Here is a 115,343-nt window from a genome sequence, read left to right on the forward strand (position 1 = left end):
AAAGGAAGCGGACGCTTTCAACGATCTAACCAATATCACCTGTAAGCCCTGGCCTAACCGGCGCATAGTCGAAGTCATTGACAGTCTGCTGGGGCGCGACGGACGAATGCTCAGCCCTCTGGATGCATACCGGAGTCAGCACCCCTTCAGGTTGCAGAGCTACCGGCGTCTCAATAAAAAACGCGGGATTGTTTCCCGCGTAGAACGTTGATGTCTGCGAGATATCGATAATCAAATGAGCCGAAAACGACAGGGCCGGGCGTATGTCAGGTCCTGTCTTCCGCTGCTTATTTCCCCTGGTTGCTCCAAGTGCTGTCGCGTTATTCCAGGGGCCAGCCCAGGCCTTGGTGGAAACACACTGAATTTTTATCGCCCAACGGTGGCATGGTGATTGGAACGCTGCATTCTAATGCTGGTGGAAGTGGTCAGTTTGACGCCACAACGGCGATGTCTCTGATTAACAGTATTGGCGAAAATACTTTTATTGTCGGAGGCGACTTCAACTGTCAGCCATCTGAACTACCCAGTGGTATGACCAGAACCGTCCAGATAGGAACAGCGTCGAGAGGCTTTAAAGTCTACCCGTCCAGCTGCGGTAAGGTTACGCACCCTGGCTCTGGCAAAGAACTTGATTTTTTTCTGCGCAGCGAGAGTGTTTCCACCAAGAATACAGAACGACACCATGAGCAAGGCGGAGATCATTATCCAGTTGTCACTGAAGTCAGTTAGCTGATTTGATACTCAGAAATGGAGTTTTCGGCTGGGGCGTCAATCCCGGCCACATTCCAGTCTTAAAAATCCAGACTCCTGAAATAGCTGACAAGCTGCTCCACAACGATTCGTATGCGTTCGGTCTTTTTTAAATCCGGATGGCTCAAGACCCACATGTCGCTGGTTTTTCCGGGCGCAAATTCCGCTAACTCGACCAGTCCGCTGCGGCGTTGATCCACTGGCAGAAATGCAATGCCGTGTCCGCTTTCTGCGCAATAGGACATGGCGGTCAGTTCGTTGCATCTTGCCACGATGGAGGTCGCATGATTCTTCTCAAGCCAAGTGAACGCCGGCAGGCTGAGCATGCTCCCCGAGGCGCCAATAAGAGGATAGTTCGCCAGGGTTTCTAATGTTGGCGACTGTTTAAAGCGCTCCATAAATGACTCAGCGACAAACATCGCCCAGGGAATCGACGCGACTTTACGGCCAATCAAATGATCCGGCGGCGAGCTGGTCGCTCTAACGGCAATATCGGCGACGCGTGAATTCAAATTGAACTCATCGTTACTGGAGAGTATCTCGAAAGTGATGTCGGGATAGTCTCGCGCAAGCGGTCGCAATGCCTCCGGCAGGTAACGGTTTGCAATGTTGAAGGGCGCGGTAATCTTCACAACGCCGCTAGGTTGAAATTCCCTGCCGACAATTTGGCGTTCGATCTGCTCCGCGCCATCGCGCATGCGGTTGGCGAACACGAGCATCTTCTCCGCCAACGGTGTTGCGACATAGCCTTTTGAGCCGCGTTCGAACAACTTCCCGCCGACCTCGTTTTCCAGAGACTCCATGCGTCTAAACACAGTTGTGTAGTTGACGCCCAGTTCTTTCGCCGCCCCGGACATAGACCCTTTATGGGCCACAAGGGCGAGTATTTTCAGAGAATTCCAGTCCATGACTAATGCATATATGCAATTGAGAATTTCAAAAATTACAACTACGAACGCATTGATGCAATCAATAAAATGAAAACATCACTATTCACTTGGAGACTCCCATGACTATTTCCCGAAACTATGAACTGGCGGCGTTGATACTGCGCGTGACGCTCGGCGTGGTGTTGATCGCTCATAGCCTGTATTTAAAACTGGTCGTCTTTACACTGCCGGGCACGGCTGAATTCTTCAGCTCAATCGGCCTGCCTGCATTTCTCGCCTACCTCGTTTTCTTCGTGGAGGCGGTGTCCGGGATTGCGCTCATTATTGGTTTTCATAGCCAGATCGCCGCCGTCATGGTTGCGCCAGTATTGCTAGGCGCGACCTGGGCGCACTGGGACGCGGGATGGTTGTTTGCAAATGAGGGCGGCGGCTGGGAATACCCACTGGTTTTGGTCTTGATGGCGGTTACCCAGGTTTTCTTAGGCAATGGGCGTTACGCCATCACCAAGGAGGCCTGAAATGAGTATCGGAGCTATTGAACTGGTCAGTTTTAAGTTATGTCCTTACGTGCAGCGCTCTGTGATTACGCTGCTGGAAAAAGGCGTTGCGTTTAAACGTACGGCTATCGATCTGGCGAACAAACCAGGCTGGTTTCTGGCGCTTTCTCCCACAGGGAAAGTCCCCTTACTTGTGATTGATAACAAGGACGTTATTTTCGAATCGGCGGTGATTTGCGAATACCTCGATGAAGTCACGGAAGGAAGTCTGCTCCCGGCGGACCCGAAATTACGGGCATTTCATCGGTCATGGATCGAGTTTGGCTCGCAAACCTTGGATGCGATCGGCAGGTATTATTCCGCCCAAGACAAGGAAAGTTTCCGCAGTGCGGAAGAACTGCTTCGGCGTCGGTTTGAACGGCTGGAAGAAGTGGGTGTCGGTCCTTACTTTTCGGGCGCCGATTTCATGATTGCGGACGCTGTTTATGCGCCGGTCTTTCGCTATTTCGATGTGTTTAACTCTTTAATCAAAATCGATCTGTTTAAGGGACTGGCGAAAGTCGAAGCCTGGCGCCGGCAGATGGCGGCCAGACAGTCTGTCATCGACGCGGTGGATGCGGACTTCGCGCAGGCGTTGATAGCCTTTGTCATTCGCAAACAGAGTTATCTCTCGCATCTGCTGCAAGCTGGGGCGAAGGGATAGCTTTTTTCAGAGGTTCCCTAATTGTCTGCAATCGACAAGGCTTGCGCTTGTCCTTTGCCTCTGGGTATCACCAGTGGCGTATGGCTCACGGGGTCTTCTATGATCAGGCTGGATAAGCCGAAGACCTCCTCCACCAAGGCTTCAGAAATGATGCTGGCGGGCGGACCCTCCGCGATGATGGCCCCGTCGCGCATGGCGATGAGGTGAGTGGCGTAGCGGCAGGCGTGGTTGAGGTCGTGCAGCACCGCGATGAGGGTGCGGTTATCTCTGCGGTTCAGGGTGCGAAACAGCTCCAGCAATTCGATTTGATGGGTGATATCCAGATAAGTGGTGGGTTCGTCCAGCAGCAGGAGTGACGTCTGCTGAGCCAGGGCCATGGCGACCCAGACGCGCTGTCGCTGGCCGCCGGAAAGTTCGTCCACCATGCGGTCGGCCAAGCCTTCGACGCTGGTGCTTATCATGGCTGCGTTTACGGCGCTTTCATCCTCCCGGCTCCAGCGGCGAAAGGCGCTTTGATGAGGATAGCGGCCGCGCGCCACCAGATCCCGCACACGGATGCCCTCCGGCGTGTTGGCGCTTTGCGGCAGAAGCCCCACCTGACGCGCAACCAGTTTGGCGGGATAGCGATGGATGTCCTGACCGTTCAGCAATACCTCGCCCGAGACGGGCTTCAGCAGGCGGCACAGACTGCGCAGCAACGTAGACTTGCCGCATCCATTGGGGCCCACGATCACAGTAAAAGATCTATCTGGAATCGCTACATTGAGATTTTCACTGATTATGCGCTGCTCATATCCCACCGTCAGCCCTTGCGTTCGCAAGCGCGGCGGCTGGCGTTGCGGCGGTTCGATATACAGAGGGGTAGGCTGTTGCGTCATGAGGTTTTCCGCTGTGAGTCGTTGATAAGCAGCCAGGCCAGATAGACGCCGCCGATGCAGATGGTGACGACGCCGACCGGCAACTGACTGGGGGCGAACAGGTGGTGTGCGATCTGGTCCGCGGCAAGGAGCAACAAGGCGCCCATCCAGGCGGAGTTCAGCAGACTGACGCCATCGGCGGCCAGCAAGCGGCGGGTGATCTGCGGCGCCGCCAACGCAATAAAACTGATAGGGCCAGTGGCGGCGGTGGCGGCGGCGGTCAGTGACACCGCCAGAATCATGAGCGTCAGGCGTGAGCGGTTAACTGCAACGCCCAGCGCCTGAGCGGCGTCGTCCCCCATGGCCAGCAGGCGCAGGCGTCTTTGCAGAGGGACCGCGGCGGCGATGGCCAGCAGACAAAAAATCAGCGATGGCGACGCTTTGCTCCAGGTGAGGCCATTCAACGAACCCGCTCCCCACAGGGCGGCGGACATCGCAGCTTCCAGACTGGCGCTGATCATCATCCAGGTGTTAAACGCATTGAGCAGGGCGCTGACTGCAATGCCGACAATGATCAATCTGAATCCCTGGGCGCGCCCTTTCCGCCAGGCGAGCGCATACACCAGCAGCGCCGTCGTCAACCCGCCCAATAACGCCCCGGCGGCAGTCGCATAATAACCACCGTGGAAGACGGCGATCACCAGCAGTGCGCCGCTGTAGGCGCCAGTATTGAAGCCGACCACGTCAGGACTGCCCAAAGGGTTACGGAGTAACGATTGAAATATCGCCCCACTGACCCCCAGCGCAGCGCCGAGAATCAACGCCGCCGTGATGCGGGGCAGTCGCCATTGGGTCACGACAATTTGCGCCTGTTCCGGGCCTGCGCCGAACAGTGCGTTCACGACGTCGCTGAAAGGCAGCGTCAGCGTTCCCCAACCCAAAGCGGTTAAACCCAGTCCCAAACAGATAATGCAAAGCATGCATCCCAAACCCAGCGCCCATTTATGGATGGGGAGGCTGAAGGGGGCGTCCATTCCGCCAACGAGAAAATAGTCGGCGCGATTCACTACGCGCCTCCCTGATGGCGTCGCGCCAGCCAGATCAGTATTGGCGCGCCGAGAAAGGCGGTGACAATAGAGACGCGCAGTTCGCCTGGGGCGAGGAAGCGTCCCAGGATATCCGCTGACAGCAGTAAACAGGGGGAGAGGGTCAGGGTCAGCAGGATGATCCAGCGCTGATCGGCGCCCATCAACCAGCGCGCGATATGGGGAATCATCAGGCCCACGAAAGCAATAGGGCCCGTCGCCGCGGTGGCGCCTCCGCACAGCAAGGTGATCGCCAGGATGGACAGGCCCTGCACCCATTGTGGCTTCGCGCCCAGCGCTACCGCCAGATCTTCACCCATGGCGATGGCGTTAAGCGGCGTCGCCAGGAACAGCGCCAGGAGAATCCCGGCAACGATGACCGGAGCGACCCACAATACTGGCTCCAGACTGCGCACGTTCAATGAGCCCGCGCTCCAATAACGCATGGTGTCGAAGACGGAGGGATGTAGCAGGGTGACCGCGGATGCGGCGCCAGCCATGACTGCGCCAATGGCGACCCCCGCCAGCACGAAACGCAATGGGTCCATGCGCGTCGCTCCGTAATAACCGGCGAAGAACACCAACACCGTGGTGAGCAAGGCCCCTAGCGACGCCAGTCCGAGATATCCCACTTGTGAATGAACGCCGAAAAACGCCACCCCGAGAACCATCGCCAGGCCAGCGCCGGCGTTGACGCCAAGTATGCCAGGTTCCGCCAGAGGGTTGCGGGTTAATGCCTGGATCAACGCCCCGGAAGCCCCCAAGGCGGCTCCGGCCAACAAACCCAATAGCGTACGAGGTAAGCGGCTTTCCAGAATGATGGTGGCGTCAGGACCGCTGGCGTCGCCAGACAGGCTGTCCACCACGGTGGCGAAGGGAATCGCCTTCGCTCCCAGAATCAGACTGAGTGCGGCGATCAGACTCAACAGCGCCAGACTGACCAGAAAAATAGCCCAACCTGTCCTTCCTGAGTCACGTCGACGAACAGGCAGGGAGGAATTGGAGGAGGGGGAGAGAGTAGCGCCGCTCAAAATATCACTTAATGCAAATGAGAATGATTTGTATTAACGATTGGTATACTATCATGCTGCGCCACCGGGTAAAACCATTCCTGCGCAATCCTGCGAATAGAGGCAGGGAACTCACTTCTATTCATCAATTCATTGGCTGGTGTAATGAGCAAATCATCTATTTTTGTGGACTTCAGTCTGCTCAAAAACAACGCGCACTTTCGCGCCGTTTTCGTGGCGCGAATGATGTCGGTATTCGCCCTTGGCATTCTCACGGTCGCCGTTCCGGTGCAGATACACGAGCTTACCGGCTCAACGCTGCAAGTCGGCTTAGCTATGGCGCTAGACAGCGTCGGCATGTTTGTCGGTCTAATGTGCGGTGGTGTATTGGCGGATCGCTTCGACCGCCGCAAGTTGATTCTGACGGCGCGCTTTCTGTGTGGCGTCGGGTTTCTCGCCCTGGCGTTAAACAGTTTCGTAGCGGAGCCGTCGCTGCTGGCGTTATATATCGTTTCCGCCTGGGACGGCTTTTTCGGCGCCATGGGCGTCACGGCGCTGATGGCTTCGATTCCAACCCTGGTGGGCCGTGAAAACCTGGCCGCCGCCGGGGCTTTGAGCATGCTTACCGTGCGCTTTGGCGCGGTGATGTCTCCAGCGGTGGGCGGTCTGATTATCGTCTCCGCCGACGTGAGCTGGAACTACCTGCTGGCGGGCGTCGGCACTGTGGCGACCTTGCTGCCTCTGGTGCGACTGCCTTCCTTGAAACCCGGGGATCATCCGCCAGGGCATCCTCTGCAAGCGTTACTGGAAGGCTTTCAATTTCTCTGTCGCCACAAAATAGTCGGCGCGGTGATAGTCGTGGGCGCGGCGCAAACAATGCTGAGCGCCATTCGCGTGCTGTTTCCCGCGCTGGCTGAAGAAGGCTATGGCGGCGGCGCCTTTGAAGTCGGGCTGATGTTCTCCGCTGTGCCTCTGGGCGCGATGCTCGGCGCCTTCACCAGTGGCTGGGTCGGCGGCTGGCGGCGCCCTGGCGCGTTGATGTTGGGCGCGATGAGCGCCTCGGCGTTGGCGGTGGCGTCGCTTGGCGTAGTGAGCCATATCTGGCTGGCTCTAGTGGCGTTGGCGCTGGTCGGCTATCTCGGGTCCATCACGTCTCTATTGCAGTTCATGCTGGTGCAAAGCCATACGCCAGATCACCTGCTGGGGCGGGTGAACAGCCTGTGGAGCGCTCAGGATGTGGTTGGCGACGGCGTTGGCGCGGTTGGACTGGGCGCGTTAGCGCGGGCGGTGACGCCGGTGCTGGGCGTCTTTTCCTTCGGCGTTGCGGTGGCGATGGCGGGGGCGGCGCTGACCTTGGGATTCAGCTCCTTGCGGACACTGCAATCCGGCGCGCCACCGGAAGAAACCAATCCTATGTCTGGCTTTGCCGCAGAAAGCGAAGAACCGGCTTAATGCCGGGACAACCCGCTGCGCTCAGTGATGATCTGGGTGCAGTGGGTGCAGTGGGTATAGAAGCCAAATCCAGTTGGCTCTCAAGGATGCGTGATAAACGACGCATTGGCGTCGGCGACTGCCGCAGGCGTCTCAGGAAACAGGTCGGTCAGTCGCTGCAATAAATTGCTGGCGCTGTAGTAGTCCAGACGAAAGGTATCCAGCCCCACAGCGTACACCCGGTTGCTCTGGATAGCGGGCGTATGGGCGAGAAATTTATCCTGGCTGATTTGCCGCACTCGATCTTCATTGGCGGAGAACAGCAGCATGGTGCGACCCTGTAAGCCGTCGGACAGATTTTCTCCGGCGAGCTGAACGATGTCCTTACGGACGCCTTGACGAGTCCCACCTTGAATATGGGAGGGCGGCGTGGCGACGTCAAAGCCTAGCGCCTGCAACAGCCGCCCTTGCGCAGAGTCCGGCGTCCACAGGTTAGCGCCGGAGCCGTCTTCGTAATACACCAGTGCGGAGACCGGTTGCGGGGGCAGCTGTATGCGCGCTTTCACATCGGCGACCCTGGCGTTGAATTCATCGATGACCGACTGCGCCTGCTGCTCGCGGCCTGTCGCGGCGCCCAGCAGGGAGGTCAGCTGCTGCCAGCTCTTATCGTCGTAGTTGAGCACTAAAACAGGAGCGAACAAGCTGAGTTGCTCGTAAAGAGCGAGAGCGGAATCGCCGCCGGTTCCCGCCATGACAATCAAATCCGGCTGCGCCGCGATGATGGCCTCGGCGTCCGGCGCGCCCTGATAGATCGGACGCACGCCGCGTCGACGGGCGATGTCGCCCCATTGGCGGAAAAAGCCCTGTGCATCGGCGACCTCGGTATTGGGCGAGGAGGCGCCGCTGGCCACCACGGGGGCGTCAATGGCCAACAGGACGCCTGTCAGGGTCACGCTGGTGGAAACAATACGCTGCGGCGCGTGCGTTATGGTGAGGTCGCCCTGCGGTGTGGACAGCGTTCTCGGCCAGGTCGACGCGTTTTGCACGGTGAGGGCGGGTGCGGCCTGTGCCGACGCGTTGGGAGCAGCGTCTCCGTCTGCGCCGCAGGCGGTTAGCAGGCTGGCGCATAGCGTCAGGAAAAGAAACAAAAAGCGATTGTGCGGCATCGTGATATCTCTACCCCATTTGGTGATTGATTTGGCCCTGAGTCGCCGCTGGCGCTGGCTTTATGTGGATCGTTGACGAAAAGCGGCGCTAACGCGTTGACAGGATGGCGGTCAGAACTCATATAATGTTAACGCAAATGATAACTATTATCATTAAGTGTTTGTTGACCACCATCAACCCTTTGGAAGCGCGTCGTCGTGGGCGTCTTTCCCGATTCAGGAAGTGTCGAACGCAGTCATCATGGAAAAAATTCGCTATTTGCTATTCCCCCTGTTATTGACCGGATGTAGTGAGCAGGAAGCCCCTGCGCCCGCTCCGCCGCCACCGCCGGAAGTGGGCGTAGTGACGCTGACGCCTCGGGACGCGCCGATACGGACGGAGCTATCTGGGCGGACGGTCGCTTATCGCTCCGCGGAAGTTCGTCCTCAGGTCAATGGCGTTATCGAGCGCCGTCTGTTTACCGAAGGCGCGAGGGTGGAGTCGGGGCAGGCGCTGTTTCGCATTGAGTCTGATCGCTATCAGGCGTTGTTCGATCAGGCGCAGGCTAATCTGGCGACGGCCCAGGCGCGGCTGGACAGCCTGAGCGCAAAGAGTCGGCGTTATACTGAGCTGGCCGCTAGTAAAAGCGTCAGTCGACAGAATCATGAAGATATCCAGGGCGAGTATCGGCAGGCGCAAGCCTCGGTGCAGGCGGCGCAGGCGGCGCTGCAACTGGCGAAAGTGGATTTACAACGCACGGAGATCGCCGCTCCCATCGCGGGCCGCATCGGTCGCTCCGCGGTCAGCGAGGGCGCTTTAGTGACCGAGGGGCAGAGCGCGCCGCTGGCATTGGTGCAGCAACTGGACCCGATTTATGTGGACATGACGCAATCCAGTCGCGAGTTGCTCTCCTTGCGCTGGGCTCTGTCTGAACAGTCTGATTCGGAAGCTGGCGAAGAAGTCAGGCTGAAACTGGAAGATGGCGCCGATTATCCTCACCCAGGCGTTCTGCGTTTGACGGAAGTCAGTGTGAACGAGCAGACTGGTTCGGTGACCTTGCGCGCGGAGTTTCCCAATCCCGATGGGCTGCTGTTGCCCGGGATGTTTGTGCGGGCGGAACTGACGCGGGGCGTGCATTCGGATGTCTATCTCACGCCGCAACAAGCCGTGACGCATAACGCCCGCGGCGAAGCTATGGCGATGGTGGTGACGGCGGAAGAGGTCGTGGAGGAGCGTCTCCTGCATATCCTTGGCGCGCAGGAACGTCACTGGATTGTCGGCGCAGGCTTGAACCCGGGCGACAGGGTGATCGTGGAAGGTCTGTTGAACGCCTTCCCCGGCGAGTCGGTGAGAGCCACTGAGCTCACCGTTGATCTCGCAGCGGCGACCCTTCAGTAATAGGCGGCGACAATGAGAGACCCTGTGCAGGCTGATGACCTGAGCCGCCGGCGATTGGCTGAATTTTTTGTTAACCGCCCGGTGTTTTCCTGGGTGGTGGCGATTGTAGTGATGCTGGCTGGCGCGCTCGGGCTGATGTCCATGCCGGTGTCGCAATATCCGGATATCGCGCCGCCGACGATTATGATCTCGGCCAACTATCCGGGCGCGTCCGCTGAAGTGGTGGAAAACAGCGTCACCCAGATCCTTGAACAGGAACTGAAAGGGTTGGATAACCTGATGTATTTCAGTTCCCGCAGCAGTTCCTCCGGCGCGTCGGAAGTCATGCTCACTTTTCGGCATGGGACCGATGCGGATATCGCTCAGGTGCAAGTGCAGAATAAAGCGGCGCAGGCGTCGGGACGTTTGCCGGCGCCGGTGCAGCAACAGGGGCTGACTGTTAATAAGTCCCAGAACAACTTTCTTATGATTCTGGCGTTTTATGACGTCAGTGACCGCCTCAGCGACACGGATATTTCCGATTGGCTCGCGGGCAGTCTGCAGGACCCCCTCAGCCGGGTGGACGGCGTGGGATCAGTGCAGAATTTTGGTTCTTCCTACGCCATGCGAATCTGGCTGGACCCGCACAAACTCAACAGTTATCGCTTGATGCCCCAGGACGTGATCGACGCCATCGCGGCGCAGAATACAGAAGTCTCCGTGGGCGAACTCGGCGCGCTTCCCGCCAGACCGGGACAGCAGTTGAACGTGAGTGTCACCGCCCTGTCGCGGCTGACGTCGCCGCAGCAATTTCGCGATATTCTCATCAAAACCGACGGGGACGGCGCGGCGGTGCGATTGGGGGATGTGGCGAGGGTTGAGTTAGGCGCCGAGGATTACGGCGGAACCACCAAGCTGAACGGACACCCGGCTTCCGGGTTGGCGATTATGCTGGCGCCCGGCGCTAACGCCTTGCAGGTCGCAGAGGCGGTAAAGCGAAGAGTGGCGCAATTACGCCTTAGTTTTCCGCCGGGAGTGGAAGTCGCCTTCCCGGAAGACACCACGCGTTTCGTGAAGCTTTCCATCGAATCGGTATTATTGACTCTGGTGGAAGCGGTGGCGCTGGTGGTGCTGGTCATGTTCGTGTTCCTGCAGAACTGGCGCGCCACCTTGATCCCCGCGATTACGGTGCCTGTAGTGCTGCTGGGAACATTCGGCGTGCTCGCGATCGCCGGCTATTCCGTCAATACGCTCAGTCTGTTCGCCATGGTGCTGGCGATAGGCCTGTTAGTGGACGACGCCATTGTCGTAGTGGAAAACGTTGAACGCATCATGCGTGAAGAAGGACAGGGTGCGCGCGAAGCGACGCTGAAATCCATGGGCCAGATCACCGGCGTGTTGATCGGCGTGGCGGCGGCGCTGGCCGCGGTCTTTCTGCCCATGGCGTTTTTTTCAGGATCGGTGGGGGTGATCTATCGGCAGTTCTCCGTCACGCTGGTGGCGGCGATGGCGTTGTCGGCATTGGCGGCGATTTGTTTGACGCCGGCGCTCTGCGTCAGGTTCCTGCGCCATGGTCAGGCGTCCGTCGGCGTGTTCAGCGCCTTGAATCGCGGCTTCAGCAGGATTCAGCGTCGTTATGTCGGCGGCCTGGGTTTCATGCTGTCGCGGCCGTTCCGATTCAGCGCCGCCTACCTGTTAGCGGTGGGCGTGATGGCGTTGGTGTACTGGCGCTTGCCCACGGCGTTTATTCCCGATGAAGATCAGGGAACCGTTCTGGTCCAGTTCAACCTGCCTGCGGGCGCCACCTATGATCGTACCGCCAAGGTGGCGCAAGAAATCGAACGCTATTTCCTGGAGCAGGAAAAGGCGAATGTGGAGTCCGTGTATATCCTGTCCGGCTTCAGTTTTGACGGCGCGGGACAAAACGCGGGCATGGGGTTTGTGGCGCTGAAAGACTGGTCGCAACGGGAAGGCGCGGCAAACAGCGCGCAGGTGATCGCCGATCGCGCAACGGAAGCTTTTGGTCGTTTGCGCGACGCTCAGGCTTACAGCATGGTATTGCCGCCGATTGAAGGTCTGGGACGCAGTAACGGTTTTGAACTCTGGTTACAGGACTTGGGGGGATTGGGCGCAGAGGGGCTGGCTGAGGCGGCGGCGGGGCTGGAGCGAAGCCTTCAAGAGGGTGAGCGTTTTTCCTATGTGCGCGCCGGCGCTGACCGCCATGTCCAGCAACTGCGTGTGGAGATTGACCGCGAAAAGGCGTCCGCGCTGGGACTGGCGCTGGAGGATGTCAATCAGACCCTGAGCGCCGCCTGGGGCGGCTATTACGTGAATGATTTCGTGCATCAGGGAAGAGTGAAGAAAGTGCTGGTGCAGGCGGACGCACCCTTTCGTGCGGCGCCGGACGACCTGCGTCACTGGTATGTGCGCGGCGCCAGCGGCGCCATGACGCCTTTCACCGCCTTCAGTGGTACGGAATGGCGCAACGGACCCACGGAAATAAGCCGCTATAACGGACTACACGCCATTCCCATCTTCGGCGCGGCGGCGCAAGGCGTCAGCTCCGGCGATGCGATGGCGCAGGTTGAAGCGCAGGCGGCGCGCTTACCGGGAACCAACTTTGAATGGAGCGGCCTGTCCTATCAGGACAAGCTGGCCAGCGGACAAGCCCCGCTGCTGTACTTGGCGTCGATCCTGTTTGTGTTCCTGTGTCTGGCGGCGTTGTACGAAAGCTGGAGCATACCCTGCGCCGTGGCTCCGGTGATCCCTCTCGGCGTGTTGGGTGCGCTGTTGGCGGTATACTGGCGCGGTTTGCCCAATGATATCTACTTCCAGGTTGGACTGCTGACGACTATTGGATTGTCCGCCAAGAATGCGATTCTGATCGTGGAGTTCGCCGAAGCAGCGGTGCGCCAGGGTATGGCGCCAATGACCGCAGTGGTGGAGGGCGCGCGTTTACGACTGCGTCCCATCCTGATGACCTCACTGGCGTTCGGCGCCGGCGTAACGCCGCTAGCCCTGTCCACCGGCCCCGGCTCAGCAAGTCAAAACGCAATTGGAACCAGCGTACTGGGCGGCGTTCTGACGGCGACAACACTGGCGATATTCTTTGTGCCGTTGTTTTACTTGTGGGTGAAGGGCTCTATTCTGAAGAAGCGGCGCAAGGCCGTTCTGATAGAAGGTTCCATAGAAGAAAAGGCGGAAGCGCCGGCATAATTTCAGGTGGGCGAATCGGCTGATTCGTTAGAATCATATAACGCTGCTTCGCCATCGTGACGATGCAGCGTGGAGCTATTCCCTTTATCCCGATTCTGTCGGATCCTTGCCTATTTCTGTTTAACTTTCCCTTGCCGAGGGCTGGACGCTTTGCTTCCTGATGGGATAAGAGTATGTTCCTGTCCCATATTCGACGCGGATGTTTTTATCTTTCTCATAGTGAAAGGCCCTCTGTGAGTATGCGCAATTAATCCGGCGCCGCTCCGTGTCGACGCGCCTGTAAAGTTATCGCGACTAAAGGAAGTGAGTATGAATTTTTCTTTTTCCAACAGCACTCGCATTGAGTTTGGCCAAGGCCGCATCGCCAAGCTGGCGTCTTTGATCGACGCGGAGCAAAAGGTGCTGGTTGTATACGGTGGCGGCTCCATCAAAAAGAACGGCGTCTACGATCAGATCAAAGACGCTCTGAAAGATCATTCCTGGCTGGAGTTTTCCGGCGTAGAAGCCAACCCTACGGTGGAGACGTTGGACAAAGCCGTTGAGCTGGCGCGTCGCGAGAAAGTGGATTACATCCTGGCGGTAGGCGGCGGATCGGTGATCGACGGCTGTAAATATATCGCCGCGGCTACGCTGTATGACGGCGATGGCTGGGATATTCTCACCCGCAAATACACCATTGCGCGCGCGCTGCCTCTGGGCGTGGTGCTGACCTTGCCTGCCACGGGTTCTGAGTCCAATGGCGGCTCTGTGGTGACCAAAGCCGCCACCAAGGAAAAGCTGTCCTTCGGATCTCCTTTAGTGCTGCCTCGCGTCGCCGTGCTGGACCCGGATGTGATCAAATCTTTGCCCGAACGTCAGGTCGCCAACGGCGTCGTCGATGCATTCGTGCATATTTGTGAGCAGTACCTGTCCCATAACAGCGACGCCTGGGTGCAGGATGGCTACGCGGAAGCGCTGTTGCGTAATTTGGTGCGCCTGGCGGAGGAATTCCCTCAGCGCGACAACGATGTTTGGCGCAGCAACCTGATGTGGACCGCCAATCAGGCGTTGAATGGTTTGATCGGCGCCGGCGTGGCGCAGGATTGGGCGACTCATATGATCGGTCATGAAATCACTGCGCTTTACGGCGTCGATCACGCCCGCACTCTGGCTATCGTGCAGCCCTCGCTGCTGCGCGTGCAAATGGCGGACAAGCGCGCCAAACTGGAGCAAATGGGGCGTAATGTGTTCAATCTGCCTCAGGACGACAAGCTGGCGGAAACCACGATCGAAGCCATTGAACGGCTTTACAGCAGTTTGGACATCCCTACCAGACTCTCCCATGCAGGTATCGAAGGCGACACAGCCGTACCCGCGCTGGTTGATGCATTGGAAAAGCACGGTATGACCGCATTGGGTGAAAACCGCGCAATCACTTTAGATGTCAGTCGGGAAATCCTGCAACGCGCAGCTTGAAAAAAATGCGCTAAGCAGGATTAAGATAAGGGAAATGCACCTGGGGCAAGGACGCCCGATTTGCTTTAAGCCTCAGATTTAAAAGGCTTATGACGGCTGTTGCAGGTATAATCATCACCCGTTGAAACGTTCCATTCAGACAGGTGATCGTTAACAATGCAACTCGTCTACGCGTTATTTTTCCTCCCCTCCCATGACTCGAACCCTTCCGGTTTTATCGGCGTATTCACCTCCCGAGCCAAGGCCGATCAAGCCATTGCAGACTTATCCCAACAAGCGCCATTTCAAGGCCTGACAGAGCATTTCGTCATTAGAGAATGTCCTTTGGATCAAACGGCCTTCGAACCGGCAGACCTTGCTGAAACCGCAACGCCAAACTGGTCAGTCTGGCGTCAGGACGATAACAACAATACCTTCTTCATCCAGGGCGGCATGACTCAATCCGAAGCGTTGAATCTGGTGAAAGATTACGAAGATAGGGGCCATAAGCAGATGTACTGGGCGAAGAGGGATGGGGCATGATTGGCGCACCTTTCGGGTGAGCGGCCATCAAATCAGTAACCGTAGTTCTCATGCTCTGTAATTCGACGAATAGTTGAAGTAGGGCGGGAGTAGCTGTCAGGCTAGTTGAGACTTTCATCACAGAAACGTTGTTGATGTTATAGAATAACCATCTGAATAATGAAGGAAAACTCCAAAAATTAACGCTTAACTGGCTACGTATGCGCGTAAATCAAACTCATGGAGATTGGCGCGACGTGTCGTAAGGCAAGTGGGCGGTATGTGTCGTTGTTAGTTTTAAGGTATTCGCTGATCGCCCCCAGTTACCAGTAACCGTTTTCATGACGCTATGGCCCGTTTGGCTTGCTGTGTCGCTTTACAAAGGACGTACTTCGAATGTATTCCACTCGCAGTTATGTATTTAAGCATTGGTCTGACATCACTGTTGCGGACCTGCCGTTTGTTGAATCACCTTTCTTCGCCTCCAGCTATGCCGAGCGTTGTCTGAACATAGACGCCAAAGTCGGCGATGTCGTTAACCACCTAAAGGGGAGTCACTTTCGCTCATCGTTTGGCGCGTTTCCCGGCCGAGGCTCACGACATCTGCGTAAGTGGAAAGAAGACTTTGTTAAAGGGCTCGAACGGGGCGAAATCCTGTTGGTGTTTACCGACAAAAGAAAGCCATTTTGCTCCGTTGTCAGTGAGAGCGAAGACGGCCTCAAACCCAATGTGTCTGAACTGACTTTGGCCGTACGCCTGATCAACCGCGCTAACCCCGCGCCGCCGCCCCCGCCGGCGATCACTGGTGAAGTGATGGATGTCACCGCTCTCAACGGCAATCCTGGTTGGGAAAGCAAACCCAGAGAGTCCACCAGTCATCAGGCTCCGCCCAAGACCTATTCTGCGCCTCCCGCCCAGGCGGCTCCTGCAGCCTCGGAAAGCGCCGTGGACGAGCAGGCGCAAGCACAGGCTCTCAAGAACACCGCCAAAGATGAACTGCCTTTCTGCGAGGAGTGCGAAAAGTCCGGCGGAGCTGGCTCCGCGTCACCATCGAGCGACAGCAGCGTTAGCGAAAAATCCGGCAGTAACGATAATGGCGCGACCACGCCGGATAACAAAAAGGTCTGCACCAGCGGGGAACCCATCAGCATGGTCACCGGCGAGGAATTGCTGGATCTGACCGACTTTACCGTCGCGGGTCCTCTGCCAATCATCTGGAAACGCACCTACAAGTCCTCCAATCCCCATCAGCGCGGTTTGGGCGTGGGCTGGACCCACCTGCTGTGTCAGCAGCTGGAGGAGCAGGAAGGGCGTTTGGTCTTCACCACGGACGAAGGCCGCTACATTGATTTTCCTTTGGCGGAGCCGGGCCAGACCGTCCGCAACGCTGCGGAGCACCTGGAGCTGCGCCGAATCGACGAGACCCATTACGTACTGAAGCAGCGCGGCGAGCCCGCCCGTTTGTTCGTGGGCGCTGGCGGCGTCTACCGTCTGGAAGGACTGCTGGATGGCGTCGGCAATGGCGTGCGCATTCAATACTGGCAGGACCTGGACGGCCACGAGCGGCCGGTCACCCTTATTCAGACCAGCTGGGGCAAACGCCTGTACGTGCTGCATAACGCCCAGGGACTGATCTGCGAGATCCAGTCGCTGCGCGCGGACGGCGACGTGGACACCCTGGCCAAATACGAATACGACGACGCCCAGGATCTGGTGCAGGTGCGGGACCCCGCCGGCGCCGGCGAATCCTACGCCTATCGTAATCATGTCATCACCCGCCGCACCCTGAAGACCGGCTTCAGCTTCTATTTCGAATGGAGCCGCTACGACAAAGCCGCCCGCTGTGTGCGTCAGTGGGGCGACCAGGGCGTCTATGACTACCGCTTCGAATGGGACCCGGCCAACAAGACTTCCCACGCCATCGACAGCAACGGCGGCAGAACCACCTTCCACTATGACGATCGCGGTCAGATCGTTAAGGAAATCGATCCAGAAGGCGGGATCACCCGACGCGCGTACGACAACGCCGGCAATCTGGTGGAGCAGACCGATCCCAACGGCCACAGCACCCACTACGCCTACAATGACAACGGGCAGTTAACCGCCCTGATCGACGCCAACGGCGGCCATTACAAGATCGACTACAACGACGACGGCATGCCGGTGGCGATCACCAATGCACTGGGCCATGTCTGGCGTCGCGAGTACAACGAACAGGGCCTGCTGGCCCGCATCACTGACCCGGAAGGCGCGCAGACTCAGTACGAATACAACGCCCAGGGCCTGCCGCAAAAAATTATCGACGCCCTGGGACAGGCCCGGGAACTGCAGTGGAACCGGGAAGCTCAGCTGGTCAGCGAAACGGAAAACCAGCACACCACCCGTTACGCCTACAACGCGCAGGGACAGGTCCGCGCCGCTACTGATCATCAGGGGCAAACGACGGCGTATCAGTACGACCGCAACGGCAACGTCACCGAAGTCAAACGCCCGGACGGCTCCGTCCTCAAAATGCGTTACAACGCCAACGACCAGCTGACGCACTTTATCGACGCCGCCGGCCGTTGCACCGAATACGTATATGACGGTTTGGCCCAGGTGCGCAAACGCATCGACCCGGCCGGTCAGACCTTTGAGTACCTGTACGATAAAGAACGCAACCTGATCGGCCTGATCAACGAAAAGGGCGAGCGCTATGAACTGGCCTATGACCGCAACGAACGTCTGATTCAGGAAATCGGCTTCGACGGTCGGGTGCAGCAATATCAGTATGACCCGGCGGGCTATCTGAAGGCGCATATTGAAGGCGTGCACGAAGACGAACGCATCCGCGCACAGCACACCACGCTGTTCAAACGCGATCCCATGGGCCGCCTGCGCGAAAAGCACAGCCCGGACGGCGACATCAGTCGCTTCGCGTATAACGCCAACGGTCAATTGACGCAGGCTAGCAACCCTTATCGCACCCTTGAGTTCGCCTATACGCCGACAGGACGTTTGGCGGAGGAAATTCAGGACGGGCAGCGTCTGCGCCACGAATACAACCCGCTCGGCGCCCGCATCAAGTCATTGCTGCCGGACGGCGGCGTCCTTGGCTTCGGCTATGACCGCCACGGCCTGTTCACCCAGGCCAGTTTCAATGGCGACGTCCTGGCCAGCATTGAACGGGACGAGGACGGACGCGAACTGCGCCGCCGTCAGGGCGCGGCGGAATCCCGCTACGAATACGACGTCATGGGACGCCTGATCCGTCACCGGGTCAGTCACCGTCAGAGCAAAGCGCGCATTATCGAACGCAGCTATGGCTATGACGCCAGCGGCAATCTGGAGCTGATCGATGACCTGAGAAAGGGGACCACCCATTACCGTTACGACGCCCTTGATCGCCTGAAAACAGTCGAAGGCTATTGCAATGAAGAATTCGCCTTCGACCCGGCGGGCAACATTCTGGACGGCCAGAATCAGGCCAAGGGCAACCGCCTGAACTTCCACGGCGACCGCCACTTCGAATACGACGCCGCCGGCAACCTGATCCGCGAGAAACGCGGCAAAGGCGGCAAGCTGGAGACCCGTTACCAGTACAACAAGCAGAACCAGCTGATCGCCATCGAAAAAGACGGGCAAAAGACGGAGTACCAATACGACGCCCTCGGACGCCGCATCGCCAAACAGGACGCCTTCGGCAAGACCGAGTTCCTGTGGAACGGCGACGTGCTGCTCTCGGAACAGCGCAACCACCTGCACAAAGTCTACGTCTACGAACCCAACAGCTTCCGTCCGCTGGCGTTCATCCAGGACAAGCAGGTCTATCACTACCATCTGGACCACCTGGGCACGCCACAGGAAATGACCAATGCGGAAGGCGAAGTCGTCTGGTCCGCCCGCTACAAAGCCTACGGCAACCTGGCGCTGCAAGACGTCGAAGAAGTGCAGAACCCACTACGCTTCCAGGGCCAATACTACGACGAAGAAACCGGCCTGCACTACAACCGGCACCGCTACTACGACCCCAGCGCCGCACGGTTCATCAATCAGGACCCTGTTGGACTGTTGGGGGGAGACAACAACTATCAATATGCGCCGAATCCCACGGGCTGGGTGGACCCGTTTGGGTTAACTTGTAAGGAAAACAGCTGGAACACTTTCCAAAGCCGAACAAAAGGACACTTTTCAAGCAGCTCGGCAGCCTCAGAAAGCTATCAGCAAATGAAGAAAGTCAAGGCTATGCCAAAAGGCGAGCGCCCTGACCCTTCAACTTATCTCCCTCAATCATATATAAATGCACATCTTCAAAAATTTGCTGGTGGCGCTTCATACATTGTCCCTACAGAAATACTTGATAAATATGGCAGAGACAGTTTGGGTTGGCCTGATAACTCTCAATTCGTAATGTCAAAAGAAGAAATGGATAATTTAATTAAAAATGCAGATGGAGACATCGCCTTTATAGAAAAAGAACTAGGTATTCCTGAGGGCGCTTGGCAAGGGAGAGCGTTAACGCAAATAGTTGTTGATGATCCTGCTTCACTTAATCTGAGGATGCCAAAAGGTACAGAGATGGGAGCAAATGATGAATGGCTGCCAGGAGGTTACCTGCCGACTGGTAAGTCAGAGGCCGTCATGGATAATATTCCTGCGTCGAAGTTTACAGAGAAAAAAATAACATGAAAGAAATAGTATCCCAAAAAAAGTGGGTATATACCTTATATAGGACTGAAGATGGCCTGCTCTTATCTGTGGTATGTGGTGGAGTAGCTATGTTTGAGGTTGAAGTACTGTTATCCAAAGAAGAGGCTTTTCAAGTACAACGAGATGAAGGTTTTTTGGATTTACTTGCAGAAAAAATCAGGAATAATCCTAAACAATATATGCAATAGTAATTTTTAACCAGCCTTAGACTATAGACCGCATAAACTAGTATTATGGCTCCGTGTTACATTCCGCGCTGAGCTATGACCTCATAGCGGCGCGGTTTATCAGCCGTAACCCTGTCAGCTTGCTGGGACGAAACAACAACTTTATTAGTTGCAAAAATGCCAGAAAACTTATTTCAAAAGTCAGTTAACAATAGTGAGACTAATAGCTTCTTCAAGGGTGAAGGGATGTATTACTCACACAATCCCATGGATGGACAGCATTGTTATGGAGTGCGTCTGTCTGGAGATGTCAATAAATTTATTGACTCTGGGCCAGGGAAAGCGGATGAATTTAGCTATTACTTTAAGAAGTTTGTAGACTCACTAAGCCCTGCTTATGAAGATCTTGGGCATCTATTGGCGAACCTAGCGGAGGTGACTAGGTTGAGGCGTCAAGGCTTATTGAGTGGGGTGGAGTTTGATGAGCATGCTGAGTCTGATATCGCAGTTTCAATAAAAAAATACTTCCAGAAGTTAAAGCACAAAGATGATAGTGACCATCTTATTAAGCTTTACCTGGGGCTAATCGAAAGAAATAACTCCATTGCTGTAGAGAGTATTCTCAAAGACTACCTCTCGGGAGTCTGATTGATGCTGTAGGAGCGTGTGGATTAATCCTCATATTCCTACATCGCCCAGGAACGAGGACTGCTGCATTTGGATGAAGTGTGAACTCTATCCATGCCACTAGTGGGAAGAATAAGTTGCTCAAAATGAATGTTGGTTCACTTCGCAAGCTTACAGAAGAGGAAGTTGATATTGGCTTCTGTGAATGCTGCAGAAAGCAAGATCTAAAGTCCTGGGAAAATATTACTCCAGACATTAGTGAAAGTATTAGGGCCGTGGCAGAGTTTGAAGGAGCAGAAGAGTCAATAAAAATGAATGGCTATAGCGAATATCATGTAGATGGTACTAATTATTGGAGCAAGGATGCTCCAGTAGCCATTCACTTTTATCCTTACCATGAGTCATATATAAATGTTTGCATGATTTGTAAGGCGGTATTTTTAACCTATACCGAATATGCAGGCCATGGGCTGCAGAACAGGATCAGATATGTAGATAAAAATCTTGTGACAGATAATTACTGAATTGTCAGTGATTAGACCATTATGCAGTATGCGCTGGGCCATAGCAGTAGGCGAACAAAGATAAACTCCGCTAGCGCTAATAAAGGGAGCTGTAAAGCGGGTGGTTGAATGAATAAAAAAGAAACACTATGCGAAGCTATAGCAATAAATGAAGAAAGGCTTAAGCTAGCGCCGGATTATGAAATTTATCATAGTATAGCTAGGCAGCTTAATTATTTGCTTACGATAATTGATGGAAAGGAAAAAGATAAAAGTAAGCTAGATAAAATAATTCTTGGGCACTTCGCTGTTAGAGAATTTGAAGAGTCAGACCCAGAATTGTCGCAAATTTTAAAGAAGTGTCAAAATATTGCATTTGATTTGGAGCTAGAAAGTTAGATATAGGCGTCTGCTGATCTGTCTGGAAAGGTGTTAAGGAGGTTAAAGGAGTGAAACGCATAATTTATGTCCACTAATGATGCGAATTTGTACGAAAAGCCGACACTAAAAACCTTCAAAGGGTGTTGTCCTGGTTATCGACATTATTATGCGCTGATTGATTGCGCCAGTAATGATGGACTATATCCTGCGATTACCCAGAGTTCCTGCGATAGTTCCACTCTTTTTTGGGCAAAGGTTGGTGAGGAATTAAAAGCTGCATCTCCTTATATAGTTGAGCTGCAGGAAGGCAGCTTCAGCAACTGGTTGTTTGAAGAAACGTGGGGAAAAAGTTGGGGGATTTTTTTAGCAAGCAATAAGCCCATGCCTGATCTGGTGCGACATTTTCGGCGAATTGCTAAAGTTCGCGGCCCCAATTACGAGAACTGGTACTTTAGGTATTGTGATCCACGCTTTCTCGGCGCACTACTACCAACCTGCGATTTGACGCAGCTAAACAAAATTATGGGAGATATTGGCGTTTTCTGGATGCAGGCTGACGAGCCTTCGTTTTCTCGTCGGTATCGGCGCATGGGTAGTGAGCTTGAAGTGCGTACCAGTAATGGCACAGGAGCAGAGGTCGATTTATACATAACTGACCTTAACAAACATCCCGAATCTAGTGGTCTGGGAATGAAAATTAGACCAGATCAACGGGATCTTTTGGCCAAAGTTAGTGCGGACGCATATGTTCGGCGAATGGTAAAACTGTTCAAGAGGCGTTATACAAAAAAGCTACAGCCCTTGAGTGACAATGAGCTTTTTGAGCGCTTTGAGGCTGCGATCAAGCAAGCCCAAAGTATAGGAGCCATCATTCGCCAGGATGCTTTCTTCTTTCTCAATATCTGTGTGCTATACGGTTGGGACTTTATGGATAATAAGTCCTTGGCTTGGATTCGCTCTGATTATCTTGAGAATAGAAACTTTGGCTCCTTGAGCCGCCGCCTGGAAGCGCTTTATTACTATTGTAGAAGTCAGCCAATAATGGAAGAAGTACTAGCATGATGGATGAAAGTGAGTTTGCGAAAGAGGGGAGCGCTGGAACGGCGACCATTGGTGGCGTTGCTGGCAATTATTGCCCCGAAAAAGTCAATTCGGGTGACACAGACCAAAAAAAACCTATAGTCGAGCTTGTTAATATTCCTAATCAAAAAGGCCAGGAAAATTGCCCGACTTGTAAAACCTCAAAAGGTATTACTAATAGCTCTAGTACGCAGTCATATGATGATTTTTTTAGCAACCAAGAGAAGGCGGAACTTGAGCAAGTCGCGAAAGACAATCCTGACTTGAAATGTATGTTCCCTGATGCTGACGCAAGATATAAGGTAATTGGTGGGCCAGCCAATAGACAAGCAAGAAAGAGATATGAGACGGCAAAGAAAAAAGCTGAATTAAAAGGAGAGTATCATCACCCTATGCCAATTAAACTTGGTGGATGTCCAATTCATCAAAAACTTGTGAAAAAGCCGGATGATAAAAAAGATTTGGCAGCTGTGAATGATGTCGATGACAAAATTACAGAAATATATAATAAGGCCATTAAGCGACATACGTCTTAATTTAACTATTGGAAATGTATATGAATATGCCTGAATTTGTCGGAACTGGCTGGCTCACTTTAGAGCAAGGGGCTAGTTATCAATATCCTATATCTGAAGCTACCAAACAATCGCTTAGCGAAGTGAACTGTGACCCCTGGCTTCGGCTCATTTTTGTATTTGAAGAAGCTAAAGAGGGACGTTTTAAACATGTCGACTTGGTTTTGGATATCTTGAAAACGCCTGATTTGTTTGATCTTCACGAATACGCGATTAGATTACTCGGTTTTTGTGCGCCTATGAGCGCACTAAGAGAGCTGTCTAAGATGGTGGTTAAGCTAAATTATGATTTAAGGATTGAAGCATATGATGCGCTGAGAAACTCCGGAAGGCTTGAATTTATTGAGGACTATTTGGAATTCAAACGCAAGGCGTCCGGTGATGAGCTCCAGACTATCAAGGATAGAATTTCAGATATTTTAGAGAATAATGAATGCGTTTTCTCTGATGACTACAACGATATACCTGCGCCCAGCTATGAAAAGATGGCCAGGGATAAAGTGTCCGAACTAAAAAAATTATACGGAGAAGACTCATTTGTGCTTCAAGGGCAGGAAGTGAATGTAGAGTTCATCTCGAAGCAGTTAGAGGCTGAAATTGACTTTGTTCCCAATGAGGATGATGGAGTTTTCTTTAATAATAGCTTGTTTATAAACTACGTGGAGCTTTTCGAAGCTATGACAGGTGTCTCTAGTTTCAATATGCTTAATGACGAGTTAATGCCAAACAAGGTTGCTATTAGGTCTATACTGAAAGAATTTAAGAATAATTTTGACATCAATCAGTTTCCACGTCATGGAAGAATATTTTTTGGGCATAAAATAGACTGATCAGCTCGCTCATAATCAGAAAAAAGCATGCGGCCACTACTCTATCTTCTAAGGAGGGCTAAGGGATATGGAGCAACTGAATGTGTTTCAGGAGCATGGTGGAGTTCTCTACACTAAGGCAGGGCGCGCCCTCATTACTTTCTTCGGATATCAAATTGATACTAAAGAAGGTCGCTTAACTATACGTCCTACAAGCGTAGAAGTTGATATGACAGTAGAAGAGGAAAGAGTTTTACAGAACTATATGCAGCCTCTTGAGGCAAAACATCTATACTCTAAAGCCAGATCTGCGATTAATGAAATGGTTTTGTTGGATACCAATAAAACAGAAAAGACACTCTTTTTGAAAAAATTAAATGAAGAGATTGGTGCGCTCATAAATGAAACTTGAGTGTAGAAGCTATGAGAGATAAATCTTGACCAGCAAACCCAACACATTTGAGTACGCCATCAATCATAATGAAACAGATGACTTTTTCCGTGGTAAAGGTCGGTATTTCGTGCGTAGTCCGGATTACTTCGGACATGTGCATGGGGCTAATATCAGTGGTCAAGTCTGTCGTTTTGTGGGTGACTCCGAAGAGAATGGTGAGAAATTCGAACAGGCGTTTTTGACCTATATGACTGGGCTTGACGTGACGGGTGAGGAGCTTTCTCATCTACTGGCGAATCTGTCTTCTTATTTTGCGGAAAAAAATCGGGGACGGATGGGGGAGGTTAACCTCTTTTCGAGTCATGACAGCCCGGCGGCGCTACTCTTACTGCGTTATTTGGCTTTACTGCATCACGCTGGCCTATATGACGCAGTGAAGCCCGAACTGGAGATTCATGCGAGTTATATCGAAAAGCTTGGTAGCGATGTGGTTTTTGCCTGTATGAGGGAGGTTGAAGCGGCGTGCTGAAAGTTATTTTTAAAGAAGCGTATTCTTATTTGCTGATGCAGGATGGTGAGGATTGGTATCTGACATTTCTGACTGGCGGGCCTTTTGTTCAGGATATCAGCGTTAGATTGAATGAGCAGGAAATCGCCAGGGTGAGGGATAGCCAAGTCGCAGCAGCGCAGTTAGCCAGGGAGTTTTTGCGGGATAGCGCGTTGTATGAGGGGCGAAGAATTACTCCAGCTGTCCACCCAAAGCAAACTCCAAATGCGCCGTCTCATTGATGATAAGAGTGCGCTAAGGATGTCACCCATCGGCAGGCTTCCCTCCCGACGGGTTAATAGGAGTGAATCTAATCCGCCAGATGCTCTATGGCGTGGTCTTCATGCAGTTTGAGTTCTTCTTCCAACTGTTTTTCCACGGCTTTGGGGGAGCGGGTTTTGCGGGCCAGCAGGCTGTACGCTACGGGAACGATGAATATCGTAAACAGGGTGGCGGCGGAGACGCCCCAGAGGATGACGATGCCGATGACTGAGCGGGTTTCTGAGCCGGGGCCGTCGGACAGCATCAGGGGCACGGCGCCGGCGATGGTGGTGACCGCCGTCATCAGAATCGGTCTGAGACGGGCCATGGATGCTTCCACCAGGGCGTTGTCGAAGGTGAGTCCCTGATCCCGCAATTGGTTGGTGAACTCCACGATCAGGATGCCGTTTTTCGCTGCGAGCCCCACCAGCATGATCAAGCCAATTTGTGTGTACAGGTTAAGTGAGTTGCCGGTGACATAAAGGCCGAGCATGCCGCCCGCCACCGCCAGAGGCACTGTCAGCATGATCACGAACGGATGCACGTAGCTTTCGAATTGCGCCGCCAATACCAGAAACACAATCAGAATGCCCAATACCAACGTGGTCGCCAGCGCGGTTCCCGCTTCCCGGAAATCGGCGGACTGGCCTTTGTAATCGATTTGGGCGTGAGCGGGGAGGTGGGTTTCCACCAGGCTCTCCAGATAGCTCAGCGCTTTGCCCAGGGTAAGCGAGTCTTCCAGGTTGGCTTCCAGGGTGATCGCACGCAGGCGATTGAAGCGATTGAGATTGCTGGAATCAGCGAACTCGCGCAGGGTCACTACGCTGGAAAGGGGGATCAATTCGCCGCTGCGTTGCGAACGCACATAGATGTTCTGGATGCTGGCGGGGGTGCGCTGCGCGTCGCGTTCGCCTTCGACGATCACATCGTATTCCTGGCCATTATCCAGATAGGTGGTGACCGTGCGTCCGCCTAGAATCGATTCCAGAGTGCGACCGATATCCTGAACTTTTACCCCCAGGTCGGCGGCGCGATCATAGTTGATCTGCACGGACAGGTAAGGGCGGGTTTCCTTGTAATCGAAGTCCACGCCGGCGAGCCCTGGGTTGGAGGCGTCGATTTCTTTGGACAGAATGTCGCGCCATTCCGCCAGCTCCTCGTAAGTGCCGCCGCCGATGACAAATTGCACCGGTTTGGAAATACCGCCGCCAAATCCCTGCCGCATGACCGGAAAGGCGCGCACGCCTGGCAAGTCCGATAAGGATTTACGTACATCGTCCATGATGTCCCAGGCGGAGCGTCGCTCGCCCCAAGGGCTCAACGCCACCAGAGCGAAGCCTGAATTGAAGTTCTCGATATTGCCGAATCCGCGGGGGGCTCGAACCAGCACCCGTTGCGCTTCGCCGGAATCGACGAAACTCATCAAGCGCCGCTCGATCTCATTCATGTAATCGAGCATGTAGTCGTAAGTGGCGCCTTCAGGGCCGTTCACCAGAATAAAGAACGCCCCGCGGTCTTCCTTGGGCGCATACTCTTCCGGCAAGTCCCTATAGAGCCAGACGGAGCCGGCGCAAATGGCCAGCATCAGCGCCACAAATAGCCAGCGCACCTTGAGACAGCCCGCCAGAATCCTGCCGTAGACATGCTGTACTTTATGGAAGAAATGACCGCCTTCGCTCAGCCCCTGGGCTTTGTCGTCATTGGGTAGAATCTTCGACGCCAGGGCGGGGGACAGGGTGAGGGCGATGACGCTGGAAAACGCCACGGCGGCCGCCAGCGTCAGGGCGAACTCAGAGAACAGCCGGCCAATGTCGCCCTGCAGGAAGGCGATCGGCACGAACACGGCGATCAGCACCAGAGTGGTGGCGATAACCGCGAAGCCGATCTGACGACTGCCGCGAAATGACGCCACCAGTCGCGTCTCGTTATGCTCATGCATGCGCCGATAGATGTTCTCCAGCACGACAATAGCGTCGTCCACCACCATGCCGATGGCCAGCACCAGGGCCAGCAGAGTAAACATATTGATGGTGAAGTCGAAAGCGTACAGGGCGGTGAAGGTGGCGATCAGGGAGATCGGCACCGTCACCGCCGGCACCAGGGTGGCGCGCAAATCCCGCAGGAAGGCCCAGATCACCAGGATGACCAGCCCGATAGCGATGAACAGGGTTTTCACCACTTCGTGGATGGCGCCTTCCACAAAGACGGAGGAGTCATAGCTGGCTTGCAGGGTCATGCCTTCCGGCAAGGTGGGGTTGATGCGCTTGGCCTGGGCCTGCACCGCACGCGCCACATCCAGCACGTTGGCGGTGGATTGTTTGGTGACGCCCACGCCGACCATGGTTTCGCCATTGCCGCGGAAAATGCCTCGCTCCTCCACAGAGCCCAGCTCCACTTTGGCGACATCGCCGAGGCGGATGAGATAGCCATCCTGTCCGGCGCCGATCACCAGTTTGCGGAAGTCTTCCGGAGTATGAAAGTTGCGTTCCGTACGCACGGTGAACTGAGTATCCCGTGATTCGATGCTGCCCGCCGGCAACTCCACGTTTTCCGCCCGCAGCGCGCCCTCGATATCGGTCACTGTAATGCGTCGCGCCGCCATGGCGTTACGATCCAGCCAGATGCGCATAGCGTAGACCTTGCCGCCGCCGACCCGCACGCGGGCGACGCCGTCCAATACTGACAGGCGATCCACCAGATAGCGATTGGCGTAGTCGGTCAATTCCGGCACCGTCATATTGACCGCAGACAGGTTCAACCACAGGATGACGTCATCGCTGCTGTCCTCTTTGGCGATATCCGGCGGCTCTGCTTCCGCCGGCAGGTTGTCGGCGATACGGGACACGCGGTCGCGAATGTCGTTGGTGGCGGCGTCGATATCGCGGCCGATGTCGAATTCGATGGTGATGCGGGAGCGACCGTTACTGGACTGAGACGAAATCGACACAATGCCCTGCACCCCGGAAATGCGCTCTTCGATCACCTCGGTGATGCGCGTCTCCACCACATTGGCGGCGGCGCCGGGATAGTCTGTGGTGACGCTGACCACCGGCGGATCAATGGCGGGATATTCCCGTAGCGGCAGTCGCTCAAAGCAGAGATATCCGAAAGCGATCAGCAACAAGCCGATGACGGAAGCGAACACCGGTCGTTTGACGGAGAGGTCTGAGAGCATCATTCCGCTTGTTCCGCCTGGGGTTCGCCTTGCAGCAGTTTGGCGACATTAAGATCGCCGTCATCCACGGCAATGACTTTTATCGCGGCGCCGTCAGAGATTTTCACCAGGCCGTGACTGACCACCAGATCGCCTTCGTTCAGGCCCTTCAGAATTTCCACTTTCCCGGCTTTGCGGGAACCGATTTCAACTTGCCTGCGTTGGGCCCTGGCGGGTTCGCCTTCCGCCACCACAAAAACATAGTGAGCGGTTCCCACTGTTGAGATGGCGCTTTCTGGAATCACCAGGGTGGTGCGTGGGCGGGACTGCAGATCCAGCTGCAGCAACATGCCGGTCAGTAGCATGCGTCCCGGGTTATCGAAAGCGGCCCGCGCCTGCACGGTGCGCGTGACCGGGTCGACCCGGGGAGAAATGCTCTTAAGTTCGCCTGTGAATGTCTGGCCGGGATAAGCGCTGGTTTCGGCTTCCACTTTTAACCCCGGTTTCAGGATGGCGAGGAAAACCGAAGGGATGGCGAAGTCCACTTTGACGACGCTGAGATCATCCAGCGTGGTCAGCACGTCGCTGGGCTCCACCAGGGCGCCGACGCTGATATTGCGCAGCCCCAGCACGCCATTGAAAGGCGCGGTGATCTGATGCGCGGCGATGCGGGTGCGAATGGCTTCTATGTCCGCCTGACTTTGATCCACACGGGCGCGGGCCGCATCCAGATCCGCCTCGCTGCCGACGCGGCGGTTGTACAACTCTTGCGCACGGCGATAAGCGCTTTCCCTTTCCGCCTGCACCGCCAGAGTTGAACGCAGATTGGCCTGCTCTTCCTCGTCGTCCAGTTTGATCAGCATATCGCCGCGCTTCACGCTGGCGCCGTCTTCAAAATGAATGCTGATTACTTTTTCGGTGATTTTCGGTGTGATATTGACCGACTCATTGGCGTTGACCGTGCCCAATGCTTCGATCTTGTCGTAATAGGGCGTGGACTGCGCGGATGCGGCGACGACGGAAGTGGGCGGTCTGCCGGCGGCGTGCGCCAGTCCTGCGAGACAGATACCAATCAGGGCGGCGGCAAGCGCCCCGTTCAGCGTTCGTGAAGACATGTCCTGAGTCCTTAGCCTGAAACGTGAATACAAGCGCATCGTGCGCGCCGGCGGATACGGGGCGGCCTGGCGGTGTGCTCGCTTTGGACGCTGATGGCGCTGCGTCATTGTTATACGAGAAAGATTATCACTTTGATTAGGGCGCTTCAGTAGAATTCTGTGCGTCTGAATTCTTCGTAATCTTTCCCCCAGATGGCGCATTTTCTGGGCTTTGAAGGCATCGGACGTCATCTAATGTGCGTATAGAACCAATTAAGAAAACCCGTGTCATGGACGCCGCAGTCAGGAAGCGGCGTTGGATGCTACAATCCCCTTCATGAGTCCGCAGCGCCAGCGCGCAATAATGGAGGACATCGCATGAATGCCGGCGATAACAGTTTCAAAACCCCATCCATCGTCCGCCGAGGCGACGGCGAGGTGCGGCTGGTCGGGTTTGAGCTGGAATTCACTGGACTGACCCTGGAGCAAACTGTGGCGGCGCTACAGAACGCCTTGGGCGCACAGGTGATCTCCGGTTCGGCGGCGGAGAAAAAGCTGCAAGTGGAATCACTGGGCGCCTTCAGTGTGGAGGTGGACTGGGATTACTTCAAACGCCAGGCCGCCCGCCAACAGGGTGAAGAGGAAGACGAGTGGGTGCAGTTGCTGGGGCAGGCGGCGAAGCTGCTGGTTCCGATGGAGGTGGTGTGCCCGCCGCTGCCGATAACCGGTCTGACGGTGTTGGACCCGATGGTCGTCGCCTTGAGAGACGCAGGCGCCCAGGGCACGGAAGACTCGCCCATCGCCGCCTTCGGCGTGCACATCAACCCGGAAATACCTTCTCTGGACGCCGCCGCCATCGCTGCTTATCTGAAAGCGTTCAGTCTGTTGCAGTGGTGGCTGGTGGAGCGACTGCAAGTGGATGTGACCCGTCGCATCAGCCCTTATATCGACCTTTACCCCGAATCCTATGTGCGACAGCTTTTGGCGGACCCCGCGCCGAATCTGGATCGGCTGTTTATCGACTATCTCGCCTATAATCCTACACGTAACCGCGCGTTGGATATGCTGCCGTTATTAACTGAAATCGATGGCGAGCGGGTGCGGCGCGCTGTGGATGATGAGCGTATTCAAGCGCGTCCAACCTTTCATTACCGTTTGCCGAACTCGTTGATCGATCGCCCTGACTGGAGCCTGGCGGTTCCCTGGAACAGTTGGTGGGTGGTGGAGGAACTGGCCTGTCGCCCTGACGAGATCGAACGGTTGAGCGCCGCTTATCTGAGCGCGTGGCGTCCGTTGTTGGGCGTCAGTCGTCATGATTGGATAGAGATCATGGAACAATGGATACAAGATTCCGGGTTGGCGTAACCGGTAGCGGTCGTAAATGGTCGCCGTCATGGTGGTGCGCGCAGTTGGCGTTGCGTCTGGCGGGTGCGCACCCTGAGCGCATCAGCGTGCGTCATGCGCCCAGCGGCATCCCTCTGGACGCCCTGATTATTGGCGGCGGCGACGATATCAGTCCGGAGCATTATAACGGCGATATCAATGAGAAGGTCAGGATCGACCCGGATCGGGACGCGCTTGAGATCGCCTGGATTCACAAAGCCCTGGAGCACAACATTCCGCTGTTGGGCATTTGTCGCGGCGCGCAACTGATCAACTGTGTGCTGGGCGGGGCGCTGCATCAGGACATTCGCCATATGCGCAAACTCACCTACAACCGGCCGGGATTGCTGCCCACCAAACAGGTGCAGCTGGAGAAGGGCTCGCGGGTGTCCTCCATCTGCGGCTCCAACAAACTGAGGGTCAACAGTTTGCATCATCAGGCGATTAAGGTGCCTGGCGCGGGTCTGAAAGTGGTGGGGCGAGATCTGGACTTTATCGTGCAGGCGGTGGAGTGCGTCAGCGGGCGCAAGATCATTGGCGTGCAGTGGCACCCGGAATATCTGTTTTACCTGCCGTCGCAGTTTGCGCTGTTTCGCTGGCTATTACAGGAGCAACCGCACCGGAAGCACGCTCATGCGTCTTCCGGCAGGGGCTGAGCGGCGCTATCGCCGAGGAATTTGTTCAGGAACTGGCGGGTGCGCGCTTGCTTGGGATTGCTGAACAGGGACTTGGCGTCGCCTTGTTCAACGATGACGCCGCCATCGATGAATATAGCGCGGTTGGCCACATCCCGTGCGAAGCTCATTTCGTGGGTGACGATCACCATGGTGCGCTTTTCTTCCGCCAGACTGCGAATCGTCGCCAGGACTTCGCCTACCAGCTCGGGGTCGAGGGCGGAAGTGGGCTCGTCGAACAGAATCACATCCGGCTCCATGGCCAGGGCGCGGGCGATGGCTACCCGTTGCTGCTGTCCGCCGGAAAGGCGTTTGGGATAGGAGTCCTCTTTCCCGGTCAGACCGACACGGGCCAGCAGACTGCGACCTTTGGCGGCGGCCTGCTCTCGGGGCTCTTTCTTCACCACTACCGGACCTTCCATCACGTTCTCCAGCGCCGTGCGATGAGGAAACAGATTGAAGTTCTGGAAGACGAAGCCGACATGCTGCCGCAGTTTACGGATCAAACCTTGCTGCGGCCCCAGAGGACGGTTGGCGTCGATCTCGAAATCCCCGACGCGGATATGGCCGCCGCTGGGCTCCTCCAACAGGTTCATACAGCGCAGCAGCGTGGTTTTACCTGAGCCGCTGGGGCCAATGATGGCGACCACTTCGCCGGGCTGAATCTCCAGGTCAATGCCTTTCAGCACGGCTTGTCCTTTGAATTGCTTGGTCAAGTTGCGCAAGGTGATCATATCAATCAGGCGTCCTTTTCATGCAGGTTGACCCGGGCTTCCAGGCGATTCTGTAAATGCGCGAGAACGCTGGCCAGCACCCAGTAAATCAGCGCCGCTGCTAAATACATGGTGAAAATTTCGAAGGTGCGGGCGGTGATCAGCTGCGCTTGTCGGAACAGTTCGGGCACCTGAATGGTCGCCGCCAGGGCGGTGTCTTTCACCAGTGAGATGAAGCTGTTGCCCAGCGGGGGCAGGGCGGTGCGCGCAGCTTGCGGTAATATGGTGCGGTACAGCGTTTGCGTGCGGGTCATGCCGATACTGGCGGCGGCTTCCCATTGTCCCCGGTCGATAGAGGCGATGGCGGCGCGCAGGATTTCCGCCGCGTAGGCGGCCATGTTGAGGGAGAAACCGATCAGCGCGGCGGTCAACGGCTCCAGACGGACGCCCAACTGCGGCAGTCCGTAATAGATCATGAACAGTTGCACCAGCAACGGAGTGCCGCGAAAGAAGGAGATATAGACCCGGGCGGTCCAGTCCAGGGCGCGGAAACTGGACAGCCGCATCATCGCCAGCGTGAAGCCCAGTATCAGGCCGAAAAACATACCGCCGAGACTGAGCCCGACGGTGTATCCGGCGCCTTTCAGCAGGAATGGGGCGGAGTCCGCAATCAGCTTGAGGCTGCTTTCGATCATTGCGTTACGTCAGCCTTGAACCATTTCTCCGACAGTTTTTGCAGCGTGCCGTCTGCGCGCATGTTGGCGATGGCCTTATCGATAGCCGCCAGCAGTTCGGGATTGCCTTTACGCAGGGCGACGCCGGCTTCCTGACGGGAGAAGGGCGAGCCAGCCAGGGTGAGGGCGTCGCCGGTTTTGTTCAGCAGTTCGAACGCGGCGAAGCGGTCGATCAGAATGGCGTCGATGCGGCCGAAACGCAGATCCTGGTATTTGGTGGGATCGTCGTCGTAGGTTTTCACTTCCGCTTGCGGTGCGTTTTCACGCAGCCAGGTTTCATAGTTGGTGCCCAGACCAACACCCACTTTCATGCCCGCCAGGTCGGAAGGGCCGTTGATTTCGCTTTCCAGATCCTTGCGAGTCAGCGCCTGAATGCCGGACACCGTGTAAGGGGCGGAGAAGTCATATTTCTGTTTGCGCGCATCGGAAATAGTCACCTGATTGATCACCACGTCCAGACGCTCGGATTCCAGCGCAGCGAGCAAACCGTCCCACTTGGTGGTCTGATACTCCGCCTTCACGCCCAGCTGATCCGCCAGCGCTTTGGCGAATTCCACTTCGAAGCCGGTGAGCTGGCCATTTTCATCCTGATAGTTAAACGGAGGGTAAGTGCCTTCCAGGCCAACCTGGATGGAGCCCTTCTTTTGGATGCTTTGCAGCAGGTCTTCTGCGGCGAAGCTGGGGGTGACTAACGCGGAGGCAAGGGCCAGACCCAGGCCGCCAAGTACAAGAGTGCGACGTAAGCGATTGAATTTCATAAAAGCCTCCCATGGCCTGTGATAAAGATCGGACAATTTTAGGTGTCTTCTTATATGCGATAAAATAATTAAAAATTATGTACTAATTCTATTTATGAATAATATTCTCTGCGCTTTCGTGACAATGTCACATTTTTGCATCCCAATAGTTAACTGCCCCCTGATCCCTCCCTTCGTAAACTGAACCCATTCTGATGACAAGCAACGACCAAACCCAAGTCGTTGCAACCAGGTTTCCACCAGGCTGCGCCGCCAATTCATCGCGGAGCCCAAGGATCATAAATGCAGGAGGCAGTTATGAAAACCATTCATTTTTCCATCGCCATCGTTTTAGGCGCGGCGATCAGCGCCGGCGCCATTTATCTTTCCTCAGAGCGTTCGAAGCCGGTTAATAAAGGCGTTGAGACGATCTCAGAGCCCACCGCCAATGCGATTATCCCTGAGCTCAATACGCCAATAGCAGCGACTGAAGAGATGCCGGCGCCTGAGACAGAGTCCCGGCCTGTGGACGGAACCATTGCTGTTGACGCCAATGGATTGGTGACGATCAATGTGAACGCTTATCCACTGTCGTTACTGACTAACAAATTGGAGTCACTGACCGGGGTGCGCTTTTATCTGGATGATCGTCTGCGGGACACCAAAGTGTCCTTGTCGATGGTCAACGCGTCCATAGCCGACGCCATGAAGCGCCTCTCCCAGACTTATAACCATGCGGATCTCTACCACGGCGAGTCTCTGGCGGCGATCAGTCTGTATCCGAAGGAGCAGATTGAGCTGACGGAGTCCTTGCTGTTTCTCAACGCCAGTTTATATGCGTCTGCGCCGGCGGAGTCGGTGGACGATAATCCTGTGACCCAGTATCGCGCCAGTCTCTTGGGAGCCGCGCCGGATCAGGTTGCAACTCTGTTCGATCAGGGGTTGCAGTCCTCCGATGCGGATACCCGGGCGATGGCGCTGAGCGCCTATGCGGAGCGGGGCGAAGCGGCGCCGTTCGAGCACTTGAGCCGGCTGGCGCGGCAAGACCCATCGCCGTTGGTGCGCGCTATCGCCTTCAACCTGTTGATGGGGCAGGAGGAGATTGACGCCGCCGTCAAACGAGATCTGGCTTTGGCGATGCAAAGCGACAGCGATCCTTTCGTCAAAGAACAGGCGACCGCCATCCTCCTCTCGCTTTCCTCAACCAGCAGCGTGGCGGCTTTGACTGACAACGAGCAACAGGCGCAGACGCCTTAACCCCTTCATTTACCCGGAATTCACAGAGCACACATTCCCTCGTCGTCGTAGTCGTTGTTTGGGTGACGAGCGGGCGGTGCGCGCCTCAATACGAGCAAACAAGAGGGCATTACTATGAAAACTAAACAAAGACTCATCTCCTTGACCGCTGGCGCGTTGTTAAGCGCAGCCTCCGCTTTCAGTTTTGCGGATGTGGAATCCAGCGTTTATAACCTTAATCCGGTCATTTATTCCGACGGCGCGGCGCATGCTTTGCCGATCACTTCCGGCGGCGGAACTATCGCTTATGTCTATGTCAGCAACGTAGATACCCGGGCGGTGTTCTTCAACGCGGAATGCGCCGTTCAGTCTGCGGATAATTACACCTGGTTCGATATCAACCTGGAGGTGACTTATCCCAACGGAAGCGTTTCCATCATTGCGCCATCGAGCAGCGACAATGCGTTCTGCACCGGCCACGGTAATAACATTCTGGGGACCTGGAGCAGCAATGAAACCCATGGAACCTTCTACGCCTCGCAAACCGGCTGGTACCGGATTCGCGTGATTGGCCAGTTGATGGGCTACACCAACGGCGAACGGGTGCGCATGGATGACATGTCCCTGATTGTCATGGACTGAGCGTTCGTCAAAATGCAACCCGCATACCAGGAATGCGCCAAGTTAAGTGAACCTGGAGGCATTAAAGTTGTTGTATAAATATCCGTATATAACCTATGCGTAAACAGTTAAACGCACACTGCATTGAGGCCGGCTCCGCCGGCCTTTTTTGTAATAACCTGTCCTAAACAGAGTGGTGACCCGTCCTGAATAGAGTTGACAGTGTGGGCGATTACGCAGGGTCTTTTCGAACGCCGCGAGTTTAACCCGGGAGTCGCCCCGGCCGGCGCCGCGTGCTCTACGGTTTCCAGGGACGTAAACCGGGAAAATCTGAAAATTAGTGCTATATCTTATAGTTAGTCGCGATGCGGCCTTCGCATCCTGAATCGACCCAAAATATCCAGTAACCGAGGCGCACATTCGGGGAGACGTCATGTCTATACGTTACAGATACACCTTGTTTTTAATCGTGTTTCTGGCCATCGTCGGTGTATTTACGGCGTTAGGAATACAGCAGTGGGTGGCGCCCACCCTGATTCAGGGAGAACAGAGAAACATCAACAGCGTGCTGCACGCGTTGGTGCACGAGATCCTGTCGGAGCTGTCCGAAGTGCAGGCGCAGCAGCGGGTAATTACCCAGACTGTGCCGTTGTTGGAGAGTGATCAGATCGATAAGCAACTGGGCGCGATGATTGATCAGTATGGCAAGAAGCTGGTATTTGGCGGCGGCGTCTGGCCGTTGCCGCGCAAACGGGACAGCAATGTCGTTAAGAACAGCACCTTTATTCATCGCGACGCCAGCGGCAAGCTGGTCACTAACACTTACTGGAATTCCCCTGAATCGCAAAATTATTACGAGCAGAGCTGGTACAAAGACGGCTTGAACGCGCCCGCAGGGCAGTGCGCCTGGGCGCCGGCCTATCAGGATTCCGCCAGCCCGGAGGCGCGCACGAATTGTTCCATGGGCATTCGGGTCAACGGCGAAGCTTATGGCGTTTCCACTATCGATGTGACCCTGGGGTTTTTTAATGGTCTGGCGGCGGAGAAGGAAAAGGAACTGAACGGCCAACTGCTGATCTTTGAGCGCGATGGCAAGATTCTAAACAACAGCAGTGGATTGCAGGGCGATGCAATTCTAAAGAACGTCAGCGAGCTGGCGTCACAGTCTGCTTTTCTGGCGGAGGTCAAAGACTACCTGAGTTCCGCCTCCAATCAAGAGACCTATTCCAGCGAATATGAAAACGCTAAAGACGGCGAAGATTATTCCTTTTTCGTCCGCGACGTACCCGGCACGCCCTGGTTGCTGGCGGTCAGTATCAAAACGTCGCTACTGAGCGCGGCGACGGACTCGGTCATGTCCACGTTGGCGGCGATCCAGATTCCCATTGCGCTGGCGATTGTTTTCTTCGGCTTCATGGCCTTCACGCAACTGAGCAAGCGCCTGGGTGTGCTGCGCGCCAATATCGATATCCTCAGCACCGGCGAAGCGGATTTGACCAAGCGCATTCAAATCAGTAGTCGCGACGAAGTGGGCAACGTGGCGGAGTCGGTGAACAGGTTCATTAAGTTTTTGGCGGATATGATCGGTGAGTTGTCGGTCTCCAGCAAACAGATTTCCGGCATTGTGTCGGAAGTAGAAAAGCAGAGCAGAGAAAACTATCGCATGATGAACAAGCATGCGGGCGAAACCGAACAGGTGGTTACCGCCGTCACCGAGATGGCCGCCACCGCGGAATCCGTCGCCAAGAACGCCACGGAGACTTCCACCTTTACGGAAGAGGCCAGCCGCTCCGCGCAGAAGTCCAAGGAGACCGTATCGCGGGCGCGGGAGAGTGTGGTGGATCTCAGCCGCCGGGTGTCGGAGGCGGTGGAGAACGTCAACACCATGCGTCAGGAAGCGCAGTTGATCAGCAATGTGATCAATGTGATTCGCGGCATCGCCGAGCAGACCAACTTGTTGGCCCTCAACGCAGCCATTGAAGCCGCCAGAGCAGGGGACCAGGGCCGGGGCTTCGCCGTGGTGGCGGACGAAGTGCGCGCCCTGGCCGCTCGCACTCAAAACAGCACGGAAGAAATCGACGGCATGCTGAATCGTCTGGAGAGTGGCGTGTCCGTGGTGGTGAACGCCATGTCTGGCATGAAGGACAGCAGTGAAGTGGTGGTGAAGGACAACGAAGAATTGACTCAGGGCCTGGACAAAGTGCTCAGCTCCTTCGATGAGATCAACGACCTCAACACCCATATCGCCACCGCCGCCGAGGAGCAAAGCCAGGTCAGCGACAAGATCAGTGAGAACATGTCGGAAATCTCCATGATCATTAATGAGCTGACCAAGCTGGCGCAGGACTCGGAAGCTTCCATGAATCAACTGTCCAGCGCCAACGAAGGGCTGAACGGTCTGGTGTCGCGCTTCAAGTTGTAACGCAGCCCTTCTTTTTCACCCAAGCCGCCGGAAAGCGCCTCCGGCGGCTTGACGCCCATTGGAAAAATAGGTTAACTTCCTCCGCCTGACGCAAAGCGTCTGTTTTCAATCAGAATTTTTCATTTCATCCCTGCAAAAAACAGCGGGATGGAATTGCTTACCAGCTTTTCAAGAGGCGTATATGTTGGAGATAGCAGTAATCCGATAACCCCAACCCCTGTTTCGTCAGGAGTTTCGGTTATCGATACGCGCATTTTCGTGGCGAGCATGAACGCATGCTTGCCGTGTCGCATATTTGATTACTGCTACAGGTTCCAACATGAACATTTCCAAGCCGGAACAACGGACGTTGCACGTCCTCGCCAAAGGCGGCCGCATCATATTTACTCGCAATAGCTCAGGTAAGGTGACATTCGTTGAATGCTACACCCGCGAGGGCTATGTGCTTGCCGACTGCACGTTGCCGGTCTTCACTAAACTCAAAAACAAACGCCTTATCCATTCAAAAAGCGGAAAGCCTTATCAAATCAATATGGCCGGGCTGAAAGCCGTACGTCCGCAATTGGATAACCAGTAAAACCTCATTCCCTGGCGGCTGGCGACAGTCCGCCAGGGCTAGCCTTGTTTGGCAAGCAACAACGAGACAACACATGAATTTCCATATTCGCAATGAACAATCAGATGACTTAGAAGCGATCTCCCGCGTCACCGAACAAGCGTTTCTGAACGCGCCTCATACCAGTCATACGGAGCAACATATCGTCAACGCGCTCAGGCAGCGTGGCAAGTTGACCATTTCACTGGTGGCGGAAGCGCAGGGCGAGCTGATCGGTCATATCGCTATTTCCCCGGTGGCTATCCAGGGCCATCAAAGTTCTGGGCAAGCCGATGCCGCTAATATTCAAAACTGGTACGGCCTCGGCCCGGTTTCCGTACACCCGGATCGACAAGGCCAGGGCATTGGCTCCGCCCTTATCAGGGAAGCATTGAGCTGCCTGCAAGCGCATAACAACGCCGCTGGCTGCGTGCTCCTCGGTGAACCCGATTACTACGGCCGATTCGGCTTTAAACCTCATCCTGGTCTGGAGTTACCCGGCGTCCCGCCGGAGTACTTTATGGCGCTGGGGTTTGGCGGAGATGCGCCAGTCGGCGTGGTGAAATATGATGAAGCGTTTGAAATAGAGGCTAACGCCTCCAGCTGAAGACCTTCGCAAACGGCGACTTAAATAACGTGAAACTTTCCCCCAAGCTTGATTCCGTTCTTGCTAAGGAAGCCTCGGCGAATAAGTCGCTCCGGTTTTCTAAAGCTGAACGGTCAAGCATTGGGGGCAATCTGAATGTGTGTAGCTGCTACAGCTGTTTGACGACCAGCGCTTTCGCCGCCATAACGGCGGTGGGGCTCAAATTCCACAGCATGGGCGTGTCGAGCAGCTCAAGCTTTTTCACCTTCGGCGCGCCCTCGGGCGCCACCAGCGCTACCGCCCAAAACAGATAGCTGTCTTTACTGTTTTCATTCAGATAGTCGTCCTTCCACACAGAAGGTTGCCAATCCTTGCGGGCGCTTCCTTTTAGCACTCTGTATGAGGTCGAGCCGTCTTCGTAGGTGACCTTGAGGGTGAAGTCACACCCCTGGCGTCGGCAGTAATCGGAGTATTTGGCTCTGGCGCCGCTTGAGATATCGGCGTTAATGCTGTTGAGGTCGTCCTGATCGATCGCGTCGACATACTCAATGGCGTTTCCTTTGTACCGGATCGGGTTGTAGAACTGCGACGCAGCGTCGGTCCCCGCGAGGCTGTACGTAACCATGATGAAGTCAGTGGTTTCATCAAACGACACGGGGAAGTGTTCCTTGATATGCCATCCCGCGTAGTGTTTGGTTTCTGGAACAAAGTCCGCCCAGTCGCCGTTGTCGTCAAGCACCTGAAAACCATCGTTGGAGGGATTCATCCTGGCGCGATTACGCACCCAGCGCTGCATTTTTCCTGCATTAAAATCCGAGAATAACGGGAAGTCGGCGTCGGGGTCTTTTTGCTCGTCCGCAGAGTGCATTGGGTCGAATCGATAGCAGCGTCCTTCCGCGTTTTTCTGGAAAACGCCACCGCCTCTTTCTCCGCTACAGACGAAGTAGCGGGAAGTCGGCGCGGTAAGGGGAGAGCGGAAATAGCCCTTGTATTGATCATATCCCCAGACGGAGCCGCTTAAACTGCCCTCTGCATAGGGATAGTAGGGGCCGTTTGCGTCTTTGCTGCCGCTCAACGAGTGTGGAAGACCGATGGCGTGTCCGCCTTCGTGCCAAAGCAGTCCGAGAGAGGGATAACCCATAGACGCCCCGGAGCCGGTGTAAGCCACGCCACCCAGTCCACGGGTTTTAATCGGACCCGTTTTGGAGTGGTCGATGAGCATGGATGGGGCGAAGGTGATTTTGTTCAGCGCCATGTCGCCCAGGGCGTATTCGATGTGCCAGACCATATCCAGAATCGGCCTGGAATAGTCCGGGTCCGCCGCGGACTCCACTTTCTTCGCCGGAGCCGAGCCTGACGGAGGCACAATCAGATAGTCCGATTCAAACACCCCCAACGGATGGTTAACGATATGGGTCTTTGAGAAGGGCATTCCCGCAAAGCCCTGTCCGGCGGTGTCGGGGGCTGCGAACATCACTTTCAGATCGTCGATTTTAAACGGGATATTGCTTTCATTGACGCCGTAGATCAGAAAGGGCAGCGATTGAATAGTGAGATCCAATTCAGGATGCATGGCGGGCGTAACGGTTTCCGATGCGCTCTTACCTTGCGCGACGACGCGGATATTCATGCCTTTAGACATGTCATCAGACGGAATCACCGCCGACCAGGCGTCATCCGAGTAGGGCAGATCGTGGCCCTCAGTGGGAGGAAGATCGCTCGGCTTTGACAGGTTCAGGGAAGAAAGTAACTGATGGTTTTTATCATAAACGCGCACTTCCGCAGCCTGCACGGCCTCGTCGAAGGTGGCTAATACCAGCGTGTCTCTTTTTTCGACCAATTGCAGCTCGCCGGATTCTTTAAGGTCCCAGCTCAGACCGCTTGGAGGTATAACGTGAGACTGGGCGAACTCAACCGAACGCAGCGATGTCGGTTCCAGCGGGGCGTCATCATTGGATGAAGAATTATCGTCGGGCGCCACATCGCCGCTATTATCGTCGCTCGCTTGAGTCCCTTCCGACTTATTGTTGTCGTTCCCTCCGCAGCCGGACAATTGTCCAGCCAATACTAACAAAACCATGGTCATAGATAGCTTCATAAAAAGCACCTCATCTATTTTCCGAATCAGTTGTTTAGCGGTGTAAGACTCCTCTACGGCGCCATCGCTGACGTCAGTGCGAAGTCATGAGTTTTATTTTTCTTTGAATCGTCGGCGTGTTGACTGTGAAGGCGTCTGACTATGCAGGGAGAGCCGTTGTCGCGTATTCCTGATAAATACTGGATCGACAGGCTCTCTGTGTCGGCGGTGTGGCGTCACTCCCTGATACTTTTCCAAACGCTTCCTCGAAGCGCGGTAATAGGAAAATACACTGCTCCACCCGATAGATGTGACGCCATCATCTGCATTAAGGAGTAGTTTATTGGTACAACGAAACCTTAAACCGGTAATCCATTGCAATGGAGTGACCCATTAGCCGCTTAAACTAATCGTGATAAGTTTCACCTACAACCCTCAATCACAACAGATTCTCACTACCGTGACCCAGCCCGCAAAGTTGAAGAAAAGTGCGGGGCGATTTTGGTGCGTAGTGGTTTTTTGTATGGGAATCAGTGCGCTAGGATGGGGCGTGGTGATCATCGCAAAGAAGACTGCTGGGGGCGGTGGCTTCTGCTGACTCATTTTTATCAGCCTTCGCCTTATCTGATGTTGTTTATTAGCTTGGAGCTATGCAAACAGTGACCTTCCTGACAGAAGCACGTTGTCGGATTGGTTTTCCGCTAAGCTTAAATCAACAGCGAGTGAGCGCTTTACGTTCTTTTCCACAGGTGAAAAATGCCTGCTTCTCGAAGTTGAAGTATCAAGATGAAGGAAAGATTCGTATTGCCTTGATTATTGAGTCCACTGAAGCCTCAAGAGAGGGGCGGGGATGTGCTAGCCCGATGAGTGAGAGAGGGATCATGGTTAGACCACTATATTGTTAGCGTAGCGCTTTGCCACTTCATATCTCCCAGTAATGCCTGGAGTTTGTTCTTGAAAATGAGGAGAGAACATAATGATTTATGACGCAGTTCTTGTTGTTAAAGAAAAATTTCATTTAGAAGATTTACGTGAATTTTTACTTGGACATGGGTTTTATGAGGGGAGGGATGTCTATCATGATGCTGTATTCTATTTTGAGTATGGTGATGACACTGTTGGGGTGATATATGATGCTTCGATGGGATATGATAAGTATGTGAATAGAGCGGATTATAGCGACTTTTCGGTTTGGGAGGAATGCCTTGGAAAGTAAAGTATTGTTCTACCTTTAGTTATTCCTAATGCGACTGTTTATATGCCTCTTTATATTTATTGCGCGGCTATTGTTGCTAGTAAGTGGCAGCTCCTTCTTGATGATGTTGATGGGAAAGTTTATGTTGGATTTGAAGCTATTAAAAAACTTTATATTGAGAGAAATAATGGGGAAATTGTTAGCTTGAAAGAAATTTGACGAAAACTAGTAATGCTCTGAGTCAATCAAGTCGCAAGTCGATGAGAGCGCAATGGCGGGGAGGAGCCTTACATTTTACATCCAGTCCAACTCGGTCTAGGCTGAAGATTAACCTATTATTTGTAAAGGCGTGGGGTCATGTTAACCCCCTAATGCTTCAAATTCAGCGTTGCGCGTTACCCATCCTATCTCCCTGTACTGCCTATGAGGACGTTTACCACGAGAGCTGTCTTTTTGATCTGTTAAATCGCTCCTTATGCCTATTCTCTATTATCACTTGTAGCTGTTTACTAGTCGATATCCTAGACTGCAGTGTAATTGAGGAATTAGATGAAAAATGAGTATTTATCATTTTTTGAAAATTTATGAAGAAGGATCATCAGGGGCTTTGGGTGGTGCTGAGCTGCTAGCTAAGTTAGAGAGTATTGATGCTGACTTGGAGGTTGTAAACTATATCATAAGCGAAATTAGAAGCTTGATAGAGGAAGTGGACCCATCAAAGATGAGAGTGCTACTGAAAGCCGCTTATATATACCGCCTATCAGACTTTGCTGAGCCAATATCCCAGTTACTGCAAAATCTGGCTAGTCGGTCGGATGATGAAATTTATACATGCATTTGTGAAATAGAATTCTCTTTTACGGTACTTGGTTTGATTGGATGTGAGAGCGCATTGCCAGTGTTGGAACTATATTCAACGAGGTTCTTTCATTGGGATGACCTGTTTAATATAAATAAGGCTGCTATGTATGCAATCGCTGGAATTAGTGGCAATGCAGCTGATGAAATACTTGAAAAACTTAATAAAAGCCAAAATGAGAGTGTTAGATACGCTACTCTAATGGTTTTAGAAAGAAGGAATGTTAAGTGTAGATAGATGTGCAGTTTGTATAGTGCTGTTGCTGGGAAGGAAAAAGCGATGACTCGACTATTAAAATTACCTTGTGAAGGAGACTGTAATTTAATTTGTGTATCTGCCTATCACTAGTACCCTATAGCGGGGTTAAGGATAGGTAGACAATGAACCAGAAAGAATTAGAAGCATTTGCCCGTGAGGCAGCCAAATCTCTGAAAACAGAAAAGGATCTCAACGAGTTCCGTCAGATGCTCACCAAGGCGACCGTGGAAGCCGCGCTCAATGCAGAGCTGGATGTGCATCTGGGATACGAGAAACATCAATCTTCAAATTCAGACAATAGCCGTAACGGCTATTCCAGCAAGACCCTCCGTACCGAGGACGGTCAGTTTGAAGTTAATACTCCCAGAGATCGTCAGGGCAGCTTTGAGCCTCTACTGGTCAAGAAGCAGCAGACCCGCTTCACCACCATGGACGACAAGATTCTCAGCCTCTACGCCAAAGGCATGAGCACCCGAGAGATCGTGGCCACCTTTAAGGAAATGTATGGCGCGGATGTCTCTCCCACCTTAATCTCCAAAGTCACGGATGCCGTGATTGAGCGGGTGGTGGAATGGCAGTCTCGTCCTCTGGATGCGGTTTATCCCATCGTATACCTGGACTGTATTGTGGTGAAGATCCGCCAGGATAAGCAGGTGATCAACAAGGCGATCTATCTTGCCTTGGGAGTGAATCTGGAAGGTCACAAAGAACTGTTAGGGATGTGGATCTCTGAAACCGAAGGGGCGAAGTTCTGGCTTAATGTGCTGACCGAGTTACAGAACCGGGGCGTGAAGGACATTCTGATCGCCTGTGTGGATGGTCTGAAGGGTTTCCCCGAAGCGATCAATACCGTGTATCCCCAAACCCGGATACAGCTCTGTATCGTGCACATGGTGCGCAATGCGGTGAAGTATGTGCCATGGAAAGACTATAAGCCGGTCACAACAGATCTGAAGCGGATCTACCAATCGGCCACCGAAGAGGAAGCCCTCTCAGAGCTGGACAAATTTGCCGAACGATGGGATGAGAAATATCCCCAGATCAGCCGATCCTGGCGGCTTCACTGGGAGAATCTCAACACTCTGTTCCGCTACCCGGAAGACATTCGCAGGGCCATCTACACGACCAATGCCATTGAGTCCCTTAACAGCGTCATTAGGAAAGTGATCAAGAAACGGAAGCTGTTCCCCACGGATGATTCCGCGAGAAAGGTGGTGTATCTGGCGATCATGGATGCGTCGAAGAAATGGACGATGCCGATCAGGAATTGGAAGTCAGCGCTGAACCGATTTATGATCGAGTTCGAAGATCGCTTAACGGAGTATCTTTAATAACCAGGCAGATACACAGAATTATTTACAGGGTCTTGTGAAGTCTCGTTTAATAACTTTTTGAGTGTCTTTATCCTTTCTTAACATGACTCGAATGCACATTATATAGCGTGGGTCTCTTACCGAGTAAGTATTGGTTGTCGTGCTCTTGTTTAGCAAAGGTTTATTTCCCTTGGAAAGCTCTGATAGTATTGAGCCAATTCCCATTTTTGTTTCAGGAATAGTTTGGGGGAATTCTTTTTTTACTAACGATTCAACTCTGTTTGAATCGAACTGGTGAACTCGTATTTTAGAAATGCAAAATATTACTTGATTTCTTCTTGCAACCGTAGTCTCTCTACTGTTTAGGTGCCCTTCGATAGCTTGGAATCCATGTCTTAAGCCTTGAATAAGCCAGTCTTTATCAGCTCTCTGGAGCATGCCTTCTTCATAAGTCCAGTTGTTGTCTTTAATTTCATGAGCTAGGGCTTCACAATATTCATGAACTCTTTGGGCGGTGCCTAAGGTAATATACCAAACATGTTTTGATATGGCTTTAAGTGTTTTATCGTCGAAATTGACTTTCAGCTGACTAAATCCTTTTGATACTATGAACTCAACTTGATTTTCATCCAAGCTTGTCACTTTCCCTATCTCACTAATTCTATTTGCTACTGACTCGAAGTTTTTTGTTTCTCTAAAATAATCTAATACTCCATTTGGGATTCCAACAATTAGAAGGTTTATGTTGTATTGTGAGTATCTGGAGTCGTCAAGGAGTATAATTATGTCTGCTAGTTCTGACATTATACTTTTGTTTTCAAATATTGACTCTAAGTTGTCGAGAACTAATATTTTTTTTCCTTTATTGCTGTTGTCAAATATTTTAAAAGCCTCCAGAAGCGGCTCGTCTTTCTTTATCTCGTAATTACCTGTGTTTTTTAGCGAGCCTTTAGCAATAGCCACTCCAGCTTCAGCTGACTTTTCTTGACTAAACCCTATCTTTTTTGCTGTTCCAGACTCGACTAAGACGCTACATATCTCATTCGTCAAAGACCCCAGCCTTGAAGCATTTGCGCAGTTGGCTATAGAAAAAGGAGTATTTGTTTCACTTAAAACCTTTTTATATAGCCAGGATTTTCCATTTCCACTATCCCCGAATATTATTGTGTGAGAATTTCTTGATAAGGCGCGATTTAATTGCTTTTCATGAACTGGTCTGTGAACATACATGGAGCTGTTTACTTTACTGTTTCTAGGTGTAAATACCTCATTTATATCTTTTCTTTTCATGATAGTATTCTTTTCTAAAATTATTCTGTTAGAAATTTCATTAAGAGCTAATGCTTTTGCGGGGTTATTAAAAGCTAGACTCACCGTTAAATAATTTCAAGTTTTGCATATTCGATTTTGTAATAACTGATCGGTTTTTGATTGTTAAATACTATTTATATTAATTATTTAGCCTTGCTTGATTTTAAATGTGTCTTGATGGGAGCGGAATAATTATAGTTCGCGTAATAGTGGGGCGCCTTGTGCAAGGTATGTTTAACTTTAAAAGTCATACAGTGTCATTAGGCATGCTTTTAAAATTAGCTCAAGTCTCATGGGTGTCTTGCTGTCCACTTGACCTTAAGTTTCTTACTCCACTATCGTCATTATGTGCTTCGCGTCTTCGTACGCCTACTGTGTATCTCAGCTCTTTTTTGTCTACTTCTGATGTCAAATGAAAATTGAACGCTAGGTAGTAGCCTGCGCTCAATGGATAGGCTTTGTTGTAGTTTAGGCCTAGCCAACGCCTTTGCCGCGAATAGCTTAGTGCGGTTAGTCGACGCCATTGATTTCTTCCTGGTAGTAGACTTCTGGATGATAAGTGACTAACACAAGTATTTCGAATGCGATGTAGCCTTGAGATTGAGGCTGTCAGAATCATTATTAGAGGCGACTGCTCCTATAGGCTTCAGGTAGATAGTCCTTCATTTTTAATGACATCTATAACTTCGACAATGTTGTTGATAATAGTTTCATTGAACTTGGGTTTGTCGACAGATGTCGGGCTGTAGTACGCGGACTTCATCTTGGCATTGAATGCCGCCTCGATGCCAACATAACTATCTTCTACAACGAGGCAATCTGCTGGGGCTTTATTCATAATTTTTGCTGCATGTAGAAAAATATCCGGTTCAGGCTTCCAAGAGTTTATTTCATATGAGCTGAAAATGTTGTCTCTAAAATAGTCCAGCAATCCAGTTACTCTCAGTGAGAGTAGGATTTTCTCCATTGGAGCTGAAGATGCCACACAAAAGGGAATGTCGAGTGTTTCTAATAACTCTAATACCCCATTGTTAGGCTTTAAATTTGTTGATATTAGCTGATTCATCCTGTGTCGATAGTTGACTTCAAAGTCTTTTGGAAGTGTTGTTCTGTACTGTTGTTCTATGGATTCGATGATTCTCGCTAACTTCATTCCACGATAGTTGTTTAAGAGAGTTGTCGGGTTGCTTTCTAAGCCTAGTAGAGCTAACTCCTCGTGTAGAGCTAGATTGCATAAATGTTCACTGTCGACGAGTGTTCCATCACAGTCAAAAATTATTAACTTCATTTTTCTTAGTATCGTCCTTTCAATTGTTTTATTTTGAAGCGTTATAATATGTAATGCCTACTCGCAAAAGGCAAAATTGGCTTTTCCGGGTAGCCTGAAGTGCAAGTCATAGCGCACCATCCTGTATTCCTTCACCGTAAGTTCAGAAAAATCTAACCCTTTGCCCGTTAAAAGTCGCTTCGGCAGTTGCATGATCATAGAAAGCCCAATAATTTCTTAACTATCAGACTTTTCGAAGCGCGACCATCGACATAATGCGCTTGGCGTCTTCGTACATGCGTTGGTATCTCAGCTCCTTATTGCCTATTTCTGAGGTCAAATTGAAATTGAACGTCAGGTAGTAGCCAGCGCCCAATGGATAAGCCCAGTAGTAATTGAGACCTCGGCCGACGCCTTCGCCGCGAATGCCGTAATGCAGCCAGTCGACGCCGTTGAGTTCTTCTCTGTAATAGACTTCCGGCAGATGGGTTACTAACGCCAGTTTTCCGAGTGGAATGTAACCTTGGGCGCTCATTTCCTCTGGGTGCTCAAATGCGTACCGCGCCTCCCAGTTGGCTCCGGGTTTTCCGCCTTTATTTTTCTCAGTTTCGTAGTAGTCCCATAAGTCCTTTTTCAGGTATGTCTCCAGGCTATCGAGGTCTCCCTCGGCAACTGGGGTGTGGGACTCTGCGCGGTTTACGTCAATCGTGAGGCTCATGTCACCGAGCTTACCGGAATAGCCTTGTATGAATAGGCCTCTGTACGCCCACCATTCAAAACAGGCATGTACATACTCCCGATTGAACTCTTTCTCTACGCTCGACATAAAAGCGTTCGGAGTGAGAAGAACCTGTGTCAGGTCAGGGTCTTTGTGTTTGGCTAACCTCTGAACATTGCCCGGCAATCTGAAGACCAAGAGATAGTCGCCAATCCGGCATTCCTTCGCGGTCAGTTTTGAAAAATCCGGCCCTTTGCCTGTTAAGGCAGATTTGAGTAATTGGTTGATCATTATCAGCTCTTGTAAAGCTCCATCATGGACATGATACGTCTGGCGTCATCGCGCATTCGTTCGGACCGCATTGATCGGTTTCCTATTTCGAGCTGCATCCAGAAACTGACGGTGAGGTAGTAATCCTTGCTTAAGGGATAGGCCCAGTAGTAGGTATGGTGGTGTCCGGCCATGCCTTCCGAGTTGATGTGGTAGGCGAGCCAGTCGACGCCATGGATGCGTTCTTTGGTGTAGGGATCAGGTAGTTTCACCAGAAAGCCTGAGACAGGCGTATCGCCCATCAAAACCTTGTTGTTTTCGTAGTGCTGTCTGGCCCTCAGGTTAATGCCGCCGCCAGTTTCTTCTGTTTCGTAGTATGTCCAATACTCTTGTTTCAGGTAGGGCTCCAGACTATCGAGGTCGTCCTCCGATATGGGGGCGTGAGGCTCTGCGCGATTAACATCCACATGCAAAGACATTCTTCCTAGTTGGCCAAAACTGCCTTGTAGGAAAAAACCGCGATAGGCCCACCACTCAAACCCCATTTGCACAAAGGTGCGGTTGAACTCTTTGTCGCACTCATATGTCGCGAGCAGGTCATTATTTAGATTTAAGTGCGAAGGATTGGGCTTCTTAGGTATGCCAATATCAATGGCGTTCCCTGGCAGTTGATACCTCAGCCGGTAGTCTCCGATGCTGCATTCCTTTGCAGTAAGCCTTGAAAAAGCAGGCCCTTTGCCCGTTAAAAGTCGCTTCGGCAGTTGCATGATCATAGTAAGCCCAATAATTTCTTAACTATCAGACTTTTCGAAGCGCAACCATCGACATAATACGCTTAGCGTCTTCGTACATGCGTTGGTATCTCAGCTCCTTATTGCCTATTTCTGAGGTCAAATTGAAATTGAACGTCAGGTAGTAGCCAGCGCCCAATGGATAAGCCCAGTAGTAGTTCAGACCTCGGCCGACGCCTTCGCCGCGAATGCCGTAGTGCAGCCAGTCGACGCCGTTGATTTCTTCTCTGTAGTAGACTTCCGGCAGATGGGTGACTAACGCCAGTTTTCCGAGTGGAATGTAACCTTGGGCGCTCATTTCCTCTGGGTGTTCAAATGCGTATCGCGCCTCCCAGTTGGCTCCGGGTTTTCCGTCTTTATTTTTCTCGGTTTCGTAGTAGTCCCATAAGTCCTTTTTCAGGTATGTCTCCAGGCTATCGAGGTCTCCCTCAACTAGCGGGGACTGAGGTTCTGAACGGTTAACGTCGATAGTGGCGCTCATGTCGCTGAGTTTGCCGAAATGGCCTTGCAGGAATAGCCCCCTGTAAGCCCACCACTCGAATTCTATTTGTACAAAAGCTCGGTTGAACCTTTGCATGGTTTCATATGAGCTAAATAGACTTGGTTGCAAATTAAGCTGCGTCGGTTTTGGTCTTCTTGGTCTTCCAATATCAATCACATTTCCGGGAAGCTTGTAGTGCAAGTCATAGCGCCCGATCCTGCATTCCTTTGCGGTAAGCTCAGTAAAATTCGGCCCTTTGCCTGTTAACGCAGGTTTGAGTAATTGGTTGATCATTATCAGCCTTTACGAAGCTCCATCATGGACATGATGCGCCTTGCGTCATCGCGCATGCGTTCGGACCGCATAGAGCGATTTCCTATTTCGAGCTGCATCCAGAAACTGACGGTGAGGTAGTAATCCTTGCTTAAGGGATAGGCCCAGTAGTAGGTATGGTGGTGTCCGGCCATACCTTCCGAATTGATGTGGTAGGCAAGCCAGTCGGCGCCATGGATTCGTTCTTTGGTGTAAGGATCAGGTAGTTTCACCAGAAAGCCGGAAACAGGCGTGTCGCCCATCAGAACTTTGTTGTTTTCGTAGTGCTGTCTGGCTCTCAGGTTAATGCCGCCGCCAGTTTCTTCTGTTTCGTAGTATGTCCAATACTCCTGTTTCAGGTAGGACTCCAGACTATTTAGGTCGCCTTCTTTGATTGGCGAATGGGGCATTGCGCGATTGATGTCAATGTCCATACTCAGGTCGCCGAGTTTTCCAAGATGACCTTGCAGGAACAAACCTCTATAAGCCCACCATTCAAAATCCATTCGCACAAAAGTGCGATTGAACTTTTGCTCGCTTTCATACATGTTGAATAAGTCTGGCTGCAAGTTGATCTGCTGGGGTCTGGATTTTTTAGGTCTTCCTGTATCAATCACGTTTCCTGGCAACTTGTAGCGCAACCTGTAATCACCAATACCGCATTCCTTGGCCGTCAGTCCTGAAAAATCTGGCCCTTTGCCTGTTAAGATCGGTTTTAGTATCTGGTTGATCATAATAGGCCTAACTCTTTCATAGTTTGTTTCGCCAGTCTTTCAGCTTTCCTGTGGTAGCCGTTCATTTGTAAGTGTCGTATAGCAAACTCTCTACCGAGATATGGAAGCGTATGCGGGCTGGCCTCAATAGGGCGTTTATCGCCAAGCACGAGGGTTGCGCTACACAGGCTACGCCAAAGTGAACCGGGAGATAAATCGTTGAAACCTAGAAGGTTGGGTACAAAGTCACTGGGATGATCGCGACTGATTTCATCAATTGTCATTCCTGCCTTGTTGAAGGCTTTTTCTGCGCGCTGCTTATAGTTTCCGCCAGCATGGATAGATACTTGCTGGCCCTCAAGTTTGACTCCGCGCATATTCACTAGCTCGACTGCTCGGGTCATAATGATGCCGCCTTGACTATGAGCCGTCCATTTGCGCTTTATTCCTTTCTGTTGGCTCTCGATCAGCATGACTGCAAGGAACTCAGCAATTTTGGTGGTGGAAACTCTATCTGCTATGCATTCAAAGATATCGAACTTTCCACGAGTGGGGTTGTAAATCAGCGTGTAAGCGCGCGCCTGATCCTTCCAATAAGCGGTATCAACATGCACTCCCATCAGCCAAGTGGCTTTTCTGAGGTCATTTGACATGCCATTGATGGCAACGTGTTCTGTATTAATCGTTTTTACTGGTAGGGGAGTACTCCATGCATCCCTTAAATCTCTAATCTGATCTGGATCTATATCTTCATGCCATCGCACTCCAGACTTGCGCTTAATTTCAAATAACTCCATTTGTTGCATGTTAACCGGGGTCTCTGGCGTTGTAGCGCCACGCTCCAGCTTCATCCGATTAATAACAATCATCTCGGGATTCACGCTGTACATAAAACTGACTCCGCCTGAGCAGATCTTATGACGCATAAACATGGGCGCTTTTTGAAAGCCTCTGCTGTTCCAGCCATAGCCGCCGTCGCTGGTTAGTTTGAGGGCCTCTTTGTATACCTGGGTTTTCTCATACAGATTCAGGCTGCGCATAAAGACATTTGCTTCTCTGGTGATCATCAGCTTTTTGCCGGCCTTGGGAGTTTGAGAGTTCCAGGCAGGGAGCGGGTTTTCCAGCGGCAAAAGTTGATGCTGAGCAGGGAGGTTGTTGTTTTGCATTTCGCTTTCCTTAGGTGTGCAAGAAAAGCAATAATTCTAGTAATTGGGCGAGTGAAAGCAATTTGTCTTTTGTTCGAGGCTGTTTGGTCTAAAAGCCAGCTTGCAAACAATTAGCGATAAAATGCGCTAATTATCATGAAAATAAAGGGAAAAACATGGCGCTTGGCGAAAGGCTCTATAGGTGGTGTTTGGTACTGTAAGGCAATAATACTTGCTTTTGTGGTGCGAGCTGAACTGGCGTTGATAATCGAACAAGGGCTTCTCGGTGTGGGTTGTCTTGTATCTATGATGGTCTGACTAAACCGGGAAACAGGGAGCGTAACGTGCAGCCATTCACCCTGCGTGAAGGTAAATTTCCAATAAAAACGATAAAGGGTTTTGTTTCAGGTGGGCGCTAACTTAAACGAAAAATGCAGCGCTAATGAATGAAGCGGAACGCTGGCGCTCTTAAGTTGAGCTGGGATTAATAAAAGAATCTGGACACAGAATTCAGCAGGGATCAGGGATTTACTTATGGCATTAATACATGTGCAAAACGCGATTAATATTGCTGAGCAGTGGCATCAACAAAACAGACGGATTACATGGTCTCCGTTAGTTATGCCGCCTCAGGTCATGGGGCGTCGCTGGCGTTATACCAGCTCCATGGAACGCTGGGCGAGAGGGCTGGATCATCATGTTCCCAACCCGCTGACAATGGGACCTGATCAAATAGAAATATGCTGTTTTGAAATGCTGTTTCTGGCCGCCGCCGCAGCCCAGGCGCCGAGACAATTTTTCTCTGATCGTTATAACCGTGCGCATACCGCCAGGGTGATCAATGGACGCAACTGGGGCGTGCAGATAATACGTAATATGTTTCACAACGAGACGTTTTATCCCTGGCCGGCGCCATTTCCCGCTTCACTGAACCGAGGGGACGTCGTCGTTTTTTCTTACCGCAATCAACCTCTCTACAACGGACACTACCAACTGGGACACGCCGTCCTGCTCACCGGACAAAGAGACGCTTTTGGCCGGCACATCGCAATGAGTTTTTGCGGAACCAATACGCAGCCAGTCACCCGAGTGGAAAGAGTGACCGTTGAAGAACAGATTCTTAACGGCGGCAACCTGGCCAGGGCGTTTTATGGCCGGCCTGCCTGGTTGGGAGCGTAGGGCGTATTTAAAAGGCGAGGGGAGAGGTTTCTAACTCTCCCTGATTACCAAATCAATGGTGGTTGTACTTGGTCCTGATCTACCTGACGCCTATAAAGTGCGCATGCCGTGTAGAGTGGTGGTTGGTTATTTTTTATAAGTATGCATTTATAATCCGAAATTCATACTACATATTTTTTTACTAGCCCATGGGTTTCCAAATTTTCTATTTTCTTCAAATTCTATTTTGTATAAATTTAGATCAATATAGGCTGCGTTATGTGACTCAGTGATCTGTATAATAAGAGGTTTGTTATCTTGGGTTGCAACATATATTTTTGAAGCGACTTCAGAGCTGTTGTAGGAGCCTGATTGATAGGGCGAAGAAAGTATTTCGTATATTTCTTTGTTAATTAAATATAGAGTGCTAACAGGGTTGAATCCATAATATTGACCTGGAATCACATTTCCTCTCTCTAGTAAAACAAGATTGATGTTTTCTCTGATTTTGAATAAGGCAATATCTCCGGTGTAAGCGCCGTAGACTTTTCCTGCTAATGTCTCAACGTGATAGGATCTCATTTCATTGCCTGTTTTTTCAAGGAATAGCTTTCTATAAGGTAACAGTCGCTTGTCGCTGTAATCTGTAGAAATAAATTCTGGGCTCAGTATTTTTATACTCCCGTTTAAATAGCTATCAGAGAACTCTTTTCGGCAGCCATTGTGTAATGAGCTTTTGTTACTTTCCAGGGCTCCTCTTATAAAACCATCAGCATTTTTATAAGCATAGTCTAATCGTGAAGACCGTTGTATCAGTGGCGTATCATAACCAGCACCCTCAAGTCTTGACTCGTACTCACTTGTATCAAACGAAGCGTTGAAACTGGCTAGCTCTTCAGAAAGCCGTTTCCAGTTTTTATAAGCTTCGTCCGAAGAATTGCTTTGACCTAAAGTGTGGCTCACCTCGGCCAGTCTACGCGCCAGTAATCGGTTTTTATCTCGCTGTAGAAGGATTTTTGCTTTAACAAGAAAAGATTCGGCTTGAATATCCTCTGTTTCTGCAAAGTAGAGAGCTTTATCTGCGAACACTTCTGCGCTCTCATACTCTTTTTTTAGTAGTTTAATGTTGGCCAGCATGACAAGGGAAACGTTATCAATAGGGTCTGTACTAAGGAAGCCTTCGTACAGCGTTTCTGCCAAGTCAAGTTCGTTGTCTTGGTATAAACTAAATGCTTCTTCATATTTATCTTTGTTGCATTTTATGCAGCCAGCAGAATTTGCATGGCTGCAAAAAAGGGAAAATATTATAATAATTAATTTCCTGATCATCGGTATCCTGGAAGAGGGGTAAATGTATTTTGATTAAGTAGTGATTAAAATGGAAGGCTGTAGTTGTGGCTCAACTAAATATTATCCATTTTTGCGAGCGCTCCTTGAGCAATAGTGAGAATTTTTATGGTAATTTAATGTTTTAAAAGCAAATAATAAACTTTAAGTGAGCGCTATGCGAACTGTGTCTCGTGAGGTGTGTGTGTAAGCCTGTCCTTAATAGGCAAATTTTTGTGCTTTTGATGTTGGATGACTATTGTACTTCTATTCGTGTGGACGGTAAGAAATGAGTAAGTCAGAAAAAGTGTATGTAGAGATTGACTGGTATGACGGTCCGAGAGCTGGCGTAGCTGATGTTAAAGGCGTCCCTCATCGATTTGTCGCAGACTTTGATGACAGCAAAGGTTACCTTGATTCGTTCAGACTTTTTCCTATATCAAAATCTGACTTGGAGTTGGAAATCGAGCAATGGACGATATATGTGCGTTGGAGCAGGCTTTGTAAAAGCGGCGCGGCACAAGCCTCATCCCACCCAGGTGGCGGCGGTGTAAATCCCAGGTGGGATGAACTGGATTTGCTGCTGCGCGAAAGTCGGGAGGTTCCTGAGACCTGCCTATCTGCGCATGCCACTTTTGAATTAATTGAGGGGCGTTGTAGTCGCTATGAAGAGAGTGGGCCTGATTATCGGGTTACGTGGCATTTTATTGAGTAGAGCAGCGCCATCGGTGGGGGGTGGATTATTTGATAGACAACGACTTCTCTAGTTGCGCTGAACAGTGATTTACGTATGTTTGCCGAATTGCTCCAAGGGAAAGAAGAAAGTATGGAGGAGTTGCAAGCGAGCGCTTGAGAAGTTTTCTGAGATTGTGATCAGATCTGATTATCCGAAACTCTATGAAGGGGATTTACAGTCCGGTTTAACCTCCAAAGCGCCGTGGTTTAACGGACAGTGTTAAATCGAATAATTTTATAACTAAGTGGCATAAGGGGTCATTAACCTGAGTGCCTGCACCGCTTCTGAGGCCAAAAGAAGACTGGCGCAGATCAGGCTTTTCAATATTTCGCCAAGCCATAAAAGCCCTCTTGCTGAGTAAGGTTATTCATGGCAATGTGCTGAAACCTAAAGGGAAACGGGATGTTAAGGCCATAAATCGAGGCTCCCGTTGAGCTATAAGCTGGCATTGGGTGTTATCAGGATGACTCGTTATCCAACAGTTTCGATGAAGCTGTGCATTGCTTTTATTCTTTCTTTCCTCTCTGCGTATGCTTTATCAGCGACGCCTTTCGATACCGAACGTTTTAAGAAATTGCTTGGCGCCGAATCTCCACGAGATTTTAGTGGCGTCGTGCTGATCACCCAGGAAGGGGAAAAGCTGTTTTCCTATTCGTCCGATACTGCTGCAACGACTGCTTTGAATGCTCAAGGCAATAAGCTGGAACTACAAAGTCAATTTGTTATTGGTTCCTTGAGCAAGCAAATGACGGCGGTGATTATCCTGCAGCTAATGGAGGCGGACAAACTGAAGCTTGACGCCACGCTGCCGGCATCCGGGCTCAAGCTGGAAGAAACGTGGGCGGATCGCGTAACGGTCAGGCAATTGCTGACTCACAGCTCTGGCGTTTCTATTCCCGGCAAGTCCCTGTTGTTTGAGCCTGGTAAAGGATTTGCGTACTCCAATTATGGCTTCGATCTGTTGGGAAAACTGGCCGAGACGGTATCCGGGCGAAGCTACCATCAATTGACGGCGGACCTCTTCAAGCAATGCGGCATGTCCCATTCTTTCGCTGGCGCTAAGCCAGCCCGCACAGACGCTCCCAGGCTGGTGGCGGGTTTCAGTGAGGAAAGCGAGGGGCTGAAACGTATGGACAATGAGAAGTTGTATCAGCATTTGCCTTCCTCGGGCGTGGTATCCAGCGCCGCTGATCTTGACCGTTGGAACGCCTGCCTGCACGGTGGCGTCTTGTTGAAGCCTGAAGACTATCGTCAAATGGTTCATGCCTCTAACTCCCGCCAATATCGTTGGGGAGAATTGGGGTATGGATACGGGCTCCAGATTCTTGAAGATAAACCCTTGGAGTTCAGTCATAGCGGCTATGTGCCGGGGTATATCTCGACGCTGATTTATTATCCGGAGAAGAAGATCAGTATGGTGGTGCTGGAAAATATTTCCTGGTCTCTGAAAGACCTGCCCCGTGCTTTTTTTCCGCACGACAGTATAAGAAAAGCGCTAAGGCAATCGTTGAACTGACAACGATTAAATAACGATAAGTATGGATTGACTCTTATTCATTTAAGCATACTGTTGACGCAGACTTGATAAGGGCAGTTATGTATATGGAAAAACTCATGGTTATCACGACTCTATATGCCCTCTCAGGGTAACTGTCTTACCCATGAATATTCGCTATAAATATTGGAAAGAAATCGTAATCGATGAGAAAACGATGGAAAATCCATCCAAAAATATAGATGTAGGTGCATTACTGTTGAAGCGGATTCAAGACAGAGTAACTGATCCAACAGTGGCCAAAATTGCCTCAATATACAACGTACTTGGACGCGAGATTGTAAACCAGTACGGTGCGCGTGTAGCCACAATTTACAAAAAAATCACCCAATTATGAAAACTTTTGCCGCGATGCTCTCTATCGGCGTTACAGCCGCCTCGCTCATGACTTATCTAAGATTCTCTCACAGGGAATGAGTGTAGATTCACAAACCACGCTCCACTGCTTCCGCTGGCGTTATAAAGTGGGCGGCGCTGTCCGCACGGAAAGTTTCAGTCCATCATCCTGCGTTATTCCATTCGATTGATAAGCGTTGGCGAGGTCGTACACATAGGCGGGAAGGCCTGCGCTTCAAACATGGATTCCTACGCCATTTGGGGGGCGTTTGGGACGTATTCCCACTCTAGACTCGGGAGTGCGCCCTAATAACGACGACCAAAAAGGACTGGATTCATGCCAAAGAAGAAATTTCGACTCGCCCTTTTATCCGCTCAGCTGCTGCTCGTGGGCATCGGCGCCGCTGGCGCGCAGGGTGTTTTCGCCGCCGACTGTCCCGCCAGCTGGGCTGAGGGAGCCCAATATCAAGTTGCGCAGGAAGTGCTGTATCAAGGCGATATCTATCGCGCATTGGTGACGCACACCGCCTATCCCGGCGCTGGCTGGACGCCGGAGGTGGGCTCTCTGTGGGAGCGGGTCGGGCCCGCTGATTGTGATGGTGGCGATGATAGCGACGGTGACAGCGGGGGCGATGATGGCGATGGTGGAGATCATGGCGGTGGCGAAGGTCCCTATAACGGCGCGCCCATTCCGATACCGGGCGTGCTGGAGGCGGAGCACTATGACTACGGCGCTTTTCAGGATACCACTCCCACCAACGAAGGCGGCGCCTTACGCCAGGACGCCGTGGATATCGAGGCCAGTACGAGCAATGGCTATAACATCGGCTGGATCGAGCCTGGGGAATGGCTGGAATACAGCGTTAACGTCAGCGAAGACGGCGTTTACACCATGTCCTCACTGGTCGCGGCGGAAAGCATGGAAGGACGCTTCGCGGTGAGCGTTGACGGCGCCAGAGCCGTGGAGGTGACTACCCCCGTGACGGGTGGCTGGCAAAACTGGACCTGGGTGGACGCCGGCATTGAGTTGAGCCCTGGCGCGCACACTCTGAGAGTCACCATGTTGCAATCCGGCTTCAACCTGAACGCACTGCAATTCACTCTGGGGGACGATCCGGGACCAGACCCTGACGTATCTCGCCTGTGGGCGGGCGCCAACCAGTATCAGCTTGCGCATATGTCCGAGGCGGACCGTCGCAAACAATTGCAGGCGATGAAGGACAGCGGATTGAAGGTATTACGCGTCTTTGTCACACGCAGGGGCGACGCGCCTTGGGAAATCCAACCCAAGGGCTGGGCGTATGAAGAACCATTGGGCGTATACCACGACGATCAGCTGGAGAAAATGGACAAGCTGATGCAGGAGTGCCAGGAAATGGGCATAAAGATGGTGTTGGCGTTGATCAACTTTGCCTACGCTCAGGATTCCAATTCCGTTTATTACAATGCTTTCGGCCCCGTCGGGATGTATCAGCAGGATGCGATAGAGGCTTATAAAAAGCGCTTCACTCATTTTCTTAACCATCAAAATCCTTATCTCGGCAATAAGAAATGGAAGGACATTAATGACGTGGTGCTGGCGTGGGAAATCGCCAATGAGTCCGGCGTGTCCCTGGCGGATGTGAACCTGTCGAACGATCAGAAATATGACCTCCACCGCAACTTCCTGACCCAGATGGCCGCTCACCTGAAAGCGGAAGACCCGGATACCTATGTCGCCCTGGGGATCGCTGGTTACGATAAGTACTACAACAAAGGCAGCGCGGACGATATTAAAACGCTGGGCGACATCCCTGCGGCGGATATCTATACCTTGCACTATTACGGCGGCGACCTGGATCAGTGGTTGAACGACGCCCTGCCGTCAGTGCGACAGTGGGGCAAAATGCTGTTCGTGGAGGAGTTTGGTAAGGAGCGCAAGGTAGGAATGGACGCGATGACGAATGAATACCGCCATGTGGCGGAAACCGCGAAGCGCCGCGGCATCCCCTGGATGTTCTGGCGCATGGGATTGCGTAAGGATGAGAATACCTGGTCGGTCATGAACGACGATGGCGTCTGGCGTGACGTTATTGATCCCGAATCAAAACGGATATCGGAGATTGAAACCAACGATCCCTGGTTGCGTTAGTCTTGCTAGTCTTATCAGTTCTATTAGTCCAGCAGACAAGTAGCTTCCTTCTATTTGTGTGCGAATGACAGGTTGTCTGTGGATGACAGGGATGAGAATAGTTGACCTTGTGTTACTATTTCTCCGGCTTAAATGGAGGCGTCGGATGCATTAAATCCGACTCCTCCTGAACCGACCATTGTCTGACCTGTCCCACAAACATATTGAGAGCCTGTGAAGACGTATCTGCGCCAACACGCCGCTCTCGTGAGGAGATAACATGCCGAAGGGAATCAAAGTCATATCCATCATCAACACAGTTTTTTTGTTGCTCAACCTGGTGCTGGTCATCATCGTAGCTGATGATTTATCCCGCTATGTGCTGATGGTGAATTGCGTAGCCTGGACCCTGTGCGGACCCTTGCTGTGGGTGCGCTCGAAGTATGTCTGGATGCTGGCCAGACCCTTGATATACGGCTGGGCGTTACTGACTGTGTTCGGCATGTTGATGGGAGATTGGGCGTCTTTGATTATCAGTTTGATCACCGGTATTCCGTTTCTGGTCTACATCATTGGCGTTCGCGGATACCTGAATGAAGACCACGTCAGAGCCTACTTTGGCGTACCGCCGAGTGAAGTGAAAACAACTCAGGAAGACGAAACCGCTCCGGCGTGAGCTGGAACTCTGGTTTTATATCATCCGACTCCCTGGCCATATTCCCCCGTTCGCCCTGAGCCTGTCGAAGGGCTTTCCAGAGCGCTGGTTTGAAACCGCCATATGCGTCACGACTCTGGGATAGAAGTGCTTTTCCTTTCATTCGCCCGGGAGGGCCCTTCGACAAGCTCAGGGCGAACGGAGTGGGAATAAGCGCGAGGGGAAATACATTCTAATGATCCTTGAAGATCGTGTGATGGCGCTGTGCCCGGGAGGGCCCTTCGACAGGCTCAGGGCGAACGGAGTGGGAATAAGCGCGAGGGGAAATACATTCTAATGATCCTTGAAGATCGTGTGATGGCGCTGTGCCCGGGAGGGCCCTTCGACAGGCTCAGGGCGAACGGAGTGGGGATGAGCGTTGGAGGGGATTGTAGGACGGTTTAGCTAGGTCTGATTGGAAGGATTCTGACCGGAAGGATAGATGGCGCAGGGTGAAAAACTGTGTGTCCTAAGTATTGAGATCAACTTAAATCTCACGCGAAAGGAAAACTGGGCCAACTATTTTCCGTTCAACTCAACTTTCCATCTCCCATATTCCCCGTTCGCCCTGAGCCTGTCGAAGGGCTTCCCAGAGCGCTAGTTTGAAACCGCCATATGCGTCACGACTCTGGGATAGAAGTGCTTTTCCTTTCATTCGCCCGGGAGGGCCCTTCGACAGGCTCAGGGCGAACGGAGTGGGGAGGGGACTTTTTTTTGTCTTCTTTGGCGTTGTCATGAGGCTCTGCGACTACAACTTATAAAGCTTCTCATAAAACCCTGTGGTGGTGACGGTCACGGTGACGGGGTGGGCGCCGCCGTTGTGCCAGTACCAGCCGTGAGAGCCCTGGAAGGGGGCCTGGAAGGCGCCGTTGGCGTTGGTTTTATTTCTGCCGGTCCAGTAGCTGGTGAATTCGTCGCCGGCATTGGGGCGTTCGCCGTGCATGTCGAAGCTGACGGGGCCTTGCGCTTCCCATTTGAACATGAAGCGGTCGCCCTCCTGCATTTGGGCCTTGATCTCGGCGCCTTCGTTAGGGCCTAGAGTGATAGTCAGTGTATCGTCGCGAAGGGGCGCGTCGCTTCTCCATACCGGGTTGAGCAGGGAAGCGAGCTGGGCGTCGCTGATCATCGGGTCTTCCGCTGGCTCCGCCGTTTCCTGCGGGGCGATGGCGTTGAGCTGGGTCAGTCCCAGGTAGCCGCCGACGCCGGTGGGGTCGATGCCGTATTCCGCTGGCAGCACAGTCGTGACGAGCAGGCCTGCGCCAACTACCATGGCGATGGCGGTTGCTTTAAACAGTGTTTTGCTGGATGGCGATTCAGCGCGGTTGCGGTGGGTGATGTCATGCATGTCGATTATCTCAAGAACTCACGAAAAAACCGGTGAGTTGGTAGCCTATTAACATAAATCCGGCGCTCATCAGGAGCACATTGGCGGTGAAGGCCTGCTTGGCGAAGGCGTCGGTTTTGCGCCAGAAACTCATGATGATGAGAATGGCGCTCAACGCCAGTAACTGGCCGATTTCCACACCTACATTGAAGGCGATGATATTGGGGATCAGGCCATCCTGGGACAGCGTGAAATCCTGTAGTTTCGTCGCCAGTCCGAAACCGTGGAAAAAGCCGAAAATAAGCACCGCCGCTTTAGTATTGGGCTGAAAGCCGAACCAGCGAGGGTAAGCGCCAAGATTATCCAGCGCCTTGTAGACGACGGAAAGGCCAATAATGGCGTCGACCAGGTAAGGATTAACCTGCGCGCCGCTCAACACGCCATATAACAAAGTGATGCTGTGACCGATGGCGAACAGTGTGACGTAAACGCCGATGTCTTTCATCCGGTACAGGAAAAAGATTACGCCGATAAGAAACAACAGATGATCATAGCCTGTCACCATATGTTTGGCGCCGAGATAGATAAAAGGAAGCACGTGTATGCCTTCGGCCTGTTCGATGAACAGCGCATCGCCTTCCGCCACGCCGTGAGCGAACGAGGGGGACGCGGCGATGGCGAGAAACAGCAGTAAGAGAATGGAAGGGCCGCGAGTGCTAACCGTCGTATTTTTATATTGCGTTGAAGAAATCAAAACCACCCGGCATGGCCTCCGAAGTCTATGTATGAGGTCGCTGTCGTTAATGCCAAAAAACTATAGCCCAGCTGCATAGCCGAACCTATCAGCCGAATTGCTGAACTTGTCGTTTTTGTGAAGGGTGAAGCGCAGAGTCAGCGCCGGTCGAGCTGGCGCGAACGTTGAAGTCAGGGATCGGTTATTGCGATACTCATCAGTCCCATCGCATGCCTCAATTTGATTATGGCCAAGAAACGCAAAACGAAACCATCACCCAAAAACCCCCTGGACGCCAGCTGGCTGCTGGAAGAGGCGGATAAGCGCGACCAACGGGAGGCGAGGGCGGCCAGAATTACCGCCAGGAACGCCCGCATCGCCAGTAAAGTCGTGAATGATCTTGTGCGGACGGACGCCGACTGGGAGCAAATCTTCAAGGCGCTGAATCCCCGTAAAGACGAGAAAATTCAAACACTGCTGCTAAGATTCCGCGGCCCGCACATGTTCGCTCCTCATGTGGCGTTGAACATCCTGCAACACTGTCTCGAATCGAATCCGAACCTGGACTTGAATGGCTTGGTGAGCGCGGCGGTTGATGAGTCAGGAAAAGTGACTAAGTTTAGAAGTTAGTGGGGCGACTCAAATGAAGTTTTCTATCTTGTCCCGTTGGTTGCGAAATCCGTGGAGCTTTTATAATGCAGTTTATGAAAATAGTTGAGAGGCTTGTAGAGTACTATGATCCTATGCTTCAGCATGTTATAAGCTTGCTGAAAAAAAGTGATTATAGACAGCCCATTGATGGCGACTTTATCGCCATCGGCTATGAGCAGTTTAGATTTCGATACAACTATATGTTTGGCGACTCTGTATGCGACATTGATGACCTAAGTGACATAAACTTGGGAGAGTCAATTGTTAAAGAAATTGAAGTGGAACTATTGAATAATGGCATATTCGTTAGAGAGTATGAGGACGATGAAGGCGAATGGGAAACGGATGACTCCGACGCATTTTATGAATTAATAGTATTTTCGGCGCTACCGTTGGCGTTGCTCATGTTCAGAAAACGATTGATGGATTTAGGCTTACCCCTAGATGGTATGAACTGGATTGTATTTGATGATGCGGAAGGCATACCCAGCCAATCACATCTGCCCATGGGAAGTGATGTGGGCGATACAGATTCCACTATTGCGTTGCAATGGTTAGAGTCCATCAGTGCAAATGAAAAAGTCGCTTTGTACTTAAAAACGATGTACGCACTCAAATTTTCAGGATTCTCAATTAGCAGGAATAGGATAAAACGAAAAGCTGAGCTGGAGCAGTTTCTCGCCGCGACGCCTGGATGCTGCGAGCTTCTTAATGTAGAAGACTGGTTGGATTGTGAGCATGACTGGGATGTCGTGCGTAGATTTTTCTCCGAAATCTAAGGAATTTCTGAAAAATGTCGGCGATCAGTAATATATCCCCCCCTTTAGAAGGAGCTGCTTCGACTATTCTCCAATAACTCATCCCGATGCTCGGTCATCCACTGCGCCAGTGAGTCCAGTGTGGGTTTCAGGGTTTTTCCGAGTTCTGTAATCCGGTACTCAACCCGTGGCGGCATTTCCGGGTATTCCTGTCTGGACACGATGCCTAATGATTCGAACGTCCTGAGTTGTTTGGTCAATTCTTTTTGCGTAATGCCGCCAATGCCTCTTTGCAGGGCGCCAAATCGAATAATATCGTCGGTAATAATTAAGCGATATAAGGTGGGTATCGCCCATTTTCCGGAAACGATGTTGATGAAATCCGTCATTGGACAACGTGAATCGTCAGGAACTTTTTTATCCGAATGACTGATTTTCTCTTTAGTATCCATTTGGAACCTACTGTTTTAACGAATATAGCCTGCCTATACTATAAATCCTCTAATGAATTGCAAGTAAAGGCGAGTAGTATGTCGAAAAGACTGGATGGGAAATATGCATTAATTACAGGTGGAACAGCGGGTATTGGTTTGGAAACCGCTAAGCAGTTTCAACTTGAAGGGGCGACCGTTGCCGTCACGGGTCGTAATGAATCTGGTTTGAAATATGCGAAGGATCAACTGGGAGAATTGGCGCTGGTTATACAAAATGATGCCGGAAAAGTGGATCAACAAACTATATTGGCGCAGCACTTATCTGATAAGTTTCCGCGAATCGATATTGTATATATCAATGCCGGTGATGTAACGCATAAACCATTGGATAAATGGGACGAAGAGTGTTTTGACAGAGTCATGGACATTAACTTGAAAGGGCCCTTCTTTTTAATTCAGTCATTGCTCCCTTTATTGTCTGACTCGGCATCCATTATTTTATGTGGCAGCGTTTCAGCCCAGATCGGGTTGGCGCAAAGTAGTGTGTACGCGGCGAGCAAAGCGGGACTTATTTCTTTATCCCGGACGCTATCCGGAGAGCTGCATCACAAAGGAATTCGGGTTAATACTCTTAGCCCTGGGCCTACTTATACCGACGCTTTTCAGAAATTTGGTTTATCGGAGGAGAAGCAGCAGGAACTGATAGAGGAGGTTAAGGAGCTGGTGCCGTTAAAGCGCATGGGAACGCCATTGGAACTGGCGAAAGCCGCCGTTTTTCTGGCGTCGGATGAATCGGCTTACATGTTGGGAGCAGAGCTGTTGGTGGATGGCGGAGTGGGAAATTTATAAAAGGAAAAGACTTTTCTTCTTGAAAAGAATCAACCTGACATTACCGGTAACTGTCAGGTGTAAATACCGCTATGGTTGTCCTGGAGGGGCGATTCCAGCGCAATAACTCAACGTATAATCGCGAGACCTTAATAAGGTTCTATCTATGGCCGGGCGCGCCCATATTCTTTTCAGCGATTACCTTTTTAAGTTGATGATAAAGTCGCTTTCGTCAGCGTGGCCAATGACCTGCGGCTCTTCCAGTTTCACCAGGACTTGTGAGTTGAAGGCGTGGCTTGCTTCTGGCTCTTTCGCATTGCTGATAAAATCAACATCCACGATGTAATCGGCGTTCTGCTTCTGAATTTTTCCAGATAGTTGCATGTATTTCGTATCGGTTTCTATGGTGCTGGCGAAGGTGTTGTTTTCGTCGATAGGCGCTGACATTAAGATATTGCCGTAAGTGATCACCACATGCGTCGGTTCCGAGAATTGCTTCGACGAGCAGCCAATCAAAAGTGAGCACATGACGAGCAATAATTTGGATTTGAGTTTCATTCTGTTGCTTCTTTTCTGTAGGCGTTAAGGAGAGGGAATTAACCTTTCGCCGTTTGGTTAACGGCGTAAAATAAATGGTTGGCGTGTTTTTACACCATTTGGATATTCGTTAGCAAGTTGTTGTTTCTACTGCTGTTCCTGGCGGTGATTGACAAGGACGCGGGCCGGGAATTCTGAGCGCTTTTCTTATTAAAACCCTCGCATTTTCTCCTGCGGTCTGTTCATATGGGTAGTTGATAGGCGCGGCCTGGATCTCACAGGCCGCCAGATACTCATTGGGCGGCGGCCGCGCGTCCTGATATTTAATCCATCATCTTTTGAGGCAGGAGCAAACTGTGTACGTAATGCTGCATGAGCCGGGCGCGTGGTTTCTTTTTGAGCAGGACAGGAAATTTTACCTCGACGCCAGGTGTTCCCGTTCGTTTGTGGATTTTTCTATTCTTATCGAACTCAATGAGGAGGAGTGCGAGGCGTATCAAGCTGAGGGCAAGCCTTTCATTGATCAATTGGCGACCCGCATCAACGCCTGTCAGAACGAGTTTTTGCCCAGAGATATCACTAACGCTCATCTGGCGGCGGTGAGTCAGGCTGTTTCCGAGTGGCGGGAAACCACCGTCAGGCACTAATCAGCGTAAGAGCGGTTTTTTTCCAAGCCTGTCTGCATCAGCAGGTCTCTTACCCCGCAGGCAACATGCCCGACAGCAAGGTTGCAATACCCAGGAACGACATAAAGCCGGCGATGTCGGTGATCGTAGTCAGGACGATGGAGGAGGATTGCGCCGGGTCCAGGCCAAGCTTCTTCAACGCCATGGGCACCAGCGCCCCGGCGCCGCAGGCGATCGTCAACGACACCACCATCGCCAAAGCGATGATCAACGCCAGGCCGAGTGAGCGGCTCCAGATCCAGACGCCGATGGCGCAGGTCACCGCGATAATGACGCCGTTGAGGAAACCGGCGAAGCTCTCTTTGCGAAATACCTGTCCCATATTGCGAATGGTGATTTCCTTAAGAATCAGACCGCGCATGGTCACCGCAAGAGCCTGAGCGCCCGCGTTGCCGCTCTGGCCCGCCGCGACAGGCAGCAAGATCGCCAAAGCGGTGTATTGGGAAATAATGCCTTCGAACGCCCCAACCACGCCAGCGGCCACAAACGCCGTCACCAGATTGATCTGTAGCCAGGGCATGCGTTTACGCACGGCGAACCAACTGCTGGAGAGCGCTTTCTCATCTTTGCTGGCGCCCACCATCGACGCCATATCGGAGGCGAGATCCTCTTTGGTGCGTTGATAAATATCCGCGCTGCGAATCACGCCGACCACCTGATCATGCACATCCAGTACGGGAAGGCTGTTGGCCCGCAGGCCTTCGAACTTCTCAATGACGTCATCGACCGGGTCCAATGTGCTGAGAGATGCGGAAATGGGGCGCACGATTTTTGAGGCTTTGTCCTTGGCGTTGGCGAGAATCAGGTCGCTTAACTCAAATATGCCGGTGACGTTGCGCTCGTCGTTGATCAGGAAAAAGGCGTCCATGTATTTTGGACGTCGGTATCTTATCTGCTGCAACACCTCTTCCACGGTGAGATTCGAGTGAAACATCTGCACCCTGGAATCCATCATGCGACCCGCCGTGTTGAGCGGATAGGAGAGCAGTTCGGTCAGCTCGTTCGCCGTCGCTTTTTCTGCGGCGGCGATACGGGCCAGAATCGACTCCTTCTGTTCGTCCTCCAGGCGCGACAGCAGCGCAGCGGCGAGCTGGATATCCAGCTTCAAGAGCAGATCCGTCGCGGCGACAGGGTCCCAGTTGGCGATCAGTTGTTCGCCCAGTCCCGGGGGCATATAGGGAAACAAATTGGCGACGACGGAAGCGGGCTGTTGGCTCAAGAGCGAGACAGCCTCCTGATTCGGCATTTTGGCGAGTTCGCGTGCGGCCTTGACGGGAAAACGCAGCAGATAGGCGTCGGTAAGCTGTTGCGCTGTGTCTTTAACGTGGGACGTTGTGTTATCCATAGAGATTCCTTGCCAGAAGTTCAGGCGTCATGCGCCCTGTCTGAGAAGCGGTCAGTCATACCAGGGATTCGCGCACCACCTCCACCATCGCCTGCATGCTTTCACCGTGGGCGCGCAATAAGTCCAGCGCCGCCGATCCCGATGTCTTCTGCGGAGACGCCAGCCAGTCAGAGTGCGTAGATAGCAGTTCGCGCAAACGGCTATGCCATATCACGCCCATAAACTCATTGTGATGAAACACGACCGGCGCGAAGTCCTGTGTTGTCCATAAGGGATGACTGGCGGCGTTGCTTAGAGAAAGACGGCTGTTCAGGCTGACCAGCGTGGATTTGACCAGGGCTCCCAGAATAACCTGCCTGGGTGAACGCAGCAGCTTGATCGCAGGGATGGCGCCAAGGGGCCCCCGGTGCTGGTCGAGCACGACAATAATCCGCTCTTCCTGATATTCCCGCTTTTTCAGACGGGTCATGGCGTCTTCCACGGTCATGTCGCGAGTGAAAACGGGAACGTCTATCTCGGTCCAGGCGCCCAGCATACTGTTGCTGTAGGAAAGCAATTGCTGACACAGCGTACGGCGCGTCAAGGGCAGCAGGTTCAGTACGGTTTCCCTGTGCTTGGGCGGCAGGTGACGCAAAATATTGCAGAGTTGATGCGCGCCCATCTCGGCGGTCCACAGTGTGGCGCTGCTTTCCGGCGCAGCGTGAATCACCGTGGCGCAAAAACGGGGAAGCATTTCTTTCAACACGCTGATGACGACGGGCAGGGGAGCATTGGCGAGGAACTGCGCCACTTCCTCTCTGTCCCTGTCCTCCAAAAAACGCGCCGCCGCTCTGGGCTCCTGACGCAGGAAGCTGAACGCAAGCTGGTAAGTCTGGTCGGTCATGGCGAATCTCCGTCTCTGCTGGTCGGTGCGGCGCTAGGTTCTGCCGCCGTTATGGGCGGCGTTGGCTTTTATCTGGCTGATGTGCTCCATGAAAAACGAGCCGGGAATCGTGGTCCTTCCCTGGGGCGTTTCCAGCACAATGACCGAGCCGGTCATGTCCACGATGATTCCCTCCACGCCGGCGATGCTGACTTCGTCGCCCAGTTGCGCCAGCTTGTTCATCTGCTGAGATCCGATGATATTCGCCACCAGGACTCTGGCGCCGAAGGCGAACGCAAGCGAGAAGCCTCCGGCGACGACGGCGGAAAGAATAATGGTGAACTGGGTGAAGAACTGAATATTGATGCCGATCTGCTCGATGCCGATCACGATTGCGATAAAAATCACTGTGAACTGCACGCTGCGGCCAATGAGCGCCGATTGCCTGATTCCCACGGACTCCGCCGCGGAGGTCATCACCAGATTGACCACTTTGCTGACCAAATAGCCTCCCAACATGATCAGCATGCCGACGGCGAAATGGGGCAGATAGAGCAATAGCTGACTCATCCACTGGGAGACAATATTCAGCCCCAGGCTGTTGGCGCCGGCGGCGATGAAAAACAGCAGCACCAGCCAGAAAACGCCTTTGCTGATCACATTGGTGTAGGATTGCCGCAACTTGAGAGAAGAAGGGCTGGTTGAAAAGCGCGCGAATATCCGGGCGAGCAGACGCTCCAGCAAAGAAACTCCGGTGCGTACGGCTCGCGCCAGCCCCAGGGCGATAAAGAAGCCGAAGAAGAACAGCGTCAACGCCCCGAGAATATTGGGCGTAAAGGCGATCAGTTGCTGAATGGTTTGCTCGTAGGTTTGATGTAGGAGATCCCGCCACCCTTGTGCTTGTATCGGGTCCATGGTCTTTTCTCTTTATTGTTAAAGGCTGAGCGCTACGATTGGTTATGCCGGATTACCCTTTGCCCTTAGGTTTGTTTGGACCGTTCTGTACGTCCTTTACAATGTAGTCGATGATGGCGCCGGCGATGTCTTTGTTAGTGGCGCTTTCGATGCCTTTCAGGCCGGGAGAGGAATTGACCTCCAGCACCAGCGGGCCGTGACTGGAGCGGATAATGTCCACCCCGGCCAGATCCAGCCCCATGACCTGAGCCGCCTGTACCGCAAGGCGGCGTTCATCTGGACGAAGTTTCACCACCTGGGCGCTGCCGCCGCGATGCAGATTGGAACGGAACTCTCCGGGCTGCGCGGTCCGTTGCATGGCGGCGACCACTTTATCGCCGATCACAAAACAGCGGATGTCGCTGCCGCCAGCTTCCTTTATATATTCCTGCACCAGGAAATCCGCTTTTAGGCCGCGAAAGGCGTTGATCAGGGTCTCCGCGGCTTTATCCGTTTCCGCCAGCACGACGCCGTTGCCGTGGGTGCTGGACATGACTTTCACGACCAACGGCGCCCCGTTGACTGACTCAATCAAGTCATTGGTGGCGTCCGCCGAATGCGCGTAACTGGTCACTGGCTGGCCGACGCCTTTGCGCGCCAGGAGCTGATGAGCGCGCAGCTTGTCCCGTGAGCGCGTGATGGCGATGGATTCGTTGATGGAGTACACCCCGGCGACTTCGAACTGGCGCAGCACTGCGCATCCGTATGTGGTTACGCTGGCGCCGATGCGTGGAATCACCGCGTCGAATTGCAGTTCTTCGGTGGCGCCGGCGCTGCGATAACAGACTGAAGGCGCATTGGTGGTGACGTTCATGTAGCACTTCAGCACATCCACCACTCGCGTTTCATGGCCGCGCGCGCGGGCCGCCTCCACCAGACGGGACGTTGAGTAGAGTTTGGAGTTTCTTGAGAGTATGCCTATTTTCATTATTTTTTATTCCTTTGCTTGATTCCCTGCGACGTTTGCGGAACTGCTGACCTCCCTGTGACAGCCTGTCAGCCCCGGGGCGAAAAGAAGGGGTTAATAGACGTTTGTGAAATCGGACTGCGATATCTCTTTGAACTGCTATTACGTCGAATGCAATAACTTCGGACTGCGATCAATAAAGTATAGACCCGAAGTTGCATCGTGCCCGTCCGCTAGCAAGAGATCGGCAGCAGCTTGGTTCTGGTTGCCAGAGCCTGTTTCAGACGTGGCGAGTGAGGGACAATTTGGCGGAAGAGTCGGATGGCGCTTCGCTTATCCAACCTATGTTTTTACTTTGTGCTTGCATGCGAACGAAAGCAGGCGACAAGGATTTCGCAACGTTCATTGATTTGCTGCAACGGTCAAGCAGAGTAGGTTGGAAAAGTGAAGCGCCTTCCGACATTAAGAGGTCATATTAAGCTATGGACTTCCTGTTCTAGGGAATCAGACAGCACGACCGCTGAAGGCTGGCGACACCAGAAAATCCAGCAACGCCTCATTAAACAACTCTGGCTGATCCATCAGCGGCAGATGGCCGGCGCGGGGAATACGCTGTAATTTGGCGTTTGGCATCAGTCTGGCTGCGGCTTCGCCGTGCTCAATGGCGAACAATTGGTCCTGTTCTCCCCAGATAATCAGCGTCTCATTGTGAATGCCTCGCAGCGCTTCCTCCGGCAGAGCCGCTACTGCTGCGCCACGGCCTAGAGTGAAGGCGTTTTTGCCGCCGGGGCGTTTGAGCACTTCAATGGAATAATGAGCATGATTGGGGTCCCGCTTGTCCGTGTCGAACAGCAGCGAAGGCGTGAAAAAGCGATTCGCCAGCGCGGACGGAAAACTGTTCAACCAGATCATGCCGACCATGGGACGCAAGGAAGGTCGCGCGCCCAATGCCGCAGCGTCCACCAACACCAGCTTGTCCACTTTTTCGGGGCAATCCAGGGCGAATTGCAGGGCGATGGCTCCACCTTGGGACAGGCCGACAAGATGCGCCTTGGGAATATCCAGCGCCGCCATGAACCCCTGCAGCCAGGCGGAAAAATAAGGGCGATCATAGGGGGCGTCGGGTTTATCAGACTCGCCGTAACCGACGATGTCTGGCGCAATGACATAAAAACGCCGAGACAGTGCGCCCAGGGAGGGATACCAAGTGACCGCGCCAGCTCCGGCGCCATGCAGACATATCACCGGCGAGCCGGCGCCTGCAGACAAATAGGCGGTGTTGATGCTCCCGGCGCTCACCTGATTTTGGGTGACGGGCGTTCCCATTTTATCTATCAGCGCCTGCCGATAGTTCACATTTTCCATAAGGTAACTTCCTGAATTTTAGACTGTTCCATCAATATTAGAGGCGCAGCCTAAAGGGAGTTATCAGGTTAAGTCAATAAAAGGGGGGTAAAATTAGCCGGGCCGCTCCCGTGTGCGTAAAGGGCGGTTATAAAAGGGAAAGCGCGTCAATAAATCATTTCACAAGACCCTCCCGCCGCAGCGCGATAGGGGAGGCGGATGAAAAAGCTGCTGCCCTGGCCGAGTTCACTTTTCACATCGATGCTGCCGCCATGCAGCAACACCAGTTTGTGCACCAGGGCGAGACCCAGGCCGGTGCCTTCCACGTTTTTCTTTTTCATGGAGGACTCGGCTTGTTCAAAAGGCAGGAAGATACGTTGTAAATCTTCTTCGGACACGCCGCAACCCTGATCGAACACCTGGATCAACAATTCCTGATCGTCATGCAGGCTGACTTTCAGACCCACCTGCTTACCTGCGTCAGTGAACTTGATGGCGTTGCTGAGCAGGTTGATGAGAATCTGCTTGACCCGTAATGGGTCGAGCTCCGCCGGCCCGATGTCTTCCTGTATATCGGTCAGCAGCAGGATGCCGTGGCGGGAGGCCTTTTCCTTGATGATGCCAATGACGCTGTTAACCAGGATTTCGATATGGGTGGGCTGAATTTCCAGCTCCAGTTTCCCCGCCTCGATTTTGGAAAGATCCAGTAAATCGTTGATGATGATGAGCAGATAAGAACCGCTGTCGTAGATTTCTTTGCAATACTCCATTTGCTTGGGATTCATTTCGCCCATCATGCCGTCCAGCAACACTTCGGAATATCCCAGAATGGCGTTGAGCGGCGTGCGCAACTCATGAGACATGGAGGACAGGAAGTTGATTTTGTACTGATTGGACATGCCCAACTGCCGATTCTGTTCCCGCAGCTGCTGCTGGCTGCGCTTAAGCTCGTCGTCGAGGCGCTTGTGTTGCAGATGGTGATGGATGCGCGCCAGCATGACGGGGAAATCAACCGGCTTTTCAATATAGTCGTTAGCGCCTTGCGCGAAGGCGCTGATAATGTCTTCGTGGGCGTTTTTGGCGGTGACCATCAACACTGGCAACTCAACGGAATTAAACTCTTTCCGCAGGATTTCCAGCACCTCCATGCCGTCCATTTCCGGCATCATGACGTCGAGCAGAATCAGGTCGGGAGGTTGCGTTTCCACTTGTCGCAACGCCTCGCGACCGCTGAGGGCGGTGGCGCAGCGGAACCCTTTGCGTTCAAGACGCCGGTTCAACAGGTCGCAGTTATTTTGGTTGTCGTCAACGATCAGAATGGAGGCATTGTCCAGTTGTTCTGTCATCACGCCCTCCAGGCGGAATTAGCCGCGGTCGCAGTCGTCATTACGGGGAGGGAAGATCCGCGCAGCCGAATTCCCGTCCCTGCTTGCTTTGCGGAAGCGCATACCTATAAAAACTACTGCTTATTTGACAAAAATCAAATTCAGGGCTGTATTAAGAGATAGAAGCTCATGTAGCTGACGAGTCGGGCTAACGCCCGGTTGCGAGACTCTTCCTTCGTTGCTGTAGAGGGATCTTTCTTCGCTGATAATCCTTGTTCTGTAACATTCATCCTTTCAACGGCAGGAGCCTGTAGTCATGCACCCACTCACCGGTAGCAGGCTGCTTATTGTTGATGACGAGCAGCGCAACACTAAACTGCTTATGGATATCTTTCGGGCGCAAGGATTTGACGCCCTTTCTCTCAATGACGCCAACGAAGTGATTGGCGCCGTCGCCAGCTACGAACCGGATTTGATTATCCTGGACGTTATGATGCCCGGTAAGACCGGATTTGAGCTGACCCGCGAAATCAAAGCCCAGGAACACTGGAAACACATCCCCATCATTCTTCTCACGGCCCTGGCCGACCGCGACTCCTGCGTGTCGGGACTGGAGTGCGGCGCAGAGGATTACGTCAGCAAGCCGTTTAACCGGCGCGAACTGCTGGCGCGGGTGAACAACTTACTAAAGCTCAAGAAGCTGCACGATTTTCAGCATCAGAATCTGCGTCTGCTGGAGGAATACGATTCCGTCACCGGCTTGCCGAAGAAAGACATTTTGATGGAACTCATCGACACCCTCATCAAGCAGAAAAGCAACGCCAACGTCTGCGTGTGCGTCTGTGAAGTGGACATGGATCAAACCCTGATCGGCCTGCTCAGCAGTCATGACCGCGATCAGTCTGAACGTCAGGTCAGTCGCGCTGTGGTGGAGCGCATGTCGTCCATTTTTCCGCCAGGCATGCTGCTGGGCTGTCTCGGCTCCGGCAAATTTGGCGTGGTGCTCGAAGCTAACGAGGAAGAAGGCGCGGCGCATTTGCGCCAACTGCAGCAGAAGTTGAGTATGCCCATTCTGGTGGAGGGGCGGGAATTCTTTCTTAAATTCGCCATAGGCTACGCGCCGCCGCCGCACCCCCGGGTGGAATGGATAGTGCTGTTTAATCATGCGGAAATTGCGGCATTAGAGGCCAAAAAAGAAGGCGGTAATCTGGTGAAACGCTTCGCGCCAGAGATGGACGCGGTGAATCATGAACGCTGGTGGATGTCGCGGGCGTTGTTTCAGGCGATTCGAGAGCAGCAGTTTGAGGTTTATTACCAGCCCCAGGTGGATATTCTGCATGAGTCTCTGGTGGGCTTTGAGGCATTGTTGCGCTGGAATACGCCTGAGAAAGGGCATATCAGCCCAGCTCGCTTTATACCGCTGGCGGAAGAAAACGGACAGATCTATGACATCAGCCTGTGGATGATGGAGCAGGTGTGCCAGCAGATTGCGCTATGGAAGCGGGCCGGCAAGCGCCTGCGTATGGCGATTAATATCTCACCGGCGCAACTGTATCGGGATGAGTTCACCCAGGACTTCGTCGATCTTTTCACCCGCTACCGTCTCTCCCCCACTGATTTCGAACTGGAGCTGACGGAAACCAGCCTGATGGATCCAAAGGGCGGCGGACAGTTGCGGGAGTTGTGGAGTCAGGGGTTCGATATCGCCATTGACGATTTCGGCACCGGCTACAGCAATCTGGAATATCTGCGCAAATATCCTTTCAACCGCTTGAAGATCGATCGCTCATTCATCAGCAATATCTGTGATTCCGGCGATGATTCCGCCATCGTGAAGGCGATTCTCGCCATTGCCGAACATATGGGATTTAAAGTCATCGCCGAAGGCATCGAAACTGTGGACCAATTGGCGCGTTTGCGCAGTCTCGGCTGTCATGAGGCGCAAGGATATTTATTCAGCAAGCCGGCGCCCGCCGCCAACGCCACGAAGATGCTGTTCAATGGACTTAAGGCGCCAGCGTAGGGCGCCTTGAAAGGTGGACGGGACTTGCATAGCTGGATTTAGTGGCTAAATTTTGAACTACACTTAGTCTACTTTTATTGATTAGTTATTTAGGTCGGCATCTTAAGAGTTTATTGATGATTCGGCGTCGCCACCCATGATGTCGAATCATTCACAGGACCAACTGGAAGACCAACAACGCACGGTGCTAATGGACGATTGCTATGGCGAAGACCATTCTGATCATTGACGATTCCATCTCTCTGCGGCAAATGGTGGACATTACGCTCAAGTCCGCAGGCTACAACGTAATACAGGCGGAAAACGGCCAGGACGCGCTGGGAAAGTTGCCTGACGCCAAGCCCAGCTTGATAGTCTGCGATGTAAACATGCCTGTCATGGACGGCATCTCCTTCGTCAAAGAGCTTAAAAGCCTGCCTGAATATAAATTCACTCCGGTCATCATGCTGACGACCGAAAGCACCGAAGATAAACGTATGGAAGGTCAGATGGCGGGCGCCAAGGCGTGGATGGTGAAACCGTTCCGTCCGGAAGCCATGCTCAAGGCCGTCCAGAAACTGATACTGCCCTGACGCGCAGTCACCCGCCCAGGGAGGGAGAGACAATGAGCATAGACTCCCGACACAATCCCGAGCAGAACCGGCTGACTTTGAACGGCGAGCTGACGATCTATTGTGCGGCGGAGGCCAAAGCGCCTCTGCTTGAGCATAAAGATATCGACATCGATCTCAGCGAACTGACGGAGCTGGACGGAGCGGGTTTGCAACTTTTGATCCTGGCCAAACGGGATCGGGGGGCGCGACTGGTCAACGCCAGCGAGGCGGTCAATAAAGTCTTCGCGCTGACCGGACTGGCCGATATGTTGGAATAGAGCGGCTTTATCCGAGTGAGTGTGTAAAAGAGAATTTGGGCCGCCTGGCGGCGGTCCGGGAAGGAGCCCTTCTCGAACGCCCGGATGGCGATAATCAGCCGGTATGGCGAAAAAGACTTGCCGGGCTGACAGGATTTGCGTTTGCCGGTGAAGCTGTTTCGGCGACGCAAACCGCGGCCTGCGTCACGGAAAGGGAAGACGGATCATGAGCCTGGATTTCAGCGGCGCCTTAAAGGCCTTCGCTCAGGAAAGCAAAGAGCTGTTAGCGGAAATGGAGCAGTCGCTGCTAACCCTGGAGGAGGAGGGCGCAAAAAAGGAACTGGTGGATGCGGTGTTTCGCGCCGCCCACACCATCAAAGGGTCCGGTGGGCTGTTTGGGCTGGATCATGTCGTCGCCTTCACTCACGATGTGGAAGGGGTGCTGGACGCTGTTCGTGATGGCCGCCTGGACATCGACGGCGATCTGATCAGCCTGCTGTTGAGTTGCGGCGATCAAATCGGACGGCTGGTGGAAAGCTCTCTGGCCGGCGAAGTGGAAGAGGAACTGCTGCGTAAAGGCGCCGCGTTGCAGGCGATGTTGCAGCGCTATTTGCCCGGCTCCGCCATGGCTGCGATCCGGGAGGAAACGGCCGGCGAAACGCCTCAGGGCGCACGCGGCTGGCATATTTCTCTGCGTTGCGGTCGCGACCTGCTGCGCGACGGCATGGACCCTCTCAGCATCCTGCATTATATCTCCACCCTCGGCGAGCTGGCCCGGGTCACCACCTTTTGCGGGCATATGCCGGCGGCGGAGGAAATGGATCCGGAGTCCTGCTACCTGGCCTTCGAAATGGACCTGATCACCGAGCAGGCCAAAGAAGAAATCGAGGATGCGTTTGAATTCGTCAGCGCCAGCAGTGAGGTGCGCATCACTCCAGTGGGGGATCCAGACTCCTGGGACAAAGCCATCGAGGCGACCCCGGATGGGGATCAGCGTCTCGGCGAGATTCTTCTGGAAAGCGGCGCGGTCACCCGCAATGAACTTGAGCAGGCGTTGAAGCAACAGGAGAGCGTGCCGGAAAGACCCAAGCTGGGGGAAATACTGGTCGCCCGTAGCGCCGTGCAGGAAAAAACGGTCAATACGGCGCTGGAAAAGCAGGCTGGGGTGGTTAAAAAGCAGCGCCAGGACAGTTTCCTCAAAGTCGATGCGCAAAAGCTCGATCATCTCATCAATCTGATTGGCGAACTGATGATCGCCAACGCGGAAGTGCGGGTGCGGGCGGAGCGAATTCAGGAGTCCGTGCTGCATGAGTCCGTCGCCAACTCCACTCGTTTCATCGAGGCCGTGCGCGATTGCGCTCTCAGCCTGCGCATGGTGCAGATTGGCGATACTTTCAATCGTTTTCAGCGAGTTGTGCGCGACCTCGCCCGCGACCTGGGCAAAGACATACGGCTGGTTATCAGCGGCGGCGACACTGACCTCGACAAAACACTGGTGGAGCGCATCAGCGAGCCGTTGACCCATTTGGTGCGCAACGCCATCGACCATGGCATTGAATCGGATACATTACGCCGGGAGCGGGGCAAGGCGGCCACTGGCGTGATTCGTCTGAACGCCTTTCATGAGCGCGGCAGCATTGTCATTGAAGTCAGCGATGACGGCGGCGGCATGAATCCGGAAAAAATCGTCGCCAAGGCGATTGAAAAGCAGCTCATCCGCAGTAGCGAAGGTATGAGCGATGGCGACATCTTCAAGCTCATTTTTGAACCCGGGTTCTCCACGGCGGAGCAGGTGACCAATGTCTCCGGTCGTGGCGTCGGCATGGACGCGGTGAAGAAAACCCTGGAAGAGTTGCGCGGTAGCGTGGAGGTGGAGAGCGCATTGGGCAAAGGCTCGACCATTCGCATGCGGCTGCCGCTGACTCTGGCCATCATCAACGGCTTTTTGGTGGGCGTGGGGGACAGTAAGTATGTGGTGCCTCTGGAAATGGTGGACGAGTGCGTCGAGTTAAACGGCGATGGCGATGGCGGCGGCGACTTTATGGGCCTGCGCGGCCTTGCGCTGCCGTTTCTGCGGCTGCGGGATTTATTCAGCATTGACGGGCGACCCGCCGATAGGCAGAGCGTGGTGGTGGTGCAATACGCCGGCCGTCGCGCAGGGCTGGTGGTGGATCGTCTGATGGGCGAGCTGCAAACCGTCATCAAGCCCCTGGGCGATATCTTTACGCCGCTTAAGTGGGTCAGCGGATGCACCCTGCTGGGAAGCGGCGATGTAGGGCTGATATTGGATATACCAGAGCTGGTCACCCGGGCGGAACACGCCCAGAACCAGTTTGCGGGCAGGAAAATGGCGGCGGGTTAACGCCGCTATGGATTGCATAAGCAATGTGACGAATTCATTGACTAAAAGCCTGTAACAAAGCCAGTACCACATAGAGAGAAACACTGGAAACATGGGAGAGGGATCATGGGTTGGTTTAATAATCTGAAAGTCTCCGTAAAGCTGATAGGCTCATTTCTACTAATGCTCGCGTTGATGACGGTGGTGGGGTATCTCGGAATCTCCAACATGGGAAAAATCAACGAGTCCGACACCAAAATGTATCAACGTGACACATTGGGAATCTCTCACGTCAAGGAAGCCAATATCCAGCTTCTTAACCAAAGCCGCGCTTTGCGCAACCTGATGCTGGCCAGCACCATGGAGGAACGCGAAGCCTTCATGCGCGCAGTGCAGGAGTTCGACTCCGCCATGCAAACGGAGTTGAGTATCTCCAAAAGCATTGCTGAAACGGAAGAATCGAAACGTTTGTATAAAGACCTCGACCGCGCGTATCAGGAATTCACTCCGTTGCGGGACCGTCTGTTGAACATCGTCAGACAGGAAAGCCTTATGTCCAATCGCGAATCTGTTGATTTCGCCATGACGACATTGCGCCCCAAAGCAGATGCCCTGGATAGCCTGATGACTGAGCTGGTGAAGGTGATTGAAAAAAATGCGGAGTCCACTTCCAAATCCAACGATGAGCTCTACGCCACCAGCAAAGCGGTAATGATGGCGGTCATCGGCGTCGCCGCGGTATTGGGGCTGCTGTTGGGCTTTATTATCTCTCGCGCCATCTCACGTCCTCTCGGTCACGCGGCGGATGTGGCTTATCGTTTATCTGAAGGCGATTTAAACGTAAGCGTCAATGTCGACAGCCGGGATGAAACCGGGCAGGTCCTGGCGGCCATGTCGCAAATGGTGGAGAAATTCACCGACATCATCAGCGATGTGCGCAGCTCCGCAGATAATTTGTCCTCCGCCAGTGAAGAAGTCAGCTCCACGGCGCAATCACTGTCCCAGGCCGCCAGCGAACAGGCGGCCAGCGTTGAGGAAACAACGGCGTCCATGGAGCAGATGAACGCCAGCATTTCGCAGAATACCGAAAACGCGCAAGTCACCGAGGACATCGCCACCAAGTCCTCCCAGGAAGCGCAGGAAGGCGGACAGGCGGTGCAGGCGACAGTCACCGCCATGCGCGACATCGCCGGCAAAATCAAAATTATTGACGACATCGCTTATCAGACCAACTTGCTGGCCTTGAACGCCGCCATTGAAGCGGCGCGGGCGGGAGAACACGGCAAAGGCTTCGCCGTAGTAGCGGCGGAAGTGCGCAAGCTGGCGGAACGCAGCCAGACCGCCGCGCAGGAAATCAGCAATCTGGCCGACAATAGCGTTGACCGCGCAGAGCGGGCGGGCACTTTGCTGGATGAGTTGGTTCCTTCCATTGTGAAAACCGCCAGTCTGGTGCAGGAGATCGCCGCCGCCAGTTCCGAACAGGCCAGCGGTGTGGCTCAGGTCAATACCGCCATGACTCAGGTCAGTCAGGTGACGCAAAGCAACGCCTCCTCCAGTGAAGAGCTGGCGGCGACCGCGGAAGAATTGAGCAGCCAGGCCCAGCAACTGCAGCACATCATGGCGTTTTTCAAACTGGGCGACAGCAGCCCCAGAAGCGCTGCGCGGGCGGTTGTTCCGCGAGAAACGGCGCCCAAGAAAACCGCCAAGGTCAAGCCCTTGCGGGTGGTCAACAAGCCGGCGGCGGAAGCGCCGGAGCCGGACGAAGCGCATTTCATCCGTTTTTAACCGGAAACCCTTGCCTGGAAGGAGGCAGATATGACTCAGGCATTGGAAGCAAGCGCTCAGCCTGCGGATAGTGAACAGTACCTCACGTTTATGCAGAGCGGGGACATGTACGCGATTCCCCTGCTGGGGGTGAAGGAAATCATCGAGTATGGCGGCATCACCCAGATTCCCACCTTGCCGAACTTCATTCGCGGGGTGATCAATCTGCGCGGCCGGGTAGTGCCGGTGATCGATTTAGGTTGTCGCTTCGGCAAAGCCGAAAGGGAGGTGACCCGGCGCACCTGCATTATCATTGTGGAAGTTGGCTCCGGGGAAGAGAACCAGGACATGGGCGTGATCGTAGACAGCGTGAGCGCGGTCATTGATATCCCCATCGCCAACATTCAGCCGCCCCCCGCGTTCGGCGCCAAGATCCGGGTGGATTTCATTCAGGGCATGTGGAAGGCCGACGATCGTTTCGTGATCGTCATGGATATTGACCGGGTAATGTCCGTGGATGAAATCACTAACCTGGCGGAGGCCTTGCAGGAGAGCGTGGCCTGATGGTCAAAACCGTCGCCAGTGGAGGCGTTGCGCCGAAGTCTGAACTTTACCGGATCGGCGACAGGGAGTTCGCCATCATCAAACGCTTCGTGCATGACGCGGCGGGCATCTTTCTGACCGACGCCAAGAAGAATCTGGTCACGGGGCGCCTTGCCAAACGTCTGCAAGCGCATAATCTGCAAAGCTATGGCGAATATCTGAGGCTGATCGACGTCGATGCGCAAGAGCGCCAGATAGCGCTGAATCTGTTGACCACCAACGAAACCTATTTCTTTCGCGAACCTCAGCATTTTGACTACATGCAGCGGCATATTCTGCCCCAGCGCGCGCGGGGGCGGGCGTTTCGGGTGTGGAGCGCGGCCTGCTCCACGGGTGAGGAGCCCTACAGCATCGCCATGCTGCTGGATGACGCGCTGGGTCGGACGAGCTGGGAAATTCTGGCTACGGATATCTCCACCGATGTGCTCACCCACGCTAAACGCGGATGCTATTCCTTGCAGCGGGCGCAGCATATGCCGCCGAATTACCTTAAGCGCTATTGCCTGAAAGGGGTGGGGCCGGAGGATGGCAATCTGTTGGTGGACAAAAAATTGCGCGGGGTTGTGCAATTCAGAAATCTTAACTTAAACGCCACGCTGCCTAATGTGGGGCAGTTCGACGTGATTTTTTTACGCAATGTCATGATCTATTTTCAGGCGGACACCAAGCGTCAGCTGATCGCCAAGTTGATACAACATTTGCACAAAGGCGGTCACTTGTTCATCGGTCGATCGGAAAGCCTGAATGGCGTGACAGAGCAGCTTGAGCAAATATGTCCCGCCGTGTACCGCAAACCGTAACGACCAAGCCGGAGGAGCCCCTTGAGATATTCCTTGATGCGGGGGAGTTGTATCTGGCGGAGGCCGACACGCGCATTCGCAGCCTGCTCGGGGAAGGGGGAATCATCACCTTGTGGCACCCTCAATTGAAACTCGGGGGAATTTGCCATTTCAAGAAAGTGCGCATGGACCCTGGCGAGCCCACTGGACGAACGCTGAGCGCCGCCTATGCGGATGCGGCGCTGAGTCTGCTGCAACTGGAAATGGTGCGCGCCGGCGCGCCGCCTCGCTGCTTTGAGGCGAAACTGTTCGTCTTTGACGGAGCCGAGGCGGACAAGACGGCGAAAGAGGCGGGCAGACTGCTGCATGACTTTGGCTTCAAGCTGGCGCTGGATCATAACGGCAGCGGCAATCTGGTATTCGATATCTGGAACGGAGACGTTTGGATTCAGAAAGACGCCCCCAGCATGATCGACGCCGGCAAGGCGCCGCAGGACATTCTGGAAGTCTATCTGGATCCGGGGGAATGGTATTTCTCCGACGCGGACACCCGCATGAAGACGCTGCTGGGCTCCTGCGTGGCGGTGGTGTTATGGCATCCCACAAAGCGCCTGGGAGGCATGTGTCATTACATGCTTCCGCAACGTAACGGCGCAGCGCCCAACCAGGGGCTGGACGGTCGCTATGCGGATGAGGCGATGCAATTACTGGTGGGCGCCTTAAAGAAAGAGCGTACGCGGCCGCAGGAGTATGAAGTGAAAATATTCGGAGGCAGCTCTATGCTGGAAGGGTCCTCAATCAACGTGAGTAAACAAAATATCGAAGCGGCGTATCGCCTGCTTAAACAACATGGGTTTCGATTAGTCGGAGAAGACCTGGGCGGTCGGGCGCATCGCAATCTGGTGTTCGATGTCTGGAGCGGCGATGTGTGGCTGAGGAAGGGAAGCCAATGAACACTAAGATCAAGGTCATGCTGGTGGATGACTCGGCAGTGGTCAGGCAGGTGCTGCAGCAAGTGCTGGAGCGGGATAAAAATATCGAAGTGATCGGCGCGGCGGCGGACCCCATTTTCGCGCAATCGAAGATGAGCAAGCAGTGGCCCGATGTGATCGTCCTGGATGTGGAAATGCCCCGCATGGACGGCATCACTTTCCTGAAAAAACTGATGACGGAGCGACCCACGCCGGTAGTGATGTGCTCCAGTCTGACCAGTAAAGGCGCGCAGACCAGCATGAAAGCGCTGGCCGCTGGCGCAGTGGCGGTGGTGGCCAAACCTACTGTCGGCGTGAAGGAATACCTGGAGAGCGCCGCCGGACAGTTGATCATGGAGATCAAGGCGGCGGCGAAAGCCAATATGCGCAATATGCCGACCGCGACCAGCGCGCCGGCGCAGACTGTGGCGAGCCCCACCAAACTCTCCGCGGATGCGGTGATACCTTTACGCTCCAGCGGCGCCATGGCCTCTACAAATAAAATCGTCGCGCTGGGAACCTCTACCGGCGGCACCCAGGCGCTGGAGTATGTGCTGACGCGACTGCCCCGTAATTGTCCCGGTATCGTGATCGTGCAACACATGCCGGAAAAATTCACAGCGGCTTTCGCGGAACGCCTGAACAGCATCTGCGAGCTGGAAATCCTGGAGGCGGAAAGCGGCGTTCGGGTAGCGCCGGGACGCGCATTGATCGCCCCCGGCGGCAAGCATATGCTGTTGCGGCGTAATGGCGCGCAGTATTTTGTGGAGATCATGTCCGGGCCGCCGGTGAATCGTCATCGGCCATCCGTGGACGTGCTGTTCCGTTCAGTGGCTCAGGCGGCAGGCCGCAACGCCTTGGGGGTCATCATGACCGGCATGGGAGATGACGGCGCCAAAGGCTTGCTGGAGATGCGCAACGCCGGCTCCTTGACTATCGGCCAGGATGAGCGTTCCTGCATTGTTTACGGTATGCCCAAGGAGGCGGCGAAAATAGGCGCGGTGGCCCGGGAAATTTCCCTGGATCGTATACCTCAGTGCATTCTGGATATGGGGGCGTCTCTCACCACCAGCGCCCAGCGGGGGTAGCGCGCAATACGCCGCTGCGGCGACGTCGCCATGCTCACGGCCGACGACGCCCAAACGGGCAGCGAGGCGTCAAAGCAGGGGCGTGGTTACGACCCCCGGAAATTTTCCATGCGGTGGATGATGGCCCGTAACTGATCATCCAGCCCGGTTACTTCCTCGTAGGTTCTGAAGGTGCGCTCCAGCCCTGTGCGCACCACTTTGGTCAGAGTTTCCTCCTGGCTTTCCAGCAACGCGAGACTGTCGTAGGCCATCACCAGCTCGTCCAGGGTCTGCTCTAATACTTGGAACGCTGTTTTGTGCTGACGTTCACGGACATGGTTGATGTCTTTCAACGCTTTGCGGCTGTCCAGCAACACGCCTTCCACCAAGTCGATCAATATCTGGTTCTCCAGCCCCTGGCGACGGAACTCGGCGCACTCCAATAGCAGTAACAGGTTGTCGCGGGCGCGACCTTTCTTCTCTTCGTCGTCCGGCATTTTGGGCACCAGCAGGGAGAAGGGGGGAATGTTGACCAGCAAGCGTTTATTGAACTCCAGCAGCCGCTGATCCTGATCTTTGACTTTAAGCAGCAGCTCAGACTCCAGGGGAGAGACGAAGCCTTTGCTGCTGTGGCTGATTTTGTCGTTCTCTAAATTGATTTGCACAGTGCCCTGCAAATCAAATTCCTCCAGTTTCTCGATGATCAGGCCCGCCAGATCCGCCAGGGTGTCAACCTTCATACTACGGCGTAGAAATTCCAGAATAATCCCTTGCTCGCCCGCCACGGTGATGGCGGTCATCGCGGTGGACATGGCCGCCTGCTGGGCTTCCTGGCCCGCTTTCGCCTGCTGCATTTGCTGGATCGCCAGACGCACTTTCTTGCGCAGCACGTCCGGCTGCGTGGGTTTGATCAAATAATCGCGGCCGCCGGCGTCGTATCCCGCCAGCTTTTCCTCCACCGTATCGTGAGCGGAGACGAAGATGACTTCCATATGCTGCGTGACGGGATTCGCTTTCAGGCGCCGGCAACATTCGTAGCCGTCCATTTCCGGCATGGTCACGTCCAGCAGCACTACGTCCAGCTTTGGATCCTTCTCCGCCATCTGCAACGCTTTGGCGGCGCTGGTGGCGGCTTGCACGGCATAATCGTCTTTCAGGTTCTCCAGCAGGAAGTGCAGATCATTCGGAGAATCGTCGACGATCATCACATGGGGCTTTTCGTCGCTCATTGTGGTTCACCCTGAGTCTGAATAAGTTGGGATAAGTGGGTTTGAGCCAGCTCGATATCGAATTGAAACAACGCCTCCTCCAACTCCGATAACGCTCGGAGCTGAGGCGGATCACTGATAGTGGCGCGCAGTTGGGCGAGGGATTTCTGCGCCTGTCCCAGATCGCTTTCCAGATAGTCTCTTAGCTGCAGCAACTGGGGCAGTAATGGACGTCGCTCTTTGCTGAGCGTCGAGGGCGCGGGGGCGGACTCGTTTTTTTCCAGGCGGGACAGCCCGGTCAATACTTCCTCCAGCGCTTTCAATAGCGGCGCTATCAGGTCGCGGGTTTGGCTCTGGTCTCCAGCGCGGGCGGCGCTTTCCACCGCGCCGGCGGCTTTGCCCAGGGCCTCGGCGCCAATGGTCGCGCCGCTGCCTTTGAGGCCGTGAGTGATAATGGCGATTTCTCCCAGCGCGTTCTGCTCCACCAGGATTCGCAGTTCTTCTGGCGTGTCTGACCACTTTTCATAAAAGCCGCTGAGAATGCGCTGGAACAGCGACCACCGCCCTCCCAGGCGCTGTAAGGCTTCTGTGATATTGAGGCCGGGCAGAGAAGGGATATCGTGACCGCCGGCTGGCGCGGCATTGGCGTTCTCTCGCGCCGCGGGCGCTGGGGTTTTACTGCGCAGCCAATGGCCCAGGGTCTCGAACAGTTCCTCCGCGGCGAATGGTTTGACGATATGGCCGTTCATGCCTGCGTCACGACTCAGATCGCGATCGCTTTGCTGCGCGTGAGCGGTCATCGCCAGAATAGGGATCTCCTGATAGCGTCCGCCCAAAGCGCGGATGGCGCGAGTGGCGTCGAGTCCGTTTAGCTCAGGCATCTGAACATCCATCAGAATGAGGTCGTAGTCTTTGCCCTGTACGGCGTGAACGGCGGACAGACCGTTGTCCACCACGTCCGGCTTGACGCCGACGGAGCTGAGCAGGTCGATGGCCACTTCCTGATTGACCACGTTGTCCTCCGCCAGCAGCACCTTGGAGCCGCCGAACCACCAGCTTTGCTCGTTGTCATCGTCGTCATGGTCATCCAGGCAACAGGGGCGACAGTTTTCGCCCACGTAATGGTTTTGCAGCAGGACGAACAAATCATGAGGACGAATGGGCGAGCGTATTTTGGAGTACAGAGCTTCCCCGCTTTCCAGGTCCACCTGGACGCCGAATACCCGCACGGCGGTCGGAATCTGGTCGCCGTGTTTGTTACGTAGCCAGGCCAGGATTTCTTGCGGCGGCGGCTGTTGGTGAACCAACATCAGGTCGAAGGGGCGGTAGGCGCTTTCCAAGGCTTTCAGAGCTTCTTCCGTGGAGCTGGACGGAGCCAGTATATCCACGCCGAGCTCACGCAGACCTCGCTTAAGGAACGGGGCAATGGATTCCTCCGCTAACAATAGAATAGGTTTGTCCGCCCAGGGCGCCGGCGGCGGCTCCCGGGTCGATCCGTCAATAGACAGGGAGAGATAAGGCAGGGAGAAGTAGAAGTCGGCTCCAACGCCGGGTTCGCTGCGCACCTGCAGACGACCGCCCATGGCTTCCACCAGCCGGGAGCTGATGGACAGGCCCAGCCCAGTGCCGCCGTAGCGCCGGGTATGAGAGTCGTCCGCCTGACTGAACGGCTCGAAAATCTGCTGCTGCCGATCTGCGGGAATGCCGACGCCCGTGTCCGCCACGCCGAACATGAGGCGGTCCTCCACCGGGTAACAGTACAACGACACTTCTCCCTGCTTGGTGAACTTCACGGCGTTGGACAGCAGATTGCAGATGATCTGCTTGAGTCGGGTCGGGTCTCCCATGATCTGATCCGGCAGATGGGCGGCCAGAGTCAGCGTCAAAGTGAGCCCTTTATCGGACGCTTGGCTGCACACGACCGGCAGACAACTGTCCAGCAGACGACCAAGCGAGAAGGGAATGCGTTCCAGGTTGACCTTATCCGCCTCCAGCTTGGAGAAATCCAGCAGGTCATTGATGACTGTCAGCAATAGTTTGCCGGAGGTGAAGGCGGTTTTGGCGCGCGCTTTTTGTTCACGGGACAGTTCGCCTTGCATCATGGCCTGCAGCATGCCGATCACCCCGTTCAGGGGCGTGCGGATTTCATGGCTCATATTGGCGATAAACAGGCTTTTGGCTTTGTTGGCCGCCATGGCCTCATCCCGCGCCTCTTCCAGCTTTTTGGTGCGGTCTTTGACCATATCGCCCAGGGAGTGCACCATGCCAGCGGTTTTCTGCAGCGCATCCTCCAGCAACAGGTGGCTTTCATACAGTTCGCTGGCCTTCAGCTCCAGCAATTGCTCCGCCTGATGACGGGCGGCGCGCTCCCGGGCGAGAGCGCGTTCAAGTACGGCGATCTTGGTCATTGGATTTTATTCAGCTCAAAGGTGATATGGTCCTTTTCCTCGGTTCGCTGACTTAATACGACTCCGTCATTGAAGTGGGCGAGCGCGCCCCGTATCAACCCTTCCGCCAGATCTTCCAGGTGTCGGGTTGAATAATAGAGCAGGAACAGCTTGTCGGGCTGCGGCTGGGTGCAGTCGAAACGCGGCAGTTCCGCGTCCGGATAGAGCTTCTGTACTTCCTGATGGATATAAACGTCGATTTTGCTGAGGAAGTCGAAAGAGCCGTGGATGTCCTTGAAAAACTGCGGATACAGGACATAGAAGCGGCCGAAGAGATGTTCGCCGAAGGTTTTCAGCAAGTCAGGAATGGGTGCGTCGTGACGGGCGCTAAGCGTTTTCAGCAGTTCGACCATTTCGTTATGGTCGTAGGTGCCTACGGAGGTGTATATCCCTGATACGCCGGATTCCTCAATAAGGGCGTCGACTTCCTCAAGCCCGAATTTATCCTCCACCAGTTGCAGAAATTCGGTGAAAACGATGCCTTTCATCTTGCTTCTCTTCCTGAGCAGGTCCGTTATCAGAATTGTAGCAGTGAAGGTGGGCAATGCAACGCAACCTGAGCGATTGTTAATGCAGCGGAAGCCGCGGGGCGCAAGGGCTTCGGCGGTTGGGGCGGCTGCGCTGGAAGCTTTCGGTTGTCCCCATGAACGGAGTTTGCTAGGATTCGCCCACTCTTAGGGGAGTAGTCTCCCGGCGACAGCCGGGACGGTCGTCAACAGTCTCCGGACGCAAAGTCCGTGGCGGTCGTGTCCCTCCCAGGATTGATGAGACCTAAGACGCACGAAAAGCACCCAGGGGTGGATGCTTTTCGTGCGTCTTGGCGTTTATCCTTCCACCCCAGAGGCTGCATATGATGAAACTACTTGCTCTTTATGACGCCGGTTCCGTTCCATGGAATCCGCTGATTCTCAAGGCGCATGCGCCGAATTCCGTTAATTGCGAGGTGATCGCATGATGCTTGCATTGCTTGCTATTGTCGCCGGCCTGGCGTTGCTGGTTTGGAGCGCGGATCGATTTGTGGAGGGCGCCGCCGCGACGGCGAAGCATGGAGGCATGCCGCCCCTGTTGATAGGGATGGTGATCGTGGGGTTCGGCACATCCGCGCCGGAAATGGTGGTGTCGGCGCTGGCGGCGTCGGAGGGCAACCCCGGTCTGGCGCTGGGTAACGGCTACGGCTCCAACATCACCAACATTGCTTTGATTCTGGGCCTGGTGGCGATAATCAGTCCCATTGCCGTGCACTCGCAGGTATTGCGCAAAGAACTGCCGATTCTGGCGGCTATCACACTGTTATCCGCAGGCTTGTTATGGGACGGCGACCTGACCCGCGTGGATGCGGCGATTCTGCTGGTGGTGTTCGCTGGCCTGATGGGCTGGACCATTCGCGAAGGCATGCAACAGCGCTCCGATGCGCTGGCGTCTGAAGTGGACGACGAAATGATCGCGCACCCGATGCCGCTGAAAAACGCCATATTCTGGCTGGTCGCCGGTTTGGTTCTGTTGATCGTCAGCTCGCGCATTCTGGTGTGGGGCGCGGTCACTGTAGCGCAGAGTCTGGGCGTCAGCGACCTGATCATCGGGCTGACAGTCGTGGCCATCGGCACCTCGCTGCCAGAGCTGGCCTCGTCGCTGGCGGCGATCCGTAAAGGGGAGCATGATCTCGCCATCGGCAACGTCATCGGCTCTAATCTGTTCAACACTCTCACCGTTGTCGGCATCGCTGCGGCTATTCATCCTCTGGCAGTACAGCCGGAAGTCCTGTATCGCGACTGGGCCTTGATGGCCGCCCTCACCCTGGCGCTGTTCGTCATGGGCTACGGCTTCAAAGGCAAACAAGGCCGCATCAACCGCGTCGAAGGCGGCATTCTGCTCGCAGTGTACATCGCTTACACCAGCTACCTCGGCTACACCGTGGTGGCCGCTGCCTAATCAGATCGAAGAGGGCGTTGGGGTGGGGTTCCTGGCGCCTGGCTCATAACTCCATGTTGCGTGCGTTTTAAAGCTAAGAGGGTGAATAAGCTCCACGAAGTTGGTTGGAGCTACTTGAAGAAACGGGACGTCAGAGCTAGCGTAAGATCTGCCGGGGAATCTTCCTGGAAATTGATTCTCACGGAACTGTCCCTTAGACGACGTCGGAGAGGACTAGTCTGACAGCGCTTTAGCTAACAAGCGCTGTCAGATGGTGCCTGCATGGATCGGTGTAAGCTCATGACTTACTTACTGGGTAACCATCACTTTAGCAGTAGACCTAATTACCAATTGGCCCTGTCCCTTTTCTCCAACTGCGTAGCTATCCAAACTGGAAGTATAGTTATCTATGGCAAGTTCTGGAGATCGCCATACTTCGTTCCCTGTCGCTACATCATAGGCGATTACCTTCCCCGCACACTTATCGCAGTAGGGGTTTAAGGCTAAGTATAGTGCCTGTCCATTGGACTGAGACATAAAGATACCATTATTAGGGATGGGGTTAACTTTTTTCATTTGGTCAAAACTGGAGTTAAATATATAAGTGGTGTTGTCATTCCGAGCAATGATTTCTTCAAACCCATCAAGGTCAAGATCTATCGCACCAATCAAATAAATATCACTATCACTGTAATCACGAAGAGAGATTTGATTTAGCATCTCAAGCTCACTATCGTTCCATCTCCAAGTGCTAACATGCTTTCTGGACTGAATAATCAACCGTTTACCATTTTTAGTTGAAACAAAGAAAGCTTCAGCTGTCCCATCTAGCCATAAGTCGCTCTCTTTTAATGATGACTCGCTCACTAGGGTAAGAGTACTTCCATTAATGAGTTTTAATGGACTTGTTTTTGCTAGTATATCTTTCTTTCCATCACCAGTAATGTCCGCAATAATGAAGCCGTATTTTCCATTAGTGGAGAAGTTGTCGATTCTTTCGCTAAAAATTAGCTCTTGAGTAGCCGTGTCGAGAATACCCAGTTTCGATCCATCAGAATAATGTCCACCGAAAAGTACTTCTGGGTAGCCATCACTATCTATGTCAGAGTAGGCAACTCTATCAGGGTAGGCATGTGAGGTTGTTTGTGATGAAATTTTAGTAAATTGACTTTCATTAAATTGATAAGAGTAGATGTCAAAATTAGAGTAGTTGGTTTTATCTAAAAAGGCGAGAGAGGGGGCTTGACCTGGTTTCATTGATACGAATTGAACCTTGGCGTTACGATCACTATCGTCGAATATGGGATAATCAAATTTAAGTGCTCTGGCTTCATTTAATGAGGAAAAATAAATGATGTTCCCAGAAGAGAATATAAAATCATCATAACTATCTCCGTCTAGGTCCTTAGTGGAAGAAACTGTATACCATAATGGCCTAGGGTAGAAATCGAATTGAAGTTCTTCTAGAAGGACGCTTGAGCCTCCTGAAATATCATAAAATCGAGGCTTAGTCTCAAGGGCCATTAAAATATCCTGTATTCCATCTCTATTCCAATCCACTGCTGAGGGAGCAGATAAAGGGAATGAATAAGGGAAGGAGATATATCGCTCTGATAGCTCTCCATCCAGCCCTAACAAATAAAGGCGAGAGCCATCTGTAGTCGCTACCTCATACTTATCATCACCATCACTATCTATAAGGCCATAATCATGGAACCCTCTGTTGAAGCCTTCCTCATAATGGAGTTTCTCCCCGCCATCCCAAGTTGACAGAACAAAGCCCTCAGATGTGATAATTTCCTTTTCAGGGTCGCTGTCTACATTTAAAACATCCACATCAACACCGAAAGAATTGTAGTCACTTCGCCAAATTACATCCAGCGTATTAGCGTCAAGCATGATGAATCGAGAGATTTTCCACATTTCATCCCCGGAGCAGGACTTCCTTTGTCTAACAAGAATGCCTTTGCGAGATTGATCAGAAGATAAGTCTCCTGACCAGTCTATTTGGTGGCAGCCAGAAGTATCGAAATTGTGCTGTAAAATAATTTTCTGAGCATCAAGGTTATAAGCAATTATTTCATTGAAACTAGATATAAGGATCTCTCCAATACCATCACCATTGACATCTTGAACAGCAAAGTCGAGAACAGTTATATCAGGAATTAATGCAAAAGGGTTTAGTAACTGCCATCTTATGCCATCTGCCCTTACTTCGAAAATATCTATTCCGTTTCCAGCTCGGGCTATCCCTTCCAAATAATCATCATGGTCTAACTGATATAAGGTGTTAAGATAAACGCCGCTATATGGGACGACTTTCGGTTGAGGATTTTTGTTGTCAATGACGTCAAAGCTAAAAACCTGTTCACTCGATTGAGAACTGGATTTTGCAGAAATGTGAACAAAATACGTTGAGGTGGAGCCAAAGTTAATACTCCCAGTAGCAACCCAACGAATTCCTCCATCTTTATCAACAGTCATTCCCTCTGGGCCAGAAATCAGCTCGTACTGATATGGGCCAGACTTATCATCAACAGGGCGAATAGTTGCTTGAAATAATTCACCGTAGACTACTGACTTAGGGTGTTCAACAACAAAGTCATGTTGGCTTATGTCTGTTCTAAAATCTATGTATTCTGATGTTACTACTCCTCCTTTTGTAACGGAGACAGAAATCTTATAGTAACCAGGTAGCACTGGAAGGAATTTAAAAATATTACCTTCATTCTCTATTTTTATGTCGGATCCTTCAGGCTGATCGAGAATAGTCCATTTATATGCATATAAAGATGGTGCGGCAGAGTTAACTTGAGCATTTAAAACTAAATTTTCTGAATCATTTTTGTCTGCAAAAGCAATCTCCACCGTATTAATCCAATCATCAGACTCAACTGTATTGAATGTTATCTCATCTTTATATAGGTTTCCGAATGTGAAACCTGATCCAGGTGAGTTCTCTATAGCAAGCTGGAAATAAGGCTGAGAAGGGGAGCTGCCATTTAAACCATGGCGCAGGCCAACCTTAATATTATTAGATCCTTTCATGGTAAATACATCATTTTCAGCCGCCAAAGTTAGGAAACCTAACGATGAAAGGAACAACTTCCCATTTTGCGCACCTAGCCTGCCGTTATTAATGGCCACAATGTCTGCATCATCTAACTGAATATCAATTCCGCGACGCTTATCCCGAATAGTTAGATTTATATTGCCCGACTGGATTGAGTAATCTGCAGCCAGATCCATTTGCGCTTTCCCGGCTACTGTTTGATCGGTGTTGTTATTGCTAATGTGCAGATTGTAGAACTCTATTAATGTCATACTGTGAGTTAGAGATGTGTTGTCAGCCATTGAGACCGCGCCATCCAAAGTGTAACCCCCGATAACACAGGTATCGAAAACATATGTACTCCGTCCATTCTCACTGGAAGGCTTGAGTATGAGCGATCCTGTGACACAGCTATCGTTTAATGTGGGTATGCCTATGCCACGGCTTGCGACCAGTAGGGGTAGGTAATCAGACGTGAATCCCGCAAGAAGTTTAAAAGCCTGATTCTGGGCTGCCAGAAATGCGTTGGCATTATCGGGATTTACGTTGGAGTGAGATTTCACACCGATATATTCTATTACTTGAGGTAATTCAGGAGGGGGTGTGGTCGGTTCTGTTGTATCAACAGGAGAAGAAGCGTCGTTACCACCGCCACCGCCACAAGCGGTAAGACTAGAAACCAGACAAACTAACACTCCCAACAGGATGCTTTTCCACTGGGCCATGACATCACTCCCCATCTTTACAGGTCGGCTACAAAAAAGGGCGGATTGTATTGTTTTTTTGGGTGGAAATACAACTTGAATTGGGCTCTATGTGTTCAAATTTGAGACATGGACGAAAATGCTAAGCAAGAATGCTCTTGAGAGAGTTGGTAGTTGGTGGAAGGTTTAACACTCGAAATGATAAGAAAGGGATAGAAGTGTGGCGGCATTTTGGCCTGTAAAGCCACTCACTCTAACGACCAAGTAATTAAAGATTCCCAAGGGCTCTCCTTTAACTACAGGCTACAGAGTGTAGTCTCTTGTCCTTTGTTTAAGTTTTTAGAAAACCTCAAAACGGAATCTCACTACCGTCCCAGGCGAACAGTTTACCGGTGTCTTCCGGACGCAATCCTTCGATGACATTCATGAGATGGCCCGCGGCCTGGTCCGGCGTAAAAAGCTGCTGTGGTGGGACGCGTTCCAAAAAAGGGGCGGAGAGAGCGCTGGCGACGGTGCCGGGGTGCAGGCCGACCACAATCGCCTGCTTGTTGCGGCGCGCCATTTCGATGCTGGCGGTTTTGAGAGCCATATTCAGGGCGGCTTTTGAGCTGCGATAAGCGTACCAGCCGCCTAAACGGTTATCGGAAATGCTGCCGACTCTGGCGGATAAGGCGGCGAAAACTGCTGGGCGCTGATGGCTTAACGCGCCGAGAAAATGTTTGGCGACCAGCATCGGGCCAATGGTGTTGGCGAGAAAGCAGGCTTCAAAGTTTGCGCTCTCTAGCTCTTTCAGCGCCTTCTCGGGTCGCATAGTCTGCGTGTGCAGGAGGCCCGCCGTCACGATCACTCTATCGACAGGCCCCGTCTCCGCGACGAATTTCGCGGCTTGTCGAATCGAATCCTCATCGCTGAAATCCAGACGTCCCGCTTCGATGTTGATCTGTTCCCAGGTTTTGGGCGAACGGGAGAATGCAAACACTTGGGCGTTGGGCGCGCTGGCGAATCGATGGGTCAGTGCGGCGCCGATCGCGCCGGAGGCTCCCACAATAACAATGCAGTTTTGAGTCATGACGAGCGTATTTATCCATGGCAAAGGAGAAGACTGGGAAAGATACGCCGAGGATGACGGAAAAGTTCAGTTGAGGCGGAATAGCGCGGTGATGGCGAGCGTTGAAAAGGCGAGGAGGGTAAGAGACCGTTGTAACAGCTATTCCGCTGTGACGGCCTCTTTGCTCATGATGCGCGTGGGCTGACTGTTGGCCTCGCGGGTAATCCATTCCTGCAGCGTTTCATACTCCCGGCTGTCCCGTAACGAGGGGACGCAGGTAAGTTTGTAGCCCAGGCCGGTCTTTACGGTTCGGGAAAACACGTTGATCAATTGTCCGCCGGCCAGTTCATTCTGCACGTACAGCACATCGGTGATGGCGACGCCGCTGAATTTTACGGCGGCGGTGATAGCGGATTCCATGGAGTCCATGATCAGCATACGATCTGCGCTGATCTGCGCGCCGGACAGGCCGATGTGGGAGAAATACAATTCCCAGTCGGACATGGAAGGGTTGGGACTGATAAAGTTCGCCTGATTCAGTATTTCCTGATCAGACAGGCCCTGTAACTGCTCGTGGTAGTCTTTGGAGCACACCGCGACCAGATTTTCCTCGTAAAAGAACTCCTCGGACGGATCGTCGCAAAAGATGATGCCCATATCGTAGTGTTCTTTTAGAAAGTCGACGGAATGGCGCCAGGCGGTAGTGACTTTCAGGTTAAGCTCGGTTTCCTCGCGAATGCGGCTGAGACGCGGCAACATCCAACGGATGGCGAAAGTGACCGGCACTTTGATTTCGATAAAATTCTTTTCGTGAGGGATGCCGCAGGCGCCGCGAATGATCTCAAAGGCCTGAGTGAGTTGCTCCCACAGACGCTGGCCGCTGTCAGTCAGTTGCACTTGCTTGTTGTTTCTCACCAGCAACCGCTTTTCGAAATGCAGCTCCAAGGCTTTGATATGCTTGCTGACCCCGCTGTGGTTGATGCACAGTTCTTCCGAGGCTTTAGAAAAACTCTGATGGCGGGCGACTGCTTCAAAAACTTCCAAGGCTTTTAATGAAGGCCGTGAGTTACTCCTCATACATCCCTCCTGGAAAAAATATCACAGCGATGTGCAATATAATCAATTTACTTTTTTGAGTCGATTAAAATATCTTTTTCCAAATAAAAACAAATTGTAACGTTGCTTTTTGCATGGTATTGACAAGGTTGTCACTGTTCGCGGCGACAGGTTTTGTTCTCGGAATGCGGCGATTTGACTGGCGCAGTGAGAGGCGGACTGTCGGCCGGATAGGTGTGTCGTCATGCCGTTGATGGAGGTTTTCCTCCTGACCGGCTTGGTATTTCAACTTTCCGTCCACCCCCCGCTCGATTGTCGCAGGTTACGTGGACGGTGGTTTGGAGGCTTGTGATACAACGGGCGTCCAACCCCGACATTCATCCAATGATTTTCCAGCGTACGACGCCCAAGCCAGGGGCGCACATGGAAAGCCCGCCGCAAACCCGGATGTTGCAGGCAATTGCAGGACCCGGCTCAGAGCGATATAACGCAGCAACGCAAAGCGTAAGGTAACGCGTTTGACCTGACAAACCAGTGTTCCAAGTCAAGAAGTAATGGAAAGGAAGTTCGCAATATGAATATCGTAATCATTGGCGGGGGCCAACAAGCCCACGCTCTTCTGGGTATCTTCGCCTCACGAGGGCAGGAAGTTTCGATGCTGACCCGGAAAGCCCAGGAGATAAACGAAAGACTGGGCGCCAATGGCCAGATTGTCGTATCCACCCCCTATGGAGAGGATCTGCACGCCAAGCCGGTGCGGGTGACCGACAATCCCGTTGAAGTCATACCGCAGGCGGATCTGATTTTTATCACCAATCCCGCCAACGATCGCCCCCGCGTTCTGGCGCAAATCGCTAATCTGATTTCTGAAGACAAGGTCGTGCAGCTGTGCGCGATTCCCGGCTGGGGCGCTTTCGACTGGATGGTGGACTATCACATTGGCCGACGCTCCAATGTTTATGCCTGGGGCATTAAGGACACGCCGGTGATGGCGTCGCATCTCGTGCCCGGCCAGAGCGTCAGCATTCTCGGATTCAAGAAGGAGCTGTTCTACGCCATCTCCAATCCGACGCACATCAAGGTGGAGCTGGCCAAGAAAGCTCTGGAAAAACTATTCTATCAGCCGGCCAGCCGGGCGGAGCACTATATCGAACTAAGCGCCTGCGCCGGCAACCCTATCGAACACTTGCCGATTCTGTATTCCCTGGTGGGCCCCTATTCGCAGTGGGATGGCAAGCCCTTCAAGGAACGCCTGAACTTCTATGAAGATCTTACCGAGTTCGCCGCCTACTTGATTAAGAAATGCGACGAAGAGCAGCAGGCCATACTGGCGGCGCTGAAAGAGGTGTATCGCTCCGATTTCCCGTTTGCTCTGCCGCTGCACGAGGACATCGTGAAAATATACGGCAGACAGATCACCGATCCGCGCACGCTGCATTCCACCTTCCGCACCAACCCGGCGTACGCCGGTATCAAGATTCCCATGCTGACGTGCGAAGGCGGCTTTGAAGTCAATCGTCGCCACCGCATCTTCACGGAAGATGTGCCTTACGGCATGGACTTCTTTCTGGAGGTCGCCAGAAGGCTGAACGTCCATACCCCCATGCTCGCTGAAATTCGTGATTGGGCTTATGAATACTGCGGGGGCTTTGAAGACAACATCACGCGTTATTTCCCCTCGGGTTGGCCGCAACGCTCTATGGCGTTGGTGCGTTAACCAAAGGAGCCGGGAAGTAATGGTGACAATTAAATCATGCCGACAAGGCGGCGTGAGGGGTGGGGCTGCGCCGTTCCTGGCGCCGCTGACGCATCCTCTGACGCAAAGGGTGCTGGACTGCGGACGCGCTCGTTTGGATGCGTTGATGGATGCCCATGGTTCGCCCGTGCATCTGATGTTTCCACAGATTTTTGAAGAAAACCTTTACCGCTTTCGGCGGGTCTACGCTAACGCCGATATCCGTGGCGATGTGTTGTATGCGATGAAGGTTAATCGCTGCAACAGCTTTCTCAAGTCCGTTGCGATCAATGGCGCGGGAGCGGACGTCTCCAGCCTGTTCGAGCTGCAGGATGCGCTGGCGGCGGGCGTGGAGGGCGCTAAATGCTCGCTGTCCGGCGCGTTCAAAAGCCCTGACTTTGTCGAGCTGGGAGTCAAGAATGGGGCGGTCGTCGCCATTGACTCTGCGGAAGAATTCGAGGGCCTGCAAGAGTTGCTACTAGCGTCTCACAAAGGCGGTAAGACCCGCATCAAGGTGCGCTGGAACGGCGATGTCGGCGCCAGCCGCTTTGGTATGAACAGTGAGACGCTGAGGACGCTGGTGGGCGCACTGAAGCCGTATCGGGATCAGTTGACGCTGGAAGGCGTCGCCTTTCATCTGGGCGGCTACTCTATCCGTCAACGGGCCGAGGCGCTGGCGGTGTCTATTGAAATGATCCGCTACTTTCGCGAACTGGGCTTTGACGCTCACAGCGTCAACATAGGCGGGGGCTTCCCGACCCGCTATATCTCCCGAGGCGATTGGGAGGCGTTTCAGGGGTACAACGGCTCTCATTACTATATCGACGGTCGTACCCCGGAGGATTTCTATCCTTACTGGTCCCCTCGCGTCAAAGACGAGGCGCTGGAGGACATTGTGACCGCCTGCGGCAATCGCGAGCGTTTGCGTCAAGAAAGCGTATCCCTGTACGTGGAGCCGGGGCGCGCCTTGGTGGATCAGGCTGGAGCGACGTTGTTTCGCGTCAAAGGCGTCAAATGTTTGGGAGCGGGCAAGCATGTCATCGTTGTTGACGGCTTCAGCTTCAGCTCCTGTGAAACCTGGTTCCATTCGGAGTTTCTGGTGGACCCGATCGTGATTGGCGCAGGTCAGGGCGATGCTGGCGTCGCCTATATCGCAGGCGGTAGCTGCCTGGAGTCGGACGTGCTGACGAAGAGATGGATTCCTTTCAAGAATCTGCCGCAACCGGGAGATTGTCTGGCCTTTGTGAACACCGCCGGTTATCAGATGGATCTCATGGAGACCCGTTTTCACCGTGCGCCGACACCGCAAAAACTTGCAATAATCGCAACCGACGTCCATGAAGGAGGGCTGGGCGATTGGTCATGGCGATTGGATGAGTCGTTCTGAGCAGTTTCGCAATCAGGACTGGAAAGCACTGATATATAACGAATAAGGAATGAACATGATTAAAACAAAAGTGTCGGAATTAATCGGCGAAACCCCTCTACTGGAGCTGCCTTTGCGGGACTGCTCCTGGAAATTGCTGCTGAAGCTGGAAAAGTTCAACCCCGGCATGAGTATGAAGGACCGCATGGCCCGCAGCATGATCGAAGCGGCGGTGCGTGAGGGCCGTTTGCAGCCGGGTGGCGTCATCGTGGAATCGTCTTCCGGCAACACCGCGACGGGATTGGCGTTACTGGCCGCGGAAATGGGCTTTCGCTTTATCGCTGTGATGGATCATCACGCCGCCGCTGAGAAAGTCATGGCGGTGAAGGCCTACGGCGGAGAAGTACATATCGTCAAAGGCGATTACGCCGATGATGAAGTGGCGACGGTGGAAAGAGAACTGACGGCGGCGCGTCTGGCCAGTGAAATCGAGGGCGCCTGTTTTATGGATCAGTCCAACAACCTGGCGAACCCAGGCGGTTATTCCGGCACCCTGGCTCATGAGCTGATTCGCGACACAGATGGCGGCATTGACGCGCTGGTGGCCTGCGTTGGTACGGGCGGCTCCATCACCGGCGTGGCCTCGGAATTGAAGAGGTATCGCTCCGACATTCGTATTTTCGGCGTGGAGCCGGTGGGGTCAGTGGTGTTTCGCAAGGAAGGCGGGCCTTACTACCAGTCCGGCACCGGCGTGCCGCCCGGCGATGCCATTGGCGCAGCATTTCGTCGGGAATTGGTGGATTACGGTTATCAGGTGACGGACGCGGAGGCGTTTGAAACCTGTCGTTACCTGGCGCGTCAGCGCGGGTTGTTGATTGGCGGTTCAGCGGGAGGCGCGGTGTATCAGAGCGTCAAAATCGCCCAGAACCTGAGCGGAAGCGGGACGATGGTCTGCATCGTCTGTGACGGAGGAGAAAAATACCTGCCGACAATATTCAATGATGAGTGGATGAGCGAGAGGGGACTGTTCGAACCGCGCGTGCATCAGGAGTTAAATCGCTGGCTGACGCCGGCTTTTCCCGGGCGAGTCAACAAGACCCGGGCTGAAGCGGACGCCAGGGCGGCGAGCCTGTGCCTCTGACGCAGGCCTGACGCGATGCGGTTTTGGGCGTTTACAAGGGGGTGAACGCCGAGCGGTCGACCGTGAATAAAAAACAGGGACACCAAAATGGAAAACACACACAATAGCAAAGCCATGACGTTTGTTTTTATCGCTGTCGTCGCGGGTACAGGGATGGATGCTTTCGTTAAACAGGTGGGGGAAGACGTCGATACATGGCAGCTGCTGTTTCTGAGGTGGTGCTTCGCGGCGCTGCTTTTGATACCCATGGCGGTAAAAGAAGGCGCAGGCATCTTCGTCTGGAAGTCGCCGAAGGCGCATTTGATGCGCGGCGTGCTCAATTGCGTCGCCTCTTTTCTGTTGTTTTACTCCCTCGCCAACTTGCCGCTGGCGGTGGTGGTGACGATTTTTTTCGCCGAGCCTCTTTTTATTGTGCCGATCTCCGCGCTTTGGCTGAAAGAGAAAGTGGCGCCGGGACACTGGCTGGCGACCCTTGTCGGCTTTATCGGCGTTTTGCTGATCGCCCGACCCAGCGGCGAATTCGCGCCTCTGGAAATCATCTATCCCTTCGCCGGTGCGCTGGGCTTCGCCCTGTTGCATATCGGTACGAAGAAATACGGTTCGCAGGAGAGTCCCATCAGCCTGATGTTCTGGCTGGCGATTCTGACGATTCTGATGTCCGGCCCCATGGCGGTGGCGGACTGGGCGCCGGTATCGTTGAAAGACTTTTCCTTTATCGGCCTGATCGCTGTGCTGGGCTCGGTGTACAGTTATTTCTGGATTGTCGGTCTGCGTATCGGCAGCGCCGCCATCGCCGCCCACATCAGCTACCTCTCTTTGCCGATGGCTTACCTGATCGGCTGGGCGTTTTTTGATGAAACACCGGACCTGTACACGATCCTGGGAACGGGAGTGATCTTCCTGTCGGTGCTCATGGTGTCAGTGAAAAACGGAATGAAACTACCGTTTCCACGGACCCTGCGGCGGGGCAAAACCTACGACGCCAAAGCCTCCTGATCGCGCCCCGGGTCTCAGGGATCCGGGAAAACCGATGATTTTGCTGACTTTTTTGGCAATGACTGAGGAGTTCATCGCGCTTTTTTTTCAATGCTGACGTTTACGTCAACGTCACTAAAGTCTATTATCCTCAGGGTGGATTACCGTCTACAGTAGAAAGTGGAGCGGAGCCTTCAAAAGGGGCCCGCCTTGCCTCCGAACGTATCCAGGAAGAGGACCCTATGAGTCAAACAACAAAAACAATAGAAGTTATTCATAAACCTGAATTCATTCAGGGAAATGAATTTAAGTTTCCCATCTTTCAGGTCCTGAAACAGGATGGCGCGACCTATAAAGGGGCTAAGCTGCCGGAGATGGATCAGGAAGAAGCCCTGAAGATCTATCGCACCATGGTGTTCACCCGCGTATTGGATGAGCGCATGTTGGCCGCCCAACGTCAGGGGCGTCTCAGTTTTTACCTGCAATCCACCGGCGAAGAAGGCACTGTAGTCGGCTTCGCTGCGGCTTTGGATGATCGGGACATGATCATGGCTCAATACCGGGAGCAGGGCGCTTTAGCCTATCGCGGATTCTCGGTGGAGGAGTTCATGAACCAGCTGTTCGGCAACGAGCTGGATTATGGCAAGGGCCGGCAAATGCCGATTCACTACGGCTCCGCCAAACTCAATTACATGACGATTTCCTCGCCTCTGGCCACCCAGATTCCTCAGGCCGCCGGTTACGCCTACGGCCAGAAACTGGAAGGCAAGGGGTTATGCACAGTGACCGTATTTGGCGAAGGCGCCGCTTCTGAAGGGGACTTCCACGCCGCCCTGAATATGGCCTCCGTACACAAAGTGCCGGTTATCTTCCTCTGCCGCAACAACGGCTACGCTATTTCCACCCCCTCCAGCGAACAGTTCGCTGCGGACGGCATTGCGCCTCGGGCGTTAGGCTACAGCATGCGCGCTATCCGCGTGGACGGCAATGATGTGCTGGCGGTGTATCTGGCTACCCAGGCCGCGCGTAAAATCGCGGTGGAAGAAAACGAACCCGTATTAATTGAAGCCATGACCTATCGTCTGGCCGCGCACTCCTCCTCCGACGACCCATCCGGCTATCGCAGCAAGAAAGAAGAAGACGTCTGGCGCGCCAAAGATCCCATTGCGCGCATGCGCAACTGGATGATCAAGAAAAAATGGTGGACCGAAGAAGAAGAGAAACAGCTTCAGGACAGCATGCGTCAGGAAGTGCTCGACGCAATGAAGAGCGCCGAGAAGAGGCCGCCGCCACCGGTGGAGTCGCTGGTGACGGACGTCTACGACGAAGTGACCCCGCAACTGCATGAACAATTAGAAAAACTCAAGATGCATGTCCGCAAGTATCCGGACGCGTATCCCAAGAGCGCGGGGAGAATGACGCATGGCTAAGATGAACCTGTTACAGGCGATCAACAACGCCCTCGACATTGCGATGGCGGAAAACGAGAAAGTAATCTGTTTCGGTGAAGATGTGGGCGTTTTCGGCGGCGTTTTCCGCGCCACCAGCCATCTTCAGGAAAAGTACGGCCGCGCCCGCTGCTTCAACACACCGCTGGTGGAGCAGGGCATTATCGGCTTCGCCAACGGACTAGCGGCCCAAGGCCATGTGGCGGTGGCGGAAATCCAGTTTGCGGATTACATTTTTCCCGCCTTTGATCAGATCGTGAATGAGTCCGCCAAATATCGCTATCGTTCCGGCAACCTGTTCAACGTCGGCGGTTTGACGATTCGTACGCCCTACGGCGGCGGCATCTCAGGCGGACATTATCACTCACAGTCGCCGGAAGCCTATTTCGCGCATACGCCGGGCCTGAAAATCGTCGTTCCGCGTAACCCCTATCAGGCGAAGGGGCTGTTGCTCAGCTCTATTCGCGACGACAACCCAGTGGTGTTTTTCGAGCCGAAGCGGATTTATCGCGCTTCCGTCGGAGAGGTGCCTGAAGAAGATTACGAACTGCCCCTGGGTAAAGCGGAGGTGTTGAAGGAAGGTTCCGACATCACTCTGTTGGCCTGGGGCGCGCAGATGGAATACATCGAAAAGGCGGCGGAGATGGCGGAAAAAGACGGTATCTCCTGCGAAGTGATCGATTTAAGGACTATTCTGCCCTGGGATGTGGACACCGTCGTCAATTCGGTGCTGAAAACCGGACGTCTGGTCATCTCGCACGAGGCGCCTTTGACCGGCGGGTTCGCCGGCGAAATCGCCGCCACCATTCAGGAGCGCTGCTTCCTCTATCTGGAATCGCCCATCGCCAGGGTGACCGGTTTGGATACGCCTTTCCCGCTGGTGCTGGAGAAAGAGTATCTGCCGGATCATCTGAAGATCTACGAAGCGATTAAACAAAGCGTGAACTTCTAGGAGGGCGAAGATGGTGACTGATTTTATTTTGCCCGATATTGGCGAGGGCATAGTTGAGTGCGAGCTGGTCAAATGGCTGGTGCAGGAAGGGGACTTCGTTCAGGAAGATCAGCCTGTAGCGGAAGTTATGACCGACAAGGCCTTGGTGGAGATTCCTGCGCCCAATAGCGGCCGCGTCGCCAAGCTCTATTACCGTGAGGGCGACACCGCCAAGGTGCATTCCCCTCTGTTTGCAGTGGACATGGCGGGCGCTGCGAAAGCGGCTAATGAAGAGTCAGCTCCGGTGGCGGCGGTCAAGCAGCCCGACAGCAAGCCGGCGGAGGAGAGTAAACCGGCTCCAGCGTCTCAGGCTGCTGGGAAAAATGGGGACGACTTTATCCTGCCGGATATCGGTGAAGGCATTGTCGAGTGTGAGATCGTTGAATGGCGAGTGGCGGAAGGCGATCATGTGGAAGAAGACCAGCCTGTCGTTGACGTGATGACTGATAAGGCGGTGGTGGAGATTCCTGCGCCTCGCGCTGGTCGCATCGTGACGCTGCACTATGGCAAGGGTGACATCGCGAAAGTGCACACGCCGCTTTTCTCCTTTGAAGCGGACGGCGCAGCGCCTGTTGCGACGCCTGCCAAGGTGAATGGCGACAGCGCCTCCAAATCCGCCTGTCTGGCGTCATCGGCGCAGAAACCGGCGCAGGTCTCAGGGCGTGTCAAAGTCCCCGCCAGCCCGGCTGTGCGTCGTCTGGCCAGGGAGCTGTCTCTGGATCTGAATCGCGTGCCAGGCTCCGGCAAGCATGGGCGGGTGTTGAAGGAAGACGTCCATAAATATCAGAAATCCTTGCAGGCCGGTTCTGCGCCAGCGCAAAGCAAAGCTCCGGAATCGCCCGCCAGCGTCGGCGAAGTGCGGGTGGAGCCGATTCGCGGCGTGCGCGCGGTCATGGCTAAGCGCATGGTGGAAGCCGCCACCACGATTCCGCAATTTACTTTTGGCGATGAGGTCGACGTCACTGCGTTGCTGGCTCTGCGCGAGCAGCTCAAGCCGGAAGCGGAGAAAGCGGGCGTGCGTCTGACGTTGATGCCTTTCATTATGAAAGCCATGGCGCTGGCGCTGATCAAACATCCCATCATGAACAGCCGGGTCAATGAGGACTGCACGGAAATCCATTATCTGCCTCATTGCAACATCGGTATGGCGGTGGACTCCAAAGTCGGTCTGCTGGTGCCCAACGTCAAGCATGTGGAAAGCCGCAGCATTCTCGACATCGCGCGGGAAGTGGAGCGCCTGACCAATGCGGCCCGTGACGGCTCCGTGCGTCAGGAAGACCTTAAGGGCGGCACCATCAGCATCTCCAACATTGGCGCGTTGGGCGGCACGTATGCGTCCCCGATCATCAACCTGCCGGAGGTGGCGATTGTGGCGCTGGGCAAAACCCAGACCGTGCCCAGGTTCGACAGCGACGGCTCGGTGGTGGCGCGCTCGATTATGAATATCAGCTGGTCCGGCGATCATCGCATTATTGACGGCGGGACCATTGCCCGTTTCAGCAATATGTGGAAATCTTACCTGCAGGACCCGACATCGATGTTGCTGCATCTGAGCTGATAACCCTGCGAGAGTGAATGACTGGCGCGCCCAAGCTACAACAGTTCTATATTCCAGAAGAGCAGTCGATCTATCTGCTCAGTCACAATGACGCCAAGAAGCTCAAGGACTGGGTCGCCTTGTGTCAGGCCCAGCTTGAGCAGCTTGGTTACCGGGATATTGAAATGGTGGGCAAGGGCGCCTACGGTTTTGTGTTCGCCGGCGTCACCGCCGGGGGCGAGCAGTATGTTTTCAAATTCTCCCGCATCACCTTGCCCCAGCATTTGCAGGACCGTCTGGAAGAAGAGGCGTTTATGTTGGGCCTGGTGGAGCATCCCAGAGTCCCCAGCCTGATCGCATTCCAGCGTATTCGCCGCCAATCCATTCTGGTGATGGAGCGCGCGCCGGGCGTGGATCTTGAGCAATACTCGCTCAAAGTGGGGCGTCTCCCGCCTAGACTCGTTGTTAAGATTGCTGCACAACTTGCTGATATATTGAGAAATCTCCGCTCAGATAAAGGGCCGGCGGGACGTCCCTTAGTGCATGGGGACATCAAGCCTTCCAATCTGGTGTACGACCCCGATACCGAGCAGGTGGCGCTGATCGACTGGGGCTCCGCTGTCTTCGCGCAATTGGACGAAAATAATCAATACGTCTCCGCCAATGTCATGGAGCTGATGTCCAGCGATCTGCAACAGACCAACGCGCGTCTGGGCGATGTCTACTTCATTGGCGATGAGCAGCTCAATGGCGGTTTATCGTCGCCCCGATTCGACGAGCAAGGCGTGGCGGGAACCTTGTACGCCCTCGCATCCGGGCAGTCCTGCCGCTTTGGCCATCGCGCTTTGCCCGCCGTATCTCTGGGGCTGCCGGCGGAATTTGCGCGCATGCTGGACGCTATGATGGACGATGATGCCTCCGTGCGGGCCAAGGCGGGTGATTATTTCCTGCGCCATATGCCACGCATGGCGCGATTGGTCATGCTGGATCTGCCGCCGGTGCAGGAGACGCCGCTGGCCCCGGTCTGGGTGCGGCCGCAGAAGCGGGGCATCGATACGGTGGTGTACAGCTCGCGTAAGTCGTTCCTGCGGGAGGAGGGCGTCAAGGAGGAGCTGAAAGAGATCAACGATGTGCAGTTGGATCGCTACTACAAGAACTTCATGCAAGGCATGGGGGAGATTGAAAAGGCGTTCATCGCCGCCGTCAGCCGTCTTGGCCGTTACCCCGTGGTGGGCGGGCTGGCGGTACGCTGGGAGAAGGAAGGCGTGTATATCGACACCAGCCTTAACCTGCGCGATCCGGATTTAAAGCCGGCGTTTGTCGCCGCAGTGAACAATATGGTGAATCTGGCGCGGGCGATTCATCGGCAGGGTGTGTTCAAGAGCTGCTTGTTTAATGCCCGCGACACCCTGCATGTCGACCGCGATGGGCCGGAGAAGCCCTTTATTCCCGAGCCAGGTTTGAGTCTGGGCTACGAGGTTAGCGCGACGCCGGATCTGGAAGATCAAAGCCGGGTGCACTCCTATTTCGAAGACGGACCCGATCCGGAAGAGTTTCTGGTTCTTCCTATAGAAATCATGGAGATACTGGAGCTTCTTAATAATATACATCACACCGGCCTAATCATATTTGAAAGTTTGCCCACGCACTTGAAGATCCATAGTTATTACCGTCTGCTGGACCCATCCAGGGAGCAGGAGTTCCGTTATTGCCTGGACGCAATCATCGCCGCCATTCCCCTGATCAAAGGATTGGGCGTATCAGGGTTCATGAAGATGCCCTACAAAGACACCAAATTCTTTTCTCATATTGAGCGGTTGCCGGAAAAATATTACCCGAAGAATCCGCGCGATGAAGTTGGCGCGCAAGTCGCCAGTTCAGCCTCCTAACGCCAGCCTTCAAAAGAGGCGCATCTTCCCTCGATTATTTAAGTGCACCAAAATGGCGCTATATCATTCCGCTAAAACACCAATTTAGTGCAATTCTTTACGTTCTGTGGCGCCAGATAACTTGAAAATTGCGTTATTACGTGCTGTATTTAAAGCAGTAATCGGGGCGTAAATTTTGCATAACTGGTGGCCTTACTGGCTCCCTCCCCGGAAGCCCGTCACTACAGAGCGGCGGCTGACGTGAACTAGTTTTCGTTTCTTTTGTGACGGAAGTTGGTTTATTTGCCTTCAAGGCCCGGCAGAATGGGGAGAGCTGTGGGAAAAACTAGAACAAATATCAGGGAAGTTCACTGTAGGGAGTAGAAAAACGAAAGACCATACAGAGAATGCATATGCGATATAAAGTTTTGACCGCCTGTTTATTGACGCTGGTCTCCGCCGCTGGGTTTACCCAGGCGGCTGATTTCGGAAATCCTGTGCAGGTGACGATTTCCGGTATCCCCAATGGGCCTGACGGTTCGCCCATGAACCAGGAAGAGCCTTACATTTCCCGCAACGGTAAAACTCTATTCTTCAACGGCGGCCCTGATAACAACCGGCGTCTGCTGCATTACGCAGAGCGTAACGCTAACGGCGGCTGGGCTTATCGCGGCCAGATCAGTCTGGGCGGCGAGGATGAGAAATATCTTCAGGGCGCCCCCGCCATCGACGTGGACAATAATCTGGTTTTTTCCGACACGGGTGTGGAATCCATGGTGCGCAGCGGCCGTTTCTCTGGCGGCAAATTGTCTTCCGTGCGCGCTATCGACGGTCTGCCGCCCCGTAAGGCGAATGCGTTCGCCCGCAAATTTCAGGGCAATATGGGGCCGGAAGTCAGCCCTGACAGCCGTGTGTTGTATTTCACTGAAGCTGCCTGGGGCGCTGGCGGCTTCATGAGCGGACAACTGCTGCGGGCGGATATCCACTTCGCCACCCACCGTGGCGGCGCCACTTACTATTACGATCAGAGCGAAGTGGAGCGGGTAATGGAGAACGTCAACACCCGTGATATCGAGTACAGCCCCGCGATTTCGTCGGATGGACTGGAACTGTTCTTTACCCGTATCCTGTTGGCGGACCGCGCCAACAATCGTGATCGCGCTTTGATCATGCGAGCAGTGCGCGGCTCCACCAGTCAGCCGTTTGACTCTCCGGTGGAAGTCACGGGAGTAGGGGTAGATGTGATGGCGGAAGCGCCGTCCATTTCCGGCGATGGCTCTGAACTGTATTATCAGAAGAAGGAAGGCGGCAAAACGCGCATTTTCATGGTTACCCGATAGCGTCGTTTACCGCCTTCACCAGCGGCGATACTGAGCAAGGGGAAATCATGCGAATCAGCGTGTTGGCGAAAGCAACAAATTGCGATGCGGAAACCGTCCGTTACTACGAAAAAATAGGTCTGCTGCCGGCTCCGCCGCGCAGCGCCTCTGGCTATCGCGAGTACGGACGCAATCATTTGGAGCGCTTGAACTTCATTCGCCATTGCCGCTCCTTGGACATGTCTCTTAACGAAATCAAATCTCTGTTGTATTTTCGTGATCATCCTTCCCTGGACTGTGGTGAGGTCAACGACTTGGTGGACACCCACCTGCAGGCTCTGGAGCAGAAAATCTCCGATCTGGAGAAGCTGAGGGAGCAGTTGCAGTCTTTGCGTGACCAGTGCCGTATACACAATCGCGCCGCTGAGTGCGGCATTCTGACCGGGCTGAGCCATGATCCGGCTGAAGGCGAGTGTCCTTGCCATGGCGACGCGCCGAATTCATAACAAGCGTCGACGTTCTTTTCCTTTTTTCTTGTAATGAGGGCTTGACCCTGTAGCGGCTCCAGACTTTAACCTGAGCTCATTCAAATATAAGGAGAACGACGAATGGGTGTGCACTGCTGCCATAACGAACATGAAGAAAAGCCAAAAGTTGATGGGCGTTACCGCAAAATTCTATTTTGGGCGCTGTTGATTAACGGAGCCATGTTTGCGGTGGAATTGCTGTCCGGGTTGCAGGCCGGCTCCGTATCTCTGCTGGCGGACTCGCTTGACTTTCTTGGGGATGCGGCCAATTACGGCATCAGTCTTTGGGTATTGGGCATGGGGTTGGCGATGAGGGCGAAGGCGTCTCTGCTGAAGGCGTTTTCCATGGGGGCATTCGGGGTGTGGGTATTGGGCTCCACTGCCTGGAGCGCCATGGCGGGAACCTTGCCGGAAGCCGTTACTATGGGCGCTATCGGCGCACTGGCCCTGGCCGCCAATCTGGGCGTGGCGGTCATGTTGTACGCTTATCGCGAAGGTGATAGCAACATGCGCAGTGTATGGCTGTGCACCCGGAACGACGCGTTGGGCAATATCGCCGTTATGCTCGCCGCCCTGGGGGTGTTCGGATCAGGAACCGCCTGGCCTGATTTGGTTGTCGCCGGCATCATGGCCTGTCTTGCGTTAAGCGCCGCAGTTCAAGTGTTACGTCACGCCAGAAAAGAACTGCGTCACGATCACGAGGCTACCGCGGAAGCCTGAAGGCGCCTGGGCGGATGCAACGGCGGACGGTTATAATTCTCTTTTATCCCCGGCCGCCGACAATGTTTCAGGAGATTCGCCCATGACCAGTAAATTCTTCGCCTACCTTGAACGCCTGCGCTGGATCAAACGTTGGGGGCTGAAAAGGAATGTGGTGGAAGAGAACGTCATGGAGCATAGCTGGCAGGTGGCCACCATCGCCCATGTGCTGGGGCTGATCAGCAATCGCAAGTTCCATGGCGATGTCGACCCCAACGCGCTGGCGGTGGCCGCTCTGTATCACGATGTCTCGGAAATCATCACTGGGGACATGCCGAGCCCCATCAAATATCACTCCGACGCCATCAAGCACGCTTACCACGCCATTGAACGGGAGGCGGAGAAAGAAGTGCTGTCCACGTTGCCGGACGAGCTGCAACAACCTTTTGAGCCCCTGTTACTGCATGACAAGTTTGACGCCGCCAGCGTGAAGTTCGTCAAGGCCGCTGACCTGATCAGCGCCTATCTCAAGTGCCAGATGGAAGTGGCCGCCGGCAACAAAGAATTCGACGACGCTAAAGCGGATGTGGAGGCGCGCATCCGCGCGCTGCAGATGCCCGAGGTGGAATATTTCATGGCGACCTTTGTGGACAGTTATCTGCTGACGCTGGACGAGTTGCTGAAACATCACGACCCGACGCGAGACTGAACTCGTCAACGCTCACCAATAGAAAAAGCGCCCCGATGGGGCGCTATTCAGTTGCGAGTGACTTTACGCGTCACGCCTTGATATTGACGTGATCATCTTTCCGCCGCCGCAATCGGCTTCAGCGCCTCAGGCTGCGCTTGGCGCGTCCGGGAGATCAGTGTCAACCCCAGCAAAATGGCGCCCATGCCAAGCAAGCTCAGAAGAGACATTTGGTTGCCCAGGAACAGGTAATCCATGGCGGCGGTGACGCCGGGGACCAAGTAGAAAAGGCTGGTGACATTCACCAAGTTGCCGGCCTGTATGAGACGGTACAGCAGCAACGTGGCGATCACCGAGATGACGACGCCGAGCCACAACAGCGCCAGCAAAAAGCGCGGACTGAACTCCACAACGACAGACTCCCAAGGCGAGAACGCCAGACAGAGGAGCAAGGTCGTCGCGTATTGCAGGGGAAGCACCGACGCAGGCGCTTGCTTGACGCCTTTTTGCAATATCGACCCCGTGGTGATCGAGCCCAGCGCGGCCAGGGCGAATACAACGCCTGTCGTGGAGATTTGCGCCAGACCAATACTGTGATACACCACCAGAATCAATCCCGATAACGCCAGGAACAGCCCTGAGAGACGTTGCAACGAAAAGGCGGACTCGGTCGCCAGCAAGGTCAGAATGGGCTGCACGCCCAACACAGTGGCGAGCACTCCTGGCGTCACGCCATGCTCTAGCGCTTTGAAGTAGCAGATTGAATAACCGCCAATCATGAGTAAACCGATCACCGCCACGCGAAGCCGCGTTTCCGGCGCCGGCAGCCACTGGCCTCGACTCAGGCCAATGCTCAGCACCACAATAAAGGCGATAGTGAAACGGAGGAGAAGAAAGGCGAAAGCGGAGGCGGACTCCAGACCCATTTTGGAAAAGATAGCCCCGCTGCTCCACAGCAGTACGAAGAGCGCGGTTGCGCAATAAGACAGTAGCGTCGTTTTGTTTGTAGACATAATAGATTGCCCGTCGCAGGGAAAAATAAATGCCGGCCACGTCAGCTCTGTGCTGACATCAGGTGGAAGGCGTGAAGATTATTTCAGTGGAAAGCGGGCGGCGGTGGCGCACCAGCCTGAAGGCGACGGGGTGGGGGAGAGAAGCAAAACATGAAAACGTCGCGGACGCTAACACAGCCGACATCCAGTTTGAATGTGCGGGCGGTCTTGGCGATGTCCTGAGGTTGGGTCATGTTTGCAAATCGTTGAGTATGATCGAACGCTGATCTTACGACCCTGGAAAGAGGGAATCAAGCACCGGATAGCTATCTGATTCAGATTGGGAAATCGCGTGTTCCATGAAGGCGGTTCTTCGAAAAAACGCGGGACGCGGCGCATAAAAAAAGCGCCCCGCAGGGCGCTTAGCGAATAGTCGTAAGGGTGACTATCGGGAAGTGTTTCTCACCAGAACTTTGCCCACTTTGCCGTCGGCGCTTTGTGACAGCACCAGGACGTTGAGGCCGAATTCCGGAATGTTGCGGCCCGCATCAGGAATCTCGTCGCTCATGTAGTTGAGACGATCGATGAAGCGCGGATAGGGGCGACGGTTTTGGTCTTTCAGCGTGGAGCCTACGGAGTCCACATCCGTCAGGTCCAGTTTCAGGCGCTCGGAAGCGATCACGTTGAACGCCGCGTCGTGCAACTGGAACTTGGTGGATGCGACACTGCCGTCTTCCCACTTAACCACTCTCTGGTCTGCGTCGACGACGCCCAGGAAGCCTTCGCCAGGGTGAACGCCCACGTGGTTGTTATCCCAGGAGTCATCCACGAACCAGACTACCAGACCCTGGTTGAAGGACATCAACTGACCGGATACGTTGAGACGTTCCAGACCGATGTCGACGCCGTTGTGCGTACGCCATTCCATCAGGTAGTAGCGATCGGACAGCGTGAAGCCTTCGTTCGCTGCGAAACCGTCCAGTGTGAACACTGGCGCGGAATCGGCGTTGTCGCTGGCGACAACCGCACCGTCTACGGACAGAGCGATATCGTCCACGTACAGGCCTGGGTTGAGCGTGCCGGAGTCAGTGAAGTATTCGATACTGACTTTAACGGTCTGGCCAGCGTAAGCGGACAGATCGAACTCTGCGTTCACCCAACCGTCGGATGCGCCGGTGATGCCGTTGCCGAGGTTGTTGCCATTGGGATTGGTGTCAGTGGTGATTGTCGCTGGCAGGCTGACTTTGCCGGACGCGCTTTCCACCATCACGTAGCCGTAATCCCAGTCCGCTTCGATGTCGTACCAGGTTTTGAACGCCAGTTTGGCGGAGGTGGCGGACGTCAGGTTCAGGTCATAGGACATGCTGGTGTGCAGGTCGTTGGCCTTACCGCCGAAATACGCGTACTGACCGCTGGTTGGCGTTGTGATGACGCGTTTTTTCTTCGGCAGGTCGATGCGGATGACATCGTTGTTAGTCCCTTTGCTTACCGCTTCGTCCAGCAACAAGACTTCGCCTCTGCGATCCAGCTCATCGATAGACAAGGTGGCGCCGTGCTGCCAGTTGCCGCCCCAGATGCCTTGCAGCTTCTCTTTGGCGTAAGCGCTGAAGCCGGTCGGTTCAGTGCCTGGAATCTTGCCGGCCCAGGAGCCGCTGGACATGATGGACCAGTAAGAAACCGGCTCTCCTTTGCCTGTGTATTGGGTGTCGTATTCGTCCGGCAGACCCAGGTCGTGACCGTATTCGTGCGCGCACACGCCCGCTGCGGCGGAGATCGGCTGTATGGTGTAGTCATACGCCGCCATCAGGCCGCCCCAGTTGTCGGACTCGGAAGTGGTGCCTTCGATCGGGAAGATCTGGCCCAGGTTCCAGCGGTGCGCCCAGATAGCGTCTTCGCCCAGTTGTCCGCCGCCGGCTTCTTCACCGACTGCAGAGTGGAACACCATCACGTGGTCGACCAAACCGTCCGGCTCCCAGTAGTCGCCATCGCCGTCCAGGTCGTAACGGTCTTCGATGTCATAGTCGCTCAGATCCACATTGGGGTCCGCCGCCGCGGCTAAAAGGGCTTCGCGGATCAGTGCGCGGGCGTCGCCGTCCACGTTGTTGCCGTAAAACGCCGCCGGCTTCTGCGCCATGTACCAGCCCGCCACGTTGCCTTCTACAGAGTAGCTGGCGCCGGACTGCGCTTCATAATACTGACGCATGGAGATCAGGTTCTCACCATTTGGCCCCTCGTAACCGGAGCCGGAGAACAGCAGGTCCTGAAAATGCTCCCGGTTATAGTCCTCGTAGTACATCTCAGTTTCGCCGGGTTGGATGGAGTTGTGCGGGAAGTCCGGGAATTCCATCAGGATGGCGAGTACTTTGGCTTTACGGGCGCCTTCGGTCCACTCTTCCAGTTGCAGGTTATCGGGGAACAGTTTGCGGTTGTCCCGTTCACGCCATCTTTGGTCTCTCAGATGGTTGCCGGTAACGCGGCGAGGTTCTTCAGCCAGCGCCGCCGCGGTTGCGGAAGTTGTGGCCTGCATGCGGGCGCGTTGCAGTTCGTGGGCTTTGCGGTCTTTCAACCAGTCCTGCAGTTTGGCGGTGGCTTCTTCCAGCGTAGCGCCTTCAGAGATTTTGCCGCCTGCCTTCAACATTTGAATCAAGCGGCCTTCATTCGCAATGCTGGGGTCGAAGGCGCCGGCGCCATGTTGATGCGACTGGCTGGCCGCAAATGGCGAGGCGGAGGCGAGCAGCCCGGATATAGCGAGCGACAGTATGCTTCTTTTATGCATGATTAATTCCTTTTTATTGATTGCCCTTTTGTGTAAGGCCATATTCGGCCCAAGCGGGGAATGCAGGCAACGGATTGCCGGCGAATCTCAAAATGAGATAAAAAAGTAGTTCGCCCGGTCAGGCGCGGATGCCGCGCCGGTCGGGTGAACGCCAAGTCCCCGCGACGCCTAGTGAATGTCGGAACGACCGTTGAACAGTCATCGACGACGCTCACAAAAGCCATTTGGTTTTATAGTTTCCCTGTCGATCCGATAAGGTGTCTCCTTAGCGGTCAAACATCCCCAATAACGCACATTATTGAGGGACGCCGAAGACGTCCTTGTTTCATTAAAAACGGCCCTATAAGCAAGCGCTTACGTGGTCGCGCTAATTAGTAAACCAGAAAAAAATCCACAATATCAGTACTTTGGAGAAATAATCTTTATGATGATCGGCGCAGGCTGGGAGCCCGCGCCGCGCGTATCAGGAGTTGTTCGGGGAAGGAGCGGGCGCGTATTGCGGTTGACCGGAATTGATTCCGGATTTGGTTTTTTCGGTGGCCTTTTTTGACTGCGCGGAAGCATGCGCTTTTTCTCTCAAATATTGCCGCGCAGCTTCCTCTGCTTCAGCATAAGTGGCGCTTTCAGGAATGGCTCCCTCGTTGCGCAATTTCTTGATGACGCTTTCAATATTGGCTGGCGCTCCGGCTTGCGGCCCGGCGTGATCTTCATCGCAGGCCAGGGTGGGTGCGGAGACGATCAATAGGGATAGCAGCGCGCTGGTAAAGGTCCTTTTGGATAGTTTCATCATTCACTTGACTCATTCTTTTGCTTGTCTGGAGACGATAAGTCTAAGCGTTTTTGTTGCGGCGGCGAAAGGGGCTCTCCCCGCGCTTCTTTGACGAAGTAGGCGCCGCTTTGGCTTTTTACGCCGTCCGGCGTGAGCGTCCCCCAGTGAGTGATAAGGTCGCCATCCTGCGCACTGCGCTCCAGAGAAAACAATGTTTCTCCTGGCTTATAGACGGTCACGCCATAGCTGTTTTTCACTGATCCCCCGGCATGGGAGACAAAATTGATATCGATGCGCGCGCCGGACGTCTCAGCAGCGCAGATCAGGTTTTCCGCGGTTTGGAAGCCGTTGATCTCCAGATGACAGGGCGTTTCTCCTTTGGCCACGGTCAACAGGTGAATCATGATCATCGGCGTGCCTCCGGCAGTGTTTCCCAGCTGGGATTCATACCGGTAGCGGCCGTCCCAATTGACGATCAGCGTGGAGTCATCGGAATCTTCGGCGAACGTCGGTAAGACGATGCTGATCAGAAACAGCGATAAAATACATTGGCGTGCGGTCATAGCTCATCCCATATAGCCCGTCGTGAGACCCTTATCGTAAGCGGCGCGGACTTTCAGTGAAATTTCGGCGGGGGTAATGATACCGTCTTTGTTTTTATCAAAACCACTGTTCTGGGTATAGGTCAGCGTGCCGCGCCGGAACAGCGCCTGGGACGGATTCATACCCACCGCAGCGGGGTACAGAATCGCGAGGTAGACATCCTCCAGATTCTGCAAACGCCCCTGGTAAGGGCTGAAATACTTCTCTACATACTTCAATTGCTGTACCGCGGACATCCCCTTGAGCGCCTGAACGCTGGTGCCTAACGCTTTGGCGGTGGCGGGCATGAACTGGATCAAACCGATAGCGCCGCTGCCGGCGGCGTTGGTGATGCGGGGGCTGAACGTTTCGCCGGTTTCAAACGCCATACAGGCCATAAGGTAGTCCGGCGACATATCCATCGCGGCGGCGATTTTAATGACTTTATTGTTGAAGACGGAGGAGGTGCGGCCGCCCCAGGCGATACGCAAACGCGTGCCTCCCAGAAGCGCGCTCAAGGTGCGTCCGCCCGGGTCGATGCGGCCGTCGGGTTTGTTCATGCCGACTTTATCCCGCTGAAAACGTTTGATGGCGGAGGCCGTGGCGCCGCCAGCGACGCCGTCCACTACCAGGCGTGAACTGTGGGTTTTGGCGAAGCGATTGAGGAGTGTCTGCGCGAGGACAACGTCCGCTTTTTTGTTGACGCCGCCGACCCCTACGGATTGTTGAATACTCTGCATGTCGATCCTTGAAGTTAACATGGCAAGGCAGAGTAAAACTTGACCGAAGCGGTAACAACCGGGCGTATGGACTAACTGATCGTCCGATAAGGTTATACCTGTAACCTGTTGATTATGATAGATAATGTCACGATTTGTCCCCGTCCTTTTCCAATTGTCCCATTGGCGCTGGGAGCCAGGGCCTGTCTGTGTCAGAGTGTGGGAAGGGCCGAATGGGCCTCTGACAGGCCGTCGTGAAGCTTGGTTTGCAACCGCCAATGACAAAGCACAGGGAGGCTCATGAAGACGCGTATTTTTCTGATTATTGGCAGTATTCTGTTGTTGCTTCCCATCATGGCGGAACCTCTGCTGTGGATACAAACACACGCTGGATTTGTGCGGCGCATTGCATTAGTATTCCCGCGTCACTGGGGAGTAGCCTCTCTTCGCCCTGAAGAGGTTTGCGTCAACACACTTGGCCCACAGGCCATGGCGTAAACGGTTCCATAACTTGGCAAGACCTTTGACTATGCCGCACCGGTTGGGCCGGGGCGTGGCGTAGTCATATGGTTAAGTCCGGCCCAGGAGATATCCCGAATGCAAGCTTTCCTGATTTCCACCGGCATCGTCGCGCTCGCAGAGATTGGCGACAAGACCCAATTGCTGGCGTTTATTCTCGCCGCCAAATTCCGCAAGCCGGTTCCCATTATCCTCGGTATTTTCGTGGCCACCATCGTCAATCACGCCTTCGCTGGCGCGTTGGGCGCGTGGGTCACCTCTCTGGTGACGCCGGAGATACTGCGCTGGGTGCTGGGCGTGTCGTTCATCGCCATGGCGGGCTGGATGCTGGTTCCTGACAAGTTCGATGAAAGTGAAGCCAGGTTCGCCAAACTGGGCGTATTTGGTACGACGGTCATCGCCTTCTTTCTGGCGGAAATGGGCGATAAGACTCAGGTGGCCACCGTAGCGCTGGCGGCGCAATACTCCTCTGTCTTCTGGGTAGTGGCCGGCACGACCTTAGGGATGATGATCGCCAATGCGCCCGCCGTACTGCTTGGAGATCGCATCGCCCATCGCATGCCGGTGCGGGTGGTGCATGGTGTGGCGGCATTGATATTTGTCGGGTTAGGCGTTGCGACCCTGCTGGGCGCTGGCGCCAGTCTGGGCTTCTGAGGCG

103 protein-coding genes and 1 riboswitch (1 of these 104 only partly in view) are annotated in these 115,343 nt (G+C 53.6%); of the genes, 63 read left to right on the forward strand and 40 right to left on the reverse strand.

What is annotated here, in order from left to right; translation table 11 throughout:
- Positions 1–211, forward strand: the 3' portion of a protein-coding gene (locus tag O5O45_RS08580; RefSeq protein WP_305904799.1) for a protein tyrosine phosphatase. It extends 353 nt beyond the left edge of the window; only the last 211 of its 564 coding nucleotides appear in the window; its start codon lies off the left edge, out of view; the stop codon is at positions 209–211.
- A 580-nt stretch (positions 212–791) separates the two neighbouring features.
- Here the strand turns inward: O5O45_RS08580 and O5O45_RS08585 are convergent.
- Positions 792–1,658, reverse strand: a complete 867-nt coding sequence (locus tag O5O45_RS08585) for a LysR family transcriptional regulator (RefSeq protein WP_305904800.1) — start codon at positions 1,656–1,658, stop codon at positions 792–794.
- A 101-nt stretch (positions 1,659–1,759) separates the two neighbouring features.
- Here O5O45_RS08585 and O5O45_RS08590 point away from each other — a divergent pair, with 101 nt between their 5' ends.
- Both O5O45_RS08590 and O5O45_RS08595 read left to right on the forward strand, forming a co-directional pair.
- Complete coding sequence (locus O5O45_RS08590; protein WP_305904801.1) at positions 1,760–2,158, forward strand: DoxX family protein; 399 nt, start codon at positions 1,760–1,762, stop codon at positions 2,156–2,158.
- A gap of 1 nt (position 2,159) precedes the next feature.
- Positions 2,160–2,840, forward strand: a complete 681-nt coding sequence (locus tag O5O45_RS08595) for a glutathione S-transferase family protein (RefSeq protein WP_305904802.1) — start codon at positions 2,160–2,162, stop codon at positions 2,838–2,840.
- 17 nt (positions 2,841–2,857) lie between these two features.
- On the opposite strand, the gene O5O45_RS08600 is transcribed toward O5O45_RS08595, so the two are convergent.
- Genes O5O45_RS08600 through fepD form a run of 3 tightly spaced genes read right to left on the reverse strand, consistent with a single transcriptional unit; the run spans position 2,858 to position 5,813 of the window.
- Positions 2,858–3,718, reverse strand: a complete 861-nt coding sequence (locus tag O5O45_RS08600; protein ID WP_305904803.1) for an ABC transporter ATP-binding protein — start codon at positions 3,716–3,718, stop codon at positions 2,858–2,860.
- Positions 3,715–4,764 carry an iron-enterobactin ABC transporter permease gene (gene fepG, locus O5O45_RS08605; protein WP_305904804.1) on the reverse strand — a complete coding sequence of 350 codons (1,050 nt, stop codon included), beginning with the start codon at positions 4,762–4,764 and terminating at the stop codon, positions 3,715–3,717. The genes O5O45_RS08600 and fepG overlap by 4 nt, the downstream gene beginning before the upstream one ends.
- Positions 4,764–5,813, reverse strand: coding sequence for a Fe(3+)-siderophore ABC transporter permease (gene fepD / locus O5O45_RS08610; protein ID WP_305904805.1), 1,050 nt, complete (start codon positions 5,811–5,813; stop codon positions 4,764–4,766). The genes fepG and fepD overlap by 1 nt, the downstream gene beginning before the upstream one ends.
- A 144-nt stretch (positions 5,814–5,957) precedes the next feature.
- Between fepD and entS the strand changes: the two genes are divergently transcribed.
- Positions 5,958–7,244: an enterobactin transporter EntS gene (entS, locus tag O5O45_RS08615; RefSeq protein ID WP_305904806.1), complete on the forward strand. Its 1,287-nt coding sequence runs from the start codon at positions 5,958–5,960 to the stop codon at positions 7,242–7,244.
- An 80-nt stretch (positions 7,245–7,324) separates the two neighbouring features.
- Here the strand turns inward: entS and fepB are convergent, their stop codons facing one another.
- Complete coding sequence (fepB, locus tag O5O45_RS08620) at positions 7,325–8,389, reverse strand: Fe2+-enterobactin ABC transporter substrate-binding protein (protein ID WP_305904807.1); 1,065 nt, start codon at positions 8,387–8,389, stop codon at positions 7,325–7,327.
- Positions 8,390–8,630: 241 nt separating this feature from the next.
- Between fepB and O5O45_RS08625 the strand changes: the two genes are divergently transcribed.
- The 15 genes from O5O45_RS08625 to O5O45_RS08695 all read left to right on the forward strand — a co-directional run bounded on the left by O5O45_RS08625 (position 8,631) and on the right by O5O45_RS08695 (position 24,932).
- Positions 8,631–9,767 (forward strand): efflux RND transporter periplasmic adaptor subunit, encoded by a 1,137-nt coding sequence (locus tag O5O45_RS08625; protein WP_305904808.1) that lies wholly within the window; start codon positions 8,631–8,633, stop codon positions 9,765–9,767.
- A 12-nt stretch (positions 9,768–9,779) separates the two neighbouring features.
- Complete coding sequence (locus O5O45_RS08630) at positions 9,780–12,962, forward strand: efflux RND transporter permease subunit (protein ID WP_305904809.1); 3,183 nt, start codon at positions 9,780–9,782, stop codon at positions 12,960–12,962.
- Positions 12,963–13,271: 309 nt separating this feature from the next.
- Positions 13,272–14,417, forward strand: a complete 1,146-nt coding sequence (locus tag O5O45_RS08635) for an iron-containing alcohol dehydrogenase (protein ID WP_305904810.1) — start codon at positions 13,272–13,274, stop codon at positions 14,415–14,417.
- Positions 14,418–14,573: 156 nt separating this feature from the next.
- Positions 14,574–14,939, forward strand: coding sequence for a hypothetical protein (locus tag O5O45_RS08640; RefSeq protein ID WP_305904811.1), 366 nt, complete (start codon positions 14,574–14,576; stop codon positions 14,937–14,939).
- A gap of 375 nt (positions 14,940–15,314) precedes the next feature.
- Positions 15,315–19,586, forward strand: coding sequence for an RHS repeat-associated core domain-containing protein (locus tag O5O45_RS08645; protein ID WP_305904812.1), 4,272 nt, complete (start codon positions 15,315–15,317; stop codon positions 19,584–19,586).
- Positions 19,583–19,795: a hypothetical protein gene (locus O5O45_RS08650; protein WP_305904813.1), complete on the forward strand. Its 213-nt coding sequence runs from the start codon at positions 19,583–19,585 to the stop codon at positions 19,793–19,795. The genes O5O45_RS08645 and O5O45_RS08650 overlap by 4 nt, the downstream gene beginning before the upstream one ends.
- Before the next feature lie 156 nt (positions 19,796–19,951).
- Positions 19,952–20,422 (forward strand): hypothetical protein, encoded by a 471-nt coding sequence (locus O5O45_RS08655; protein ID WP_305904814.1) that lies wholly within the window; start codon positions 19,952–19,954, stop codon positions 20,420–20,422.
- 80 nt (positions 20,423–20,502) lie between these two features.
- A complete protein-coding gene (locus O5O45_RS08660) occupies positions 20,503–20,925 on the forward strand; it encodes a hypothetical protein (RefSeq protein WP_305904815.1) in 423 nt (140 codons plus the stop codon).
- 108 nt (positions 20,926–21,033) lie between these two features.
- Positions 21,034–21,303, forward strand: coding sequence for an immunity protein Tsi6 family protein (locus O5O45_RS08665; protein WP_305904816.1), 270 nt, complete (start codon positions 21,034–21,036; stop codon positions 21,301–21,303).
- A gap of 66 nt (positions 21,304–21,369) precedes the next feature.
- The gene (locus O5O45_RS08670; protein WP_305904817.1) at positions 21,370–22,347 is read left to right on the forward strand and encodes a DUF4123 domain-containing protein; all 978 of its coding nucleotides are present in this window, start codon (positions 21,370–21,372) and stop codon (positions 22,345–22,347) included.
- A complete protein-coding gene (locus tag O5O45_RS08675; RefSeq protein WP_305904818.1) occupies positions 22,344–22,901 on the forward strand; it encodes a hypothetical protein in 558 nt (185 codons plus the stop codon). The genes O5O45_RS08670 and O5O45_RS08675 overlap by 4 nt, the downstream gene beginning before the upstream one ends.
- A gap of 20 nt (positions 22,902–22,921) precedes the next feature.
- A complete protein-coding gene (locus tag O5O45_RS08680; RefSeq protein ID WP_305904819.1) occupies positions 22,922–23,770 on the forward strand; it encodes a hypothetical protein in 849 nt (282 codons plus the stop codon).
- A gap of 67 nt (positions 23,771–23,837) precedes the next feature.
- Positions 23,838–24,161, forward strand: a complete 324-nt coding sequence (locus O5O45_RS08685; RefSeq protein ID WP_305904820.1) for a hypothetical protein — start codon at positions 23,838–23,840, stop codon at positions 24,159–24,161.
- A 25-nt stretch (positions 24,162–24,186) separates the two neighbouring features.
- Positions 24,187–24,672: a hypothetical protein gene (locus tag O5O45_RS08690; protein WP_305904821.1), complete on the forward strand. Its 486-nt coding sequence runs from the start codon at positions 24,187–24,189 to the stop codon at positions 24,670–24,672.
- The gene (locus tag O5O45_RS08695) at positions 24,666–24,932 is read left to right on the forward strand and encodes a hypothetical protein (protein ID WP_305904822.1); all 267 of its coding nucleotides are present in this window, start codon (positions 24,666–24,668) and stop codon (positions 24,930–24,932) included. The genes O5O45_RS08690 and O5O45_RS08695 overlap by 7 nt, the downstream gene beginning before the upstream one ends.
- Positions 24,933–25,000: 68 nt before the next feature.
- On the opposite strand, the gene O5O45_RS08700 is transcribed toward O5O45_RS08695, so the two are convergent.
- The gene (locus tag O5O45_RS08700; protein ID WP_305904823.1) at positions 25,001–28,129 is read right to left on the reverse strand and encodes an efflux RND transporter permease subunit; all 3,129 of its coding nucleotides are present in this window, start codon (positions 28,127–28,129) and stop codon (positions 25,001–25,003) included.
- A complete protein-coding gene (locus tag O5O45_RS08705) occupies positions 28,126–29,220 on the reverse strand; it encodes an efflux RND transporter periplasmic adaptor subunit (RefSeq protein WP_305904824.1) in 1,095 nt (364 codons plus the stop codon). The genes O5O45_RS08700 and O5O45_RS08705 overlap by 4 nt, the downstream gene beginning before the upstream one ends.
- Positions 29,221–29,577: 357 nt before the next feature.
- Here O5O45_RS08705 and O5O45_RS08710 point away from each other — a divergent pair, with 357 nt between their 5' ends.
- Together O5O45_RS08710 and O5O45_RS08715 are read left to right on the forward strand one after the other, a co-directional pair.
- On the forward strand, positions 29,578–30,564 hold the full coding sequence (locus O5O45_RS08710) for an amidoligase family protein (protein WP_305904825.1): 987 nt from the start codon (positions 29,578–29,580) through the stop codon (positions 30,562–30,564).
- Positions 30,537–31,238, forward strand: coding sequence for a gamma-glutamyl-gamma-aminobutyrate hydrolase family protein (locus O5O45_RS08715; RefSeq protein ID WP_305904826.1), 702 nt, complete (start codon positions 30,537–30,539; stop codon positions 31,236–31,238). The genes O5O45_RS08710 and O5O45_RS08715 overlap by 28 nt, the downstream gene beginning before the upstream one ends.
- Here the strand turns inward: O5O45_RS08715 and tcyN are convergent.
- The 3 genes from tcyN to tcyJ are packed head-to-tail and all read right to left on the reverse strand — an operon-like array spanning position 31,214 to position 33,461.
- Positions 31,214–31,990 carry an L-cystine ABC transporter ATP-binding protein TcyN gene (gene tcyN, locus O5O45_RS08720; RefSeq protein WP_305904827.1) on the reverse strand — a complete coding sequence of 259 codons (777 nt, stop codon included), beginning with the start codon at positions 31,988–31,990 and terminating at the stop codon, positions 31,214–31,216. The genes O5O45_RS08715 and tcyN overlap by 25 nt on opposite strands.
- A gap of 5 nt (positions 31,991–31,995) precedes the next feature.
- On the reverse strand, positions 31,996–32,664 hold the full coding sequence (gene tcyL, locus O5O45_RS08725) for a cystine ABC transporter permease (RefSeq protein WP_011397554.1): 669 nt from the start codon (positions 32,662–32,664) through the stop codon (positions 31,996–31,998).
- Positions 32,661–33,461 carry a cystine ABC transporter substrate-binding protein gene (gene tcyJ / locus O5O45_RS08730; RefSeq protein WP_305904828.1) on the reverse strand — a complete coding sequence of 267 codons (801 nt, stop codon included), beginning with the start codon at positions 33,459–33,461 and terminating at the stop codon, positions 32,661–32,663. The genes tcyL and tcyJ overlap by 4 nt, the downstream gene beginning before the upstream one ends.
- Before the next feature lie 297 nt (positions 33,462–33,758).
- On the opposite strand from tcyJ, the gene O5O45_RS08735 reads away from it, so the two are divergent.
- The 5 genes from O5O45_RS08735 (at position 33,759) to O5O45_RS08755 (ending at position 38,921) form a co-directional block, all read left to right on the forward strand.
- Positions 33,759–34,697, forward strand: a complete 939-nt coding sequence (locus tag O5O45_RS08735) for a hypothetical protein (RefSeq protein WP_305904829.1) — start codon at positions 33,759–33,761, stop codon at positions 34,695–34,697.
- Between the two features lie 114 nt (positions 34,698–34,811).
- The gene (locus tag O5O45_RS08740) at positions 34,812–35,318 is read left to right on the forward strand and encodes a hypothetical protein (protein WP_305904830.1); all 507 of its coding nucleotides are present in this window, start codon (positions 34,812–34,814) and stop codon (positions 35,316–35,318) included.
- Positions 35,319–35,730: 412 nt separating this feature from the next.
- A complete protein-coding gene (locus O5O45_RS08745; RefSeq protein WP_305904831.1) occupies positions 35,731–37,719 on the forward strand; it encodes a methyl-accepting chemotaxis protein in 1,989 nt (662 codons plus the stop codon).
- 319 nt (positions 37,720–38,038) lie between these two features.
- Positions 38,039–38,296 (forward strand): YjhX family toxin, encoded by a 258-nt coding sequence (locus O5O45_RS08750; RefSeq protein ID WP_011397548.1) that lies wholly within the window; start codon positions 38,039–38,041, stop codon positions 38,294–38,296.
- Between the two features lie 73 nt (positions 38,297–38,369).
- Positions 38,370–38,921: a GNAT family N-acetyltransferase gene (locus tag O5O45_RS08755; RefSeq protein WP_305904832.1), complete on the forward strand. Its 552-nt coding sequence runs from the start codon at positions 38,370–38,372 to the stop codon at positions 38,919–38,921.
- A 148-nt stretch (positions 38,922–39,069) separates the two neighbouring features.
- On the opposite strand, the gene O5O45_RS08760 is transcribed toward O5O45_RS08755, so the two are convergent.
- Entirely contained in the window at positions 39,070–40,998 is a 1,929-nt protein-coding gene (locus O5O45_RS08760; protein ID WP_305904833.1) for a M66 family metalloprotease, read from the reverse strand.
- 955 nt (positions 40,999–41,953) lie between these two features.
- On the opposite strand from O5O45_RS08760, the gene O5O45_RS08765 reads away from it, so the two are divergent.
- From O5O45_RS08765 to O5O45_RS08780, 4 genes are all read left to right on the forward strand, one after another.
- Positions 41,954–42,193 (forward strand): hypothetical protein, encoded by a 240-nt coding sequence (locus O5O45_RS08765; RefSeq protein ID WP_305904834.1) that lies wholly within the window; start codon positions 41,954–41,956, stop codon positions 42,191–42,193.
- A gap of 42 nt (positions 42,194–42,235) precedes the next feature.
- Positions 42,236–42,391, forward strand: coding sequence for a hypothetical protein (locus O5O45_RS08770; protein ID WP_305904835.1), 156 nt, complete (start codon positions 42,236–42,238; stop codon positions 42,389–42,391).
- A gap of 337 nt (positions 42,392–42,728) precedes the next feature.
- Positions 42,729–43,268: a hypothetical protein gene (locus O5O45_RS08775; protein WP_305904836.1), complete on the forward strand. Its 540-nt coding sequence runs from the start codon at positions 42,729–42,731 to the stop codon at positions 43,266–43,268.
- Positions 43,269–43,411: 143 nt separating this feature from the next.
- Complete coding sequence (locus O5O45_RS08780; RefSeq protein ID WP_305900391.1) at positions 43,412–44,620, forward strand: IS256 family transposase; 1,209 nt, start codon at positions 43,412–43,414, stop codon at positions 44,618–44,620.
- A gap of 21 nt (positions 44,621–44,641) precedes the next feature.
- On the opposite strand, the gene O5O45_RS08785 is transcribed toward O5O45_RS08780, so the two are convergent.
- From O5O45_RS08785 to O5O45_RS08815, 7 genes are all read right to left on the reverse strand, one after another.
- The gene (locus O5O45_RS08785) at positions 44,642–45,892 is read right to left on the reverse strand and encodes an AAA family ATPase (protein WP_305904837.1); all 1,251 of its coding nucleotides are present in this window, start codon (positions 45,890–45,892) and stop codon (positions 44,642–44,644) included.
- Positions 45,893–46,559: 667 nt separating this feature from the next.
- Positions 46,560–47,201: an HAD family hydrolase gene (locus O5O45_RS08790; RefSeq protein ID WP_305904838.1), complete on the reverse strand. Its 642-nt coding sequence runs from the start codon at positions 47,199–47,201 to the stop codon at positions 46,560–46,562.
- Positions 47,202–47,424: 223 nt separating this feature from the next.
- Positions 47,425–48,006, reverse strand: coding sequence for a hypothetical protein (locus O5O45_RS08795; RefSeq protein WP_371747980.1), 582 nt, complete (start codon positions 48,004–48,006; stop codon positions 47,425–47,427).
- A gap of 185 nt (positions 48,007–48,191) precedes the next feature.
- Complete coding sequence (locus O5O45_RS08800; RefSeq protein ID WP_305904840.1) at positions 48,192–48,941, reverse strand: hypothetical protein; 750 nt, start codon at positions 48,939–48,941, stop codon at positions 48,192–48,194.
- A gap of 25 nt (positions 48,942–48,966) precedes the next feature.
- A complete protein-coding gene (locus O5O45_RS08805) occupies positions 48,967–49,536 on the reverse strand; it encodes a hypothetical protein (protein ID WP_371747981.1) in 570 nt (189 codons plus the stop codon).
- A 200-nt stretch (positions 49,537–49,736) separates the two neighbouring features.
- Positions 49,737–50,321 (reverse strand): hypothetical protein, encoded by a 585-nt coding sequence (locus O5O45_RS08810; protein ID WP_371747982.1) that lies wholly within the window; start codon positions 50,319–50,321, stop codon positions 49,737–49,739.
- Positions 50,322–50,482: 161 nt separating this feature from the next.
- Positions 50,483–51,631: a hypothetical protein gene (locus O5O45_RS08815; RefSeq protein ID WP_305904843.1), complete on the reverse strand. Its 1,149-nt coding sequence runs from the start codon at positions 51,629–51,631 to the stop codon at positions 50,483–50,485.
- A 513-nt stretch (positions 51,632–52,144) separates the two neighbouring features.
- Here O5O45_RS08815 and O5O45_RS08820 point away from each other — a divergent pair.
- Positions 52,145–52,789: a hypothetical protein gene (locus O5O45_RS08820; RefSeq protein WP_305904844.1), complete on the forward strand. Its 645-nt coding sequence runs from the start codon at positions 52,145–52,147 to the stop codon at positions 52,787–52,789.
- 147 nt (positions 52,790–52,936) lie between these two features.
- Here O5O45_RS08820 and O5O45_RS08825 read toward each other — a convergent pair whose 3' ends face one another.
- The gene (locus O5O45_RS08825) at positions 52,937–54,097 is read right to left on the reverse strand and encodes a tetratricopeptide repeat protein (RefSeq protein ID WP_305904845.1); all 1,161 of its coding nucleotides are present in this window, start codon (positions 54,095–54,097) and stop codon (positions 52,937–52,939) included.
- A gap of 286 nt (positions 54,098–54,383) precedes the next feature.
- On the opposite strand from O5O45_RS08825, the gene O5O45_RS08830 reads away from it, so the two are divergent.
- The 5 genes from O5O45_RS08830 (at position 54,384) to O5O45_RS08850 (ending at position 59,507) form a co-directional block, all read left to right on the forward strand.
- The gene (locus tag O5O45_RS08830) at positions 54,384–54,809 is read left to right on the forward strand and encodes a hypothetical protein (protein ID WP_305904846.1); all 426 of its coding nucleotides are present in this window, start codon (positions 54,384–54,386) and stop codon (positions 54,807–54,809) included.
- Between the two features lie 508 nt (positions 54,810–55,317).
- A complete protein-coding gene (locus tag O5O45_RS08835) occupies positions 55,318–56,346 on the forward strand; it encodes a serine hydrolase domain-containing protein (RefSeq protein ID WP_305904847.1) in 1,029 nt (342 codons plus the stop codon).
- Between the two features lie 145 nt (positions 56,347–56,491).
- Positions 56,492–56,722, forward strand: a complete 231-nt coding sequence (locus O5O45_RS08840) for a hypothetical protein (protein ID WP_305904848.1) — start codon at positions 56,492–56,494, stop codon at positions 56,720–56,722.
- 336 nt (positions 56,723–57,058) lie between these two features.
- The gene (locus O5O45_RS08845; RefSeq protein ID WP_305904849.1) at positions 57,059–58,852 is read left to right on the forward strand and encodes a carbohydrate-binding protein; all 1,794 of its coding nucleotides are present in this window, start codon (positions 57,059–57,061) and stop codon (positions 58,850–58,852) included.
- A 259-nt stretch (positions 58,853–59,111) separates the two neighbouring features.
- Positions 59,112–59,507, forward strand: coding sequence for a hypothetical protein (locus O5O45_RS08850; protein WP_305904850.1), 396 nt, complete (start codon positions 59,112–59,114; stop codon positions 59,505–59,507).
- Between the two features lie 766 nt (positions 59,508–60,273).
- On the opposite strand, the gene O5O45_RS08855 is transcribed toward O5O45_RS08850, so the two are convergent.
- Entirely contained in the window at positions 60,274–60,870 is a 597-nt protein-coding gene (locus O5O45_RS08855) for a hypothetical protein (RefSeq protein WP_305904851.1), read from the reverse strand.
- 10 nt (positions 60,871–60,880) lie between these two features.
- Complete coding sequence (locus O5O45_RS08860; protein ID WP_371747983.1) at positions 60,881–61,609, reverse strand: HupE/UreJ family protein; 729 nt, start codon at positions 61,607–61,609, stop codon at positions 60,881–60,883.
- A 219-nt stretch (positions 61,610–61,828) separates the two neighbouring features.
- Here O5O45_RS08860 and O5O45_RS08865 point away from each other — a divergent pair, with 219 nt between their 5' ends.
- Positions 61,829–62,212 (forward strand): hypothetical protein, encoded by a 384-nt coding sequence (locus tag O5O45_RS08865; RefSeq protein ID WP_305904852.1) that lies wholly within the window; start codon positions 61,829–61,831, stop codon positions 62,210–62,212.
- Between the two features lie 65 nt (positions 62,213–62,277).
- A complete protein-coding gene (locus O5O45_RS08870; protein WP_305904853.1) occupies positions 62,278–63,012 on the forward strand; it encodes a hypothetical protein in 735 nt (244 codons plus the stop codon).
- Positions 63,013–63,056: 44 nt separating this feature from the next.
- Here O5O45_RS08870 and O5O45_RS08875 read toward each other — a convergent pair whose 3' ends face one another.
- Positions 63,057–63,443 (reverse strand): winged helix-turn-helix transcriptional regulator, encoded by a 387-nt coding sequence (locus O5O45_RS08875; RefSeq protein ID WP_305904854.1) that lies wholly within the window; start codon positions 63,441–63,443, stop codon positions 63,057–63,059.
- A gap of 78 nt (positions 63,444–63,521) precedes the next feature.
- On the opposite strand from O5O45_RS08875, the gene O5O45_RS08880 reads away from it, so the two are divergent.
- Positions 63,522–64,274 (forward strand): SDR family oxidoreductase, encoded by a 753-nt coding sequence (locus O5O45_RS08880; protein WP_305904855.1) that lies wholly within the window; start codon positions 63,522–63,524, stop codon positions 64,272–64,274.
- A gap of 177 nt (positions 64,275–64,451) precedes the next feature.
- On the opposite strand, the gene O5O45_RS08885 is transcribed toward O5O45_RS08880, so the two are convergent.
- Positions 64,452–64,811, reverse strand: a complete 360-nt coding sequence (locus tag O5O45_RS08885; RefSeq protein ID WP_305904856.1) for a hypothetical protein — start codon at positions 64,809–64,811, stop codon at positions 64,452–64,454.
- 335 nt (positions 64,812–65,146) lie between these two features.
- On the opposite strand from O5O45_RS08885, the gene O5O45_RS08890 reads away from it, so the two are divergent.
- On the forward strand, positions 65,147–65,437 hold the full coding sequence (locus tag O5O45_RS08890) for a hypothetical protein (RefSeq protein WP_305904857.1): 291 nt from the start codon (positions 65,147–65,149) through the stop codon (positions 65,435–65,437).
- Between the two features lie 49 nt (positions 65,438–65,486).
- Here the strand turns inward: O5O45_RS08890 and O5O45_RS08895 are convergent, their stop codons facing one another.
- The 6 genes from O5O45_RS08895 to O5O45_RS08920 all read right to left on the reverse strand — a co-directional run bounded on the left by O5O45_RS08895 (position 65,487) and on the right by O5O45_RS08920 (position 72,234).
- A complete protein-coding gene (locus O5O45_RS08895; RefSeq protein ID WP_305904858.1) occupies positions 65,487–66,821 on the reverse strand; it encodes a magnesium transporter in 1,335 nt (444 codons plus the stop codon).
- Between the two features lie 55 nt (positions 66,822–66,876).
- A complete protein-coding gene (locus O5O45_RS08900; protein ID WP_305904859.1) occupies positions 66,877–67,704 on the reverse strand; it encodes a magnesium transporter MgtE N-terminal domain-containing protein in 828 nt (275 codons plus the stop codon).
- A gap of 33 nt (positions 67,705–67,737) precedes the next feature.
- Positions 67,738–68,598, reverse strand: coding sequence for a mechanosensitive ion channel family protein (locus tag O5O45_RS08905; RefSeq protein ID WP_305904860.1), 861 nt, complete (start codon positions 68,596–68,598; stop codon positions 67,738–67,740).
- Between the two features lie 52 nt (positions 68,599–68,650).
- Entirely contained in the window at positions 68,651–69,565 is a 915-nt protein-coding gene (gene rimK, locus O5O45_RS08910; protein ID WP_305904861.1) for a 30S ribosomal protein S6--L-glutamate ligase, read from the reverse strand.
- Between the two features lie 483 nt (positions 69,566–70,048).
- Complete coding sequence (locus O5O45_RS08915; RefSeq protein WP_305904862.1) at positions 70,049–70,909, reverse strand: alpha/beta fold hydrolase; 861 nt, start codon at positions 70,907–70,909, stop codon at positions 70,049–70,051.
- Positions 70,910–71,055: 146 nt separating this feature from the next.
- Positions 71,056–72,234 carry an ATP-binding response regulator gene (locus tag O5O45_RS08920; protein ID WP_305904863.1) on the reverse strand — a complete coding sequence of 393 codons (1,179 nt, stop codon included), beginning with the start codon at positions 72,232–72,234 and terminating at the stop codon, positions 71,056–71,058.
- A 295-nt stretch (positions 72,235–72,529) separates the two neighbouring features.
- On the opposite strand from O5O45_RS08920, the gene O5O45_RS08925 reads away from it, so the two are divergent.
- The 9 genes from O5O45_RS08925 (at position 72,530) to O5O45_RS08965 (ending at position 82,632) form a co-directional block, all read left to right on the forward strand.
- Entirely contained in the window at positions 72,530–74,236 is a 1,707-nt protein-coding gene (locus O5O45_RS08925) for a putative bifunctional diguanylate cyclase/phosphodiesterase (protein WP_305904864.1), read from the forward strand.
- A gap of 203 nt (positions 74,237–74,439) precedes the next feature.
- On the forward strand, positions 74,440–74,808 hold the full coding sequence (locus O5O45_RS08930; protein ID WP_127970285.1) for a response regulator: 369 nt from the start codon (positions 74,440–74,442) through the stop codon (positions 74,806–74,808).
- Between the two features lie 32 nt (positions 74,809–74,840).
- Positions 74,841–75,107, forward strand: coding sequence for an STAS domain-containing protein (locus tag O5O45_RS08935; protein ID WP_305904865.1), 267 nt, complete (start codon positions 74,841–74,843; stop codon positions 75,105–75,107).
- Between the two features lie 205 nt (positions 75,108–75,312).
- Complete coding sequence (locus tag O5O45_RS08940) at positions 75,313–77,448, forward strand: chemotaxis protein CheA (protein ID WP_305904866.1); 2,136 nt, start codon at positions 75,313–75,315, stop codon at positions 77,446–77,448.
- Between the two features lie 105 nt (positions 77,449–77,553).
- Positions 77,554–79,212, forward strand: coding sequence for a methyl-accepting chemotaxis protein (locus tag O5O45_RS08945; RefSeq protein WP_305904867.1), 1,659 nt, complete (start codon positions 77,554–77,556; stop codon positions 79,210–79,212).
- 30 nt (positions 79,213–79,242) lie between these two features.
- On the forward strand, positions 79,243–79,755 hold the full coding sequence (locus O5O45_RS08950; protein ID WP_305904868.1) for a chemotaxis protein CheW: 513 nt from the start codon (positions 79,243–79,245) through the stop codon (positions 79,753–79,755).
- Entirely contained in the window at positions 79,755–80,594 is an 840-nt protein-coding gene (locus O5O45_RS08955; RefSeq protein ID WP_305904869.1) for a CheR family methyltransferase, read from the forward strand. Before O5O45_RS08950 ends, O5O45_RS08955 begins: the two co-directional genes overlap by 1 nt.
- A complete protein-coding gene (locus O5O45_RS08960) occupies positions 80,567–81,526 on the forward strand; it encodes a chemotaxis protein CheD (RefSeq protein ID WP_305904870.1) in 960 nt (319 codons plus the stop codon). The genes O5O45_RS08955 and O5O45_RS08960 overlap by 28 nt, the downstream gene beginning before the upstream one ends.
- Positions 81,523–82,632 carry a protein-glutamate methylesterase/protein-glutamine glutaminase gene (locus O5O45_RS08965; RefSeq protein ID WP_305904871.1) on the forward strand — a complete coding sequence of 370 codons (1,110 nt, stop codon included), beginning with the start codon at positions 81,523–81,525 and terminating at the stop codon, positions 82,630–82,632. The genes O5O45_RS08960 and O5O45_RS08965 overlap by 4 nt, the downstream gene beginning before the upstream one ends.
- 86 nt (positions 82,633–82,718) lie before the next feature.
- Here O5O45_RS08965 and O5O45_RS08970 read toward each other — a convergent pair whose 3' ends face one another.
- From O5O45_RS08970 to O5O45_RS08980, 3 genes are read right to left on the reverse strand one after another with little or no spacing between them, the layout of a single operon-like run.
- A complete protein-coding gene (locus O5O45_RS08970) occupies positions 82,719–83,840 on the reverse strand; it encodes a response regulator (protein WP_305904872.1) in 1,122 nt (373 codons plus the stop codon).
- Positions 83,837–86,227, reverse strand: a complete 2,391-nt coding sequence (locus O5O45_RS08975) for an ATP-binding protein (RefSeq protein WP_305904873.1) — start codon at positions 86,225–86,227, stop codon at positions 83,837–83,839. The genes O5O45_RS08970 and O5O45_RS08975 overlap by 4 nt, the downstream gene beginning before the upstream one ends.
- Complete coding sequence (locus tag O5O45_RS08980) at positions 86,224–86,754, reverse strand: heme NO-binding domain-containing protein (protein ID WP_305904874.1); 531 nt, start codon at positions 86,752–86,754, stop codon at positions 86,224–86,226. Before O5O45_RS08980 ends, O5O45_RS08975 begins: the two co-directional genes overlap by 4 nt.
- Before the next feature lie 463 nt (positions 86,755–87,217).
- Here O5O45_RS08980 and O5O45_RS08985 point away from each other — a divergent pair, with 463 nt between their 5' ends.
- Entirely contained in the window at positions 87,218–88,195 is a 978-nt protein-coding gene (locus tag O5O45_RS08985) for a calcium/sodium antiporter (RefSeq protein ID WP_305904875.1), read from the forward strand.
- Between the two features lie 288 nt (positions 88,196–88,483).
- Here the strand turns inward: O5O45_RS08985 and O5O45_RS08990 are convergent, their stop codons facing one another.
- From O5O45_RS08990 to O5O45_RS09000, 3 genes are all read right to left on the reverse strand, one after another.
- On the reverse strand, positions 88,484–91,951 hold the full coding sequence (locus tag O5O45_RS08990) for a hypothetical protein (RefSeq protein ID WP_305904876.1): 3,468 nt from the start codon (positions 91,949–91,951) through the stop codon (positions 88,484–88,486).
- A 328-nt stretch (positions 91,952–92,279) separates the two neighbouring features.
- Complete coding sequence (locus O5O45_RS08995; RefSeq protein WP_305904877.1) at positions 92,280–92,999, reverse strand: SDR family NAD(P)-dependent oxidoreductase; 720 nt, start codon at positions 92,997–92,999, stop codon at positions 92,280–92,282.
- Positions 93,000–93,137: 138 nt separating this feature from the next.
- The gene (locus O5O45_RS09000) at positions 93,138–94,055 is read right to left on the reverse strand and encodes a LysR family transcriptional regulator (protein WP_305904878.1); all 918 of its coding nucleotides are present in this window, start codon (positions 94,053–94,055) and stop codon (positions 93,138–93,140) included.
- Positions 94,056–94,608: 553 nt separating this feature from the next.
- Here O5O45_RS09000 and O5O45_RS09005 point away from each other — a divergent pair.
- From O5O45_RS09005 to yfbR, 12 genes are all read left to right on the forward strand, one after another.
- Positions 94,609–95,751, forward strand: coding sequence for an NAD/NADP octopine/nopaline dehydrogenase family protein (locus tag O5O45_RS09005; RefSeq protein WP_305904879.1), 1,143 nt, complete (start codon positions 94,609–94,611; stop codon positions 95,749–95,751).
- 19 nt (positions 95,752–95,770) lie between these two features.
- Positions 95,771–97,156, forward strand: coding sequence for a Y4yA family PLP-dependent enzyme (locus tag O5O45_RS09010; RefSeq protein WP_305904880.1), 1,386 nt, complete (start codon positions 95,771–95,773; stop codon positions 97,154–97,156).
- A 55-nt stretch (positions 97,157–97,211) separates the two neighbouring features.
- On the forward strand, positions 97,212–98,276 hold the full coding sequence (locus tag O5O45_RS09015) for a PLP-dependent cysteine synthase family protein (RefSeq protein WP_305904881.1): 1,065 nt from the start codon (positions 97,212–97,214) through the stop codon (positions 98,274–98,276).
- A gap of 87 nt (positions 98,277–98,363) precedes the next feature.
- The gene (locus O5O45_RS09020; RefSeq protein WP_305904882.1) at positions 98,364–99,272 is read left to right on the forward strand and encodes a DMT family transporter; all 909 of its coding nucleotides are present in this window, start codon (positions 98,364–98,366) and stop codon (positions 99,270–99,272) included.
- A 221-nt stretch (positions 99,273–99,493) separates the two neighbouring features.
- Positions 99,494–100,681: a thiamine pyrophosphate-dependent dehydrogenase E1 component subunit alpha gene (locus O5O45_RS09025; protein ID WP_305904883.1), complete on the forward strand. Its 1,188-nt coding sequence runs from the start codon at positions 99,494–99,496 to the stop codon at positions 100,679–100,681.
- The gene (locus tag O5O45_RS09030) at positions 100,674–101,651 is read left to right on the forward strand and encodes an alpha-ketoacid dehydrogenase subunit beta (protein WP_305904884.1); all 978 of its coding nucleotides are present in this window, start codon (positions 100,674–100,676) and stop codon (positions 101,649–101,651) included. Before O5O45_RS09025 ends, O5O45_RS09030 begins: the two co-directional genes overlap by 8 nt.
- 10 nt (positions 101,652–101,661) lie before the next feature.
- A complete protein-coding gene (locus O5O45_RS09035; protein WP_305904885.1) occupies positions 101,662–103,248 on the forward strand; it encodes a dihydrolipoyllysine-residue acetyltransferase in 1,587 nt (528 codons plus the stop codon).
- 17 nt (positions 103,249–103,265) lie between these two features.
- Positions 103,266–105,116 (forward strand): protein kinase domain-containing protein, encoded by a 1,851-nt coding sequence (locus tag O5O45_RS09040; protein ID WP_305904886.1) that lies wholly within the window; start codon positions 103,266–103,268, stop codon positions 105,114–105,116.
- A gap of 392 nt (positions 105,117–105,508) precedes the next feature.
- A complete protein-coding gene (locus O5O45_RS09045) occupies positions 105,509–106,435 on the forward strand; it encodes a TolB family protein (protein ID WP_305904887.1) in 927 nt (308 codons plus the stop codon).
- Between the two features lie 47 nt (positions 106,436–106,482).
- The gene (cadR, locus tag O5O45_RS09050; protein WP_305904888.1) at positions 106,483–106,920 is read left to right on the forward strand and encodes a Cd(II)/Pb(II)-responsive transcriptional regulator; all 438 of its coding nucleotides are present in this window, start codon (positions 106,483–106,485) and stop codon (positions 106,918–106,920) included.
- Positions 106,921–107,022: 102 nt separating this feature from the next.
- Positions 107,023–107,661: a cation transporter gene (locus O5O45_RS09055; protein WP_305904889.1), complete on the forward strand. Its 639-nt coding sequence runs from the start codon at positions 107,023–107,025 to the stop codon at positions 107,659–107,661.
- A gap of 82 nt (positions 107,662–107,743) precedes the next feature.
- Positions 107,744–108,349, forward strand: coding sequence for a 5'-deoxynucleotidase (yfbR, locus tag O5O45_RS09060; RefSeq protein WP_305904890.1), 606 nt, complete (start codon positions 107,744–107,746; stop codon positions 108,347–108,349).
- Between the two features lie 92 nt (positions 108,350–108,441).
- On the opposite strand, the gene O5O45_RS09065 is transcribed toward yfbR, so the two are convergent.
- The 5 genes from O5O45_RS09065 to O5O45_RS09085 form a co-directional block, all read right to left on the reverse strand.
- Positions 108,442–109,341: a DMT family transporter gene (locus tag O5O45_RS09065; protein WP_305904891.1), complete on the reverse strand. Its 900-nt coding sequence runs from the start codon at positions 109,339–109,341 to the stop codon at positions 108,442–108,444.
- A gap of 424 nt (positions 109,342–109,765) precedes the next feature.
- Entirely contained in the window at positions 109,766–112,096 is a 2,331-nt protein-coding gene (locus O5O45_RS09070; protein ID WP_305904892.1) for an immune inhibitor A domain-containing protein, read from the reverse strand.
- Between the two features lie 463 nt (positions 112,097–112,559).
- A complete protein-coding gene (locus O5O45_RS09075) occupies positions 112,560–112,886 on the reverse strand; it encodes a hypothetical protein (protein WP_305904893.1) in 327 nt (108 codons plus the stop codon).
- On the reverse strand, positions 112,883–113,428 hold the full coding sequence (locus tag O5O45_RS09080; protein WP_305904894.1) for a DUF5991 domain-containing protein: 546 nt from the start codon (positions 113,426–113,428) through the stop codon (positions 112,883–112,885). Before O5O45_RS09080 ends, O5O45_RS09075 begins: the two co-directional genes overlap by 4 nt.
- Before the next feature lie 3 nt (positions 113,429–113,431).
- Positions 113,432–114,187 carry a peptidoglycan-binding protein gene (locus O5O45_RS09085; protein WP_305904895.1) on the reverse strand — a complete coding sequence of 252 codons (756 nt, stop codon included), beginning with the start codon at positions 114,185–114,187 and terminating at the stop codon, positions 113,432–113,434.
- A 397-nt stretch (positions 114,188–114,584) separates the two neighbouring features.
- Positions 114,585–114,756, forward strand: a riboswitch (yybP-ykoY riboswitch).
- Positions 114,757–114,763: 7 nt separating this feature from the next.
- Between O5O45_RS09085 and O5O45_RS09090 the strand changes: the two genes are divergently transcribed.
- A complete protein-coding gene (locus O5O45_RS09090; protein ID WP_305904896.1) occupies positions 114,764–115,339 on the forward strand; it encodes a TMEM165/GDT1 family protein in 576 nt (191 codons plus the stop codon).
- The last annotated feature ends 4 nt before the right edge of the window (positions 115,340–115,343 follow it).

Source organism: Hahella sp. HNIBRBA332 (assembly GCF_030719035.1).
Lineage (GTDB): Bacteria > Pseudomonadota > Gammaproteobacteria > Pseudomonadales > Oleiphilaceae > Hahella.

Bases quoted from the DNA above. Each gene is read 5' to 3' on its own strand.
- O5O45_RS08970 (WP_305904872.1), bottom strand. From the start codon at position 83,840: ATGAGCGACGAAAAGCCCCATGTGATGATCGTCGACGATTCTCCGAAT.
- O5O45_RS08765 (WP_305904834.1), top strand. From the start codon at position 41,954: ATGATTTATGACGCAGTTCTTGTTGTTAAAGAAAAATTTCATTTAGAA.
- O5O45_RS09070 (WP_305904892.1), bottom strand. From the start codon at position 112,096: ATGCATAAAAGAAGCATACTGTCGCTCGCTATATCCGGGCTGCTCGCC.
- O5O45_RS08670 (WP_305904817.1), top strand. From the start codon at position 21,370: ATGTCCACTAATGATGCGAATTTGTACGAAAAGCCGACACTAAAAACC.
- O5O45_RS08700 (WP_305904823.1), bottom strand. From the start codon at position 28,129: ATGATGCTCTCAGACCTCTCCGTCAAACGACCGGTGTTCGCTTCCGTC.
- O5O45_RS09015 (WP_305904881.1), top strand. From the start codon at position 97,212: ATGATTAAAACAAAAGTGTCGGAATTAATCGGCGAAACCCCTCTACTG.
- O5O45_RS08990 (WP_305904876.1), bottom strand. From the start codon at position 91,951: ATGGCCCAGTGGAAAAGCATCCTGTTGGGAGTGTTAGTTTGTCTGGTT.
- O5O45_RS09065 (WP_305904891.1), bottom strand. From the start codon at position 109,341: ATGTCTACAAACAAAACGACGCTACTGTCTTATTGCGCAACCGCGCTC.
- O5O45_RS08900 (WP_305904859.1), bottom strand. From the start codon at position 67,704: ATGACCGACCAGACTTACCAGCTTGCGTTCAGCTTCCTGCGTCAGGAG.
- O5O45_RS08780 (WP_305900391.1), top strand. From the start codon at position 43,412: ATGAACCAGAAAGAATTAGAAGCATTTGCCCGTGAGGCAGCCAAATCT.
- O5O45_RS08815 (WP_305904843.1), bottom strand. From the start codon at position 51,631: ATGCAAAACAACAACCTCCCTGCTCAGCATCAACTTTTGCCGCTGGAA.
- O5O45_RS08805 (WP_371747981.1), bottom strand. From the start codon at position 49,536: ATGCAAAGGTTCAACCGAGCTTTTGTACAAATAGAATTCGAGTGGTGG.
- O5O45_RS08940 (WP_305904866.1), top strand. From the start codon at position 75,313: ATGAGCCTGGATTTCAGCGGCGCCTTAAAGGCCTTCGCTCAGGAAAGC.
- O5O45_RS08640 (WP_305904811.1), top strand. From the start codon at position 14,574: ATGCAACTCGTCTACGCGTTATTTTTCCTCCCCTCCCATGACTCGAAC.
- O5O45_RS08745 (WP_305904831.1), top strand. From the start codon at position 35,731: ATGTCTATACGTTACAGATACACCTTGTTTTTAATCGTGTTTCTGGCC.
- O5O45_RS09025 (WP_305904883.1), top strand. From the start codon at position 99,494: ATGAGTCAAACAACAAAAACAATAGAAGTTATTCATAAACCTGAATTC.
- O5O45_RS08840 (WP_305904848.1), top strand. From the start codon at position 56,492: ATGAATATTCGCTATAAATATTGGAAAGAAATCGTAATCGATGAGAAA.
- O5O45_RS08795 (WP_371747980.1), bottom strand. From the start codon at position 48,006: ATGTCGAGCGTAGAGAAAGAGTTCAATCGGGAGTATGTACATGCCTGT.
- O5O45_RS09035 (WP_305904885.1), top strand. From the start codon at position 101,662: ATGGTGACTGATTTTATTTTGCCCGATATTGGCGAGGGCATAGTTGAG.
- tcyJ (WP_305904828.1), bottom strand. From the start codon at position 33,461: ATGAAATTCAATCGCTTACGTCGCACTCTTGTACTTGGCGGCCTGGGT.
- O5O45_RS08955 (WP_305904869.1), top strand. From the start codon at position 79,755: ATGGTCAAAACCGTCGCCAGTGGAGGCGTTGCGCCGAAGTCTGAACTT.
- O5O45_RS08975 (WP_305904873.1), bottom strand. From the start codon at position 86,227: ATGACCAAGATCGCCGTACTTGAACGCGCTCTCGCCCGGGAGCGCGCC.
- O5O45_RS08585 (WP_305904800.1), bottom strand. From the start codon at position 1,658: ATGGACTGGAATTCTCTGAAAATACTCGCCCTTGTGGCCCATAAAGGG.
- O5O45_RS08750 (WP_011397548.1), top strand. From the start codon at position 38,039: ATGAACATTTCCAAGCCGGAACAACGGACGTTGCACGTCCTCGCCAAA.
- O5O45_RS08755 (WP_305904832.1), top strand. From the start codon at position 38,370: ATGAATTTCCATATTCGCAATGAACAATCAGATGACTTAGAAGCGATC.
- O5O45_RS08600 (WP_305904803.1), bottom strand. From the start codon at position 3,718: ATGACGCAACAGCCTACCCCTCTGTATATCGAACCGCCGCAACGCCAG.
- O5O45_RS08905 (WP_305904860.1), bottom strand. From the start codon at position 68,598: ATGGACCCGATACAAGCACAAGGGTGGCGGGATCTCCTACATCAAACC.
- O5O45_RS08855 (WP_305904851.1), bottom strand. From the start codon at position 60,870: ATGCATGACATCACCCACCGCAACCGCGCTGAATCGCCATCCAGCAAA.
- O5O45_RS08945 (WP_305904867.1), top strand. From the start codon at position 77,554: ATGGGTTGGTTTAATAATCTGAAAGTCTCCGTAAAGCTGATAGGCTCA.
- O5O45_RS09040 (WP_305904886.1), top strand. From the start codon at position 103,266: ATGACTGGCGCGCCCAAGCTACAACAGTTCTATATTCCAGAAGAGCAG.
- O5O45_RS09085 (WP_305904895.1), bottom strand. From the start codon at position 114,187: ATGCAGAGTATTCAACAATCCGTAGGGGTCGGCGGCGTCAACAAAAAA.
- rimK (WP_305904861.1), bottom strand. From the start codon at position 69,565: ATGAAAATAGGCATACTCTCAAGAAACTCCAAACTCTACTCAACGTCC.
- O5O45_RS08770 (WP_305904835.1), top strand. From the start codon at position 42,236: ATGCCTCTTTATATTTATTGCGCGGCTATTGTTGCTAGTAAGTGGCAG.
- O5O45_RS09055 (WP_305904889.1), top strand. From the start codon at position 107,023: ATGGGTGTGCACTGCTGCCATAACGAACATGAAGAAAAGCCAAAAGTT.
- O5O45_RS08965 (WP_305904871.1), top strand. From the start codon at position 81,523: ATGAACACTAAGATCAAGGTCATGCTGGTGGATGACTCGGCAGTGGTC.
- O5O45_RS09030 (WP_305904884.1), top strand. From the start codon at position 100,674: ATGGCTAAGATGAACCTGTTACAGGCGATCAACAACGCCCTCGACATT.
- O5O45_RS09005 (WP_305904879.1), top strand. From the start codon at position 94,609: ATGAATATCGTAATCATTGGCGGGGGCCAACAAGCCCACGCTCTTCTG.
- O5O45_RS08950 (WP_305904868.1), top strand. From the start codon at position 79,243: ATGACTCAGGCATTGGAAGCAAGCGCTCAGCCTGCGGATAGTGAACAG.
- O5O45_RS08825 (WP_305904845.1), bottom strand. From the start codon at position 54,097: ATGATCAGGAAATTAATTATTATAATATTTTCCCTTTTTTGCAGCCAT.
- O5O45_RS08665 (WP_305904816.1), top strand. From the start codon at position 21,034: ATGAATAAAAAAGAAACACTATGCGAAGCTATAGCAATAAATGAAGAA.
- O5O45_RS08790 (WP_305904838.1), bottom strand. From the start codon at position 47,201: ATGAAGTTAATAATTTTTGACTGTGATGGAACACTCGTCGACAGTGAA.
- O5O45_RS08760 (WP_305904833.1), bottom strand. From the start codon at position 40,998: ATGAAGCTATCTATGACCATGGTTTTGTTAGTATTGGCTGGACAATTG.
- O5O45_RS09010 (WP_305904880.1), top strand. From the start codon at position 95,771: ATGGTGACAATTAAATCATGCCGACAAGGCGGCGTGAGGGGTGGGGCT.
- O5O45_RS09075 (WP_305904893.1), bottom strand. From the start codon at position 112,886: ATGATGAAACTATCCAAAAGGACCTTTACCAGCGCGCTGCTATCCCTA.
- entS (WP_305904806.1), top strand. From the start codon at position 5,958: ATGAGCAAATCATCTATTTTTGTGGACTTCAGTCTGCTCAAAAACAAC.
- O5O45_RS08675 (WP_305904818.1), top strand. From the start codon at position 22,344: ATGATGGATGAAAGTGAGTTTGCGAAAGAGGGGAGCGCTGGAACGGCG.
- O5O45_RS08830 (WP_305904846.1), top strand. From the start codon at position 54,384: ATGAGTAAGTCAGAAAAAGTGTATGTAGAGATTGACTGGTATGACGGT.
- O5O45_RS08590 (WP_305904801.1), top strand. From the start codon at position 1,760: ATGACTATTTCCCGAAACTATGAACTGGCGGCGTTGATACTGCGCGTG.
- O5O45_RS08915 (WP_305904862.1), bottom strand. From the start codon at position 70,909: ATGGAAAATGTGAACTATCGGCAGGCGCTGATAGATAAAATGGGAACG.
- tcyN (WP_305904827.1), bottom strand. From the start codon at position 31,990: ATGATCACCTTGCGCAACTTGACCAAGCAATTCAAAGGACAAGCCGTG.
- O5O45_RS08645 (WP_305904812.1), top strand. From the start codon at position 15,315: ATGTATTCCACTCGCAGTTATGTATTTAAGCATTGGTCTGACATCACT.
- yfbR (WP_305904890.1), top strand. From the start codon at position 107,744: ATGACCAGTAAATTCTTCGCCTACCTTGAACGCCTGCGCTGGATCAAA.
- O5O45_RS08775 (WP_305904836.1), top strand. From the start codon at position 42,729: ATGAGTATTTATCATTTTTTGAAAATTTATGAAGAAGGATCATCAGGG.
- O5O45_RS08710 (WP_305904825.1), top strand. From the start codon at position 29,578: ATGAATGCCGGCGATAACAGTTTCAAAACCCCATCCATCGTCCGCCGA.
- O5O45_RS08630 (WP_305904809.1), top strand. From the start codon at position 9,780: ATGAGAGACCCTGTGCAGGCTGATGACCTGAGCCGCCGGCGATTGGCT.
- O5O45_RS08930 (WP_127970285.1), top strand. From the start codon at position 74,440: ATGGCGAAGACCATTCTGATCATTGACGATTCCATCTCTCTGCGGCAA.
- O5O45_RS08875 (WP_305904854.1), bottom strand. From the start codon at position 63,443: ATGGATACTAAAGAGAAAATCAGTCATTCGGATAAAAAAGTTCCTGAC.
- O5O45_RS08800 (WP_305904840.1), bottom strand. From the start codon at position 48,941: ATGATCATGCAACTGCCGAAGCGACTTTTAACGGGCAAAGGGCCTGCT.
- O5O45_RS08925 (WP_305904864.1), top strand. From the start codon at position 72,530: ATGCACCCACTCACCGGTAGCAGGCTGCTTATTGTTGATGACGAGCAG.
- O5O45_RS08625 (WP_305904808.1), top strand. From the start codon at position 8,631: ATGGAAAAAATTCGCTATTTGCTATTCCCCCTGTTATTGACCGGATGT.
- O5O45_RS08850 (WP_305904850.1), top strand. From the start codon at position 59,112: ATGCCGAAGGGAATCAAAGTCATATCCATCATCAACACAGTTTTTTTG.
- tcyL (WP_011397554.1), bottom strand. From the start codon at position 32,664: ATGATCGAAAGCAGCCTCAAGCTGATTGCGGACTCCGCCCCATTCCTG.
- O5O45_RS08835 (WP_305904847.1), top strand. From the start codon at position 55,318: ATGAAGCTGTGCATTGCTTTTATTCTTTCTTTCCTCTCTGCGTATGCT.
- O5O45_RS09045 (WP_305904887.1), top strand. From the start codon at position 105,509: ATGCGATATAAAGTTTTGACCGCCTGTTTATTGACGCTGGTCTCCGCC.
- O5O45_RS08635 (WP_305904810.1), top strand. From the start codon at position 13,272: ATGAATTTTTCTTTTTCCAACAGCACTCGCATTGAGTTTGGCCAAGGC.
- O5O45_RS08960 (WP_305904870.1), top strand. From the start codon at position 80,567: ATGTCCCGCCGTGTACCGCAAACCGTAACGACCAAGCCGGAGGAGCCC.
- O5O45_RS08680 (WP_305904819.1), top strand. From the start codon at position 22,922: ATGAATATGCCTGAATTTGTCGGAACTGGCTGGCTCACTTTAGAGCAA.
- O5O45_RS09080 (WP_305904894.1), bottom strand. From the start codon at position 113,428: ATGACCGCACGCCAATGTATTTTATCGCTGTTTCTGATCAGCATCGTC.
- O5O45_RS08895 (WP_305904858.1), bottom strand. From the start codon at position 66,821: ATGGATAACACAACGTCCCACGTTAAAGACACAGCGCAACAGCTTACC.
- O5O45_RS08920 (WP_305904863.1), bottom strand. From the start codon at position 72,234: ATGACAGAACAACTGGACAATGCCTCCATTCTGATCGTTGACGACAAC.
- O5O45_RS09090 (WP_305904896.1), top strand. From the start codon at position 114,764: ATGCAAGCTTTCCTGATTTCCACCGGCATCGTCGCGCTCGCAGAGATT.
- O5O45_RS08655 (WP_305904814.1), top strand. From the start codon at position 19,952: ATGCCAGAAAACTTATTTCAAAAGTCAGTTAACAATAGTGAGACTAAT.
- O5O45_RS08845 (WP_305904849.1), top strand. From the start codon at position 57,059: ATGCCAAAGAAGAAATTTCGACTCGCCCTTTTATCCGCTCAGCTGCTG.
- fepB (WP_305904807.1), bottom strand. From the start codon at position 8,389: ATGCCGCACAATCGCTTTTTGTTTCTTTTCCTGACGCTATGCGCCAGC.
- O5O45_RS08785 (WP_305904837.1), bottom strand. From the start codon at position 45,892: ATGAAAAGAAAAGATATAAATGAGGTATTTACACCTAGAAACAGTAAA.
- O5O45_RS08865 (WP_305904852.1), top strand. From the start codon at position 61,829: ATGGCCAAGAAACGCAAAACGAAACCATCACCCAAAAACCCCCTGGAC.
- O5O45_RS08595 (WP_305904802.1), top strand. From the start codon at position 2,160: ATGAGTATCGGAGCTATTGAACTGGTCAGTTTTAAGTTATGTCCTTAC.
- O5O45_RS08995 (WP_305904877.1), bottom strand. From the start codon at position 92,999: ATGACTCAAAACTGCATTGTTATTGTGGGAGCCTCCGGCGCGATCGGC.
- O5O45_RS08880 (WP_305904855.1), top strand. From the start codon at position 63,522: ATGTCGAAAAGACTGGATGGGAAATATGCATTAATTACAGGTGGAACA.
- O5O45_RS09020 (WP_305904882.1), top strand. From the start codon at position 98,364: ATGGAAAACACACACAATAGCAAAGCCATGACGTTTGTTTTTATCGCT.
- O5O45_RS08980 (WP_305904874.1), bottom strand. From the start codon at position 86,754: ATGAAAGGCATCGTTTTCACCGAATTTCTGCAACTGGTGGAGGATAAA.
- O5O45_RS08820 (WP_305904844.1), top strand. From the start codon at position 52,145: ATGGCATTAATACATGTGCAAAACGCGATTAATATTGCTGAGCAGTGG.
- O5O45_RS08685 (WP_305904820.1), top strand. From the start codon at position 23,838: ATGGAGCAACTGAATGTGTTTCAGGAGCATGGTGGAGTTCTCTACACT.
- O5O45_RS08870 (WP_305904853.1), top strand. From the start codon at position 62,278: ATGCAGTTTATGAAAATAGTTGAGAGGCTTGTAGAGTACTATGATCCT.
- O5O45_RS08985 (WP_305904875.1), top strand. From the start codon at position 87,218: ATGATGCTTGCATTGCTTGCTATTGTCGCCGGCCTGGCGTTGCTGGTT.
- O5O45_RS08705 (WP_305904824.1), bottom strand. From the start codon at position 29,220: ATGTCTTCACGAACGCTGAACGGGGCGCTTGCCGCCGCCCTGATTGGT.
- O5O45_RS08885 (WP_305904856.1), bottom strand. From the start codon at position 64,811: ATGAAACTCAAATCCAAATTATTGCTCGTCATGTGCTCACTTTTGATT.
- cadR (WP_305904888.1), top strand. From the start codon at position 106,483: ATGCGAATCAGCGTGTTGGCGAAAGCAACAAATTGCGATGCGGAAACC.
- O5O45_RS08715 (WP_305904826.1), top strand. From the start codon at position 30,537: ATGGATACAAGATTCCGGGTTGGCGTAACCGGTAGCGGTCGTAAATGG.
- O5O45_RS08935 (WP_305904865.1), top strand. From the start codon at position 74,841: ATGAGCATAGACTCCCGACACAATCCCGAGCAGAACCGGCTGACTTTG.
- O5O45_RS09000 (WP_305904878.1), bottom strand. From the start codon at position 94,055: ATGAGGAGTAACTCACGGCCTTCATTAAAAGCCTTGGAAGTTTTTGAA.
- O5O45_RS08740 (WP_305904830.1), top strand. From the start codon at position 34,812: ATGAAAACTAAACAAAGACTCATCTCCTTGACCGCTGGCGCGTTGTTA.
- O5O45_RS08735 (WP_305904829.1), top strand. From the start codon at position 33,759: ATGAAAACCATTCATTTTTCCATCGCCATCGTTTTAGGCGCGGCGATC.
- O5O45_RS08650 (WP_305904813.1), top strand. From the start codon at position 19,583: ATGAAAGAAATAGTATCCCAAAAAAAGTGGGTATATACCTTATATAGG.